Here is a 115,343-nt window from a genome sequence, read left to right on the forward strand (position 1 = left end):
GAGCCGTGAGGCTTGACCATATAACCCCAAGACGCTTCACCGTCTTAATCTCTTACTCGCGGTTCGACTAAACCCGGACGCTTGTCACTCGTTTACACCCTCTGTGGAGCCGGCGCTCGAAAAGCGCTGCTCCCACCCCTTCCCTGGCGGCTATAGCGGCGTGGTACCACCTGATCCCTTCCCGAACTCAGAAGTGAAACGCGCATGCGCCGATGGTAGTGTGGCTCAAGCCATGCAAGAGTAGGTCACCGCCAGGGGCTTTATCCCGGAAACCCGGTCTCATTTGAGACCGGGTTTTCTTTTTGTCGAACCGTTGCTGGCGTACCCCAAAGGGCACGACCCTCAACAGGTCACCGCCAGGGGCTTTATCCTAAAAACCCGCCACGGGCACTCGTGGCGGGTTTTTCTTGCTTAATTTCCTTTGAAATCATGTCTCATGACCCGATCATCCATGCCGGGCGATCGGCTACATTAGGGACCATGTATCTACAAAACTTCGGGCTGCGTGAGCCTCCGTTCGGCGATGCACCGGATGCGCGTTTCGCGTGTCTGTTTGCGCGTGAACGCGACGCCCTCGCGCATGTCGAATACCAGCTGGTGTCCACGGACGCCAGCATGACCCTGATCGCCGGGGAGGCTGGCCTGGGCAAGAGCCTGCTTTGCCTGCTGATCGAAGCCGATGCGCCCAATCACGGCGTAAAGGCCGTACGCCATGGTGCCGACGACTACGCGTTGGGCACCACCGCCTGGCTTCGCTCCCTGTATGCCGGCTTCGGTCTGCCGCTTCCACTCAGCGCAGACGCCAACACAGAAGACCATCTGGTCGACGGGCTGGCGGCCGGCCTGGGGCGATTGCTGCAGCACGTAAGCCGACGTTTCCTGCTGATCCTGGACGATGTCCAGCGGATGCCCGAAGGCATGCTTGCCGTCGTCCAACGCCTGCATGCCGCTTGCGAGCAGGCCGGCACGCCGTTCCACCTCGTGCTGGCGGGCTTTCCCGCCCCCGACGAGCGACGGCCCAACTCACCGGCGATGGCCCTCGCCGCGCGGGTGACCAGTCAGCTGACACTGGCGCCGTTGACGGCCGAAGAAAGCGAGCGCTACGTACGCCATCGTCTGCACGTGGCGGGCGCGTCCCACATGCCTTTCAGTCGACTGGGCCTGCGCAGCCTGCGCGATGACGGGAAAGGTAATCCCCGGCGGCTCAGCGCCCTTGCCCAACGCGCGCTCGAGCGGGCCGCCGAGCGTGGCGAACGCTCCATCGGCGAACGTGCGCTCGGCTTCGTCGCCCGCGAGGTTCTTCCACAGCACGCGCGCTACTGGCTGCGCCGCTATCGCAAAGCCATCCTCGTGGGGTGCGCGGTTCTCGCCGTCCTGTTCGTGGGCGGTGTCACTACCTGGTTCCTGTCGGGCCGCAGCCCATCTCGCCCAAAGAACCTGGTGACGGCCACGCCCGAGCAGGCCCTGGAGAAATTCCGTGATGCCTTGCCCGCACCCGATGTGGGCAAACTGCGTGTATGGAGCGAGCTACTGGCGCGCTGGCAGGTCACCTCGAAAGAGACCTCGGTCGCTACCGCCATGGCCTGCGATGCCGTGATCTTCCCCGGTTTCGCCTGCGTCAGTGGACGCGGTTCACTGGATCAGCTCCGCCGTTTCGATCGCCCGCTGCTGCTCGAGCTTGACGAAGCGCATGGGCGCCAGGAAGTCCTTCTCGTAGGCGCCGGCGATGAGGATGTACGCCTGTATCTTGGAGGCAAATACGTCGAACTGACGCGAGACGTCTTCGAACGCGTGTGGAACGGTCGTTTCTATGCGGTCTTCCGCACCGACCCGTCCATGCCTGCAAAGCTTTCCCGTGGTGACACGGGCGCGGGCGTGGGTTGGCTGTTGAGCCACCTGCCGGCGGAGGGTACGGTGGCGCCCACCACGTTCGATCGCGGCGTGCAGGCACGCGTGCTCGCGGTGCAGCAGCGCTTTGGCATCGCCGCCGACGGTGTCGTCGGTCCGGAAACCATGTTCGCCCTGTCGTCGCTCGAAGCCGAAGGTCCGCATCTCGCCCGCGGCATTCCTTGACCATGTTCGTCCACGTCGACACACGTCGGCGGTCGCGCCTGTGCTGGGCGACGATACTGATCGTCGTGGTCTGCGTCGTCAGCTTCGTGGGCCTGGCACTGGCCGGCCGGGACGAACGCACGCTGATCATGCGGCACTGGGGGACGGTCCCGGCACACCTGTTCGGCACGGGCTTGCCGCTGTGGCAGCAGATCAGCGATCCCGCCCTGCTGCGGCTGTTGACGGCGACATTCATCCACGGCGGCTGGCTGCACCTGGTCAGCAACCTGCTGTTCCTGGTGATCTTCAGCCTGCCCGCCGAGCGCAGCCTCGGTTCGCCGCGCTTCCTGCTGTTGTTCCTGCTCGGCGGAGTGGTCGCGAACCTGATCGGCGCCATCTCGCTTACCGGCGCACGCGTGGCAATCATCGGCTGCAGCGGTGCGGTGTCGGCCGTGGTCGGCGCCTACGTCACGCTGTTCCCTCGCGCCAAACTAGGGCTGGTGCTGCCGCTGGGTCTGTTCCTCGAGTTCGTCCGCGTACCCGCGTTTCTACTGATCGGCATCTGGGCGCTGGTGCAGCTGCTTTTCAGCTATGCCGGCGCCAGCTACGGTGCGGTGGTCTGGTGGACCCACATCGGCGGCTTCCTTTTCGGCATCGTGTTCGCGTTCGTCTCACGCGGTGCCATCGTTCGTCGCTTACGTAACTGAGGCTTCCTCTTCCGCTCGCGATGCGTGCAGGTGTTCGCGTACGAAGCCGCGCAGCAATCGCGTCGCATGCGGCGTGGGCACCACGGCCGCCAGCATCTGCGCCGGTGCAAGGCCTTCCTGGTCGAGGACATCGTGGCGTCGGCGGATATAGGCGCGCATGACCTCGGCCGAAAACTCAGGGTGGAACTGCATGCTGGTGGCGTGCCTGCCGTAGCGGACGAGATGGTGCGGATCGCGTTGGGATTCCGCCAACGAGACGGCGCCGCGCGGTAGCTCCAGCACGCTCTGTTCGTGTGTCGCATGGGCGGCGAAGGTTTCGGGCAGCGCCGCGGCGAGCGGGTCGTTTCCCACCTCGCCGCGCAAGGTAAGGGGAATCGTGCCCATCTCGCGCCCGCCGGGCAGGTAGTCGACCCGCCCGCCCAGCGCATGCGACATCAACTGGTGCCCGTAGCAGACGCCGAGCAACGGCAACTCCACGTCCATGGCATTGCGAATCCAGCCGGCCGTGCGCTCGCTCCACGGCAGCTTCTCCGTCACCATCGATGCGGAGCCGGTCAGCACCGCACCCGCGATGTCGCGAGGGTCCGGCAAGGCTTCACCCTTTTCCGCATCGACGACGCGGATATGGGACGGGCGCAGGCGCAGGCCGAGCTGGAACCAGCGGGGGAAGTCACCGTGGCGTGCGCTGATGACGTCGGGCGCGCGGCCGGTGCGGACGATGATCAAGGGCTTCATGACGTGGAGGTATCTTCGATGTCGCTGGGGGGGAGGACGTTGAGCACTTCGCGCACGGTCGTGATGCCGGCGGCCACCTGTGCCGCGGCGGAAATCCGCAGGGGCTTCATGCCCTCGCGCAGGGCCGCCGCGCCGAAACGGCCCAGGTCGAGTTCCGCGGAAATCATGCTGCGCAGGCGCCCTGTCATGGGCATCATCTCGTAGACGCCGGTGCGTCCCAGGAAGCCGGTCTTGCGGCATTCCAGGCAACCCACGGGCGCGAACACGCGCTCCGGCAGGGGGATGTCCCAGCCACGCGTGACGACGCGCCATTCGTCCGGGTCCTGGGCGGCCGGCTGCTTGCAGTGCGGGCACACGGTACGGACCAGGCGCTGTGCGACCACGCCGCTGAGCGTGGACTGGATCAGGTAGTGCGGCACGCCCAGATCGAGCAGGCGGGTGACCGCGCTGGGCGAGTCGTTGGTGTGCAGCGTGGACAGCACGAGGTGGCCCGTCAGCGAGGCCTGGACGGCCATCTGTGCGGTTTCCAGGTCGCGGATCTCGCCCACCATGATGATGTCCGGGTCCTGGCGCAGCAGGGTACGCACGCCCGCCGCGAAGTCCAGGTCGATCGAGGCCTGCACCTGCATCTGGTTGAGGTCGGGCGAGACCATTTCGATGGGGTCTTCCACCGTGCAGACGTTGAGCTCCGGCTTGGCCAGGTGTTTCAGCGTGGAGTACAGCGTGGTGGTCTTGCCCGAGCCGGTGGGACCGGTGACCAGCACGATGCCGTGCGGGCGCTCCACCATGCCGCGCCAGACCCGGTCTTCCTCGGCCGAAAAGCCCAGTTGCGAGAAGTCCTTCATGACCAGGTCGGGATCGAAGATACGCATCACCACCTTTTCGCCGAAGGCCGTCGGCATGGTCGAGATACGCAGTTCCACCTCGCGGCCGCCGGCCGAACGCGTCTTGATGCGGCCGTCCTGGGGCCGGCGCTTTTCGGCGACGTCCATGCGCGAGAGGATCTTGACGCGTGCGGTGACCGCCGTCATGACCGGGGGCGGCAACTCGAACACCTTCTGCATCACGCCGTCGATGCGGAAGCGCATCTGGCCGGCATCGCGGCGTGGCTCGAGGTGGATGTCCGAGGCGCGTTGCTCGAAGGCGTATTGCAACAGCCAGTCGACGATATGCACGACATGGCGATCGTCCGCACCCAGCTCGCCGCCCTTGCCCAGTTCCACCAGCTGCTCGAAGTTGATGATCTTCGAGGCGGAGTCCTGGCCTTTCGCATCGACCGCCAGCTGGATCGAGCGCTGCACGCCGTAGAACTCGAGCAGGTAGCGGTTGATGTCGATCGGGTTGGCGACCACGCGGCGAATATCGCGCCGGAGCATCTGGCCGAGATCGTTGGCCCAGCTGGTGTCGAAGGGCTCCGCGGTGGCGAAGGTCACTTCGCCACTGGTGGCCGCGACCGGGAGGATCCGATGGCGCTGCGCGTAGGCGTTGCTGACCACCTGCGTGACCTGCGCCACGTTGACCTTCATCGGGTCGATCTTCAGGTAGGGCAGGTCCGCCTTGCCGGCCAGCCATTCGACCAGGGCTTCCAGGCTCAGTGGCCGACCGGGGTCGCGGCCGTTGTCCAGCTTCGCGCTGGAGACCACGACCAGGGGATGCAGTTCGATGGCCGATCTGCCGCTGCGGGAGCCGGTGCGCACGCGCTTGGCGTCGTCGGCACTGACATAGCCGTCCACCATCAGCGAGGCGAGCACCTCGTCGAGCTCCAGTCGGCCACGGCGGCCCAGGAGGGCGGCGTGCTGCGGATTGACTGCCATCAGGTCCAACCCCGTGTTCAATACTACGCCGCTATACTAGCCCGCTTTCTCAAGGACTCGGGAACCATGTCCGCGCCCACTTTCCAAGACGTGATCCAGACCCTCAACCGCTATTGGGCGGACCAGGGCTGTGTGCTGGTGCAGCCGCTCGACACCGAAGTCGGCGCGGGCACCTTCCACCCGATGACCTTCCTTCGCTCGCTCGGACCGGAGCCCTGGGCGGCCGCCTACGTGCAGCCGTGTCGACGGCCCACGGACGGTCGCTACGGCGACAACCCGAATCGCCTGCAGCATTACTACCAGTACCAGGTGATGCTCAAGCCGAACCCCGACAACATCCTCGACCTGTACATCGGCTCGCTGAAGGCGCTGGGCATCGATCCGCTGGTGCACGACCTGCGCTTCGTCGAGGACAACTGGGAGTCACCGACCCTGGGTGCCTGGGGGCTCGGCTGGGAGGTCTGGCTCAACGGCATGGAAGTCACCCAGTTCACTTATTTCCAGCAGGCCGGTGGCCTGGAATGCCGGCCGGTCACGGGTGAGATCACCTACGGCCTCGAGCGCCTGGTGATGTACCTGCAGAACGTCGACAGCATCTACGACATCGTCTGGGCGAACGCCCCGCACGGCGTGGTCACCTACGGCGATGTGTTCCACCAGAACGAAGTGGAGCAGAGCACCTACAACTTCGAGCACGCCAACGTGGCCGAGCTGTTTCATTGGTTCGACGTGTGCGAGGGCGAGGCCGCCAAGCTGATCGAGGCGGGCCTGCCTCTGCCGGCCTACGAGCAGGTCTGCAAGGCCAGCCACGCCTTCAACCTCCTCGACGCACGTCGGGCCATCAGCGTCACGGAACGCCAGCGCTACATCCTGCGCGTGCGTACGCTGGCCCGCAGTGTGGCCGAGGCCTACGTCGCCCAGCGCGAAAAACTCGGGTTTCCCGGCTTGAAGAAGAACGACAAGGAGGCCGTCCATGGCCGATAAGCGCCTGCCCCTCCTGATCGAGCTGGGCACCGAAGAGCTGCCGCCCAAGGCCCTGGACGACCTTGCCGGTGCCTTCGCGCAGGGCATCGTCGAGGGCCTGCGCAAGCGCGGCGTGGCCGCCGGCTACGATGCCGCGAAAACCTACGCCTCCCCGCGCCGCCTCGCCGTCTATCTTCCCGATGTGGCCATCGCCCAGCCGGAGCAGACCGTGGAACGCCGTGGGCCGGCCGTGGCCGCCAGCCTCGGTGCGGACGGTACGCCGAGCAAGGCGCTGGTCGGTTTCGCGCAGTCCTGCGGTGTGGACGTGGCGGCGCTGGAAAGGCTGGAGACCGACAAGGGCGCCTGGTTCGTCTTCCGTGCGGTGAAGCCGGGCCAGGCCACTGCCACGCTCCTGCCGGAGGTGGTCGTCGAATCGCTCAAGGCGCTGCCGATTCCCAAGGCCATGCGCTGGGGCAACCGCGAGGACAGCTTCGTCCGTCCGGTCCACACGTTGCTGATGCTGCACGGTGCCGATGTCGTCGATGGCCAGGTCCTGGGCCTGTCCAGCGGGCGGCTGAGCAGCGGTCATCGCTTCCACCATCCCGAGCCCGTGTCGGTGGCCGATGCCGACAGCTGGCTGGATACGCTGCGCCAGGCGCACGTCATCGCCGATCCGGCCGAGCGCCGCCAGCGCGTGGTCGACGAGGTGGCCCGGGTGGCCACCGGCGGCGTGCCGCGTCTGGGCGAGGGCCTGCTGGCCGAGATCGCCAACCTCACCGAATGGCCGGTGGCGATCGCCTGCACGTTCGAGCGCGAGTTCCTGGACGTGCCGCCCGAGGCGCTGGTCACCACCATGGAGACCAACCAGAAGTTCGTGCCGGTGTTTGCCGCGGACGGTCGCCTCACCGAGCACTTCATCGGCGTCGCCAATATCGACAGCCGCGACCCCGCGGAGATCCGCAAGGGTTTCGAGCGTGTCATCCGCCCGCGCTTCGCCGATGCCAAGTTCTTTTGGGATGCCGACCTGAAAACCCCGCTGGCCGACCACCAGGAAGGCCTCAAGTCGGTCACCTACCAGCAGTCGCTGGGCAGCCTGTGGGACAAGACGGTGCGCGTGGCCGAACTGGCCCGCGTGATCGCCAACCGCGTCGGCGTCGATGCGGGGCAGGCCACGCAGGCGGCCGCGCTGGCCAAGTGCGACCTGCTGACCCGCATGGTCGGCGAGTTCCCCGAATTGCAGGGCGTGATGGGTCGTTATTACGCCACGCGCCAGGGCCTGCCCGCGGATGTCGCCGACGCGCTGGACAGCTTCTACCAGCCGCGCTTCGGTGGCGATGCCATCGCCGCCGGCAAGGTCGGCCAGGTGCTGGCCGTGGCCGAACGCCTGGACACCCTCGCAGGCATCTTCGCCGTCGGTCTCAAGCCCAGCGGCAACAAGGACCCGTTCGCCCTGCGCCGCGCGGCGCTCGGGCTCGCCCGCACGCTGATCGAGGCCGGCCTCGACATCGATCTGCGCGCCGCCCTCAGCGAAGCCTTCGAGCTGGTTCCCGAAGCGGCCCTGGTGGCTGGCGTGAAGCCCGGCAAGGACGGCAAGCCGCCGGCTGTCGACATCGGTGCCCGACGTCGCGAACTGGGCGACGAGGTGCAGGCGTTCGTGCTGGAGCGCCTGCGCGGCTATTACGCCGACCAGGGCTTCTCGGCCGACCAGTTCGAAGCGGTGATCGCGGTGTCCCCGTCCACGTTGCCGGACTTCGACCGTCGCCTGCGTGCGGTGGGCGAGTTCGCGCGTCGACCGGAAGCGGCCAGTCTGGCGGCGGCCAACAAGCGCGTGGCCAACATCCTGCGCAAGCAGGCGGAAGAGGCCGGCGCCGCGCCCATTCCCGGCACGGTGGACCCCGCGCATTTCGAGCTGGACGCCGAGCGCGCGTTGCATGCCGCACTGGACGCGGCCCGCGCGGAGACGAAGGGCATGCTGGCGTCGGGTGACTACATGGGCACGCTGGCACGCCTGGCGGCGTTGCAGGGGCCGGTGGATACGTTCTTCGACGACGTGCTGGTCAACGCCGACAACGCCGCGGTGCGTGGCAACCGCCTCGCCCTGCTGGCGCAGCTCAAGGCTACGTTCGGCGCCATCGCGGACATTTCGCGGCTGTAGGCCGCGGGCCGCAAGGATTCCCGTCGCCTTGGGCGGCGGGAATCGTCCCGATCAGCGATCGCCTATTACGCGGCAGCGGTGGCCTGATCGTCCGCCACGCGCGACATCAGCGTATGACGGAAGGCAATCATGCGATCCGCATAGTCCGCTTCGCCCGACCGACCGAGGATGGAATACATCTCGGCGACCAGGTCGGCATGGCGCACGGGGGAAAACCGGCTGCCGGTCATCTCGATATCGGACTGCAGGAGCTTCATCGCCGCCGCGAGGCGGGAGGCATCCAGCGTGGACGGCACCGGGCCCGACGCTTCGCGCCCGTCACGGCCGCGCACGTTTTCCGTGGTGTCGGTCCGGGCCAGCGGATCGTCGCCCGAGCCGTCCAGCATCATCGGGCCTTCGCCGGCGGCAAGCCAGACGAGGGAAAGGCCCAGCGTCTTGGCCATCGTGACGCAACGCCCGCGTGAGGGGTCGGTATTGCCGTCGCGCCAGCTGCGCACGACGCCTTCGGAAAAGCCGCAGCGTCGGGCGATCTCGCTGACGCTGCCGGACATCTTGATCACTGCCCGCACGCGCGTGGCGAACGACGATCCGACCGGCGTGACGTCGATACGTGCGGACTCTGCGTTTTCACCGGCCGCATCGGCCATGACGGAGCCCCTTGAGTTGTAGTTCATGCGCTTGGAACCTCGTGTCTGAGTGGATCGGCCCCCGGCCTTCCGCGATCCAACGCGCGGACCGTGTATTCGGTGTACAGCAACTTCCCTTCGAAAGCCTTTCTGCTGAGAAGTTTCTTAGGTGACGCCGCCGGCTGTCCCTGGCCTCGCCGGTCGGTTCGTTGCCGCGTCTAACCATCGGTTGCTTCTGGAAATCTTTACCTGTCGGCACGAGGGCGCAAGTGAGTGCGCCCCGATCCCCGGAACGTTGCAATCGGTATTTCATGGGTTATAGGGCGAATCGGCTCAGTCGGCCCCGTTCTCGCGGCACCCGGAAGCGCAAAACCCTACGCGAACACCCGGCAATTCCGGACTCTTCTCTAGGAATGATTCCTAGGAAAAAGGAAGATCTCGCTTGCAAGGCCCAAAGGTCACATATGTAACTGATTGTAAGAGCGCAGTTTTTTGCGTTATGCATCACTTGCCATGGGAATAACTGTCTAGCTGCGTAAATTTTCCGTGAGATTTTCGTATTGCGTAGCGATGACAGCTTTGGATATACCTACTGCAAGCCACGACAGTGGCGCTTCGGGGTGCAGGGTCCTTAGCAGGGGGTTCTGCTGTTGAAAGGGGATTTTTTTTCAGCCTCCGATCTCTCAGAAGCCTGGCGCGAGCCGGGCCGGGGTCGGCTTGCCGCTCGACGCGACCTATCGCGCTGACGGAATTTTTAATCGGGGAGATGCAAGATGAATTCGCGCCACAACCGCGCCGCCATGATGGGACGTCGCACCGCACTGGCCCTCGCCATCGGCCTGGGTACCGTGTCCGGTGCCGCTTTCGCACAGTCCACCACCGGTTCCATCTTCGGCCAGGTGCCGGCAGGTGCGGGCCAGACCGTGACCGCCACCAACGAGACGGGCGTCACCCGCACCGTCGCCGTGGATGCCGCCGGTCGCTACACCATCACGTCGCTGCCCCTGGGTAGCTACAAGGTGACGCTGAACAAGGACGGTGCCGCCGTCGATTCGCGTTCCAACGTCTCCCTGCGCGTCGGCGCCGGTACCGAAGTGGCCTTCGACGCCACCGCCGCTTCCGGCAGCTCGGCCTCGACCAGCCTGGAAGGCGTGACCGTCTCGGCCAACGCCCTGCCGTCGATCGACGTCAGCGCGGTCGACTCGCGCACTGTTATCACCTCCGAGCAGCTGAACAAGCTGCCGCTGGCGCGTACCGCCGAAGCCATCGCGCTGCTGGCGCCGGGCGCCGTGAGCGGCAGCTCGTTCTTCGTCGGCCCGACCGGTAACGCCCTCGTCTCGATCGCCGGCAGCGCCGTCACCGAGAACGCGTACTACATCAACGGTTTCAACACCACCGACCCGCTCAGCGGCTTCGGCGGTATCACCCTGCCGTACGGCGCCATCGACCAGCAGGAAATCCTCGCCGGCGGTTACGGTGCGGCCTATGGTCGTTCGTCCGGCGGCGTGATCAGCCAGGTCGGCAAGCGCGGCACCAACGAATGGCACTTCGGTGGCCAGGTGCTCTGGGAGCCGAAGGGCACCAAGGCCGACCAGATCAACTACTACCGCCAGGTCGGTGCGCAGGCCGGCGCGCTGTACGACGACAACCGCAACGACAAGAACTGGCGCACGACGTACTCCGCATACGCCGGTGGCCCGCTGATCAAGGACAAGCTGTACATCTTCCTTGCCGCCGAGCAGGAGCGTCGCCAGGGCAACCAGACCACGAGCATCGCTTCCCCGTTCGTGTACCAGCAGTCCTACCGTAACCCGAAGATCTACGGCAAGATCGACTGGAACATCAACGACAGCAACATCCTCGAAGTGACCGGTGCGTCCAACAAGCAGGATTACGACGCGTCGATCTACAGCTACAGCTACGCGACCCAGCAGAAGGGTGCATACACCGGCAAGGACACCGCTGGCGCACCGCTGAACAAGTCGGGTGCGAATCTGTACACGGCCAAGTTCACCAGCTACATCACCGATGACCTGACCCTGACCGCGCTGTACGGCAAGATGAAGGGCACGTACTACACCGCCGAGGGCGGCGATCAGTCCCTGCCGTCGATCATCACGGCGACCAACCAGGATCCGCTGATCACCGGCGGTGCCGCTATCAGCAACGCCAACCCGGCGGCGCAGACCAACAATCCGCAGCACACCTCGACCAATACGAACTTCCGTGTCGACCTGAGCTATCACATCGGCGACCACACTATCGTGGCCGGTCTCGATAACCAGAAAGTGGCCGATAACGATGACGGCCAGAGCACGACGGGTCCGGGTTACGCCTGGGAGTACCTGAACACCGACGCGGGCACGCCCATCATCGGCACGCTGCCGACCGACGCCGCCTATGTCGCCCCCCCGGGTGGTCGTGGTTACTACGTCGCGCGTTATGTCTACAGCACCTCCGCATCGGTGCGCACCACGCAGCGCGCGCAGTACATCGAGGACACCTGGCAGGTCAACGACCGCTGGATGCTGAAGCTGGGCCTGCGTAACGACCAGTTCACCAACTACAACCAGAACGGCCAGCCGTACCTGCGCCTGACCACGCCGCAGTGGGCCCCGCGCCTGGGCGCTACCTGGGACGTCAATGGCGACTCCAGCCTGAAGATCTACGCCAACGCGGGTCGCTACTACCTCGCGCTGCCGGCGACCGTCGCGCTGCGTTCCGCCGGTGCCTCGCTCTACACCCGCGAGTACTTCAACTACACCGGCATCGACGCCAACGGCATCCCGTCGGGCCTGACGCCGATCGCCAGCAGCACGGGCGGCCCGATCTCGGCCAACCGCGAGTACGGCATCCCGCGTGACCCGGCCACCGCTGCCGCCACCAACATCAAGTCGCAGTACCAGGACGAGTTCATCCTCGGCTTCGACGCCGCGCTGACGGACAAGTGGACCTACGGTGCCAAGGCCACCGTGCGCAAGCTGCGTAACTCGATCGACGATGTCGGCGACAGCGGCGCGATCGAGGCCAAGATGATCCGTTCGGGTATCGATCCGAACACCATCGGCGCCATCCAGGGCAGCTACCTGTTCAACCCGGGTCGTGCCAATACGTTCCTGGTGCCGAACACCAACGGCGGCTTCTACAGCGTCGACATGAACAACCAGGACTTCGGCTTCCCGCACAACAAGCGCAGCTACTACGGCCTCGAGCTGTACCTGGATCACGCCTGGGACGGCAAGTACCAGGTCCGCTTCGACTACGTCTACTCGAAGAGCTACGGCAACTCGGAAGGCCAGGTCCGTTCGGACATCCGTCAGGACACGGTCTCGGCGACGGTCGATTGGGATTACGCCGAAGTCATGCAGTACGCCAACGGCGAACTGGCCAATAGCCGCAAGCACCAGTTCAAGGCCTACGGTTCGTACCAGCTGGCGCCGGAATGGCTGGTTGCCGCCAACATCAACATCGCCTCGGGCGCACCGAAGAGCTGCCTCGGCTTCTACGGTCCGAACCAGACGAACCCGAACCTCGGCTACGGCTCCTACTACCACTGGTGCGACGGTCAGCCGTCGCCCCCGGGTGAAGCGGGCCACAATCCCTGGACCTACATCGTCACGGGTAGCCTGGAATACCGTCCGGAATGGGCCGACAAGAAGCTGGCCTTCAATGTCACGGTGTTCAACCTGCTGAACCAGCGCAAGGAAACGCAGGTGTACCCGCTGCACGGCACCACGCAGCAGCTGAACCCGCGGTACGGCGTTCCCATCTACCAGACCACGCCGCGTTACGCTCGCTTCGGCATCAGCTACGACTTCTGATAACGCGCCGCGTATCGCACAACAAGAAAAAGACCGCGGGGGGCAAGGCTTTGCCCCCCGACGGTAAGGAAACATGCTCCCCAGATCGCCTTCTTCCGCCTCCCGGACGAGGGCTTTTTTTTCGGAACTGTTTATTTCTCAAGCAAAAATCCCCTGATTTCCGCGAGTTGGCAGCTATACCTGAACGAGTTCCGCACTAGGAAAAACACCTAGCCCGTGTAAATAATTTGTTGACACGGCAGTCGGGTCACGCCTATGTTCGGCATCGGCGATACCTGACTGACCCTTTCGTGAACCACGAAAGGCGAAGGGTGGGTTCCTCGTCAGGGCTTGTCAGGAGCTGGTCAGGGGTTGGCGTCCTCTCTGGGAGGAGTAGGGCGCTGGTACCACCCCTCGGATCCGAGCGACGGACAAGGCCATTTTTTTCCGGCCTTTGGTCGGTTTTGCTCGTTTTTTTGGGCCCTGTTAGGGTCGATCTGGGGAGATTTGCAATGAGTTCTCGCAGCATCCGGCAGGCTTCCGTCCTGCGTCGTTCGTCGCTGGCGCTTGCGCTGGCGCTCAGCCTGGGCGGCACTGGTGCCGTTCTCGCGCAGTCCACCACCGGTAACATCTTCGGTTCGGGCGCCCAGCCGGGCGACTCCGTGCAGATCAGCGGCTCGACGGGTATCACCCGCGAAGTGCCGGTCGACGCGGCTGGCCGCTACCAGTTCAACAACCTGCCGGTCGGCAGCTACCAGGTCGACCTCAAGCGCAATGGCGCCGTCGTCGATTCGCGCAAGAATGTCAGCCTGACGGTCGGCAAGGGTTCGGACGTGTCGTTCAACGCCGCCACGACCTCCGCCAGCGCCCAGTCGCTCGATTCGGTCACCGTCACGGCGAACAGCCTGCCGCCGGTCGACGTCTCGACCGTCGACTCGCGCACCGTCATCACCTCCGAACAGCTGGCCAAGCTCCCGCTGGCGCGCACCGCCGAAGCTATCGCGCTTCTGGCTCCGGGTGCCGTCGCAGGCAGCGGCTATTTCTCGGGTCCCACCGGCAATGCCCTGGTCTCGATCGGCGGCGGCTCGGTCACCGAGAACGCGTACTACATCAACGGTTTCAACACGACCGATCCCATCAGTGGTTTCGGCGGCATCAGCCTGCCGTATGGCGCGATCGATCAGCAGGAAGTGCTGGCCGGTGGCTACGGCGCAGCTTACGGCCGTTCGGCCGGTGGCGTGATCAGCCAGGTCGGCAAGCGCGGTACCAATGAATGGCATTTCGGTGCGCAGGTACTGTGGGAGCCGCGCGGCACTCGCTCGACCCCGGGCAACGATCACTACATGATCAATGGTCCGACCACCACCGCGGGTGAGATCTACAACTACAACAAGAAAGACACCCAGATGCGTACGGTCGAGTCGGCCTACGTGGGCGGCCCGCTGATCAAGGACAAGCTGTACATCTTCCTCGCCGCCGAGCAGGAGAAGGTGAACCAGGATCGTTACACCAGCCAGGATTCCCCGAACTACTACGACCGTTCCTACCGGAACCCGAAGTTCTACGGCAAGCTGGACTGGAACATCAACGACAGCAATATCCTTGAAGTCACCGGCGCATCCAATAAGCAGAACTACGACGCCAACGTCTATAACTTCGACTACAGCGATCTAAGCCGCGGCTCGCTCGTGGGCAAGGACACGTCGGGTAATCCGCTGAACAAGACCGGCGCGGATCTCTACACGGCCAAGTACACCAGCTACATCACCGATGATCTGACGCTGACGGCTCAGTACGGCAAGATGCACGGCACGTATTACAGCCAGGTGCCGCAGACCCAGCTGCCGCACATCATCACCCCGAACCAGCAGGACCCGACGATCGCGAACGGCGTGTCGAACGACAATCCCAGCACGCGCGTCTATGATCCGCAGCACAAGTCGACCAATACCAACCTCCGTATCGACCTGAGCTACCACGTGGGCGATCACACGATCACCGGTGGTATCGATAACCAGGACGTCCGCGACAGCAACGACGGCCTGGGCACTTCGGGTCCGGGTTATGCGTGGGAATACGGCAAGGCGACTGACGGCGTCACGCCGATCGCCGGTTCGCCGGGTAGCGATAGCTACGTGGGTCCCGCAGGTGGCCAGGGTTACTTCGTTGATCAATACAAGTACGACGCTCGCGCCTCGGTGCGCGTGAAGCAGCGTGCGCAGTACCTCGAAGACTCCTGGCAGATCAACGACCGTTGGTTGCTCAAGGTCGGTATCCGCAACGACCAGTTCACCAACTACAACGGCGTCAGCCAGCCTTACCTGCGTCTGACCAGTCCGCAGTGGGCGCCGCGTATCGGCGCGACCTGGGACGTCAATGGCGATTCCAGCCTGAAGATCTACGCGAACGCAGGTCGCTACTACCTGGCGATGCCGGCAAGCGTGGCGCTGCGTTCGGCTGGCCAGTCGCTCTTTACTCGCGAGTACTACACCTATACGTCGATCGATGCCAATGGCATCCCGTCGGGCCTGACGCCTATCGCTACGGCGACCGGCGGCCCGATCTCGAGCAATCGCGAATACGGCTTCCCGCGTGACCCGAAGACGGCGGCTGCCACGAACCTCCAGTCGGAATACCAGGACGAGTTCATTCTCGGCTTCGACAAAACGCTGGGCGACAAGTGGGTCTACGGTGCGAAGGCCACCGTGCGTAAGCTGAAGAATGCGATCGACGATACCGGTGGCGCGGATGCTATCTACAGCGCGCTGGCCCGCCAGGGTGTGGATCCGGCGACCATCGGTCCGGTCCAGGGCAGCTACCTGTTCAACCCGGGTCGCGCGGCCGACTTCAAGGTTCCCAACCTCAACGGCGGCTACTACACCGCGCACATCTCCAATGCTGACTTCGGCTTCCCGCAGCTGAAGCGCAACTACTACGGGCTTGAGATGTACCTCGAGCACCCGTTCGATGGTAAGTGGTACGGAAAGGTGGATTACCTGTACTCGAAGAGCTACGGTAATTCCGAAGGCCAGGTGCGCTCGGATATCGGTCAGTCTGACGTGTCCGCGACGGTCGACTGGGATCTGCCGGAGTTGATGCAGTACTCCAACGGTGAACTGTCCAACAGCCGCCGCCATGTCCTGAAGGCTTACGGCTCGTACCAGATTGCCGACGAGTGGATGCTGTCAGGCAACTTCACAGCTGCCTCGGGCGCGCCCAAGTCTTGCCTCGGCTATTTCGGTGCCGGGCAGACGGATCCGACGGGCTACCAGTCTTACTATCACTACTGCTACGGCCAGCCGTCGCCTCCGGGTGCAGCAGGTCACAACCCGTGGACGTACCTGGTGGACCTGACCGCCGAGTACCGTCCGATGTGGGCTGACAAGAAGCTGGCCTTCAACGTCACGGTGTTCAACGTGCTCAACACCCGTGAGCGTCTGGCGACGTACCCGCAGGCGGGCCGTACCGGCGCTGTCGATCCGAACTACCGCACGGCGCTCTACCAGACCACGCCGCGCTACGCCCGCTTCGGCATCACCTACGACTTCTAATCGTCGAGTGTTGTCCAGCATCGCCATTCTCCTTCGGGTGAATGGCGCCAATGAAAACGCCACCCATCCGGGTGGCGTTTTTTTTGCATGGAATAGGGTGACCAGGTCGCTGCCATGCTGGCAGCTTGGCCGTTTCCGGCAAACCTGCCTTTAAACATGCCAACGGGGTCTCCTTTTACGAAAACTCAGGTAATTCCTCCCTTGACTTTTACAGGAGAGATTTTGCCGGTATGCTCCAAGGTTCCCCCGGGACGTGTTGCCGCGCCATGCGCACGCGTATCGTCCGCGACCCAAATCCGTTTCGTTTCCTATGAGGTTCGACCATGCGCAGGATCTTCTTGTCGCTCGCTTCCGTGACTGCCCTGGCGCTTGCCGGCTGCGGTGGCGGCTCCGACAACAACGGCCAGCAGGCCGCCGCCGGTGGCAGCGACAGTGCCGCTCCCGCCAATGCCGTCACGGGTAGCGTCACCCTGCGTGACGCGGGTGCTCAACTGTCGCCGGATGCCAAGCTCGATCTCAAGCTGGTGGACGTCAGCGCCGAGGGCTCGCAGCCCCTGGCCACCAAGACCGTGCAGCCGGTGACGTTGCCGCAGTCGTTCCAGCTCGATTTCAACGCTTCGGATCTCAACCCGAACGACATCTACATCGTCGAAGCGTCGCTTCAGGACGGTGAGCGTCACTATTCGTCGCCGTTGAAGACCCCGGTGCTGACCAAGGGCGCCAAGAACGTTGCCAACATCCAGATGGTGGGTGAAGCCACGCCGGGCGAGAAGGAGCTCAACGGCTTCAACAGCCTGAAGAAGAACATCGGTGGCCTGAAGATGACCCAGGGCACCGCGTTGAAGGAAGGCGAGTCGCGCGGCTGGCAGATCTTCAAGAAGGGCAGCGACGTGCAGTTCGTCATCGAGCTGGTCGACTACGGCGACAAGGGCTTTACCTCGACCAACTATGCCTACAAGGATGGCAAGCCCTGGGTGATCGTCCAGGAGAAGAAGCCCAGCAAGGATGGCAAGCCGACCTCCACCGAGCGCGCGGGCTGGAACGATGCCGGCGAGCTGGTGCTCAAGCAGAACGAGGCCGGTGGCAAGGTCGACGTGCTCAGCGACGACGCTGCCAACGACCTGAAGAAGCAGGCCGAGGCGATGTACGCGAAGGCCGGCGGCAAGAAGTAAGCCGTCCTTTCCGCGCATGAAGAACGCCGGCATGTGCCGGCGTTTTTTCGTCAACGTATCCAAAAAAACGCCGACACGAGGTCGGCGTTTTTCATCGCATGACGGCGTGGATCAGAACGCCATCTTCAGCCCAAGATTGAGGCTGTTGTAACGCTGCGTATCGTCGGCGAAGCGGCCGCTGTAGCTGGCCCAGCCGCTCCAGCGCTGGCTGAAGTCGGCGCTGACACCCAGATCGGCGGTGACCCAGGTCTTGTCCGGGGTGAAGCCCTGGACGTCGAACCGGCCGGCCATGCTGTTGAGCCCGGCCGACACGAAGCGATCGTCGGCGCGGCCGTCGTGGTTGTAGCCCACTTCGGCGAACGGGTGCAGCAGGGTAGCACCGGCCTGCCAGGAACCCTGCAGGCGCCAGCCGGCGGTTTCGATGCGGGCGTTGCGGGTCTGGCGACCGAAGGTCATCGCCGTGCTGCTGTCGCTGCGCTCGGTGTAGCCGAACACGCGAAGCTGTTCCCATTCCACGCTCACGAACGGACCGGTCTTCAGCGTGTCGCTGCCGAACCACCAGCCGCCCTGCAGGCCTGCGCCTACGTGGGAGCCGTCGGTCTTGCCGGTTTCGGTGCGGCGTGCGGCGCCGAGGTCGATGCGACGATCGATGTCGGTAAAGCTGAGCTGGCCGAAGCTGACGAACGCGCCGCCGTAGCCGCCGCCCTGGTGGTAGAACGCATAGCCGGAACCGGCCACGTCCTGCATCTTGTAGCCACCGCCGCCCTGGAAGTCGGCGTTGTTCTGCGACAGGCCCAGCGCGACACCGACCGACACGTTGTCGTTGACGCGGGCGTCCGCGCCCACGGTCAGGTTGACGTTGTCGCTGTCGGTCTTGGGCGAGGTGTCGGTCGACTTGAACTTCTGCTGGCCGTAATCCACCGCGGCGAACACGCGCGATTCCGCGCCGAAGTTGTCGGCCATCATCTGGCCACGCAGGGCGCGGACATGGGCCGCGTTGGACGCGAGACCGGCTTCACCGAGCAGCGAGATCTTCTGCGGCGCGCTGATGATCGACACGGCGTACTGGCCGAGGATCGCATGGGCGGCCGTGGTCGGATGGATGCCGTCGGCGAACAGGTACGTGGACGCCGCATTCGGGTCGCGCAGCGTGGCGGGCGTGCAGGTCAGCGACGAGGCCGTGGTGCAGGCCGGCACGGTGACGTTGGTGAAGCCGTAGGCGCTGGGGTTGGCGATGACTTCGTTGAGGATCGCGTAGGCGTTGACGGGCACGATGCCGCGACCGGCCTGGGTCAGGCCACCGGACAGCACGCCGTTGTAGACCTGGGCCAGCTGCGAGATCTGGCCGGCTGCCGTGGCACCCTGGGAGAGGGCGGCCGGGGTCTTGCCCACATCGGGCAGGTTGAAGACAACGATGGTCTTCGCGCCGGCGGCCTGCAGGGCCTTGATCTGGCCGACTTCGTTGGTGGCCGCGGTGGCGACGACGACCTGGGCCGTGGCCGGGTTGGCCGTGGCGGCGAGCAGGTCGTTCGCGCCGATCCACATCGTGTAGAGCGCGTTCGGGTCGGCCTTGCCACCGGTGGAGGCGAGGTAGGTCTGGATCTGCGTGGAGGTCGGCGGCACGGTCAGCGGCGTGCCCGTGACCGGGTTCACCGTGGCGGCGCGCGCATTGCCGTAGGCGTAGTCGGTGCCGCCCTTGAGCGACGGCGTGAGCGTCAGGCCGTAGTTGGCCGCGATGTTCTCCACGGCGACGGTGCCCGGGTTGGTGGTGAAGCGCAGCGCGACCGGCGAGCGAAGCAGCGTGGAGACGTTACCGCTGTCGCTGAGCGAGTCGCCGAAGGACACCACCTGCGTGAAACCGTCGGCGTGTGCCCCGGCACTGGCGAGGAGGGCAACGCCGATGGCGCCGGCGAGATGACGAATACGCATGTGGAATCACTCCGTGTGTGGGGCGTTAGAGAAACGTTACGGTAATCGAAGCCATACGCGAGCGCATGCTGCGCCGCGGTAGGGGCTTGCGTACGGGTTGTCCCTGAGTCGCGCGCCCCCGAAGAGGCGCGCGCGTATGTTGCGTTATTTCTTAAGGGCGCGCGACAACGCATCGGCAAAGATGCTGTTGGCGGGCGCGGCCGCCGGCTTGGGCGGTGCCGCGTTGCGGTTGCCGCCGCCTTGTCCGCCACGGCGGTTGCCGCCGGTGCCGGCCGTGTCGTCGCGTGACCCCGGGCGGCCGCCGCGGGCTTCGCCCGGTACGTCGTCCAGGCGCATGCTCAGCGCGATACGTTTACGCGGCAGGTCTACTTCCATCACCTTCACCTTGACCACGTCGCCGGCCTTCACGGCATCGCGTGGGTCCTTGACGAAGGTGTGCGACAGGGCGGACACGTGGACCAGGCCGTCCTGGTGCACGCCGATGTCCACGAACGCACCGAAGGCCGCCACGTTGGTGACGCGCCCCTCGAGCACCATGCCGACGGTCAGGTCTTTCAGGTCTTCGACGCCCTCGGCGAAGCTGGGCGCGACGAACTCGGGACGCGGATCGCGACCGGGTTTTTCCAGCTCTTTCAGGATGTCGCGCACCGTGGGCACGCCGAAGGTTGCGTCGGTGAAATCTTCCGCCTTGAGGTTGCGCAGGAACGACGTGTCACCGATGACCTGCTTCACCTCGCGGCCGCACTGCTTGAGGATGCGCTCGACGACGGGGTAGGCCTCGGGATGCACGGAGCTGGCGTCCAGCGGGTTGCTGCCGCCACTGATACGCAGGAAGCCGGCACATTGCTCGAATGCCTTGTCGCCGAGGCGCGGCACCTTGAGCAGGTCCTTGCGGCTGGGGAACGGGCCGTTCGCGTCGCGGTGCTTCACCACGTTCTCGGCCACGCTGCCGGACAGGCCCGCCACGCGCGCCAGCAGCGGCGCGGATGCCGTGTTCACGTCCACGCCCACGGCGTTCACGCAGTCCTCCACGCGCGCGTCCAGGGCGCGGGCCAGCTTCACCTGGTTCACGTCGTGCTGGTACTGGCCCACGCCGATGGCCTTGGGCTCGATCTTCACCAGTTCGGCCAGGGGATCCTGCAGGCGGCGCGCGATGGACACGGCGCCGCGGATGGAGACGTCCACGTCCGGGAATTCCTTCGACGCGAGCTCGGACGCCGAGTACACCGAGGCCCCCGCTTCGCTGACCACCACCTTGGACAGGTTGAGGTCGGCGTGCTTGCGCATCACTTCGGCGGCCAGCTTGTCGGTCTCGCGCGAGGCGGTGCCGTTGCCGATGGCGATCAGGTTGACGCCGTGCTGCTTGCTCAGCTGCGCGATGCGGGCGATGGACTGGTCCCACTGGTTGCGCGGCTCATGCGGGTAGATGGTGTCGTAGGCCACCAGCTTGCCCGTGGCGTCCACGATGGCCAGCTTGCAGCCGGTGCGGATGCCCGGGTCCAGGCCCATGACCGTCTTCGCGCCGGCCGGCGCGGCAAGCAGCAGGTCTTTCAGGTTGTCGCCGAACACGCGGATCGCTTCGTCCTCGGCACCTTCGCGAACGCGGCCGAACAGGTCCAGCGTCAGGTGCAGGTGCAGCTTCACGCGCCAGGTGAGGCGCACGGTCTCGCGCAGCCAGGCATCGGCGGCGCGGCCCTTGTTGACGATGCCCGCGCGTGCCGCCACGCGGCCTTCGCCCTCGGCATGGCCCTGGTCGGCATCGACGCCCGGCTGGAGGTCGATCTCCAGCACGCCTTCGTTGCGTGCGCGCATCAGCGCGAGCAGGCGATGCGACGGAATGCGCGAGACGGCTTCGGTGTGGTCGAAGTAGTCGCGGAACTTGGCACCCTCGTTTTCCTTGCCGGCTACCACGACGGCACGGATCTGGCCTTTTTCCCACAGCCAGTCGCGGAGTTCGCCGACCAGGGTGGCGTCTTCGGCAATGCTCTCCATCAGGATGGCACGCGCACCGTCGAGCGCGGCCTTGACGTCGGCGACGCCCTTATCGGCATCGACGAAGCCGGCGGCGACGGTTTCGGGCTGCTGCGTGGGATCGTCGCGCAGGCCGAGCGCCAGCGGTTCCAGCCCGGCTTCGCGCGCGATCTGGGCCTTGGTGCGTCGCTTGGGCTTGTACGGCAGGTAGAGATCTTCCAGGCGCGCCTTGGTGTCGGCGCCCAGGATGTCCGCCTTCAGGGCGTCGGTCATCTTGCCCTGCTCGACGATGCTGTCCAGGATCGCCGCGCGGCGGTCTTCCAGCTCGCGCAGGTAGCGCAGGCGCTCTTCGAGGAGGCGCAGCTGGATGTCGTCGAGCCCGCCGGTGATTTCCTTGCGGTAGCGGGCGATGAACGGCACCGTGGCGCCGCCGTCGAGGAGTTCCACCGCCGCGCGCACCTGCTCGGGCTTGGCGGCGATGTCCTGGGCAATACGTTGTTCGATGCTCTGCATGGTTTTCCTGTGCTTTGCTCAGCCGGCCGGAACGTCGGGCCGGGCCGCCGATGATAGCAAGCACAGGGAACCACCCGGCCGACGGGCCGGGCGGCGCATCCGGGTCAGGCGTCGAAGCTGCCGTCGACGCCGCCTTGCGGGGCCGGCCGGGGCTGCCTGCCTACGCGGCCCATGACCACGTAGGTGCTGGCGAGCAGGTCATGAACACCCTGCTTGCGCTGGGTAAAGGCCGCGGTGACGTAGAACACCATCGGCACCAGCAGGGTCACCGCGTTCAACAAACGCACGGCGTTGCGCGCGGCGGCGCGGCCCAGGGTCAGCCGTTGCCCGGCGGTGTCGGTGACGCGGATACCGCAGGCCATCTTGCCGGGCGTGGCCTGCCACTTGGAGCTCTCGAACAGGACGTAGTAGGCAAAACCCACCAGCAGCACGACGTAGGAGATCGGCCGCATGGCTTCGGCATACGCGGCAACGGCCGCCGCCTGGTCGTGCTCCATCCGGGCGAACGTGCTGGTGATGACGTCGCCCATGCCCATCATGAGGCTGATGAAGGTGAACGGCACCATGAGCACGATGTAGTCGATCACCCAGGCGCCCAGGCGCAGCCAGAAACCGGCGTGCTCGGGCTCCACGGTAGCGTCGTGGATGCCAAGGAAGGGCGGCGGTGGAGGCGGCACCGCGCCCGGCGCGACGGCGGGGCGCTCATCGGGGAAGAGTTCGCCGAGCGCGCGCCAGTCGGTCATGCCCTCGTGCCAGCCGAGTTCGTCGGGGCGGCAGGTGCCGTCCCTCAGCCACTGTCGGACTTCGTCGTCCGTATAAGGTCCGAACCGCTCGCCGTTACGTCCGATCCACACTTGCATGCTGTGCTCATCCCGCCTTTGCTGACGGGACGATGATGCCAGATGGATGCCCCGGCAGGTCAGGCCGCGCGGCGTTTGAGGTGAACCAGCAGCAGCGAAATGGCCGCGGGTGTCACGCCGCTGATGCGTGAGGCCTGGCCGATGGTGGTGGGAAGCGCACGCTTCAGCTTGAGCAGCACTTCAGCCGACAGGCCCCGGACGCGGTCGTAATCGAAGCTCTCGGGAATGCTGGTGGATTCCTGCCGGCGCTGGCGTTCGATGTCCTCACGCTGGCGCTCCAGGTAGCCGGCGTATTTCGCCTGCACCTCGACTTGCAGCGCCACTTCGGCATCGTCCACGGGCGGACCCAGTTCGGGCACGCCGGTCAGCGACGCGTAGTCCAGCTCGGGACGGCGCAGCAGATCCAGCGCATGGGTCTCGCGGCTGACGGCAATGCCCAGCGAACGCTGTACGGCGGCACCAAGCGTGTTGGCTGGCGCCGCCCAGAGGCCGCGCAGGCGAACGGTCTCGCGCTCGGCCGCGTCGCGTTTGGCCTCGAAGCGGCGGAACCGATCCTCCGCCACCACGCCCTTTGCGTAGCCGTGCGCGGTGAGGCGCAGGTCGGCGTTGTCCTCGCGCAGGTGCAGGCGGTACTCGGCCCGTGAGGTGAACATGCGATAGGGCTCGATGGTGCCGTTGGTGGTCAGGTCGTCGATCAGCACGCCCATGTAGGCTTCGTCGCGACGCGGGTACCAGGGCGCCTCGCCCCGCACGACCAGCGCGGCGTTCATGCCGGCGATCAGGCCCTGGGCGCCTGCTTCCTCGTAACCGGTGGTGCCGTTGATCTGCCCGGCAAACCACAGGCCGGGAATGGCCTTGGTTTCCAGCCAGGGATGCAGGCCGCGCGGATCGAAGTAGTCGTATTCGATGGCGTAGCCGGGGCGCGTGATATGCGCGTTGGCGAAGCCGGGGATCGAACGCACCAGGGCGTACTGCACATCGAACGGCAGGGAGGTGGAAATGCCGTTGGGATAGATTTCGTAGGTATCCAGTCCTTCCGGCTCGACGAAGATCTGGTGGGAAGTCTTGTCGGCGAAGCGAACCACTTTGTCCTCGATCGACGGGCAATAGCGTGGGCCGACGCCTTCGATCTGCCCGCTGTACAGCGGCGAACGATCCAGTGACCCGCGAATCAGGTCGTGCGTCGCTTCGGTGGTGTGCGTGATCCAGCAGCTGACCTGACGTGGGTGCTCCGCGGCCGAGCCCATGTAGGAAAAGTGTGGCATGGGTTGGTCGCCGGGTTGTTCCGCCAGCCGCGAGAAATCGATGCTTCGGCTGTCGATGCGCGGTGGCGTACCCGTTTTAAGCCGGTCGGCGGCGACGGGCAGTTCGCGCAGCTTCGCGGCCAGCGTGGAGGCCGGCGGATCGCCTGCGCGCCCGCCCGCGTACTGCGCGCTGCCGATGTGGATCTTGCCGGCGAGGAAGGTGCCTGCCGTGAGCACGACGGCGGGCGCATGGAAGTCCAGGCCCATCTGCGTGCGCACGCCGGCCACGCGACCGTCGACGAGGATCAGGTCGTCCACCGCCTGCTGGAACAGCGACAGGTTGGGCTGCGTTTCGACCATCGAGCGGATCGCGGCGCGGTAAAGCGCGCGATCGGCCTGGCAGCGCGTGGCGCGGACCGCGGGGCCCTTCGATGCATTGAGGGTGCGCCACTGGATACCGGCGCGATCCGCGGCACGGCCCATGGCGCCACCCAGGGCGTCGATTTCCTTGACCAGGTGGCCCTTGCCGATGCCGCCGATCGCCGGGTTGCAGCTCATCTGGCCGATGGTTTCGATCGAGTGGCTGAGCAGGAGCGTGCGCGCGCCGGCGCGCGCGGCAGCCAGCGCGGCCTCGGTACCGGCGTGTCCGCCACCGACCACGATGACGTCATAGGTTTCTGAATGCAGCATGGGAAAGTTTCGGACAGAACGTGCCGTGATTTTACGCCGAGTGGAGCCCCTGCGCCGGCCGGAGCGTCAGTCGCCTTCGGTGGCTTTTGGCACGCCTCGTGCTTCCTTCCAGGTGCACTTCAACCAGGCAGACGCTGCGCGATCATACGCGCGCCGAGACCGAACGCAGGGGTTTGGTCGCGTGCTGGTAGAAGGAAGCGGGATGTGGGCAAGGATGCCTCATTCGGTTCGAATGAGATCTGGCGCCCGGCGGTCTCAGGAACAGGGGGAATCCAGGATGACCGTGCTGCCGGGCGCCAGAAACCGAGTGACTGGCACGAAGGCCGTAGCTGACAGCTGCGGCTTTCTTCGTTGTAGGCGAATCTACACCGTTCACATCCCCCGAGTGTGATTTTTTTGTCAAACTTGCGCTCTATTTCGGCAATGAGTGACGCAGTGCGTCAGTCTTGTACCCTCACTGTCGCAGGTTGTGACGCAGGTCACGCTTCCACGGCCGCCTAACCCATCGCGATGCGGGCCAGGATGTCGGTCAGGTCCCTCGACAGGTCCTTGCGTGCGGCCAGGCCGGCAATCACGGCGTGGGCAGCCTCTTGCCGCACCGGCTCGAGTCGCTTCCAGCCGTTGAAAGCCGTGGCCACCCGTGCCGCCACCTGCGGGTTCAGCGCATCGATCGCTACCAGGCGGTCGCCCAGCCAGCGATAGGCCGCGCCATCGGCGCGATGGAAGCCGGTGGGGTTGGCCCGCGCGAACGTGCCGATCAACGACTGCACCCGGTTCGGGTTCTTCAGCGTGAACGCCGCATCGTGCTCGATGGATTGCACGAGGGCGAACGCGCCGTCCCCGGGGAGCTGGGCCTGCGCGGCAAACCACTTGTCCAGCGCCAGCGCATTGCCCGCGTAGCGCTGACGGAAGTGAGCCAGGGCGGGTTCTGCAGCCATCGGATCGAGGGTTGCCAGCGTGGTCAGCGCGGCCAGGCGATCGGTCATGCCCGGCGCCGCGTCGTACTGCGCGCGGGCCAGCCCCGTGGCGGTGCCTGGATCGACCAGCCCCAACAGATCGAGCACGCGACGCTTCAGCTGCCGGCCGGCTTGCGCGGATGCATCCAGCGCCGCCGTGGTGGCGGCATGCAGCGACCGGTAGCGATCGTGCAACGCGTCGTGCCCGATGCGGGTAGCCAGCGCGTGCAACATGGCCTGGCGCACCGCGCGGATACGGTCGGGGTCGCGTTCGGGCTGGCGCTCCACCAGTTCGATCTCGCCCGGCGGCGTCAGCAGCTCGGCGTGCAGGGCGTCATCCACCGACGCGTCGTGGAACAGGTCGGCAAGCGCCGTCGTCCAGGCGTCGAGCGCCGCAGCGCCTGGCCGGCTGTCGCGGACGTCGTCATACGCCAGCCCCGCAAGCTGCTGGCCGGCTTCCCACCGATTGAAGCCGTCGGCGTCGTGGCGCAGCAACAGCGCCAGCTCGTCGGGCGCGTAGTCGCATTCCAGGATCACCGGCGCCGAGAAACCACGCAGCAACGAGGGCACGGGAGGTGCGTCGATGTCCTCGAAGACGAAGACCTGTTCCGGACCATCCAGCACCATCGTGCGCTCGATGCCGGCCGCCGCCGGCTCGCCGTCGAGGCGCAACGGCAGCGCCTTGCCGTCCCGCGCGAACAGCGACAGCCGCACCGGTATGGGGAGCGGCTGCTTGGTCGGCTGGCCGGGGCCTGCCGGTGTGCGCTGGCGCAAGGTCAGTCGGTAGCGCCGCCGTGCCGCGTCGTGCTGCCCTTCGGCGGTCAGTCGTGGTGTGCCCGCTTGGCCGTACCAGGCGAGGTAAGGCGAAAGGTCGGTGTGGTTGGCTTCGCCCAGCGCCGTGAGGAAATCCTCGATCGTGGCGGCCTGGCCGTCGTGGCGGTCGAAGTAGAGGTCCATGCCGCGACGGAAGCCGCCGGCGCCGAGGTGGCCGGCCAGCATGCGGACCAGCTCCGAGCCTTTCTCGTACACCGTGGCGGTGTAGAAGTTGTTGATTTCGCTGTACTGCGAGGGCCGCACCGGGTGCGACAACGGGCCGGCATCTTCCGGGAACTGGGCCCGGCGGAGCAACGATACGTCCTCGATGCGCTTGAGCGGCGCGGAGTTCATGTCGGCCGAGAAGCCCTGCTCGCGGAAGACGGTCAGGCCTTCCTTGAGGCTGAGCTGGAACCAGTCGCGGCAGGTGACCCGGTTGCCGCTCCAGTTGTGGAAATACTCGTGGGCCACCACGGCCTCGACATGGCGATATTCGTCGTCCGTGCTCGAGTCGGCGTCGGCCAGCAGGTATTTCGCGTTGAAGATGTTGAGTCCCTTGTTCTCCATCGCACCCATGTTGAAGTCGTGCGTGGCGACCACGTGGAAGACGTCAAGGTCGTAGTTGCGCCCGTAGGTCCGCTCGTCCCACTGCATGCAGCGGATCAAAGAATCCATGGCGTAGTCGCAGCGATCGATGACATCGGCCTCCGCCCAGATGTGCAGCGCCACCGCACGGCCTTCCGCCGTGGTGTAGTCGTGGCTGATGCGTTCCAGGTGGCCCGCGACCAGGGCGAACAGGTAGCTCGGCTTCGGGTGCGGGTCGACGAAGCGCGCCCAGTGGCGGCCGTCGGGCAGGTCGCCCGAGCCGTCGGGGTTGCCGCCGGCGAGGAGCACCGGGAACCGCGCCTTGTCGGCACGCAATTCCACCGTGAAGGTGGACAGGACGTCGGGGCGATCGGGGAAGAAGGTGATATGCCGGAACCCTTCGGCCTCGCACTGGGTCAGCAGGAAGCCCTTCTCGCGACTGCCCGAGAGGTACAACCCTTCGAACGCCGTATTCTCCGCCGGGCGCACGGCCACGCGCGTGCCGATCGTGCACTGGTCTGCCTGGACGGGCACTTCGAGCACGCCGTGGGCCAGCGTGTACTCACCCTCGCGGAGCACACGGCCGTCCACCGACACTTCCAGGAGTTCCACGCCTTCGCCATCCAGCCGCACGGGCTCGGCGGCACGGCGGCGCAGCACGAGCGTAGCCGTCACTTCGCTGCGGTCGATGCCCAGGTCGAAACAAAGTGCGGTGTGTTCGACCGACCAGGCAGGGGGCCGGTAATCGGCGAGGCGGATGGGGGCGGTGGGGGCGTCCAGGCGATCGCTCATAGCAGGGCACACACATATTCTGGTCAGACAGGCAGGCTAACATGCGGCCAGATCCCCCAAAAGGAAGCCTGCCATGCCCCGTTTCACCGTGACGCGCTCCACCCTCGGCACCCAGGAACTGATCGTGCTGGTCGATGCCGACGCGGATCGCGAGGTCCGCATCGCGCGCCGGGGTGCGACCGTGCTCTCGATCGACACGGGTGCCGGCAACGCGCACCGCAACATCGCCGATGGTTTCCGCGACGAAGCCGAACTGGTCGGCCACAAGGGGTCGCGCTTCGCGATCATGACGCCGTTCGCCAACCGCATCGACGACTCGCGTTACACGTTCGAGGGCACGCCCTACGACCTGCAGCCGGGCGTGACCGGGGCAGACCGCGCCGCCCGCCACGGCTTCCTTCGCGGCGTGCTGTTCGACGTACAGCGGGAAGGTGGCGACGACGACCACGCCTCGGTCACCCTGGGCACGCAGGTCATTCGCCCTGGCCTGCAACCCGGTTATCCGTTCTCGCTGGATGTCGCCGTGACCTTCACGCTCGATGAGCATGGCCTCCGTGTCGACGCGCACACGCGAAATGTCGGCGACGCCACCGCGCCCACCTTCTTCGGCTGGCATCCGTACTTCCGGTTGTCGGACAACCCCATCGAGACGTGGGAGCTGCATGTCCCGGCCGAGCAGATCATCGCCACCGACGCGGGTTTCATCCCGCTGCCGGGGACACGGGCCTGGCAGGCCATGGACAAGGCCGATCGCAGTCTGGATTTTCGTCTGGCGCGCCCGATCGGCCACGCCGAGTTGAACCACACGTATGCCGACCTGCAACGGGACACCGATGGCCGTTCACGTACACGCCTGCGCGATCCCGCGACGGGCGCCTGCATCGCGGTGTGGCAGGAGCGTGGCGTCATGCTGGTTTTCACGGCCGACACGGCCGAGCGCGACGCGCGCAAGTCCGTGGCGCTCGAGCCGATGGAATGCATGCCCAACGCGTTCAATCGCGACGATTGCACGCCACTGATCACGCTGGCGCCGGGCGAAGAACGCCGCTTCGCCTGCGGCGTGGAATTCGTCGCGTGAGACTGCCATCGTTCGTCGACGTGCGCGACGCGGCCGCACGTATCGCGCCGCATGCGCTGGTCACCCCCGTGCTGCGCAGCGACCGGCTGGACGCCCTGCTCGGCGCATCCGTGGTCTTCAAATGCGAGAACCTTCAACGCGGCGGTGCGTTCAAGTTTCGCGGTGCGACCAACGCCGTGTGGTCCCTGACCGACGAGGAAGCGGCGCGCGGCGTGGTGACGCATTCGTCGGGCAACCACGGCAACGCGCTGGCCATGGCAGCGCGTACGCGCGGTATCGCGGCCCATGTCGTCGTCCCCGAGGGCGCGGTGAAGGCGAAGGTCGAGGCCATTCGCATGGCGGGCGCCACCCTCCATCGATGCGCACCCAGCACCGCCGCGCGGGAACGGATGACGGCCGACCTGCAAGCGGAGACCGGCGCGACCCTGGTCCACCCCTATGCCGATGTGCGCGTCATGGCCGGGCAGGGCACGCTTGTGCCCGAGCTGCTTCGCCAGGCACCGGGTGTGGATACCTTGATCTTCCCTGTCGGTGGCGGTGGGCTTGCCGCCGGGTGCTCTGTCGCCGCGCACGCGATCGATCCGCGCATCGTGCTCTTCGGTGCCGAGCCCGAAGGCGCGGACGACACGGCACGTTCGCTGGAAACGGGGCGCCGGGCCGAGCCGTTCACGGCGGACACCGTCTGCGACGGACTGCGCACGCTCGTCGGCGAGCCCAATCTCGAGGTACTGCGCACGCACGATGTCGGCGTGCTGCGCGTCAGCGATGCCGAGGCGGTGGAGGCGATGAAACTGCTGTGGGCGGAGTTGCGCCTGGTGATCGAAGTGTCCAGCGCCACAGTACTCGCCGCGATGCTGCGCCATCGCCAGCGTTTCGTCGGACGCCACATCGGCGTGGTGCTCAGCGGCGGCAATGTCGACCTGGATGCGTTGCCCTGGTAGACCCGCGTATCCGCCTGTGACACCGACACACTGACGGAAACGCCCCGTGCTTCTATAGGCAGCCGACGGAAGTCATGCCGCTGTCTTTCGCACAGCGGGTGACAGGCGGCGCGGACATCGGCCGGCCCGCTCGTCTCCGTATGCTGGCGCTTCGTCCGGAGAAGCGTGAGGTGGGGCCATGCGGTGCGACTGGGCCGAGCGAAGCGATGTCGAGCGGGAGTATCACGACACCGAGTGGGGCGTCCCGGTGCATGACGACAGTCGCCTTTTCGAGCGGTTGACTCTGCACGGTGCGCAGGCGGGGCTGGGCCTTCGACTGGTGCTGAGCAAGCGCGAGCACTATCGGCGCGTGTTCCATGGCTTCGACATTGCCCGCGTCGCCGCGATGAACGATACCGAGATGGCAGCCGTCGCGGCAGATCGCGGTGTCATTCGGCACCGCCTCAAGCTGGCCTCGGTTCGCGGCAATGCGCGCGCCAGCGTGCGGATCATCGAGGAAAGCGGCTCACTGTGCGCCTACCTCTGGGCTTTCGTCGGCGGCGTGCCCTGCGTCAATGCGTGGCATCGTTTTAACGACGTGCCGGTGCGCAGCGAGGTATCTGACCGGATGAGCGCCGCATTGCGCGAGCGCGGTTTCCGCTTTGCCGGCACGGCGATCTGCTACGCGCTCATGCAGTCCGCCGGCCTGGTCAACGATCATCTGGTCGACTGCCCGCGCTATCGTTGATCCGGCGCGATGCCGCTTTGTGCGACGTCCCTGCCGTTCATAACGGCGTCTTGCGCCGGGAGCCGCGAAGGTTGTCGATGGGGAAGCTGGCGATCTCGCCGCTGCCTTCGCGCCGCGACTGGCCGGCGGGCGGGCCCCAGGCATGGGCGCTCACCACTTCCCAGGTGGATGGAATAACGCCGTCGCTGCGCATGCCCTCGTAGGCATCGATCATGCGCCGGTAATGCTGTTTGCCGGTGAGGCCGCGCACGCGGTCGGCGTCGGCGTTGTTCGCGCCCAGTCCCTTGAGTTCGTCGAGGACCGCACGCGGCGTCGGATAGGTCAGCGTGTAACGCTCGGCGAACAGCACCGGGTCCTTCAGGCCCTGCGCCAGCATCGCATCGCCGACATCGTGCATGTCGAGGAAGCGGGCGACATGGGCATGCTCGTCCGCCGCCGCCCATGCGGCGCGCAACTCGCCGAGGGTGTCCGGCCCGAAGGTGGAGAAGGTGAGCAGGCCGCCGGGCTTCAGCACGCGCGCGCACTCGGCGAACAGTCGCGTCAGGTCCTCGCACCACTGGAAGCAGAGGTTGGAAAACAGGATATCGACACTGTGGTCAGGCACGGGCAGGGTATACGCGTCTGCGACCACGCGGCCGAAGGGCTTCAGCCAGCCCGTATGCTGGCGCGCCTGTTTCAGCATCGGCAGCGCCAGGTCGATCGCGATCACCTGCGCCTTCGGATAGCGCTTCTTCAGGGCGGCGCTGCCGCGGCCGGTGCCCGCGCCGACATCGAGCACGATGTTCGGCGTCGCTTCGTACATCTCCAACCGGTCGACCAGGGTGGCCTGCACTTCGCGCTGCAGGGCATCGTGCTTTTCGTAGGTGCCCGCGGCACGGCCGAAGTTGCGGCGCACCTGGCGTCGATCGAAGTGGAAGTCGCTCATGGATTCGCGTCGGTGAAGTGCGTGAGGGCCTCCGCCACGGCGGCGGCATGACCAATGAAGGGGGCATGCCCCGCGTGGGCGATCTCGATGAACTGGCCGCCGGCGGCTTCCGCGCACCAGCGCATCGCCTCGGGATGGACGATGCGATCGCGGCGACCCGCGATCCATAGACTGGGCGGCAGCATGTCGGGCAAGTGTGCTCGCAGGTCGGTGGCCTCGAGCACGCGCAGGCCCTCGCCGAGGACGCGTGGGTCGGGTTCGCCCCGCGAGAAGGCTTCGTCCTTGAGGCGCCGTGCTTCCGCCTTCGGGTCCGGACTGCCCATGGCTTCCAGGGCGATGAAGCGTTCGACCGTCGCGCGGTAGTCGGCATCCAGGTCCGAGGCGAGTTTCCGGACCATGCCGGCATCGTTGCCGTAGGGCCAGTCGTCGCTGCGCACGAAACACGGTGCCGAGCACATCGGCACCACGGTGCGTACGTGTGCCGGCAACTCCAGGGCCGCTGTGACGGCGATCAGGCCGCCCAGCGACCAGCCCAGCCAGGTGGCCGGCGGCGTGGCCCCGGCAATGGCGCGTGCGCACGCCAGCGGTTGCAGTGGGATGTCGGCGTCGCGGGAGTAGCCATGGCCGGGAAGGTCCACGATATACATCGTGAAGCGATCTTCCAGTGCCTCGGCGAGGGGCGCCATGATGCCGCCGTGCATGGCCCAGCCGTGGATCATCACCAGGGGCGTGGGGCCGCTTCCGCGGGTCTCGATATGCAGGCCGGTCACGCCGGTGTGCTCGGTGCCAGGGTCGGGTCCACCGCGCCGCGGTCGTCGAACACGAAGCAGTCGCCACGCCAGTGGGCGCCACCGACCTTCTCGAAATAATTCAGGATGCCGCCTTCCAACTGGTAGACATGCTCGATGCCGATGCCGGCCATGTGGATCGCGGCTTTCTCGCAGCGGATGCCGCCGGTGCAGAAGGACACCACCGTCTTGCCTTCGAAGCGGGCGCGATCCGCGGCCACGGCCGCGGGGAAGGCGGTGAAACTGGCAATACCGTAGTCGATCGTGTTCTCGAACGTGCCCGCCGCCACTTCGTAATCGTTGCGCGTGTCCAGCAGCAGCACGTCACGTCCGTCGTCGTCATGGCCCTGGTCGAGCCAGCGGCGCAGGTCGGCGGGCATGACGTGCGGCGCCCGCCCGGCTTCGGGGCGTATAGCCGGCGCGCGCATGGTGATGATTTCCTTCTTCAGGCGCACGCGCATGCGGCTGAAAGGCAGGGCATCGGAAAGGCTTTCCTTCGGCACGATGTCCGCGAAGCGGGTGTCCTCGCGCAACCAGGCGAGGAAGCGGTCGATGGCGTCGCGCGGCGCGGCCAGGAACAGGTTGATGCCTTCCGGCGCCAGCAGGATCGTTCCCTTCAGCGCGAGCGCGTCGCAGCGTTCGACGAAGCGCGCGCGCAATGCCGCCGTATCGTCGAGGGCGACGAACTTGTAGGCGGAGATATTGAGGATCGACATGGGCATGGCAGGGGACGTGCGGCCGTCCATTATACGGCCACGTCTTCCCGCGCGCGGGGCAGCGCCGCCAGGGCATCCAGCAGGGCGTCGATGCGGGAAGGCGTATGGGTTGCCGACATCGTGATGCGCAGGCGGGCGGCACCCGCGGCCACGGTCGGCGGACGGATCGCCACCACCAGGAAGCCCGCGGCTTCCAGCGCGGCCGCGGCGGCCATGGCGTCGCCGGCGCCGCCGATCAGCAGGGGCTGGATCGCGGTGCGCGACGGCATCACCGGCAAGCCCAGCTGACGGGCCCCCTCACGAAACCGGGCGACGTTGTCTTCCAGTCGCGCCCGTCGGCCTTCGGGGTCCTGTCGTACCAGGCGCAGGGCGGCACGCGTGGACGCTGCCAGCGCCGCCGGCATGGCCGTCGTGTAGATGTAGGAGCGGGCGAACTGCACGATGCCCTCGACGATCTCGGCCTTGCCGGCCACGAACGCCCCGGCGCTGCCCAGGGCCTTGCCCAGCGTGCCCATCAGCACCGGCACGTCGTTGGCGTCCAGGCCCGCGGCGGCGACGGAGCCGGCACCCTCGGGACCGAGCACGCCCAGGCCGTGCGCGTCGTCGACATACAGCGTGGCGCCACGCTCCCTGCAGGCCTGCGCCAGATCTGCCAGCGGCGCGACGTCGCCATCCATGCTGAACACGCCATCGGTCGCCAGCAATGCCGGCAGCCCGGGACAGGCGTCGAGCTGACGTCCGGCGGATGCCGCATCACCGTGCGCGTATCGCCGCAGGTCCGCCCCGGCGAGGAGGGCGCCATCCAGCAGGCTGGCGTGGTTGAGCCGGTCCTGCACGCAGAGGGCGGTGGGCTTGCCGGGCGAAGGCATCGCTCCCGCGCCGAGCAGCGCCTGTAACGCCCCCAGGTTGGCCATGACCCCGGTGGAAAACAGCGCGGCGCGTTCGCGGCCGGTCCAGTCGGCCAGCTCTTCCTCCAACGCCGCGTGCTCGCCCCGATGGCCCGAGACCAGATGGGCGGCTCCGGTGCCGACGCCCTCGGCGAGGGCACTGCGGTGCATGGCGGTGACCAAATCGCGGTGCCCGGCCAGGCCGAGGTAATCGTTGCCGCAGAAGTCGTCCAGCACGCGTCCGTCGACGAGCCGTCGCGAGCCGCCGCGCACCTCGCAGGTGCGCGTGCGCCGCAGCAGGCCCGCCTGCTCGCGCGCCGCGCGGGCGGCTTCCAGGCGAACGAGGAGCTGCGGCTGGCTCACGCCGCGTCGGCGCGTTCGACGATGTCCGCGTGTACCGTGCCGGGCTCGATATCCACCTCCATAGGCTTCAGGCCGAGGCGCTCGAACAGGCGGCGGTCGTGTTCCACGTCCGGATTGCCTGTGGTCAGCAGTTTTTCGCCGTAGAAGATCGAGTTGGCGCCGGCGGCAAAGCACAGTGCCTGGAGCGCGTCGTCCATCGACTCGCGTCCCGCCGACAGGCGCACCACCGATGCGGGCATGAGGATGCGCGCCACGGCGATGCTGCGCACGAACTCGAACGGGTCCAGCGCCTCGGTGCCGGCCAGCGGCGTGCCGGGCACCTGGACCAGGCGGTTGATGGGCACCGACTCCGGATGCTCGGGCAGGTTGGCCAGCGTCATCAGCAGGCCGGCCCGCTGTGCGCGCGATTCGCCCATTCCCACGATGCCGCCACAGCAGGTCTTCATGCCGGCATGGCGCACGTTCTCCAGGGTGTCCAGGCGATCCTGGTACTCACGCGTGTGGATGATCTCGCCGTAATAGTCCGGGGAGGTATCCAGGTTGTGGTTGTAGAAATCCAGCCCGGCGGCCTTCAGCGTCTGCGCCTGCGGCTGGCTGAGCATGCCCAGCGTGGCGCAGGTCTGCAGCCCCAGCGCCTTCACCGCGCCGACGATCTCGGCCACCTTGGCCACATCGCGGTCTTTCGGTGAGCGCCAGGCGGCGCCCATGCAGAAGCGGCTGGCGCCGGCATCCTTGGCGGCCTGCGCTCGGGCAACCACGGCCTCGACGCTCATCAGCTTCTCGGCCTTCACCCCCGTGGCGTAGCGGGCGGCCTGGGGGCAGTAGGCGCAATCCTCCGGGCAGCCGCCGGTCTTGATCGACAGCAGGGTGGACACCTGCACCGCGTTGGGATCGTGGTACTGGCGGTGTACGCCCTGGGCCTGGAACAACAGGTCGTTGAAGGGCAGGGCGAAGAGGTGCTCGACCTCGTCGCGGGACCAGTCGTGGCGAAGGGCTGCGGTCATGGCGTAGCTTCCAGGGGCGAAGGCGCGCAGTGTGGAAAGGCCTGCCCCTACTGTCAACCAGGGCGGCCTGTGTAAAGTTGACGGTGACCCGGGCCAAGCCGCAGCTTAACGGCGGGGAGGCGCTTTCAACCCAACCTCACGCAACCCGCCTACCATGGTGTCATTCCTACAGGAGGCCTTCCCATGAGCACCGGTCAAGGCAGCGGCGGCAACGTCCTTGCCGCTATCTGCAGTTTCTTCATTCCCGGCCTGGGCCAGCTCGTCCAGGGCCGCGTCTTCAAGGCGTTGATCATGTTCGTGCTGGCCGCGGTCCTCTGGATCATCTGGCTCGGCTGGATCATCCACCTGTGGTCCATCGTCGACGCGGCCATGTTCCGCCGTCGCGACTGACCCGCCCGCCGACGCATGGACGCGTCCCGTTTCCTACCTTGGCTGAGCGCGATGCCCCGCTTCCTGCTGGCGCCGCGCTGCCTGGTCTGCGAGGCGCCAAGCGAGACCGGGCGCGCGCTCTGCCGGGCCTGTCATGCCGGCCTGGTGCGCAACGACAGTTGCTGCGGGCGCTGCGCACAGCCCCTCCCCACCTCCGTTCCGGCCTGCGCCACCTGCCTGCAGGGGGATCGCCCCTGGGCGGACCTTTGGGTGCCCTTCGTCTACACCTGGCCGCTGGACGAACTGGAGCGCCGCTTCAAGTTCGCAGGCAGCCTCGTCGCCGGACGCGTCCTGTCGCAATGCTGGCTCGACACCGGATGCCCGCCGACGACGCCCGATCTGCTGTTGCCCATGCCGCTGCATCGTTCACGCCTGCGCTCGCGCGGCTATAACCAGGCGATGGAGCTGGCGCGTCATCTGGGTCGTCGGCTTTCCATACCCGTGCGACATGACGTCCTGCAACGGGTGAAGAAGACCCGGCCGCAGACCGACCTCGATGCGGCCGCGCGTGCGGCGAACATCCGCGGTGCGTTCCATGTAAGGCGCGTGCCGTCCCAGCGCCATGTCGCCCTGGTCGACGATGTCATGACCACCGGCGCCACCCTTGGCGAATGCGTGCGCACATTGACCGACGCCGGTGTGGCCCGGGTGGATGTCTGGGCGCTGGCGCGAACGCCCTTACCCGCGTAGGGCCAGCGCCAGCACGATGCCCACCCACAGCGCGAGGCCGACCCAGTTGTTCTGGCGGAACGCGGTAAGGCAGGCCTGCCGCTCGCGATGGCGCATGGTCCACTGCTGCCAGGCGAACAGGCCGGTGGTCACCGCCAGGCCCAGCCAGTACGGCCAGCCCAGCCCCGATCGCGTGCCGACCAGCAGCATGGCCAGCAGGAACGTGCCCATGAGGATGCCGATGATGACGAGGTCCGCGTCGGCGAACAGGATCGCCGTGGACTTCGCCCCCGCCTTGATGTCTTCCTCGCGATCCACCATGGCGTACTCGGTGTCGTAGATCACCGACCAGAGGATGTTGCCGATGAACAGCAGCCAGGCCACGGGCGGCACGCTATGCGTCACGGCGGCGAACGCCATCGGGATCGACCAGCCGAACGCCGCGCCGAGCACCACCTGCGGCAGGTTGGTGTAGCGCTTGGTGAAGGGATAGAGCGCCGCGAGGGCGGCACCGCCGAACGACAGCAGGATCGTCAGCGTGTTGGTGAACAGCACCAGCACGAACGAGAACGCCAGCAGCCCGGCGAACACGTAAAGCGCCTCGCGAGGCGTGACGCGTCCACTGGCGATGGGGCGCCCGGCGGTGCGAGCCACCTGCGGATCGAGCTTGCGATCGGCATAGTCGTTGATGGCGCAGCCGGCGGAGCGCATGGCGAACACGCCCAGCGTGAAGATCACCAGTGAGCCGATCGGCGGGAAATCGCGGGCCGCCAGCCACAGCGCCCACCAGGTCGGCCACAGCAGCAGCAGGGCGCCGATGGGCCGATCCATGCGTGTGAGTACGAGGTAGGCGTGGACTTTCTCGCGGCGTGCCGGGGGCAGGCCCTTGAGCAGGAAGGCCAGTACGCGCTCGGCGGTGGTGGAGGCATCCGCGGGGCGCGCGGCGGGCGCGGGTGTGGGACTGCTCGCGGGCCGCATGCCAGGCGATGCCTTACGTCGCGCCGTGGGTTTCTTGGAGGAAGGGCTCATAAGAGAAGTCTAGCGATCACAAACGGAAAAAGGCTGTTCACGCCTAACCGCGGGAGGGTGGCGTGGTAATTGGGTTTAAAGCCGCTGCTCGTGCGATATCGGGGAGGAGGCGTCGGGCCGGAAGAGAGACGCTCGCAGACTCGCCCGACTCCGAATATCCAGGGCGGGACCGTAACGTACGAGGTCGCTGACGTTTTGCTCTCCCCACAGATGGCCTCTGTCGTTGCAGAGGAGCTGGGTGGTTACGCTCTGAGCGAGTTCGGCCGCTTGCGGCCGCTGCTCGAGCGCAGAGTGTGACCACCCAGCTCCTCATCGCGGCACCATGCGAGCCACCGCGGCTCTGGCTCTGGCTCTGGTTTGGGCTTCGGCTTCGGCAAGCGCCTGGGTCATGCGCGAAGACCCAAAAAAGGCGCCTCACGGCGCCTCGGTATCGTCAACGTTCCAGCGGTTCGATCGGATCGTCGTTTACCGGCGGCTCGGCGTCCGCATCGCGCTCGGGCTTGTAGCTGCCCGGCTGGCGGATCTCGTCCTCGGGACGGTTCTTGCCCGGCTCGGCGAACGGCGGCTGTGGGTTGGTCGGGTTGTAGGGCATGGTGGACTCCACTTCGCTACGGATAAGGCTAGCCACCGTAGGTTCGGCGAAGTGAAGCCACCGAGAGTGCGCCATGAACCCTCAGTCGACGAGGGCGTCCAGCTGCTCCAGGGTACGGCGCACCCCTTGCTGCGCCAGCGCGTCCACGTAGATGTCGTATTGGCGACGGAAACGCTCATCCCGCGCGGGCAGCGGCCCCACCAGTTCGACGCTCTCGATCAGGGTGTCCTTCGAGCCGCTGTCGATCATCGGCTGCACCAGGCGCATGGCGTTGGGCTCGCGAAGGGGGTAGCCCTCGCCGTTATCGTCCTTGCCGACGCGGACATACCGGTCGAACGCCGCCAGCGCGAAGGCCAGGCGGCGCGCGTCCTTGCCGTTCTCCAGGCAGGCCGTGATGGTGGGGCCGAGGAAGCCGGGGATCTTCGATCCGCCGTCCAGGCACAGGCGGTCGAGCTGGTCGGCGATGGACGCGTTGCTGAAACGGTCCAGCAGTTTCATCTTGTAGGGTCCCAGGTCCATGCCGGGCAGTGATGTCAGCCAGGTGCCGGCGTCCTCGTCGAGGAAATCGGTGAGGTAGGCATTGAACAGCGGGTCCTTGACGGCCACGTCGACGCGGCGATGCCCCGAGAGGAAGGCCGGGTACGACAGCATCTGGTGCGAGCCGTTGAGCAGGCGGATCTTCGCGTCTTCGTAAGCGGACACGTCATCCACGATCTGCACCCCGTGGTTCTCCCACGCCGGGCGCCCCTGGCGGAAGCGGTCTTCCAGCACCCACTGGATGAAATCCTCGCAGACCACCGGCGCGCGGTCGTCGAGGCCGGTGGCCGCATTGAGCTCGTCACGCACCGACGGGGTGGTCGCGGGAGTGATGCGATCGACCATGCCGTTGGGAAAATCCACCTCGCGGTCGATCCACGCCGCCAGTTCCGGTGAGCGGGCCCGCGCGAAGGCGAGCACGGCTTTCTTCGCCTGTGCACCGTTGTGGCGCAGGTTGTCGCAGGACATGACGGTGAAGGCGGCTACGCCGGCCGCGCGGCGTTTTGCCAGGGCGCCGACGAGGAAGCCGAACACGCCGCGGGGCGTGTCCGGATGGGCGAGATCGTGGGCGACCGTGTCGTCGTCGAGGCGGAACGTGCCGTGCTCGTCGATCAGGTAACCGCCTTCGGTGATCGTCAGCGAGACGATACGGATGGCCGGGTCGGCCAGGCGTTCGAGCACCCGAGCGCCGTCGTCGGGCGCATAGAGGTACTCGACCATGGCGCCGACCACGTGGGTGCGGCGCTCGCCACGTGGATCGAACTCACTGACGGAGTAGAGGCCCTGTTGCGCCTTGAGTGCCTCGGCGAGCGGACGATCATGTTCCAGCAGGTTGATGCCGAGGATGCCCCATGCATGCATGGCCGGATCGGACAGCGTGTGATGGGTGTACATCGCCAGGTGCGCGCGGTGAAACGCGCCGACGCCGATGTGCGCGATGCCGGCGGTGATCCCCGCGCGATCGTAAGACGGTGCATCGACGCCCTGGGGAAGGCTGTCGAGCGAAGCGGGGTGGAGGGAGACGGCCATGGTCAGTTTCTTGCCGGATGATGGATGGCGACGCCGGTGGCGTCGAACACATGCGCGTGGGTCGGGTCCAGCCGGATGCAGATCTCGCGTCCCGCACGGCGCTCGAAATCGCCTTCGGCGCGCACCGTGACCGAACCGATGTTTGGCACATCGACATAGGCGTAGGTCTCGCTGCCCAGCCGTTCGACCACCGACACGATGCCTTTCACGGTGTCGCCAGCGCCGTCGTCGTCGCACACGCGCAGGTGTTCCGGGCGGATGCCGATGGTGACCTCGCCGGTCGCCTCGGCGCCGGGCACAGTCAGCGCGTTGCCGCCGGGCAGGCGGAACGTGCCGCCCTGCGCGGTGGCACGGAAGAAGTTCATCTGCGGCATGCCGAGGAAGCCGGCGACGAAGAGATTCACGGGCTTGTGGTAGAGCGCCATCGGCTTGCCGATTTGTTCGATACGGCCTTCGTTGAAGATCGCGATGCGATCGGCCAGCGTCATCGCTTCCACCTGATCGTGGGTGACGTAGACCATGGTCGCGTTGAGCTCGGTATGCAGGCGTGCGATTTCCAGGCGCGTCGCCGCGCGCAGGGCCGCATCGAGATTGGACAACGGCTCGTCGAACAAGAACACGCGGGGCTCGCGGGTGATCGCCCGGCCGATGGCGACGCGCTGGCGCTGCCCGCCGGACAACGCGGAGGGCTTGCGATCGAGATAGGGCTCCAGCGCAAGGATCTTCGTCGCCCGTGCCACTTTCTCGTCGATGGCGCGCTGGTCCATCTTCGCCAGCTTCAGCGCGAACGACATGTTCTCGCGCACACTCATGTGCGGATACAGCGCGTAACTCTGGAACACCATGGCGAGGTCGCGCTTGTCCACTGGCTTATCGGTGATGTCGTCGCTGTCGAGCAGGATCTGCCCGTCGTCGGCCTCTTCCAGCCCGGCGATGAGGCGCAACGTGGTGGACTTGCCGCAACCGGAAGGCCCGAGGAACACGCAGAACTCGCGATCCTCCACCACCAGGTCGATACCCTTGATGACATCGACGCCTTCGAACGACTTGCGCAGCTGACGGATTTCCAGACGGGACATGGGCGACTCCTATTTGACTGCGCCGAAGGTGAGACCGCGGACGAGCTGGCGCTGCGACAGCCAGCCCAGCACCAGGATGGGTGCGCAGGCCAGGGTGGACACGGCGGACAACTTTGCCCAGAACAGCCCCTCGGGACTGGAGAACGAGGCCACCAGTGCCGTCAGTGGTGCGGCGCTGGTGGTAGTGAGGTTGAGCGACCAGAACGCCTCGTTCCACGAGAGGATCAGGCACAGCAGCGCCGTGGAGGCCAGGCCGCCGCGGCTCACGGGAATCAGCACCCGGAACATCGTCTGCGTCGTGCTGGCGCCGTCCATGCGCGCGGCTTCCAGGATGTCGTAGGGAATGTCGCGGAAGTAGGTGTAGATCATCCACACCATGATCGGCAGGTTGATCAGCGCGAAGATGACGATCAGCGCGGCCTTGGAGTCGAGCATGTTCAGGTCGCGGCAGATCAGGTAGATCGGCACCAGCACGCCCACGCTCGGCAGCATCTTGGTCGAGAGCATCCACAGCAGCACGCTCTTGGTCTTCGCCGTCGGGTGGTAGGCGAAGGCATAGGCGGCCGGCACGGCCACGATCATGCCCAGCAGCGTGGCCCCGCCGGCGGTGACGATGGAGTTCCACGCGTAGTGCAGGTAGTTGGCGCGTGCGAGGATCTGTTCGTAGTTTTCCAGCGTGGGCGCGAACAGGAAGTGCGGCGGCATGCTGAAGGCATCCAGCTCGGACTTGAAGCTGGTCAGCACCATCCACAGGATGGGAAAGAACACGATGAGGGCGACGATCCACGAGGCGACGATGCGCAGCGTGCGGGCGAGCGGGTTACGGTGGGTCTTGGCCATGGCTGTCTCCTCACGCCTTCTCGGTCAACGATTTGCCGATCAGGCGGATCAGCACCACCGCCATGATGTTGGCCAGCACCACCGCGACCAGTCCGCCAGCGGACGCCGCACCCACGTCGAACTCCAGCAAGGCCTGCGTGTAGACCAGGTACGGGATGTTGGTGGTCGCATCGCCTGGGCCACCGTTGGTGGTGACGAAGATCTCGGCGAAGATGTTGAGCAGGAAGATGGCCTCCACCATCACCACCACGGCGATGGGGCGGGCGAGATGGGGCAGGGTGAGGTAGCGGAAGATGGCCAGGCCACGCGCGCCGTCCATCCGGGCCGCTTCCATCTGTTCACGGTCCAGCGATTGCAGCGCGGTGACGAAGATCAGGATGGCGAACGGCAGCCATTCCCACGACACCACGACGATGACCGACAGCAACGGCCAGTCGGCGAACCAGTTCACCGGCGTGGCACCGAACAGCTTCCATACCCAGGCGAGGAAGCCGGACACCGGGTTCATCATCAGGTTCTTCCAGACCAGCGCGGCCACGGTCGGCATGATGAAGAACGGCGAGATCAGCAGCATGCGCACGATGCCCTGGCCGGGGAACGTCTCGTCCACCAGTACGGATATCAGCACGCCGCCGACCACGGTGACCACCAGCACGCTGCCCACCAGCAGGATCGTGTTGAGGATCGACGTCCAGAAGCTGGGATAGGCGAAGAAGTAGGCGAAATTCTCCAGGCCCACGAAGGCGGACTTTCCCGGGTAAAGCAGGTTGTAGTACTGCGTGGAGAAATACAGCGTCATCGCCAGCGGCACGATCATCCAGGCCAGCAGCATGATGATGGCGGGCTGCGCGAGCAGTCGCTCCGGACGTTTGCGGATACGCGCGCTCATTACGGCGACTCCTTCTGGATGACGGGCTTGTTGTCGTAGTAGCCGGCGCGTTTCATGGTGCGGCTTACCGCGTCCTGTGCCGTGTGCAGCAGGTCGTCCACGTTCCCTCGGCCGGCCAGAGCGCCGGCGATCTGCCGGCCGACCAGGGTGGCGACGGCCTGGAACTCGGGGATCGACACGATCTGGATGCCCTTGTAAGGCACGGGCTTGAGCGTCGGATGCGCCGGGTCGACGGCCTTGAGCGAGTCGTAGGTCACTTTCGCGAAGGGCGCGGCCGCGATGTAGGCGGCGTTGGCGTAGGTCGATTCACGCGTGCCGGGTGGCGTGGCCTGCTCGCCGTACTTGTCGGCGACCATCTTCAGGTAGGGCCTGGACGTGGCCCAGAGGATGAAGTCACGTGCGGCGTCGGTCTGGCGCGAGCTGGCCGGGATGGCCAGCGACCACACCCACAACCACGACGAGCCGCGATCGGTGAGCTGGTGCGGCGAGCGCGCGAAGCCCACCTTGCCGACCACCTTGCTTTCCTTCGGATCGGTGACGGTGCCGCCGCCGACGCTGGCATCGACCCACATGGCGCACTTGCCCGCGGCGAACAGGGCCAGGTTCTCGTTGAATCCGTTGTCGGACGGGCCGGGCGGCCCGTAGTTCTTCAGCAGGTCGACATAGAAGTTAACGGCCTGGTGCCATTCCGGTGTGTCGATCTGCGGGTGCCACTGCTCGTCGAACCAGCGTCCGCCGTAGCTGTTGACGATGGTGCCCAGCAGGGCCATGTTCTCGCCCCAGCCGGCCTTGCCGCGAAGGCAGATGCCATAAACGCCGTTGGCCGGATCGTGCAGCTTCTGCGCAAACCCCTTCACCTGCGCCCAGGTCGGCTCGGCCGGCATGGTCAGGTTGGCCTTGGCGAACAGGTCGGTGCGGAAGTAGGTGATGCTGGCCTCGGCGTAGAACGGCACCGCGTACAGGTGGTTGTCCACCGTCAGCTGTTCGCGCACGTTCTTCATCAGGTCGTTGCCGTCGTAATCGGCGGGCAGGTTGTCCAGCGGCTTCAGCCACTGCTGCTTGCCCCACAGCGGCGCCTCGTACGCGCCGATGGTGATCACGTCGAACTGGCCACCGTGGGTAGCGATGTCGGTGGTAAGCCGCTGGCGCAGGGTGTTCTCTTCCAGCACCACCCAGTTGAGGTGCACGCCGGGATGCTGGCGCTCGTACTCCGGCGACAGCGCCTGCATGCGCACCATGTCGGCGTTGTTGACGGTGCCGATGGTCAGCGTGGTGTCCGCGAGGGCGACAGGTGCCGCTGCCGCCGCGAACAGCGCCGAGACGGCGAGGGTGCCGAGCCGGTTCCGGTAATCGCTCATCGTGCCTCCCTGGGTGGCATGTCCCGGCGCGACGTCGTAGGGCGGCGCGTACGAAACGGATGTGCGTTTATAGGTTCTATGGCGTGCGGCTCACCAATACGTCAGGTGTCGGTTTCCGATGAAAATACATACTTTCTTGCGCATATCGTTAGTTCTAGCGGCCGAAAGTGCCGGCACAAAACGCAGTAATGACGCATTGCAGCATGTGCTGCCAGAGTCAATAAAGTACGCAAATGGAGGGTGCGGACGCACGTGTCTGGGCCGGCACATGATGCGCCGCCACATCACGCCTCGGCGCTCGCCTCGCGATGTCGCATGCGATAGTCACGCGGCGTCATGCCGGTCAGGGCGAGGAAACGGCGATTGAAATTGGAGAGGTTGCTGAAACCGACCTCGTAGCAGATGTCGGTGATCGACACCGCGGAGCCCGATAACTTCTCGCACGCGTGCTGCACGCGCGTCTGGTTCACGTAGTCGATGAAGCGGTACCCGGTGTGCTGGTGGAAGAATCGCGAGAAGGCCGACTCCGACATGTCCAGCCGACCGGCCACGGCCTTGAGCGATACATCGCCGGCGTAGTGCCGGTCGATGAAGGCGACGGCGCGGTGCAGCTTCATCGACTGCCCCGGGTCCGCCGACGCCTGGAACGGACGACTGCTGAGCGGGCAGCGCGTCGCATCCTCGGACAGCGCCTCTACCATCTCGAAGAAGCTGGCCACGCGGCGCAGGCCCGGGTGATCGGACACACGGCGGAACAACGGTTCCAGTTGCCGCCCCAGCTCGGGCGAGAAACGTATGCCGTAGCGGGCTTCTTCCAGAAGCAACGACTTCACGTGACGTGCCGACGGGAAAAACTCGGTGAACCGGCGCACGAACGCCTCTGAGAAAAGGATCACGCGGTCGCGCAGTGCGGTGGGCTCGCAGTCCGCGTCCGTCACCCAGTTGTGCGGCACGTTGGGGCCGGTGAGCATCAGCGTATAGGGCGAGAAGCGGCCCTCGTAATCGCCGACATAGGCTGTGCCTTCCGTCGAGACGATGAGGTGCAGTTCGTACGCGGGATGGTAATGCCAGCGGATCAGCCGGCTGCGCGAACCGTGTTCCAGGTAATGGATGGACGGCTCGTCCGACAGGCCGAGTAGGTCCTGCTCACGACCGAGCGCCGAGGTATCGGCCATGGGCGGCGGCAGCGAAAGGGCGGCGCGACGATTCATGGCGCCGAGAGTACCCTGCGCGGTCTGCAACCTCCAAGGAGCAAACCATGAAGATCCTCATCGTCGGTGCCGGCGGCACCCTGGGCCGGGCCGTCGCGGCGGAGCTGGGCGCCCGCCACGATATCGTGACGGCCGGCCGCACCAGCGGCGACCTGCGCGTGGACCTGCGCGACGGCGCGAGCGTGGAGGCGATGTACCGCGAAGCCGGCCCACTCGACGCGGTGGTCTGCGCGGCCGGAAAGGTGCCTTTCGCACCGCTCGACGAACTGACCGAGGCGAAGTACCTCGAAGGTCTGAATGACAAGCTGCTGGGCCAGGTGCGCCTGGTCCGCTCCGGAGTCGCCTCGCTCGGCGACGGCGGGTCGTTCACGCTCATCACCGGCATCCTGACCGAGCAACCGATCCTCGCCGGTGCCTGCGCCAGCATGGTCAACGGCGCGGTGGAAGGCTACGTGCGCGGCGCGGCGATCGAACTGCCCCGCGGTATCCGGATCAACGCGGTGAGCCCGAGCGTGCTGACGGAAGCCATGGAAGCGTACGGCCCCTTCTTCCGTGGCTTCGAGCCGGTCAGCGCCGCCAGTGCCGCACGTGCGTTTTCGCGTTCGGTGGAAGGTCGCGAGACGGGGCGGGTTTACAAGGTCTGGTAGTGCCGATGGCGTGTCAAGCCAGCGCCACCGGCCGCTCCAGCGCCGCGATGCCGCTGCGTGCGTGGTCGACGATCTCGCCGGCCTGGCGCAGGGCATCGAGGAACACGTCCACTTCCTCGGCGCGGCCGGTGTATTCCACCACCGACTGCCCCGCCGCACGCTGCAGCAGGCGCCCGCCAAATCGGGCCAGGCAGAGGTCGGTGGCGGCATCGTCTGCCTCGACGCGCGCCACCAGCAGCTCCCGTTCCACATAGTCGCGTCGGGTCAGTTCAGCAATCTCGAGCACGTCGATCAGCTTGGCCGATTGCTTGATGATCTGCTCGATCACCTCGTCGTCGCCGAAGATCACCAGGGTGAGTCGCGAGGCATCCACGTCGTGCGTGGCGGCAACGGTGAGCGATTCGATGTTGTAACCACGCGACGCGAACAGCCCGGCCACGCGCGCCAGGGCGCCGGCTTCGTTCTGCAGCAGCATGGAGATCAGGTGGCGCATGGTCAGAACATTCCTGTGGGTTCGGCGGTGGTGCTCGTCGGTGCCGTACGGCTGGCGATCCAGTCGCCGGTGATCATCTCGGCATAGGTGGCTCCTGGGCCGACCATCGGGTAGACACCCGCATCCGCATCGATCACCACCTCGAGGAAGGCTGGGCCGTCGAAAGCCAGGAAATCGGCAATCGTCGCCTCGATGGCGGCGGGATCGTCGAGGCGCTGCGCCCATTCGAAACCGTCGGCCTGGGCGGCGCGTACGAAATCCTTCTTGTGCAGGCTCTTGTCCGACGCGGAGAAGCGACCCTTGAAGAACAGTTTCTGCCACTGGCGCACCATGCCATCGCCGCTGTTGTTCAGCACCACCACCTTCACCGGCAGGCCATACGTGGTGACGGTTTCCATCTCGCCGATGTTCATGCGGATGCTGGCATCGCCGTCGATGTCGATCACGGTGAGATCGCGTCGTGCGAACTGGGCGCCGATGGCGGCGGGCAGGCCGAAGCCCATCGTGCCCATGGAGCCGGAGGTCAGCCAGCGGCGCGGCTCGCGGAAATCGAAATACTGCGCGGCCCACATCTGGTGTTGTCCCACGCCGGTGCTGATGATCGCGCGGCCATCGGTGATGCGGTTGATCGCCTGGATGACCGCACACGGCTGGATGCTGTCGCTGTCGCGGCAGAAGTCCATGGCGTGGGTGGTCTTCAGTGCCGCCACATGGGCGTGCCAGTCGGTGAGGTCCGGCGTGAAGCCAATGCGTTTGCCGTAATCCAACAAGCGTTGCAGTGATGCATTCATCGTACCGACGTGGTGCCAGTCCACGGCTTTCACCTTGCCGATCTCGGCCGGGTCGATGTCGATCTGCGCGATGGTGCGTGCACTCGGCGCGAAGCGGGCCGGCACGCCGACCACGCGGTCGTCGAAGCGTGCGCCCAACGCGAAGACGAAGTCGCTGTCGTCCATCGCGTAGTTGGCGTATGCGGTGCCGTGCATGCCGAGCATGTGCAGGGCCATGGGGTCGGTGGTGTCGAAGCCGCCGATGCCCATGAGCGTAGTGACCACGGGCATGCCGAAGGCATGCGCGAACTCGCGGAGCACCGCCGAGGCGCTGGCGGCGACGACACCGCCACCGGCGTAGATCAAGGGACGCTTCGCGCGGGCCAGGCGATCGAAGAAGGCGGCGCAGTGGGCGTCGTCGATGGTCGCGGACTCCACGGCATGCAGGCGCGACCGGTAACCGCGCACAGCCAGTTCGCGGCTGCCCTCGAATGTCAGTGGTGCGTTCTGGACATCCTTGGGGATATCGACCACCACGGGGCCGGGGCGGCCGCTGCGGGCGATGTGGAACGCCGTGCGAAGTGTGGCCTCCAGTGTGGAGGGGTCGGTCACGAGAAACACGTGTTTGGCGCAGGCACCCATGATGGTGCTGATGGGGGCTTCCTGGAAGGCATCGGTGCCGATGGCCGCGGTGGGTACCTGGCCGCAGACGACCACGACGGGAACGGAATCGGCCATGCAGTCACGCACGGGCGTCACCGCGTTGGTGGCGCCGGGACCGGAAGTCACCAGCGCGACACCGACACGGCCAGAGGCCCTTGCGTAGCCGGCGGCCATGAAACACGCACCCTGCTCGTTGGCGGGAACGATCAGCGGCATCGGTTCGTTGCCGTCGTCGCGGGTATGCAGCGCGTTGTAGCGGAACACGGCGTCGTAAACGGGAAGGATGGCGCCGCCGGAGTAACCGAAGAGTACGTCGAGACCCTCGTCGGCAAGTACCTGCACGACGATATCGGCGCCGGTCATGGTCTGGCCGGCCAGCGGGTGGTTCGAGGTGACGCGGCGCGGTGCGCCGACGGTATCCAGTTGCGCGTTCACGGTGTCGGAGATTCCTTTAATGAGGTGATGGTAGGAGCGCACGTCGTGCGCGAACCCCGTAGGAGCGCACGCTGTGCGCGAACCCTCAGGCTTGCCTGTGGCGAATGAAGCCATGCACGGCATCCTTGGGAGCGTTTTTAGACTCCCCTACAGCCAACCGCCGCTCCGTAAGATCGGACAGCCGGCCCGGTGCAAGCGCCATGCATCCTTCGCCGAGTACCGTCTGAGGGTTCGCGCACATCGTGCGCTCCTACATGTGGGGGAAAGGGATCGTGTGGAGGAAAGGGATCATGTGGGGATAGGGATCATTCGGCGGCCTTGGCCGGCTGCGGCTGGTTGGCCTGCAGCCAGGGCATGCGGGCACGCAGCTGCGCGCCGACCTTCTCGATCGGGTGGTCCAGGTCGCGCTGCTTGAACGCCTTGTAGTTGGGCAGGCCGGCCTGATATTCGGCCGTCCACTCGCGGGCGAACGTGCCGTCCTGGATATCCTTAAGCACCTCCTTCATGCGCTGCTTGGTGCTGTCGTCGATCACGCGCGGGCCGCGGGTGTAGTCGCCGTACTGCGCGGTCTCGGAAACGAATTCGAGCATGCGGGCGATGCCGCCCTCGTAGAACAGGTCGACGATCAGCTTCAGTTCGTGCATCACCTCGTAGTAGGCGATCTCCGGCCGGTAACCCGCCTCGGTCAGCGTTTCGAAGCCCTTGAGCACCAGCTCGGAGGCGCCGCCACACAGCACGGCCTGCTCACCGAACAGGTCGGTCTCGGTCTCTTCCTTGAAGTCGGTTTCGATCAGCATGGCGCGCGCACCACCGATACCGGCGGCGTAGGCCGTGGCACGTTCCGTGGCATGGCCGGTGGCATCCTGGTGCACGGCGTACAGGCAAGGCACGCCGCGGCCGATTTCGTATTCGCGACGGACCAGCGCGCCGGGGCCCTTGGGCGCGACCAGCACCACATCGATGTCCTTGCGCGGCTGGATCTGACCGAAGTGGATGTTGAAGCCGTGGGCGAACAGCAGCGCCGCGCCGGGTTTCATGTTGGCCTCGATCGCGTCCTTGTAGATGCCCGGCTGGGTCATGTCCGGGGTGAGCACGGCGACCAGGTCGGCGTCGCGCACGGCCTCGGCGGGCTCGGCGACAGCAAAGCCATCGGTATACGCACGGTTCCACGACGGGCCACCCGGACGCAGGCCGACCACGACGTCGAGGCCGGAGTCCTTCAGGTTGAGCGCGTGCGCACGGCCCTGGCTACCGTAGCCGAGCACGGCGATACGGGCATTCTGCAGCGGGGCGGTGGTGGCTTGCTTGTCGGTCACGGGGTGTCTCCAGGTGGATGTTCGGAAAAAGAAGGAAAGGTGGATCAGTTGCCAATCAGTTCCTGCGTGCAGTCCGCTTCGGCGAATTCACGGCGCGCGGGTTCGGCGGCGGCCGTGGCGGGCGCATCGTCGAAGGCCTGCGTCACGGCGCCTTCGGCGGCGGAGCCGACCAGGCGCGCGTATTTGGCGAGCACGCCGCGCACGACCTTCGGCGGTCCCGGTCGCCACGTGGCACGGCGGGAGGCCAGGTCCGCGTCGGTACGCAGTTCGCGACTGGCGGCGTCGATGAAGATGGCATCGCCCTCGCGGATCAGGCCGATGGGGCCGCCGCGTGCGGCTTCGGGCGCGATGTGACCGACCATGAAGCCGTGGGTGGCGCCGCTGAAGCGGCCGTCGGTGATCAGCGCCACGTCGTTACCCAGGCCGCGGCCGATCAGTGCGGCGGTGACCGCGAGCATCTCCCGCATGCCCGGGCCGCCGGCCGGACCTTCGTTGCGGATGACCATGACATCGCCGGCGCGGATACGGCCTGCCTTGACGGCTGCGAAAGCGTCTTCCTCGCTTTCGAAGACACGTGCCGGGCCGGCGTGGCTGGTGCGACCGTGGCCGGCCAGCTTGAGGATGCAGCCCTCCGGCGACAGGTTGCCGTAGAGGATGCTGTAACCGCCGCGCGGTTTGAACGGCGCATCGACCGGGCGCACCACCTGCTGTCCTTCCGTCGCCGCGGGCGCTGCGTCCAATTCGGTGAACAGGCTGCGTCCGGTGACGGTGGGCGTATCGACCAGCATGCCGCCCTTGCGCAGTTCGCGGGCGACGATGGTGGTGCCGCCGGCCGCGGTGAGTTCCACCGCACTGAACCGGCCGCCGGGCATGAGGTCGGCGATCACCGGGGTGTGCACCGAGGCGGGCTCGAAGTCCTCGATGGACAGCGGCACGCGCGCTTCGTTGGCCATGGCCAGCAGGTGCAGCACGGCATTGGTGGAGCCCGCCGTGCCGGCAACCATGCGCGCGGCGTTGTCGAAGGCGGCGCGGGTCATGATGTCGCGCGGCTTGCGGTCGGCTTCCAGGCACGCCATGGCCAGTTCGCCGCAACGGAACGCGGCGTCGCGCTTGGCCGGGTGCGTCGCCGGAATGTCGTTCAGTCCCACCGGGGACAGCCCGAGCGTGGTCAGCACCATCGCCATCGTGTTGGCGGTGTACTGGCCACCGCACGCACCGGCACCGGGACAGGCGTGGCGTTCCACGTCATCCAGTTCCGCGTCGTCGATCTTGCCCGCGCCGTGCGCGCCCACCGCCTCGAACACCTGCTGCACGGTGATCGGGCAGCCGTTGTGCGTGCCGTGGTCGATGCTGCCGCCGTACAGCGCCACGCCGGGTATGTTGAGCCGCGCCAGGGCCATGGCCGCGGCGGGGATCGTCTTGTCGCAGCCGCACAGCACCACCATGGCATCCAGGCAATGGCCGTCCACCGCCAACTCGATGGAGTCGGTGATGATCTCGCGGCTGACCAGCGACGAGCGCATGCCGCTCGTGCCCATGGCGATGCCGTCCGTGACCGCGATGGTGTTGAACTCCACCGGCGTGCCGCCCGCCGCGCGCACGCCGTCCGCAGCCGCCTCGGCGAGGTCGCGCAGGTTGAGGTTGCACGGAGAGACGTTGGACCAGCTGTGCACGATGGCCACCATCGGCCGTGCGATGGCCTCGTCGTCCAGGCCGGTGGCGCGCAGCATGGCACGCGCCGGGGCCCGGTCCGGACCGGTCTTTATCGCGTCGCTGCGCAGCGTGCGGATGGGGATCTTCTTGGTGTTCACAGGGCCTCCGCTTCGGTATGACAGGCATCCAGGACAGCGCGGGTTACGTCGTGCGTGCTTGCGCTGCCGCCCAGGTCGCGGGTGAGGTTGGCGTGCTCGAGCACGTGGTCCACCGCGGCTTCCACCACGGCGGCCTCGGCAGGCAGGCCGAGCGAGTGGCGCAACAGCATCGCGGTGGAGAGGATGGTGCCCAGGGGATTGGCCAGCGACTGCCCGGCGATGTCGGGCGCGGAACCGTGGATCGGCTCATAGACGCCGGCGCCCGGGCCACCCAGCGACGCCGACGGTGACAGGCCCAGCGAGCCGGCCAGCACCGAGGCCTCGTCGGTCAGGATGTCGCCGAACATGTTCTCGGTCACGATCACGTCGTAGTCGGCGGGTCGGGTCAGCAGGTGCATGGCCATCGAATCCACCAGCTGGTGTTCCAGCGCCACGTCGGGGTAATCGGCGGCCACGCGGGTGGTCACCGAACGCCACAGCCGCGAGGTTTCCAGCACGTTGGCCTTGTCCACCGAGGTGACCTTGCGACGCCGGGTGCGGGCCAGCTCGAATGCATGGCGCACCACGCGTTCGATCTCCACCACGCTGTAGCGGCATTCGTCCGTGGCGTCCGTCTCGCTGCGCGTCTTCGCACCGAAATAGATGCCGCCGGTGAGTTCGCGGATGAACACCAGGTCCACGCCCTTGGTGCGCTCCGGTTTCAGGGGCGACAGTGCGGCGGTGCGCGGATGCAGCTTCAGCGGACGCACGTTGGCGAACACACCCAGCAGCTTGCGCATGGCCAGCAGGCCCTGTTCCGGGCGCACGGCCGCGTTCGGATCCGACCACTTCGGGCCGCCCACGGCGCCCAGCAGGATGGCGTCGGCGGCGAGCAGTGCCTCGCGCGTGGCGGGCGGCAGCGGATCGCCGAAGCGATCGATCGCATCGCCGCCGATGGCATGCTCGGTAAAGGTGAATGCATGGCCGAAACGATCGGCGATGGCGGTCAGCACGGCCACGCCGGCGGCGGCCACTTCCGGGCCGATGCCGTCGCCCGGCAGTACGACGATGGACGCCTTCATGCGGCTTTCTCCCGGTGGGTTTCGAAGGTGGCGATATCCGCCTCGTGCTGCAGAAGGAAGCCCATCTGGTCGACGCCGTTGAGCAGGCAGTGACGCGAGAAGGCGTCCAGGTCGAAACGGGTGATGCCGCCGTCGGGCAGCGCGATGGTGCCCTCGGCGATATCGATCCGCAGTTCGACGCCGGGGTTGTCCAGCAGCCAGCGGTGCTCGGCGGCGCCGACGACGATGGCCAGCAGGCCGTTCTTCAGCGAGTTGCCACGGAAGATGTCCGCGATCTCGCTGGAGATCACCGCCTGGATGCCGTAGTCCAGCAGCGCCCAGGGGGCGTGCTCGCGCGACGAGCCGCAGCCGAAGTTGTGACCGGCGACCAGGATCGCGCAGCCACGTGCTTCCGGCTGGTTCAGGGGGAACGCCGGGTCGTCGCTGCCGTCGGCGGCGTAACGCCAGTCCTGGAAGCAGTGCTTGCCCAGTCCAGTGCGTTCGGTCGTGGTGAGGAATCGCGCCGGAATGATCCGGTCCGTATCGATGTTTTCGTTGCGCAACACCGCCGTGCGCGAATGCACGTAGGCGAGCGGTCGGCTGGTCTGGCTCATGCGGCAACTTCCTGGGTCATGTAATCGCGGGGATCGGCCACATGGCCGGCGATGGCGGAGGCGGCCGCGACCAGGGGGCTGGCGAGGACAGTGCGGGCGCCCTTGCCCTGGCGTCCCTCGAAGTTACGGTTGCTGGTGGCGACGACGAGCTGGCCCGGCTGGGCGAGGTCGCCGTTCATGGCGATGCACATCGAGCAGCCGGATTCGCGCCACTCGGCGCCGGCGGCACGGAACACCTCGTCCAGGCCCTCGCGCTCGGCATCCCGACGTACCTGCTCGGAACCGGGCACCACCAGCATGCGCACGCCTTCCGCGACCTTGCGACCGCGCAGCAGTCCCGCTGCCGCGCGCAGGTCGGACAGGCGACCGTTGGTGCAGCTGCCCACGAACACCACGTCGACCTTCTCGCCCCACATCGGCTTGCCGGCGGTGACCTGCATGTAGTCGAGCGCGCGCTGTTCCATCGCATCCGCGGCGGCGGGAACATTGCCGTGGATCGGCACCACCATGCCCGGGTGCGTACCGTAAGTGACCGACGGCTGGATCGCCGAGGCGTCGATACGCACTTCGCGATCGTAGGTGGCGCCTTCGTCGGTGGGCAGGTCGCGCCACGCGGCAACCGCGCGGTCCCAGGCGTCGCCCTTCGGCACGCGCTCGCGGTCCTTCAGCCAGGCGAACGTGGTCTCGTCAGGGGCGATCAGGCCGGCGCGCGCGCCGGCCTCGATCGACATGTTGCACACCGTCATGCGCTCTTCCATCGACAGAGCGCGGATCGCCTCGCCGGTGTACTCCAGCACGTAGCCGGTGCCGCCGCCGATGCCGATCGTGCCGATCACGTGCAGGATCAGGTCCTTCGCGGTGACGCCGCGCTGCAGGGCGCCGTCCACACGGATGGCGAACGACTTCGGCTTGCGCTGCAGCAAGCACTGCGTAGCCAGCACATGGCCCACCTCGGTGGTACCGATGCCGAAGGCCAGCGCGCCGAAGGCACCATGCGTGGCGGTGTGGCTGTCGCCGCAGACGATGGTCATGCCCGGCTGGGTCGCCCCCACCTCGGGCCCCGCCACGTGGACGATGCCGCGCTGGGGACTGTCCCAGCCCATCAGGTCGATACCGAACTCGCGTACGTTGGACTCCAGCTTCGCGACCTGCGCTTCGGCCTCCTTGGTGTAGTAAGGACGTTTGCCGTCGGCATCGGCCGGCAGCGTCGGCGTGGAATGGTCCAGCGTGGCCAGCGTGCGATCGGGGCGACGCACCTTCAGCCCGCGCGAGCGCAGTTCGTCGAAGGCCTGCGGCGAGGTCACCTCGTGCACCAGGTGCAGGTCGATGTAGAGCACGCCGGGCGTGCTGGCCGTCTCGGCTTTTACCTGATGGCTGTCCCACAGCTTGTCGAACAGGGTGCGGGCGCTCATGCGGCGACCCTCCCGTGCTCGGTTTCGGTCACGGCCGACAACCAGCCCCAGCGATCGTCGGTGCGGCCGTCGAACAGGCCGAAGAAATCGGCCTGCAACTGGCGGGTGACCGGACCGGGATGGCCGCTGCCGACCGGTTTGCGATCGACGGAGCGCACGGCGGTGATTTCCGCGGCGGTGCCGGTCATGAACACTTCGTCGGCAAAGTAGAGCATCTCGCGTGGCAGCGACTGCTCGACCACGTCGAATCCGCGCTCGCGGGCCAGCGTCAGGACGGAATCGCGGGTGATGCCGCACAGGATGGAGGACGCCGCCGGCGGCGTGTAGATCACGCCCTTGCGCACGATGAACAGGTTTTCCCCGGCGCCTTCGCTCAGCAAGCCGTCCGTGCCCAGGGCGATGCCTTCGGCGAAGCCGCCGTTGATCGCCTCGCGCGCGATCAGCTGGCTGTTGAGGTAATTGCCACCGGCTTTCGCGCCACTGGGGTAGGTGTTCGGCGCGGCCCGGTTCCACGAGGAAACACAGACGTCCACGCCTTTTTCCAGTGCGTCGGTGCCATGGTAGGCACCCCAGGGCAGCGCGATGATCGAGACGTCCACCTTGGTATCCAGCGACGGCGCCAGGCTGAAGGTGAAGCCGCTACGGAACACGATGGGACGCACGTAGGCCGATTCCAGCCCATTGGCGGTAATGACCTCGCGACAGGCCTGATTGATGGTGGCGGCATCGTAGGGAACGATCAGGTCGTACACGCGTGCCGAGTGGAACAGGCGCTCGGTGTGTTCTTCCAGGCGGAAGTAGCGTGGACCCTCTGGCGTGGCATACACACGGATACCTTCGAACACCGAGGAGCCGTAATGCAGTGCGTGGGCACCGACGTGCACCGTGGCGTCCTGCCAGGATGCGATACGGCCGTTGTGCCAGAGATGTTTCGGGGCTTCCATGGGTCCTCCTCAGGACTCGACCGCGACACACGCGGCCTGGGTGGGGGTGGGTGCGGGGGGAGTGGTCATCAGGGTGGTGAGGTCGTCGTTGGTCACGGAGCGCTGGCGATCCGCCAGCACCTTGAACCGGTCGAAGACGGCATCGAGCGTCGCTTCGTCCATGCGGTAATCCAGCTCTTCCAGGCGCTGGCGCAGCGCATGGCGGCCGGAGTGCTTGCCCAGCACCAGCGACGTCTTCGCGCCGACATCCTGCGGCCGCATGATTTCGTAGGTGCCGCGGTGCCGGATCATGCCGTGCTGGTGGATGCCCGATTCATGCGCGAAGGCGTTGTCGCCGACGATGGCCTTGTTGCGGGGAACTGCCTGGCCGGTGACTTCGGCCAGCAGCCGCGAGGTGGGATAGAAGTGACGGGTGACAATGCCGGTGTCGACCTGGAACAGCGGCCGGCGCGTGTGCAGTGCCATCACGATCTCTTCCATGGCCGCGTTGCCTGCGCGCTCGCCGATGCCGTTGATGGTGCATTCCACCTGCCGGGCACCCGCGGCGACGGCGGCCAGCGAGTTGGCGACGGCCAGGCCGAGGTCGTCGTGGCAGTGCGTCGAAAACACCACTTTGTCTGCGTTTCTCACGTTCTGGCGCAGGTAGGTGAACATCCGGGTGATTTCGTCCGGCGTCACATAGCCCACGGTGTCCGGTGCGTTGAGGATGGTGGCGCCTGCCTCGGCAGCCACCGAAAAGATCTCTGCCAGGTATTCCGGTTCGGTGCGCAAGGCATCCTCGGCTGAGAACTCCACCTCGTGGGCCATCGCCTTCGCCCGATGAATCGCCGCGGCGGCGATATCGATCACCTCCTGCTTGCTCTTGCCCAGCTTGTATTCGCGGTGCAGCGGGCTGGTCGACAGGAACAGGTGGATGCGGCCATGGTTCGCGCCTTCCAGGGCACGGCCCGCGCTGTCGATATCGCCCGCCTGGCATCGTGCCAGCGCGGCCACGGTGGTTGCCTTCAGTGCGCGGGCGATCTCGGCCACGGCGGCGAAATCGTCGGGCGAGGCCTGGGGGAAACCGGCCTCGACGATGTCCACGCCAAGCTCTTCCAGGGCATGCGCCATGCGCAGCTTCGCGCGCCGATCCATCGAGAAGCCGGGGGCTTGCTCGCCGTCGCGCAGGGTGGTGTCGAAGATGCGCACGCGGTCGCCTACGTCGCTCTCGACGGTGTCGTTGCTGCCCTGGGTTGCTGGATTCATGTCTGGCTCCGCTCGTGGAAGAGGCGGGTCGGGGGCAATAAAAAACCCCGCATCCGTTGCCGGGTGCGGGGTTCTTCAGGAGTCTTCAGGTTGTTTTGCTTAGTTCACCTGGACACTTGCCCTCAGCCCGCACCTCCGCAGGTAATAAGTACAAGGCTAAGGAGAAGGAGGCCGCCACCGAGACGCAGCTTGCCGTCTACCGCCGGGAGGCGGGACAGGTCAAAGCGGCCATGGGTGGTGCGCTGCGTCATGCGATCGAACGTATGCCAGTTCGGATCGCCCTGTCAACACTTTCGGATGAAACATTCTTGCGCGGATGTTTGGACGGCTAGACGCCCGTGGCTGTGGTCCGTTGCGTCCGAGCCCGTGGGACTGCGGCCTGAGACGAAGTGGTATGCCCTCGAAAATGAGAAAAACGGACAACTTTTCGGAGTGTGACGGGCATCGCATGGTCCGCATTGACCGTGCGGATTTCCGCCTACCAGAATGGCCACGTTCCTACGATGTCTCCCCAAAGGATGATTCCATGACCAAGCAACGGACGGTCGGAGCGCGCAGCATGGCGCGGCTCACGGCATGCACTTTCCTCGCGATCTCTCCCCTGGCCCAGGCGGACGACGCACCGCCGCCTTTCGCCGAGTACCGCGCCGCAGGCCAGTATTACCGCGACCCGGCCGAAGCCTCGATGCGCGCCATGTGGCAGGACTGCGACAACAGCGGCTACCTGCAATGCCAGTTGCTGGTGGTTCGTACCACCGACTCGGGCTACGACTACATCTACCAGTACCTGCACGATCGTCCCGGGGGCGACGCCGAGTGGATGCGCTTCGAAGACGGTGGCCCCGGCGTGTACTCCTGCCCGGCGGGCTTTTCCCTCTACCAGATCGCGTTCGGCATGCCGCTGGGCCCTTACGCCAACCGCAGCATCGATCTGGGTGGTCCATTTCCCGTGTATTGCCAGGCGGGCGGGTATCCGTCCGCCCGCGCTCCCCGGCTGGCCATCGTCGACACCTTCGACAAGGGCGAACTGGCCGTGCGCGAGGTGACCGAGGGCGAGCAAACGGTCCGTTGGACCGTCACCCCGGAAGCGGACGGCCGGCATGTGCGGGCGACGTCCACCCTCGGTACGTCCAGTTTCGTGGTCAGCGACGACCGGGTGGTCATACTCGACGATGCGGTGACGCTGGTCTACGCCGCGGACGGCACGCTCCAGGCGGCGCGTGGAGCCGATGGCACCTCGATCGATCGCCAGGGCCGTTACGACCCCGAGGGGCGACTGGATTCGCTTCTTCGTCGCGCGACCCAGACCCTGCCGGCGTCGTCGTCCACCGGCGCACTGGGCGCCGTGACCCGTGCAGGCGAATCGATCAGGGCGCTGCTGGACGACCCCGCACCCTGACACGTACGGGTGGGCGGATATCTACGGTGCGGATCCGTACGGGTGACGGATCCGCACGGTAAGGGCGTAGGAGCGCACGCACGTGCGCGAACCCTCACCACGGCAAAGGCGATCGATGCCGTCCCCCCCCAACCATGCGAGCGTTTCCGTGCGTCCGAAAAGCGCACGCCGGATGCACGGAAGCGCTCGCATGGTCTGGCGGGTGGCTTCATTCGCCTCAGTGTAAGGCTGAGGGTTCGCGCACGTGCGTGCGCTCCTACCCTCGGTGCCGCGGTGCCGCGGTGCCGCGGTGTCGCGGGGCCGCGGTGCCTCGCCGCGCCTGGGTTATGGGTGTGCCCTGCGTTACCCGTGCGCCCATTGGCGCAGCCAGTCGGCGAACAGGCGGCTGTCTGCAACCAGCGGGTCGGCGTGGGCTTCCCGCGCCAGCATGGCGTCCAGGGCCTCGGGCACGGCGACGAGACGACCGATCAGGGGTTCGACCACGCTCTCGAATTTGGCGGGGTGCGCGGTGGCGGCCAAGGTCCATGCGCGACCATCGCCCGCCAGGCGCAGGCGTTCGAACACGCGCATGGCGGTGGCCGTGTGCGGACAGAACACCTCGCCGTCGTTGGCGGCATGCCGGCGGATCACGTCGCGGATCTGGGCATCATCGACGCCCTCGGCATGGCCCTGGACCCGCGCCGCGTCTTCGCCGCCGAACAGGTGGGTCAGGCGCTCGAAGTTGCTGGGCGCGCCCACGTCCATGGCATTGGCGATGGTCGGCACGGCATCGCGCGGACGATACGGCTGGCCGCCGAAGAAGGCCGGCAGGGTGTCGTTGGCGTTGCAGGCGAACACCACATCGCCCAGGGGCAGCCCGATCCGGCGAGCCCACAACGCGGCCACGGCGTTGCCGAGGTTGCCGGTGGGCACGATGGTGTTCATCGGTTCGTCCGCATGGATGGCCGCATGGCCGAAGTACGCCATCTGCGGCAGTAACCGGCCCAGGCTGATGCTGTTGGCGGAGGACATCGGCACGTCTGCCTGCAGGGCAGGATCGCCCAGCGCGGCTTTCACCAGTCGCTGGCAATCGTCGAAACTGCCTTCGACACGCAGCGCGCGCACGTTGCCGCCGAAGCTGCCCAGCTGATGGGCCTGGCGCGGCGAGACGCGGTTGTCCGGATAGAGGATGGCGACGCGCACGCCCGGCAGGTTGTGGAATGCGGCACCCACGGCCGCGCCGGTATCGCCCGACGTGGCGACCAGGATGGTCAGGGGGCTGTCGCCCTCGCGACGCAGGCGACTGAGGCAGGCGGCAAGGAACCGTGCGCCGAAATCCTTGAAGGCGGCAGTCGGTCCATGGAACAGCTCCAGCACGTGTGCGCCGTCGATCGGCAACGCCCGGCGTGGCGCAGGAGAGGCGAAGGCATCGGCGCAAATGGCGGGTAGCGCTGCTTCCAGCGGATCGCCCGCGAAGAACGGTCGCAGCATCCACGACGCGGTATCGGCCAGCGTGCCCCCGCGAGGTGGCGGCGACACCGTGGGCATGGCTTCCGGGACGTACAGTCCGCCATCCGGTGCGATGCCTGCCGCGATCGCATCGCTTAGGCTGACGGGCGCGGCACCGCCGCGCGTGCTGACGTAGCGCATGGTCACAGCACCCTCGCCGCGGGGCCGTCCACCGGCGCCACCAGCAGATCGCTGTCGTGGCCGGCGGCGGCGAAAGCCGCGTGCATGGACTGCGCCGCGGCCTGCGCCGAGGCGCGATCCTCGAACCAGCCGAACACGCTGGGGCCGGCGCCGGAGATGCTGGCGCCGAGGGCGCCGTGGTCCAGGGCAGCCTGCTTGACCTGCGCAAAACCAGGAATCAGCGGCGCGCGGCGCGGCTCGACCAGCACATCGGACAGGCCTTCACGAACGAGGGCGGCATCGCCGCGATAGCAGCCCGCCAGCACCAGGGCCAGGTGGGCGCTCTGCGCGACGAACTCGCCCAGGGCGTAGTGCCCGGCCAGTGCGGCGCGCGCCCGGCGCGTTTCCAGCACCACATGCGGATGCACCAGCGCGCAGTGCCATGCCGCCGGCACGGGAATGCGCACCAGGCGTGTGTGGGTGGACAGCACCAGGCCGCCCAACAGCATCGGCCCCAGGTTGTCGCCGTGTCGGCTGCCGCTGGCCACCACCTCGCCGTCCAGCGCGAACGGATAGAGCGCCTCGCGCGGCAGCGGCTCGTCCAGCAGGGCGTTCGCGGCGACCAACGCGGCGACACACGATGCGGCCGATCCGCCCATACCCGAGCCCAGCGCAATGCCCTTGTACAGCGTGAGCTCGAAACCGAAGGGCAGGGAAAGGGCGTGCATCATGGACAGCAACGCGGCGCCGGCGGTGTTGTCCGCGGCGGCCAGCGGCAGGTCGGTGACCACGCCATGGATGGCGGCGATGCGCACCTCGCGCTCGGCGATGCGGCGCACCTCGGCGCGATCGCCCGCGCCGGCTACGCTGTGGCCCAGGATATCGAAGCCGATGCCGACATTGCCGACACTGGCATAGGCCTCCGCCACCGCGACATCCGCGCGGGCCAGGGGCAAGGAATCTTCGTTCAACATGCGCACCGTTTTACTCCCATGGCGCCGGCCACGCGCAGCAGGTCCGTGAATACCGCGGCGGCCGTGACTTCGGGACCGGCACCCGGTCCCTGGACGACCAGCGCATTGTCGCAGTAACGGCGCGTGGCGAAACGCAGCACGTTGTCGGTCAGCTTCGAATGGGCGAAGGCGTGGTCGGCCTCGACCACCTGCACGCCGACGCTGGCGCGACCGCCGTCCAGCCGGGCGACATGGCGCAGCACGCCGCCTGCCGACCGCGCATCGGCCAGCAGCGTGGCCATCGGGGCATCCATCAGGGCCAGTTGGTCCATGAAGGCCTCGCGGGAGGCCTCGGCCAGCTCCGCGGGAATCAGACTGCGCACGGCCACATCCTCCAGCGACAGCGCCAGGCCGGCCTCGCGAGCGAGGATGACGACCTTGCGTGCCACGTCCATGCCGGACAGGTCGTCGCGCGGATCGGGCTCCGTATAGCCCATGGCATGCGCCTCGCGCACCAGCGTCGAGAACGGCACGGAGCCGTCGAACCGGTTGAACAGCCAGGCCAGCGTGCCGGATAGCATGCCCTCGACGGCGGCCAGCTCGTCGCCCGTGTCGATCATGTCGCGCAGCGTCTGCACCACCGGCAGGCCGGCGCCCACCGTGCCCTCGTAATACAGGTGGGCGCCACTGGCCTCGGCCGCGGCGCCGATCTGTCGCCAGCGTTCCAGCGGGCCACTGGCCGCGCGCTTGTTGGGCGTGACCACATGGATGCCGGCACCCAGCCAGCCGGCGTAGTGATCCGCCACCCGGTCGCTGGCACTACAGTCGGCCAGGATGGCCACATGGCTGCCGTCGCCGGCGACATAGGCCGCGAATTCGTCCAGCTCCACCGGGCGCCAGGTCTGCGCGCCGTGCTGCCGCGCGTTGAGGGCGTCGTCGTCGCAATCCAGCCACATGTGGCGGCTGTCGCTGACGCCGCGCAGGCTGAGCTCCAGGTTGAAGTCGCGACGCAGGCGCGGTGCGGCGCCGCGCAGCTGGTTCAGCAGTGCGCTGCCGACCTTGCCGGGTCCGACGACGCCCACATGCACGACGAGGGGCTGGACGGCGGCGCGTACGGGCGCGGCACGTAAGGGTGAGCGGGGTAACGCGACAGCGATGGACACGATCGAAGCCTCCGGTAAGAGGCCCTTGGTCACATCAGGAGGGAGGGTGTCGGCTGGAAGTTCCGGCGCCGGTCCCGTCCTGCGGGAGGTCGGGGCCGGCAGCGACAAGAACTAGGCGCGCGCGAACTCCGATCCTCCGACCATGGTAATGGTCGTAGTGATGGTAGTCGCGGTGGTGGTCACGGACGCACGCGTGCCGGCCGTGGAGGCCGTAAGGAAACGCAGCGCGGGCGCAAGGGAAGACATGAGCCCGACGTTATGCCCGCGTGATAGCGGCTGTCAAGCGGTTTGAATCGGGTTTCCACCCGCCATGATGGCGGGTGGAAACCGAGGCACGCACCTTCAGCGCTTCGACAGGTCCAGCGCGTACACCGCCGTGCCGTCGCCGTTGTCGTGCACCTGCGTGATCGCCAGGCCCTGTGCCGCCGCGATGTCCTGCTTGCCGGACGCGGCGGTGAAGGTCACCGGACCCTTCGTCTTGACGCGCACGAAGTGCCACGAGCGAGGATCGACTTCCTTGCCGGTGATCGTCTTCTTCGCCTGGATCCAGCGGATCACCACCTCGCGGTTGCCGTCGGGCGCGTTCAGCACCACGGACTCGCCGTTCATGCCCGGGAACTCGCCGCCACCGTTGGCGCGATAGCTGTTGGTCACGACGATGAAGGACTGGTCGGCGCGGATCGGCTTGCCCTTGTAGCGCAGGTCGCCGATGCGTTGCCCTTCCGGCTGGGTGATGTCGATGGTGTAGGTGATGCCACCCTGCATCTGGTCGAAGTTGTACGGCACCAGCTTACCCGTGAGCGTCTGCTCGTCTTCCTTCGTCGGATCGATGCGGTTGAAACGCGTGGCCGATTTTTCCAGCCACGCCTTCACCGCCGCGCCGTCGATCTTCACCGCCGCCAGCGTGTTCGGATAGAAGTACAGATCGGCCGCGTTGCGGATCGTCATCGGGCCCTTCGGCACGTCCGTGTAGTCGTCGGGGCCACCGAAGCCGGTACGGAAGGCGGAGGCCGCCGAGATCACCGGTATGTCCTTCAGTTCCGGATGCGCGCGGGCGATCTCGTCGCGGGCGTAGTCGGCCTGCGCGGCGTTGACCACCGCCAGCGCGCTCATGTTGCCTTCGTCGGCGAAGTAGCTGGTCAGGTCGTGGTCGGTGGCGCCGATCGGCGTGTTGACGTAAGCCACCGCGGCCTCGTGAGCTGGCGCCACGATGGGTGCGATGGTGGGATCGACGGGCACGCACTCGTTCTTCTTCGGGCAGATCGGCCGGACCTGGCTGTGACTCTTGTCCTTCTGCACCACCCAGCGGCCGTTCTCGCGTGTGAGCGTCATGTTGATGATGCCCAGGTCCTTGCCGAAGAAGCCACCCATGACGGCGGGCACACCGCGCACGATGCCGCGCTTCGCGTCCACGTCCTTCATGCCCATGTAGCGCGGCCCCGGGAATTCGGTATGCGAATGGCCGAGCAGCAACGCGTCGATACCGGGAACGCCGGCGAGGTACCAGCCGCCGTTCTCCATCTGCGGCGTGTACGGCGCGGTGTTGAGGCCGCCATGCAGGATGGCGACGACCAGGTCGGGCTTCTGTGCCAGCACCTCCGGCATGTACCGCTGCGCGGCTTCCACCACGCCGTCGACGGTGACCTTGCCCTGCAGATTGCGCTTGTCCCAGTCGAGGATGGGCGGCGGGGTGAAACCGATGATGCCGATGCGCAAGGTGGTTGGCACGGTCTTGCCGTCGGCGGTTTTCACCTCGACCGTCTTGCTCACGATCGTCCACGGCTTGAAGATCGGCTGCTTGTCGCGAGCGCTGTAGACGTTGGAAAGCACCAGCGGAAACTTCGGACCAGCGCACGCCGTGGGCTTCACCCCATCCACGTTCATCGGCGTGTTGGTCACCTGCGCGAGGAAGGGCAGGCCGTAGTTGAATTCGTGGTTGCCGGCCGTTCCGCCGTCGTAGCCGATCGCGTCCATGGCCGCGTAGATGCCCAGCTCCGTGTCGCAGCCCACCGGCTTGACCATCGCCTGGTAGTCGGCCAGCACCGAGCCCTGGATGGTATCGCCGCTGTCGAACAGCACGGTGTTCGGGAACTCCTTGCGCGCCTGCCGGATCAACGTGGCCAGGCGCTCGTAGCCGAAGCTGGGATCGTTCTTCTGCTTGTAGTAGTCGTACGAAAGAATGTTCGAATGGATGTCGGTGGTTTCGAGGATCGCCAGATCCAGCGTCGAACCGTTCGCGACGCTGCCGGAACGGGGCGTGACGGTATCGGCTTTCTGCGCCGTGGTGCAGCCGGCGAGCAGGGCGGCCGAGAGCGTGGCCAGTGCGAGGGACTTGAGCATCGGAAAGGTCCGTGTGGAATCGGGAGTGCGGTCGGCACGCTAGCAGAAACGCGGGCGGTCAGGGCAGGTGCTCGGCCTTGGCCTGGTCGAAATACGTGTAGACCTTGCCGTTATCGTCCAGCTGCTTGGTCTTCAGCACGAAGCGATAGGCCGAGCGCTGCATCGCGCTACCGTCCACGCGGCGTACGTCCAGGCCATGCGCGGTGTCGGTGGTGACATCCACCGGGCGGACACTCAGCTGGCTGGCCTCATGCCCTTCGAGCGCCTCGCGCAGGACGCGCCCGTCCGGACTGCCCAGTTTCACGCCCAGCACGGCGGCCAGCGTGGGTGCGAGGTCGACATTGCCGCTGGGCAGTTCGCTGCGCAGGCCCTTGTGGAAATCCGGCCCGCTGGCCAACAGCAGGTTGTGCACGTCGATGGGGCTGAAGCTGCCGTGCATGCCGCGCTCGTTGGACATGCTGGTGTACTCGGTGCCCTTGAATCCCTGCACCGTCGCTTCCGTATCGAAGTCGTAGCTGACCACGATGTCCGGCGAGCGGGTGTTTTCCAGGTGTACGGTGGCCAGCGGCAGCGTGCCGGGAATCTTCCCGTAACGCGCGTCGACGAAGATCGCACCGAACATCTCGTGGCCCTGCAGGAAACGCACGGCATCCACGATGCGGTTGCGATCGTGCGAGGGCAGGTAGAGGTATTCACTGCCGCCGTTGGGTGCGAGGACGAACGCCTTTCCCGCGCCGTCGGCGGGCAGCTTGTACGACGGCGTGGTGTACGGACCCGGCTTGCCGCAGACGCGACCGTCGTCGTCGAAGCGGGTGGGGCGCAGCGGCGTGCCGTCGGCCTTCACGCCGGCCATCACCGGTGCGTAGATGCAGCCCATGCCGTCGAAGGCGGGCAGCCCGGCACGCGTCATTTCGTCAGCCAGGCGAATCGCGCCCGCGCTGGAGAAACCCCATTCCGGATCGATGCGTCCGACCCGTCCGTCGGCGATCTGCCGCAGCGGGAAAAGATCCGCCGGGCCGGCGACGTTGCTGTGGGCGTGATCGGAGACGATCACCAGGTCGGTGTCGGCGGCCATGCCGAGCGCTTGTAGCCGGTCCTGCAACTGCCCCAGCAGTTCGTCCTGCGCACGCAGCGCCAGGTGGAAGTTCGGCGAGCCCACGCCGTAGGCATGCTGCGTCGCGTCCGGGTTGCGTAGCCACACGAAGCTCACATCGGGTTTTTCGACCGGCAGCACGTACTCCAGGAAGGCTTTCATCAGGAACGCGTTGGAGGGCGTCGGCGGCGCGCCGGCTCCGTCGGAGGCATCCGAGGTGACGCCGTCCTTCAGCGTGACCAGCGGCAACTGCGCGGTGGGCGTGCCGTTGTCCGGCTCCAGGTGGAAGTGGTCGGGATCGTACGCATGCACCGTGTTGGCGGGCAACGCGAACCCGGCGCGCTGCAGCTTCTGCGCGAAGGCGAGCGGCAGTGCGACGTTCTCGTCGAGGATCAGGCCGCCCTCGTGGATGTCCTGGAGGAAGGCCGGGCCCGACTTGCCGACCACGGCCGTTTTCAGCCCGGCCTTGCGCGCCCGTTCCAGCAGGGTCGGTGCCTGCAGGAGGTCGTGGTGCCAGTGGTCGTCCAGGTCGCGCAGGATCGCGTAGTCCTCGGTGAAGATCGGCACGCTGAAGTCCACCGGCGCGCCCTTGGCATCGGCACCGTTCGCGCCGGGCGCCCAGAAGCGGTTGCCGAAGAAGCCGATGGTCCCGGGGAAGGAGCCGGTGGCGAAGCTGGACGCGTTGACCATGGTGAAGGTCGGGTACGTGGCGTGGTTGTCCGCGAAGAACGTGCCCTGCTTCGCGAGTGCCGCGAGGTGCGGCGTGTCGTCCTCGCTGATGGCATCCGGCCGCATGCCATCCCAGACGAACACGATGACGCGATGCGCCGCGTGGGCCTGCATGGCCAGCACGGCCAGGGGAAGGGCGACGAGTCGGGCGAGAGGATGCATGGATCGGTTCCGCGTGAGGGTAAAACGGGCCATGGTGAGGCGTGCGTGTTGCAATATCGGTACCGCGCCACCGCGTGACGATCGTCACCGTGTGCGGCACCGTCTTGGTTTCGTAAGAAAATGTACACAGTGCGCGGTCACGCTTGGCGGCTTCCTCCGTTCGACGAGCCACCATCGATGAAGCCCTGCCGCAGCGCCCTGTTCCTCGCCCTCGCTTCCGCCTTTGCCATGCAGGCCCACGCGGACGATACGCCGCCGCCGAAAACCCAGGACCTGGACGCGGTATCCGTGATCGGCCAGGGCGAGACGCGCCAGGTGCAGCGCATCGTGCCCGACGACCAGAAGGTGCTGCCGCCCGGCACCAGCCCGCAGAAGATCCTCAATCGCCTCCCCGGCGTGTCCGTGCAGTCCAACGACGCGTTCGGTGCCAACGAGGAGTCGCAGACGATCACCCTACGCGGTTTCAACGCCACGCGCCTGGGCTACACGCTGGACGGCCTGCCCTTGGGCGACAACGCCTACGGCAACTACAACGGCCTGAACATCTCGCGCGCCCTGATCGCCGAGAACATGGCCACGGTGGAATTGTCCGAGGGCATCGGTGCGCTGGGCACCGCGTCCACCAGCAACCTGGGCGGCGCCATCCAGTATTTCTCGGCCGACCCGTCGAAAACCTTCGGCGGCAAGGTGGCACAGACCTTCGGCAGCGACCACAACCGCCGCACGTATGTCCGCCTGGATTCCGGTGACTACAAGGGTTTCTCCATGTACCTGTCCGGCGCCAGGGCCGATGCGGACATGTGGGCGCAGCCCGGCTCGAAGACGGACACCAAGCAGTTCAACGGCAAGGCCGTGTACGAGTTCGGCGACGGCAATCGCATCACCGGCTTCGCCGACACCTCGCGCACCTCGCAGGCCGATTACGCCTACCTGTCCAAGAGCGGGTTGCAGCGTGGCCTGGGCTGGGACTGGAACCTGTATGCGCCGGACTGGAACCGCGCTCTGGCTGCGGCGTACTGCGCGCCGATCTACACCAAGGGCGGCGTGAAGGACCCGCGCTGCGGTTTCTCCGGCGGTGTGGACAACATCGACGACGCGTACTACCAGAGCCGTGCCCTGCGCCGTGATGATCTTTACTACCTGGCCGGCGATTTCGCCGTGGCGGACGGCGCCACGCTGCACACGCAGGTATACCATCACGAGAACGCCGGCCAGGGCCACTGGTGGTCGCCGGGCCAGCGCTCCAACCCCGGCACGGCCGAGGAACTGCCGATCTCCATCCGCAGCACCAACTACACGATCAACCGCAACGGCGCCATCGCCTCGCTGGCGTGGGACCTGGGCGGCCACCATGTGGAAGGCGGCGTGTGGTACGAGAAGAACGACCACCATGTCGAGCGTAATTTCTATTACATCGACGGGCCGGTCAGCGACAACTACTACCTGTCGGACCCGGATCGCCGCCTGTTCTCCCAGGACTATACGATCACCACCCGGCAGGCCTACCTGCAGGACAGCTTCAAGGCGATGGACGATCGGCTGACCGTCGACTTCGGCGTCAAGAGCCCCCACACCACGATGAAGGCGGTGGAAGGCCCGGGCGTGGAAAGTCCCTATGCCAACGGCACCCTGAAGGCGGACAAGGCGCTGCTGCCGCAGGCGGGCCTGGCCTTCCAGCTGGCGCCGGGCCAGGAGCTGTTCCTGTCGTACGCGAAGAACATCGCCGCGTTCCAGGGCGGCGGTGCCGGTGGTCCGCTGGCGGTGGGGCAGGCCGCGTTCGATGGCTCGAAGTCCGATCTCAAGCCCGAGCAGTCGCGCTCGATCGACGGCGGCTTCCGCAGTGTCGGCCAGGCGTACGAGGCGTCCGTGGCGCTGTACGACGTGAAGTTCGACAACCGTCTGCTGTCGCTCAACCCGTGCTCAAGCATCGAGCAGGGCACGCGGCCGGGCTGCAATACCGCGTTCGTCAACGTGGGTTCGGTGTCCAGCCGCGGCGCGGAGTTCACCTTCATCTGGAAACCGATCCGCGGTTTCGAGTGGTACAACTCGGCCTCGTTCAACACCTCGAAATACGACGACAACTACGTAGCCAATGGCGTGGTCGTGCCAGTGAAGGACAAGACCACGGTGGATACGCCCAAGCGCATGTTCGCCAGCGAAGTCAGCTACACCTATGGCCCGTGGTCGGCCAGCCTGCGTGGCAAGTACACCGGCAAGCGCTACTACACGTACACCAACGACCAGAGCGTGGCCGGCGCCACGGCGTTCGACTTCGGCGCGGCCTACGCGTTCGGCGCGATGGGCAGCCTGAAGGCGCTGACCCTGGCGCTCAATGTCACCAACCTCACCGACCATCGCTACGCCAGCAACCTGTCCGCGTTCGGGGCGACCGACGCGCAAGGCCGCTCGCTCGCCTTCCACGCCAGTGCACCGCGGCAGACCTTCGTCACCCTCTCGGCGGATTTCTGATGAAGGCGCTTGTTCTATCCTCGTGCGCCCTGGTCCTGTTGCTTGGAGCGCTGCCGATGTCCACGCCCGCCGCCCCGGTCCCTGCCGTCGCCCCGACCGCGCCGATCGCCGCCAAGGTGCTCGTCATCGGCCATCGCGGGGCCAGCGCGCTGCGCCCCGAGCACACGCTGGCCTCCTATGCCGTGGCCATCGCGGACGGGGCCGACTTCGTCGAGCCCGACCTGGTGTCCACGAAGGATGGCGTGCTGGTGGTGCGGCACGAGAACGAGATCGGCGGCACCACCGACGTGGCGTCCCATCCGGAATTCGCGGCGCGCCGCACCACCAAGGTGGTCGACGGCGAGACGATCACCGGCTGGTTCACGGAGGATTTCACCCTGGCCGAGCTGAAGACGCTGCGGGCGCGTGAGCGCCTGACGGACATCCGCAAGGCGAACACGGTGTACGACGGCCAGTTCACCGTGCCCACCTTCGAGGAGATGATCGAGTTCGTCGCCGCCGAAGCCTCGGCCCGGCACCGCGTGATCGGCCTGATCCCGGAGATCAAGCACGCCACCTATTTCCACGGCATCGGCCTGCCGATGGAGGACAAGCTGCTGGCGATGCTGGCCGCCCATGCCTACACGCGCACGGCGCCCGTGGAGATCCAGTCGTTCGAGGTGGGCAACCTCCGCTACCTGCGCGGCAAGCTGGGCAAGACCCATCCGAACATCCGCCTGCTGCAGCTGATGGACGCGCCGGACAAGCACCCCGCCGACGATGCCTCGCTGACCTACGGCGCCATGATGACGCCGGCGGGGCTCAAGACGGTGGCCGCGTATGCGGATGCCATCGGGCCGTCCACCCGCAGCATCATCCCGCTGACGAAGGACGGCCGGCTGGCACCGGTCGCACCGCTGGTCCACGACGCGCACGCGGCCGGACTGGAAGTGCACCCGTACACCTTCCGGCCGGAAAACCACTTCCTGGCGGCCGATTTCCGCGACGCTGGCGACGACGCGGCGCGCAACGAAGCCGGGTCGGTGGCGGAAATCCGCGCCTACCTGGCCACCGGCATCGATGCGTTCTTCACCGACGATCCGGCGCTGGGACGCAAGGCACTGGACGCTCACTGAGGCCGTTTGCCTGACAGACATCGGTGGATTGCCCCGCTATGATCCCGGCTCAGCCAGTCATAAGGGATTATCCGATGTCATTAGCCAGGTTTCTCCGGCATAAGTCCGTCGAGCAATTGCAGGCCGAAGTGGGCCTGCGCGAGGACTTCAGGCGCGTGCTGGGGTTGTGGCAGCTCACCGCCATCGGTATCGGCGGCATCATCGGCGTGGGCATTTTCGTACTGGCCGGCCAGCAAGCGGCGCTCAACGCGGGCCCGGCCGTGGCCCTGAGCTTCATCATCGCGGGCTTTGGCAGCGCGTGCGCCGCGCTGTGCTACGCGGAATTCGCCGGCCTGATCCCGGTCACCGGCAGCGCCTATACCTATGGCTACGCCGTGCTCGGCGAGGGCGCGGCCTGGATCATCGGCTGGGACCTGCTGCTGGAATATGCCCTGGTGGTGGCGGTGGTCGCCATCGGCTGGTCCGGGTACGTGCAGGTATTGCTGGCCTCGGCCGGCGTGCACCTGCCGGAGTGGGCGCAGAAAAGCATGAGCGCCGACACCATGGCCTACTACTGGCAGCAGGCGAAGCTGGGCATGGGCCTGTCGGTCAGCCAGCCCCTGCCGGGTCCGACGGACGGGCATCGCTTCAACATCATCGCCGCCGGCATCTCGCTGTTTGTCGCCGTCCTGCTCTCGGTCAAGACCGAGTGGGGTGCGCGCCTGAACACGTTCATCGTCGGCATCAAGGTGATCGGCGTGGCGCTGGTCATCGGCGTGGGCGCATTTTTCATCAACACGGCGAACTGGCACCCGTTCATCCCCGAGCGCATCGTCGACGCCAAGGGCATCGGCCACTTCGGCTGGCAGGGCGTGCTCACCGGTGCCAGCGTGGTGTTCTTCGCCGTGTTCGGCTACGACACCCTGACCACCGCGGCCGAGGAAGCGCGTGATCCGCAGCGCGACCTGCCGCGCGCGGTGCTGTTGTCGCTTGCCGTGGCCATGGTGCTGTATATCGCGGTATCGCTGGTGCTCACCGGCATCGTGCCCTACGGCACGCTCGACGGCGAGGCCTCCGTGTCCGATGCTTTCAATGCCATCGGCCTGCCGTGGCTCAGCAACGTCATCGCCGTAGCCGCCGTCATCGGCGTGATCAGCGTGCTGTTCGCCTTCATGCTGGGCGCGGCACGCATCTGGTTCGCGCTGGCACGCGACGGCCTGCTGCCGGCCTGGTTCGCCCGCGTGCACCCGCGCTACGGCACGCCGGCCCGGCCGACCATGATCCTGGGCATCTTCACCGCCGTGGTCGCTGGCCTGCTGCCCATCGGCGAGGTCGCCGAACTGGTCAACATCGGCACGCTCAGCGCCTTCATCCTCATCTGTGCATCGGTGCTGGTGCTGCGCGTGCGCAAGCCGGACCTGGAGCGCAAGTTCCGCACCCCGGCGGTGTGGTTCGTCGCGCCGCTGGGCATCCTGTTCTCGCTCGCGCTGATCTGGGGCCTGCCGGCCATCACCTTCGAGCGCTTCGCCATCTGGATGGCCCTGGGCCTGATCGTCTACTTCACCTACGGCATAAAGCACAGCAAGCTCAATCGCGATTGAGCATCCTCGCCATTCCCTCGTCCGTCAGGAGTGCGTTCGCATGAGCATCGTCATCACCGCGTTCGAGCGTTCTCCCGACGGAGGCGAGGGCCTGGCGCGGGATACCCGCGTCCGCTGGGCGCTGGAGGAAGCGGGGTTGCCGTACAGCGTGCGCACCGTGTCGTTCCAGGCGATGAAGGAGCCGGCGCATGTCGCGATTCATCCGTTCGGCCAGATTCCCACCTATGAAGAAGGGAGTCTCTGCCTCTTCGAGACCGGCGCCATCGTCCTGCATGTGGCCGGCAAGGGTCCGGGCCTGCTGCCGGATGACGTCGATGCGCGTGCACGGGCCATCGCCTGGATGTTTGCGGCGGTCAACACAGTGGAGCCGGTGATCCTCGAGTTGGTCACCGTCCGGCTGGTGGAGGGCGACAAACCCTGGGCCGCCGAGCGGCTGCCCCTCGTACAGGATCGTATCCGTCATCGCTTGCAAGCACTCTCGACGCGACTTGCCGATGTCGAATGGATCGACGGCGCGTTCAGCGCCGGCGATCTCATGCTGGTATCGGTGCTGCTGAGGCTGCGTGCTTCGGGCCTGCTGGACGAGTTCCCGAACCTGGCCGCCTATGTGGCACGGGGCGAGGCCAGGCCCGCGTACCAGCGAGCCTTCGCGGCGCAGTGGGCGACGAACAACGCCCCCACTTCCGGTCAGTAGTCGTAATTGACGCTCAGCCGCACGTAACGCGGCTGCTGCACCGACGTCGGCGTGCCGTACAGCGGGTTGGCCAGGTTCGGGCTCTGTTCCGAGTTCGGGAAGATGCCGATCGTGCGCTGTTCGTTCAGCACGTTGAACACGTTCGCGTTGAACGCCAGCTTCGCATCGGCGAAGGCCGGGCGGTAGGTCACGCCCAGGTCCACCTGGCGCACCCACGGCAGGCGGCCGTGGCTGCCCGGAGGCGAGGGCAGGCCGTTGCAGAAGTGGTAGCTGTTGCCGTAACCCGCCGGGTCGGTACGATCTGCGCCAAAGTAGCCGAGGCAAGGCTTCGGTGCGCCGGAGATCATGCTGAGGTTGCCGCTGACCAGCCACTCGGGGTTGAGCTGGTAATACCCGAACAGCTTCAGCTGGTGCTTGTGGTCGTTGTTCTGTACGCCGTTGGTGTTGACCATGATGTACGCGTTGTCCCAGTCCTGCGTGGTCGATACCGCGGTCTGGCCGGTACCGCGGGACTCGCGGTAGAGATCGGAACGCAGCTGGCCTTCGGTGTTGCCGTAGCTGCGTGAGAACGTGTAGCTGACCTTGCCGTACCAGCCATCGGCGAACGGATGCTCCAGGAAGGTTTCCAGGGCGTAGTAGCGCCGCTTTAGGCGATCGAAGCCGAATTCCGCGTTGGAGAGCGGCACCTTCACGTAGTTGCCGCTGGTGTCCACCAGGTTGAACGTGTTGGCCTTGCCGGGGTTGAACAACCAGCAGCTGACCGGGTTGCTCTGGTCGGTGACGTCGTAGCCCAGCGATGTCGCCTTGGCCAGGACCACGTCGATGTCGCAGTAATCGTCGATCGCGTTGCGCAGGACGCGTTGGGTGGCCTTGGCGCCATAGACCCAGTCCGTGCCCAGCGTCTTGGTGAAGCCGAGGATGAATTCGTCCTGGTATTCGGACTTGAGGCCCTGGGTGGTCACCGTCTTCGGATCGGGCAACTGGCCAAAGGTGTTGTTGGCGGCCACGGGAGGCGAGATGGCGGTGAGCGCCGTGGGCGTGCCGTCAGCCGCAATGCCGCCGTAGGTGAAGTATTGCGATGTGGTCAGCGCCCCGCCGGCCGCGTTCAGCGCGGGGTTCAGCGGCAGGCCGAGGTAGTAGCGTCCCGCGTTCGCGTAGACCTTGAACGTCGCGTCTCCGAATACGTCCCAGCTGGCACCCAGCCGAGGGGCCCACTGCGGCTTGTGCTGGGTGATGAAGGCATCGCCGTTGGCATTGAAATTCTGGAACTGGTCGTTGCGGATACCCGCCGACAGCAGCCACTGGTCGTTGATCTGCCATTTGTCCTCGATGTACTGAGCGCGCTGCGCGGAGCGCACGGTGGCCAGGCTGCTGTTGATGTTGCGGATCACGTAGTAGCCGCCGGCGCCATTGGGGAAACCCGCCGTGGCGGGCACGCCCAGGCCGGTGGAGATCGGTGTGTTCGGGTCGGCCACGCCGTATTCCCACGAATAGCCCGGCCCGGAGGTGACGTTGCCCTGATCGATCGCCGTGCCGGTCTGGTTGTCGATGCCGGCGGTGATCGTGTGGTCGCCGATCTTGTAGGTGATGTCGAAACGCGTATTCGTGGTGCGACCGCCGCGGCCGGCGGGTGTCAGGCTGGCCACGGTCTGGCTGTTGCCGCGTGCGGTGCCGCCGTTGAGGGCGGGGTTCTGGTTCACCTGGTTGTTGACGTAGGTCAGCGTCGGATCGTAGCCGCCCGGTGCGTCGTAGGCCGTGGTGTGCTGCTTGCCGTACAGGGCGCTGATGGTCAGGTTGTCGGTGATATAGCCGGTGTACTTGGCCGACCAGAGGTCGCCGCCGGTCTTGATGTCGTCGTCCTGGCCGATGCGCGCCTGGCGTGTGCGTCCCACGTAGTCGTAGTTGTAGATGCTGCCCGATGTCTCGTACTTGTCCGAGGCACCGGTCAGCTCGAGGATGTGGTTATCGGTGATGTTCCAGTCCACCTTGCCGTACCAGCGCGGCGAGTTATAGGTGTAATCCACGTAAGGCTTGGTGCTGGTGTAGCCGCTGACCGGGTTCACTGTGTTGCCTTGCTGTCGCTGGTACTCACCGGCGATGAAGATGAACAGCTTGTCCTTGATCAGCGGGCCGCCGGCATACGCGCTGACCGTGGTGCTGTCGGTGCCGTTCTGCCCGTCCGGCGCGTAGAGGTTGCCGGCACGCGGCGACGACGGCAGGCCGTTCTCGTAGTAACGGTTGCGCTGGTTGGCCCGGGCGAACGCCGGCTCCCACAATACCTGCGTGCCGAAGTGCCATTCGTTGGTGCCGCGCTTGCCCACGACGTTGATCACGCCACCGTCGGAGCGACCGTATTGCGCGCTGTAGCCGCCGGTATAGACCTCCTGCTGGTCGATTGCGCCGTAGGGCAGCGACAGCCCGCCGAAGCCGAGCAGGGCATCCGTGGTGGAGAAGCCGTTGACGTAGTAGGCATTCTCGCTGGCCGCCGAACCGCCGAAGCTCACCAACGATTTGCCGGTGGGGCCCTTGAAGCTGCCGCCGTTGTTCACCACGCCGGGGGCAAGCAGCGCGATGGCCTCGGCGTTGCGGCCCAGCGGAAGGCGGGCCAGTTGCTCGGAGGTCACCACCGTGCGGGAGTCGATGGTGGATACGTCGATCTTTGCCAGCGCCGACGCGGAGACGGACACCCCGCTCATGTCCTGGGCGGCCGTGGCCGTGCCCGCCGCCGCTGCGAATGACACCTCGGTGCCTGCGCCCACCTTGAGCACGACGTTCTGGCGGGTGTCCACGGCCTGTCCGTTGGCCTTGAGCGTCACCGTGTAGGTGCCCAGCGGCAGCTGCCCGGCGGAGTAACGACCCCGCTCGTCCACGGGTACCTCGCGGCTGAGGCCGGTGTCGCTGGTGATCACCACGGACTGGCCGGGCGTGGCCGGTGCCTGGCCGAAGACGCCGCCGGTGGTCGACTGGGCGAACGCGGCGGGGCACACGGCAAGGCCGAGGGCAAGCGCAAGGGCGGTTCGGGTCAACGGCTTGGTGCTGGGCATGATGGAACGTCTCCTTGGCCGTGGTTCGCGCCACAGGCATGCACGGGCTTCGCGGTGGCGAAACCTGGATTCGGTGATGAAGGCAAAACCCCTGGATAACGCCCTGCCGGCCGGCATCTGCAGGTGCCGGGGGACATGGCGCTCCGCTTGGTACACGCGCGGGCGCGGTGCTTCCGTTCTGTCGAACAGGGTGCTGCGGCGCAGCACTTGCTATCGGTTATACGGAAAACGAAAAGCGATGTATAGAGGTTTAGACGTCCGCATTGCTATTTATTTGCGAGGCCGATTCCTAGGAATCGCGCCTCGTTCCCGGGCGTCTGCGGAACCCGGCGTCGCCGAGGTCGTCGGGTGGCGGCATCAGCGAACGCTGTACGGGCGGCCCGGACTGCTCGCCAGCGCACAGTTCCCTTGTCGTTTTTTCGTCATCCTCGCTAGCTAAGGTGCGCAGTCCGTTCCGGGACCGGAACACGGCATTGATGCCAGATCAAGGGGAATGACATGCAGGGACCTATCGCACGGCGCTGGCTGTGCGTCGCCATCGCTTCGCTGCTCGCGGCCAGCACGGCCCATGCGCAGAACACGTCGTCGTCCATGAGCGGCAGGGTGTTGACTGCCGACGGCGCACCCGCCGCGGGCGTCACGGTACAGATCGTGCACGTGCCCTCGGGTACCACGCGCGTGGTTACCACCGATGCGGACGGCCGTTACAAGGCGCAGGGCCTGCGCGTCGGCGGTCCGTTCGACGTCACCGCCACCACGGCCGTCGGTACGGCGGAGCGCGATGGCGTGTTCCTGCAACTGGCGCAGGACACCAGCCTGGACCTGGCCGTGGCCGCATCGTCCGGTGCCGCCGCCACGCAGATGGAGGGCGTGCAGGTGCACGCCAACGCTTCCGACGTGGCCATGGCGCAGATCTTCCAGCCGGACAACAAGGGCATGGGAACGCAGGTGTCGCAGCAGCAGTTGAAGGTGCTGCCGGTGCCGAACCGCTCAATCCAGGACATCGCACGCCTCAATCCCGCGATCACCATCACCAACAAGAGCAAGGGTGAAATCTCGGCGCTGGGCCAGAACAGCCGTTACAACAACATCACGATCGATTCGGTGCCCACCAACGATTCGTTCGGGCTGGAGGACAACGGCCTGCCCGCGCTGAACCAGCCGGTGTCGCTGGACGCCATCGAGGCGTACAACATCTCGACGGCCAACTACGATGTGGCCAACAAGCGTGCGGTCGGCGCCAACATCAACATCGTGACCAAGAGCGGCACCAACGACTTCCACGGTTCAACGTACTACGTCTATCGCAACGCCTCCGACATGGTGGGCGACGATCGCGCCGGCAACGCGTTCAAGGGTTACACGCGTCAGTGGACGGGCGGCGCGACCTTCAGCGGCCCGATCGTCAAGGACAAGCTGTTCTTCTTCGTCAGCCTGGAAAAATCGAAGACCGTGGCCCCCGCGCCCGACTTCGGTGCCATCGGCTCGGGCAAGGGCAACATCATCCCGATCAGCCAGACGGACCTGGATCGCATCACCAGCATCGCCTCGGGCCTGGGCATGACTCCCGGCAGCACCACTGCCGCCGGCGCGGACCAGCAGGAGAAGCGCGGCCTGTTCAAGCTGGACTGGAACATCGCCGATGGCCATCGCGTCAGCCTGCGCTACGACAAGACCAAGAGCGAACAGCCCAACCTCAACGGCTACAGCACGTCGTCCACCTCGCCCAGCCTCAGCCTGTCGAGCTACTGGTTCGACAAGCACCGCGAGAACTCGCAGTGGGTGCTCAACGGGTACGACGACTGGAACGACACGTTCTCCACCGAGGCATCGTTCTCGTATTCGAAGTACGACGCCACGCCTTCGGTGCAGACGCAGCAGCCGCAGGTGAAGGTGTACACCAACGGCGTGGTCACCGGTAGCACGATCACCGGACCTTTCGTCAACCTGGGCGAAGAGGAATTCCGCCACTACAACATCCTCGGTATCCGCTCGTACAACGGCTTCTTCGCCGGCACGTGGAACGTCGGCGATCATTCGGTGAAGGCCGGCGTGGATTACCAGCGCGACGAGTTCTACAACCTGTTCGGTCGTACCGAGTTCGGTGCGTACGTGTTCCCCAGCATCGACGCGTTCGCCAACCGCAACTACTTCAGCTACTCGGTCTACCGTCCCACCGACGGCAACCTCGACAGCATCGCCGCGAAATGGGATCTCACCCAGTGGGGTTTCTTCGCCCAGGACACCTGGCAGCTCGGCAACCTGTCGCTGCAGTACGGTCTGCGCTACGACCTGCCCAAGGTCAGCAGCGCGCCGCTGGCCAACCCCACGTTCAACGCGGCGTATCCGGGCTATCCCAACAACGCGACCATCGACGGCAATGGCGTGCTCGAGCCGCGCGCGTCGTTCAACTACGCCTTCGATACCGAGCGGGCCACGCAGCTGCGCGGCGGCATCGGCCTGTCGGAAGGCGCACCCCCGGGCGTGTGGCTGTCCAATCCGTACACCAACAACGGCCGCTCGCTGACCAGTTACTCGGCGTCCAACGGTACGGGCTTCACCGCCGACCCCAACAACCCGCTGATTCCCGCTGGTGCGCGCCGTGGCGGCTCACCGGAGGTGGATGTCACCGATGGCGGCTTCAGGATGCCCACGGTGTGGAAGGCCAGCCTGGGCTTCGACCACCAGTTGCCCTGGTCCAACCTGGTGTTGACGGCTGAGGTCGAGCACCTGGAAACCAAGGATGCGGTGCGCTTCCAGGACCTGAACCTCGGTGCCGTGACCGGCCAGCTTCCGGATGGGCGCGCCAGCTACTGGACCACCACCGACCCGCGTGCGTTCCGCAGCGTCGGCAAGACGGCGAGCGGCCAGAACATCTGTGCCACCGCCAACGGCGTGTGTGCGGCGCCGCGCGCCAACCGCGATCCGCGCTTCGGCAACGTCATCTACCTCAGCAACACCAGCAAGGGCCAGGCGAGCTACGGCACACTGCAGTTGTCCAAGCCGTTCACCGCCGACTCCGACTGGTCGGGTTCGGTGGGCTTCGTCTTCGGCAGCTCGAAGGACGTCAGCTCGGGTAACGAGAAGGTGGCGGCCAGCACCTGGGCCAACGACGCCGTGTTCAACCCCAATGCCGACGCCACGGGCCACAGCAACTTCGAGGTCAGCCGCCGCATCATCGCGTCGCTGAGCTGGCAGCATCGCTTCTTCGGCGATTACACCACCTCGGTCTCGGCGTTCTACGATGGACACACCGGCCAGCCGTACAGCTGGGTGTTCGGCAACGATGTCAGCGGTATCGCCGCCACGGGCACGTCGGCGCCGCTGGGCCTGGCCTACATTCCCAAGCCCGGCGACGTGCTGTTCCAGGCCGGCACCCGCCAGGCCACGATCGACCAGTTCTACGCGTACATGGGCAACAACAACTACCTGAAGGGGCGCGAGGGCAGCGTGGCCGAGCGCAACGGCGCGCATTCGCCGTGGGTCAACGAGGTGGACCTTGCCATCCGGCAGGAGATCCCGGGCCTGTTCAAGGGCAACAAGGGCGAGCTGCGGCTGGACGTGTTCAACCTCACCAACATGATCAACAGGCGGTGGGGCCAGGTGCGTGACATCGCCTACCCGTACAACCGCAGCCTGGCCAACTTCGCGGGTGTCGATCCGGTGAGCGGCAAGTACGTCTACGCGCTGCCGGTCGATGCCAGGGGTAATTACAACCCCGGCGCCTTCGTCCGCGAGGACGATCGCGCGCAGTCGCGCTGGTCGCTGCAGCTGACGGCCCGTTACACGTTCTGATCCACAGGGGGTGGCGCGGCCGGCATTGAAATCGGCCGTTGCCACCCCCTACCTTCAGGGCATCCCGCCTGAAGGAAGCCCCATGTCCGATCTGTCCGCGTTTCCGATCACCACCCGTTGGCCGGCGCAGCATCCCGATCGCATCCAGCTGTATTCGCTGCCCACGCCCAACGGCGTCAAGGTGTCGATCATGCTGGAGGAGCTGGGCCTGCCGTACGAAGTGCATCTCGTCGACATCATGAAGAACGAGAGCAAGCTGCCCGAGTTCGAGTCGCTCAACCCGAACGGCAAGATCCCGGCCATGATCGACCCGGACGGCCCCGGCGGCATTCCGCTGGCCCTGTCCGAATCCGGTGCCATGCTGCTTTACCTGGCCGAGAAGACCGGCCGCTTCCTGCCGCAGGATCCTGCGAAGCGCTGGGAGACGATCCAGTGGTTGTTCTTCCAGATGGGCGGCATCGGCCCGATGTTCGGCCAGGTGGGCTTCTTCCATAAGTTCGCCGGCCGCGAGTACGAGGACAAGCGCCCGCTGGAGCGCTACGTCGCCGAAGCGAAGCGCCTGCTCGGCGTGCTCGATCGCCAGCTCGACGGCAAGGCATGGATCGTCGGTGACGAATACACCATCGCCGATATCGCGACGCTCGGCTGGGTCAACAACCTGGTGACCTTCTACGGCGCGCGCGAACTGGTCGGTTTCGACGATTTCCAGCACGTTATCGCCTGGCTGGAACGCGGCATGTCGCGCCCCGGGGTGGAGTGCGGTTTGAAGATCCCCGCCCGGCAACCGTGACCTCTGGCATAGGGCGCTCCCGGGGATGCCGTTTAGCATCGAGGGCTTGCGCGGACCGAAGGGGACCGCGCCGACCCGCTCGCAGGGATGGCAGGGCGACCCACACGCTCCACGGGAGAATGCATTGAAATCCACGATCCTCGCCTCCGCGCTGCTGGCCGCCCTGGCCAGCGTCGGCGCCACCGCCGTCCGCGCAGACGATGTGCCGCCGCCGGCCGATGTCGCGTTCGACGGCACGCTCAAGCTCGTCGTCGACGCCACCGACACCGACCACCGCATCTTCCGGGTCAAGGAATCGATTCCGGCCAAGGCCGGTCCGCTGACCCTGCTGTTCCCCGAATGGATCCCGGGCCACCACTCGCCCACCGGTCCGATCGACCAGTTCGCCGGCCTCGTCGTCACCGCTGGCGGCAAGCGCCTGGCCTGGAAACGCGACGAGTTCAACGTCTATGCGTTCCATGTGGACGTGCCGGCCGGCGCTTCCTCGGTGGACGTCGAGTTCCAGACGCTCACCCCGCAGGACACACGCCAGGGTCGGATCGTCATGACGCCCGACATCGTCAATGTGCAGTGGAACCAGGTGTCCCTGTATCCGGCGGGCTACCGCGCGGATCGCATCCAGGTCGATGCCTCGGTCAAGTTTCCCGCCGGCTTCCAGTACGGCTCCGCGCTGGAGCAGGCGAGCAAGAGCGGCGACACGGTCACCTTCAAGACGATCGACTACGACGATCTGGTCGATTCGCCGGTGTTCGCCGGCCGCTACTTCAAGCGCGTGGACCTGGACCCCAACGGTCGCTCGCCCGTGCACCTGAATATCGTGGCCGACAGCGCCAAGGCGTTGGAAATCACGCCCCAGGGGCTCGAGGCGCACCGCAAGCTCGTCCAGCAGATGGACAAGCTGTACGGCGCGCGCCACTACAACCACTACGACTTCCTTCTGGCGCTGAGCGACAAGCTGGGCGGCATTGGCCTGGAGCATCACCGCTCCTCCGAGAACAGCGCCGATCCCAACTACTTCACCGAGTGGGACAAGAGCTGGCTCGGTCGCGACCTGCTCTCGCACGAGTACAACCACTCGTGGGACGGCAAGTACCGTCGCGGTGCCGACCTGTCCACCGCGAGTTTCAACGTGCCCATGGGCGACAGCCTGCTGTGGGTCTATGAAGGCCAGACCCAGTTCTGGGGCAATGTCGTGGCCGCCCGTTCCGGCCTGGTCTCGCAGGACCAGGCGCGCGACCTGCTGGCCATGGTCGCGGCCACCTACGACAAGAACCGTCCGGGCCTGTCGTGGCGCAGCATCGGCGACACCACCAACGATCCGACCATCGCGCAGCGTCGCCCGCTCTCGTACCGCAACTACCAGATGAGCGAAGACTATTACTCGGGCGGCCAGATGGTGTGGCTGGACGTGGACACCAAGCTGCGTGAGCTGACGAAGAACAAGCGCAACCTGGATGATTTCGCCAAGGCGTTCTTCGGCATGAAGGACGGTGACTGGAAGGTCAACCCGTACACCTTCGAGGACGTGGTCTCCACCCTCAATGGCATCGCGCCGATGGATTGGGCTACCTACCTGCACGAGCGCATCGACGGCAACCGCAACGACCTGGAAGGCATCGAGCGGGGCGGCTGGAAGCTGGTCTACAACGACAAGCCCTCCGAAGCGGTCAAGGCGTACGAGTCACGTCGCCACTTTACCGACATGACCTATTCGGCCGGCTTCGCCGTGTCGTCCAAGGGCGATATCTCCGACGTGCGCTGGGACGGTCCCGCGTTCAATGCCGGCCTCTCGCCGGGCATGCATATCGTTGCGGTCAACGGCAAGGAATTCGACGGCGATGCGCTGAAGGATGCCGTCACCGCCGCCAAGGGTACGTCCGCCCCGATCGAGCTGCTGGTGAAGAACTTCGACACCTACAAGACGATCAAGATCGACTACCACGGTGGCCTGATGTATCCCCACCTGGAGCGCGACAAGAGCAAGCCCGACTGGCTGGGCGAACTCTACAAGACCAAGTGAACGATCGAAGGGCCCCGCAAGGGGCCCTTCTCCTTTGGTGCTCGCAGCAACCATCTCCTTCGACGCTTATGACTCCCGCCCCTTCGGGGTAGGAGCGCACGATGTGCGCGAAATCGCTTGCCAGGCCCGCCACGAAACTAAAGGCCGCGTGGTCGTCTCACGCCATATTGTCAACGTAAAGCCTGTCTACTGTGATGCTTCCGAGCCAGGGAATGTCGTGCAATCTAGCGATATATTCATATACCGCTCCATCGTCAAAAGTGATTTCCAGTTTCAGGTCGTACGCAATGCCCGTGATCACTTGCGACGTCCCGGAGATCAGCTTCGCCGAGACCACTTTCCGTGAACCGTCGCTTTCAGAAGAAACTTTATCGACAACGCATTTCACAAGCTTTGCGTAGTTCTCATCAGTCGGATCGATGGGGGTCTTTTCGCCGCTCATGCCTGCATCTCCATGTCGTAATCATCAGCACCGGATAGCGCATCCCCAGCATAGAGCGAGCCGCTCGTTTCTACCCAGGCGGACAGACCCTCGTCGATGATTACATCTTCCGGGTTTTCAACGCGTTGCCACTCCTGTGCCAAAGCTGCCCCTCGAAACCTCCCCCGGCCTTGCCTTCAGCCCGAACAGCGGCCGGATGAACGCCACGCGCCGAATCACCAGCTCGTGCAACAGCGCGCACCCCACCACCGTGCCGCCGATCACCAACGTGGGTTCCAGCCAGGCACCCAGGCCCATCGGCTTGAGCACGAACACCAGCAGCACGATCAGGCTCTGGTGCAGCATGTACCACGGGTACACCGCCTCGGTGGCGTAGGGCAGCCAGCGGAACGGACGGTCGAGCAACACCTTGCCCCAGCCCAGGATCGCCAGCAGCATGGTCCACAGGTAGAGCGTCTCCATGGAAGCGGCGAAGGGGTGCCAGAAGCTGTCCGGAATGCGATACGCGATGGCGTCCGGCGGCAACAGCTGACCCGCGAGGCGCAAGCCTAGCCACACGGTTACGGCGATCATCGCCGTGGCCAACATACCCTTCCGCATCGACACCACGCGATCCCAGACGGCGCCCTCACGGGCCAGCAGGTAGCCGGCGAGGAAGACGAAGCCGTACTTGGCATGCTGGTACCAGTCCCCAAAGAACGCACCGCTGTCCGGGTAGAGCGGATGCAGGCACAAAAGGAAGCCGGTAAGGACGGCCGTGGGCGCGCCGATGAACAGGACGGCGGGCGCCCGGCAGAAGGCCGCCAACGCACTGCGCACCCACGGCAGCGACAGCAGCGGCATCGATGCGGCAAGGATCAGCGTATATGCCCACAGATAGGGCAGGTACCAGAGATGGTTCCACGTGATGCCATGCTCCCAGCCGGTGAAGCTGTGCGGCGGCCACGGGCGCACCTGCCAGTACCGAAGCAGGAATTCGCCGAACCCCGGCACGACGTGCCCGCTGGCCACGCCTTCGCAGTACGGCTGGATCGGCACGACCACGAACATGCCGAAGACCAGCGGCAGCATCAGCCGCCAGGTTCGCTGACCCGCGAAGCGCAACAGCCGACCCTCGGGTGCGGCCAGGGCGATCGCGATGCCCGAGATCATGAAGAGCAGGCACATCCGCCAGCGGTTCATGAAAAGCATGGGCCACTGCAGCCACTCGGCGGTGTGGGCGCTCTTGATGTGGAAACCCCAGTCGGCCACGTAGGCCATGCCGGTGTGATAGAGGATCAGCAGTCCGAAGGCGATGACGCGCAGGGCGTCGATGTCGTGGCGGCGGGTGGTCATGGCATGGCGTCCGGGGCGATGTACAGCCAGATTGGGTCGCGGGGGCACCGCGGGGCCAGCATGATGGGTCGTAGCAGGGGCGATGAGGGACGAACGGTGGGCCCTGTGGGACGAACGACCGTCCCTGTCGAGCTCCTCGGGCCTGCGCGGACGCTATCATCCGTCCGATGGATACACGCCCCACACCGCCCGGCCAGGCACTCGACCTCGCCCACCGCCGCCGGCGCGTCTTCATGACCGCCTTCTGGTTGCTGGCGTTCGGCAGCGGCGCCGTTGGCAATCTCCTGACTGGCCGGATCGACGCGGAGCGCTATGGCGTCCCTGTCGCGACCTGGCAGATCGCGGTCAACGAGTTCAGCAGCATGCTCGTCTCGCTGGCCATGCTGCCCCTGCTGCTGCGCGCTTGCGATCGCTGGCCTCTGCACGCCGACACCTGGCGCCGCTACCTGCCGCTGTATGTCGCGGGTAGCTTCGTGTGGTGCGCCGGGCACATCACCGGCATGGACCTGCTGCGCTGGCTCGGGTACGCCATGGGCGGGGCGGACTACAGCCCGGGCGCGTTGTGGCAAGAGGCGATCTACGAATACCTCAAGGATGTCCGCACGTTCTTCCTGATCGTGGCGGTATGTCACCTCGTGGAGTGGTTCGGCCGGCACCTCAAGGGCGAGGCCAGCCTGCTAGATGCCCCCGACGAAGGGCCGGCGGTGGAGCCGGTCGACCGGCCGGAGCGTTTCCTCGTCCGCAAACTGGGCCGCGACTTCCTGGTTGCCACGGCGGATATCGAGTGGGCGCAGGCGTCGGGTAACTACGTCAACTTGCGCGTGAGAGGTCGCGACTACCCGCTGCGTTCCACGCTGGCGGCCCTGGAGGCGAAGCTGGATCCGACCGTGTTCATCCGCGTGCACCGCAGTTACGTCGTGCAACTGGGCCAGGTGACCTCGATCGAGCCGCTGGAGGCCGGTGAGGCCCGGTTGCACATGGCCGACGGCACCGTGCTGCCTTGCAGCCGTCGTTACCGGGAAGGTGTGCGGGCCGCCGCCGGCGGCACCGAACCGCTGGCGGCGCGGGCCGTATCGCAAGGCTAGGCCACTCCCGCGATTCCCGCTACAATGCCCGACCGCAGCATCAGCGCCTGTAGCTCAGCCGGATAGAGTAGTGGCTTCCGAAGCCATTGGTCGGGGGTTCGAATCCCTCCAGGCGCACCATCTCCCGTCAGAACGGCGGCAAGCTCCCCGCTGATTTCTCATGTTCCTTCAGTAGCGGCAGTTGTGAGCGCGCATAGTCGCGAACCTCCACGTCATCGCCCTTTTCGGCTTCCAGTTGGTAGAGGCCGGTGGTCTGCTTGTGGTCGCGCACCACCGCATCCGAGTACGCACGGTCGAACGCGGCGCCGTCCAGCGCCTTGATCCGGTCGATCTCCTGCTGCTGGGCCGGCTCCGGGGCGACGGCGATCTGCACGCCCTTGCTCCCGGCCAGCCTGGCCAGCGCCTCGTTGGCCTGGGTGTGGTCGGCGACCATGCTCGCCGCATAGGTTTTCACGTCCTTGGACGATGCCTGCTCCGCCGCGAGCTTGCCGAGCGCGATCTGCGTCAGGCTGGCGCTGCTGGCGCGTCGCACGAAATCGGTGTCCGCGGTCGTGGTCTTGACCGCCTGTGCCGCAGCCGTGCCCGCGAGGACCAGCGACAGCAGTGCCGTAAGGATTCGGGTCATGAGCGGGTTGCCTCTGAGGGGAAGACGGATGCTTCGGTCGACGAGACAAAGAACGACGCCCCGGTTTGGGGCCGGGGCGTCGTTCCTCTTACCTGGATATGTCGCGGCTTATATGCGCGGCCCGCGACGCAGGCCGCCGAACAGCAGCGACAGGATGAACAGGATCAGGAATACCACGAACAGGATCTTCGCGATGCTGGCGGCACCCGCGGCGATGCCGGTGAAACCGAAGATCGCGGCGATGATCGCGACGACGAAGAAGATGACGGCCCAATGCAGCATGATGATTCTCCTGGATGCGGGTTTCGATAAGGCGCCCCGCCGGGCGTCCATCGCCGCGTCGAGTCGGGGTGTATTCGACCACCGCGTTCCTGAAACCGATGTCTTCGACAGGTGAGTCAGCGGCTCACCGCGTCTATGCATGGCGTACACGCAAAAAAAGAGAGCCGCTTGCGCGGCTCTCTTTTTTCGACGGGTGCCGGGAGGGGAAGAATTACTTCTTCTTGACCTCGAACGCCTCGTTGCCCACGGTCTGGCCGTTGAGCGCGATGGTGACCTTGTACTTGCCTTCCGGCCACTCGTTCGGATTCTGGATCTTGAACGTGGTGACGGCCGGACCATCGGTGCTGATCGACTGGCTGATGTCGCTCACCGTGGTGGCGGTCTCGCCGTCCTGGAAGGTCCACTTGGCGTTCAGCGTGGCACCGGAGGTGGTGCCTTCGGTGGCGACCGAGGCGTAGATGGTCTTGTCGTTCGGCGCGAAGGCCGTCTTCGCCTTGGCGACCTTCTTGTCGGCGCCGACGGCGCTACCCAGGGTGACCGTGCCGACCTTCAGCGATTCGCTGGCGGCGACGGGAGCGGCCGGGGTGGCGGCCGGCTGGGCGGCGGGTGCGGCGGCCGGAGCGGCAGCGGCGGTGCCCGAGGCGGCCGGAGCCGTTGCCGGCGCGGTGGCAGCCGGAGCCGGGGCGGTGGCGGCAGCGGCAGGTGCGTTCTGCTGGTCTTCCTTCTTGCCGCAGGCGGTGAGGATCAGCAGGCCGGCGACGGTAGCCGTGCAGAGGGCGGACGAACGGAAGGAAAGCTTCATGTCTGGGTTCCGAGAATGACGAGTCAGGTTCGAACGGGGGCGGCGTCGGGGCCGATCCCCATGGCCGCCGCAGAGTACAGGCTACACAACTAAAGGCAAGACCAATGAAGAATGCATGAATGCTGCATTCATTATTGTCGCGCGCCGCGCGGATTGCCGGGCACGGCGTTTCGATCGGTGCTGCGGAAGGGGTTGATGTCCAGGCCGCCGCGGCGGGTGTATCGCGCGTAGACGGACAAGGCTTCCGGGGCGCAACGCGCCGTCATGTCCATGAAGATGCGCTCGACGCATTGCTCGTGGAATTCCGTGTGATTGCGGAACGACACGAGGTAGCGCAGCAGGCCGGCCTGGTCGATGCGAGGGCCGCGGTAGGCGATCTGCACGCTGCCCCAGTCCGGCTGACCCGTGACCGGGCAATTGGAACGCAGCAGGTGGGAGACGAGCACCTCGTCCACGGTGCCCTCGCCGGTGGTGGCGAGGAAATCCGCGCGCGGCGGGCCGTAGCAGTCGATGGCGATGTCCAGGCTATCCAGCAGGGTGCCTTCCGGCTCGGCCAGCGCGGTGCCGTCCAGGTCGCCGGGCGCGCGCAGGATCACGTCGGCCACGCCACCGGACGCCGCCGACAGGTCGCGCTGCAGGATGGCCTGTACGGCGCCTGCGTCAGCCAGGCGTTCCTGGGCGAAGCTGTTGAGGTACAGCTTGAACGACTTGGACTCGACGATGTGGGGCGTGCTTGCCGGGAAGCGGAATTCCGCGACGGCCACGACCGGCTTGCCCCGCGTATCCAGCCAGGACAGCTCGTAGCCGTTCCATACATCCACCCCGTGGAATGGCAACGCGCCAGCGGCGATGCCGATCTCGTCGCGCTTGCCCTGGCGGGGAATGGGAAAGAGCAGGCCCGCGTCGTAGCGGTCTGCGTACACGGTGGACTTGCCCAGGGGCGAGTGTTCGGGGGACGACATGGCGACCACGGCAGGAAACAGGTCGCCATTATAAAGGACAGCCGCGCCCGGCCCGTGCCGGCCCGCGGCGCGGCTGTCCCGCCATTCAGGCGTTGACGAACGCCATCATGCTGGTCTGATAGCGGTCGCCGACCGCCGCGTCGGCCGGGAACACCGCATCGATCTCGGTCACCTCGGCCGCGGACAGGGCCACCGCGTCGGCGGCGGCGTTTTCCTCGAGGTACTTCACGCGCTTGGTTCCGGGGATCGGCACGATGTCCTCGCCCTTGGCCAGCACCCACGCCAGGGCCAGCTGGCCGGGCGTGCAGCCCTTGTCAGCGGCGAAACGGCGCACCTTCTCGACGATGGCGAGGTTCTTGTCGAAGTTCTCGCCCATGAACCGCGGACTCTGGCGCCGGTAGTCGTCCTGGGCGAAGTCGTCGGGGCGGGTAATCGCTCCGGTGAGGAAGCCCCGGCCCAGCGGGCTGTAGGCGACCAGTGCGATGCCGTGCTCACGGCAGGCGGCCAGGGTGCCGGTGGTTTCCGGGTCACGCGTCCACAGCGAGTATTCGCTCTGCAGCGCGGCGATCGGGTGCACGGCGGCGGCCTTGCGGATCGACTCGGCCGAGGCCTCCGACAGGCCCAGGTAACGCACCTTGCCTTCCTCGACCAGCCGCGCCATGGCGCCGACCGTCTCCTCGATGGGGACGCTCGTGTCCACGCGGTGCTGGTAGTAGAGGTCGATGTGATCGGTGTTCAGGCGGCGCAGGCTGCCTTCCACCGACTCGCGCACGTAGTCCGGCCGGCCGCTGATGCCCCGCTTGGCGGGATCGTTCGGGTCGCGCACGATGCCGAACTTGGTCGCCAGGAATACGGCATCGCGGCGCCCCGTGAGCACGCGGCCGATCAGTTCCTCGTTGGTGTGCGGGCCATAGGCGTCGGAGGTATCCCAGAAGGTGATGCCCAGGTCCAGCGCACGCTCCAGGGTGGCCACGGATTCCTTCTCGTCGCCCTGGCCGTAGAACTCGCTCATGCCCATGCAGCCCAGGCCCTGGGCCGAAACGTCGGGACCGTGTTTGCCAAGCTTGCGTGTCTTCATGCGTGTTTCCTTGCGGAGGGGGAGGGGATGTCGTCGGGGAACGCGGCGCCGGACTCACCATAGGCCGAGCGATACATGGCGATCTTCGTGTCCAGCCGCGCGATCGTCTCGGTCAGGGTCACCAGTTCACCGCGCAGGAACGCGGCGTGGCGGGCCAGCAGGTCGCCGCGGCGGCGGATGCTTTCCGGGGTCTCGCCTTCGCGGCGCAGTTCGGAATACTCCTGCAGCGTCCGCATCGACATGCCGGTGGCGCGCATGTGGACGACGAAACGCAGCATGGCGAGTTCGTTCTCACCGTAGATCCGCTGGCCGCTGCGTCGGGGTACGGGATCGATCAGGCCGATCTGCTCGTAGTAGCGCAGCGTGTGCACGGTCAGGCCGGTGGCGAGGGCTGCCTCGGCGATGGTCAGGGTCGTGGTCATGCCGAAAGCCTACGCCTTCGAGTGCACTCGAGGTCAAGCGTTCGGGCAGCCAAGACAAAAGCCGAAGCGCTGGCTTGCTGCGCCGCAACTTGCATCGAGGGAATTTCAGCTTATAAGGCTATTCGGGCATATATGAATCGTTGATGCGTATATAAACCGTCGTGCGCCAATGGGGGTTGGCGCCGGTCGGTATCCACCTGACCAAACGCTCGCACGGGGAAAACAAGGGATGAACACAGTCGGTTTGCGGCGCAGCATCGTCGCCAGTTCCATCGCGCTCGCGCTTTGGGCGCCAGCCGTTTTTGCGCAGTCGGCCACGCCGCCGACCGGCACCACCGATAAGCCAGACAAGGCCGTCGAACTGAAGGCCGTGACGGTGACCGGCTCGATGATTCCCCGCGTGGAGGTGGAAGGGCCGGCGCCGGTGGTCACCATCACGGGCGAGCAGATCAAGCAGCAGGGCTACACCACGCTGTGGGAATTCCTCGACTCGTTGCCGCAGGTCGGCCAGCAGATATCCGACTCCGCAGCCTGGGGTTCCAGCTCGGTGAATGCGCGCTCGGTGAATCTTCGTGGCCTCGGCCCGGGCTTCAGCCTGCTGCTGATCGACGGCCACCGTATCGTCGACTACCCGCAGCCGCTGAACAAGCAGAGCAACTTCCAGAACTACAACAACCTGCCCACCGGCATGATCGACCATGTCGAGGTACTCGCCTCCGGCGCCTCGTCCATCTACGGCTCGGACGCGGTGGCGGGCGTGGTCAACGTGATCCTGAAGAAAAACTACAAGGGTGACGAGCTTCAGGTGACCGGCGGTGGCGCCACGCGGGGCGGACGCGCCTACGGCGACATCAATTTCTTCGGCGGCCGGTCGGGCGAAAACTGGCGCGTCGTCTACAACCTGGAGAAGTCGAACCGCACGGCCCTGTGGGGCATGGACCGGCCTTACCAGGATTCCGTGGCCGATGCGGGCTACGGCTCATGGAGCCCGGCATCGCGCATGTTCGGCTACCAGTACGACGCCGCGGGGTCCATCGCCCTGTCCGTCATGAACGGCAACGGCCAGTACATCGCGCCGCCTGCGGGCACGTGCGAGAAGTTCAGCAACTCGCGCCTGGCCCAGTCGCATACCGTGTCCACGAACGGCACGCAGATCACCGGCGTGACGGACAACGGTTCGTACTGCGCGCAGCCTGCCCTGTTCCAGAACTGGGTACTGACGCCGGGCAGCCGCAGCAACAACGGCTACGTGTCGGGCGAATACGATTTCAGCAACGGCATGCAGCTGTACGGCTCGGCGGCCCTGTACCGCACCGTCGGTATCTCCAACACCCAGTTGAACGTGTTCGGCTCCGGGCCGTTCTACGACCAGACGACCGGACAGGTCATCCACCAGGCCATCCGCCAGCTGACCGCGCAGGAAATCGGCACCTCGGCCAACACGCACGACCGCGAGCAGAACTGGAACCTGCAGACCGGCGTGCGGGGCACCGTCTTCGACGGCAGGTTCAATTGGGACCTGAACCTCAATAGCCAGAAGTACATCGTGCGCGAAGACTTCACCGGCTACAACGCACAGGCCATGAGCCGCTTCTTCCTCGGCCAGCAGCAGGGCACCACGGCCGACGGGTTGCCCATCTACGCGATGAACTGGCAGCAGTTCTGGAATCCCATCACGCCGCAGCAGTACAGCCAGTTCGCCGTGAACGGCGAGAACACCTCGTCGTCGTCGCTCGACCAGGCGCAACTGCGCCTCAACGGCGACCTGTTCAAGTTTCCGTGGGTGGACGAGGCGGTGGGCTGGGCGGCGGTGCTGGAAGCGGCGCACAACACCTTCAAGCTCTCGCCCGATGCGCGTGCCCAGGACCCGGCCACGTTCCAGAACCCGTTCGGTGCCTACCTCACCGGTGGCGGCACGCGTCAGCGGTATTCGCTGGGCACGGAGTTCCGCGTGCCGCTGCTGGATTCGGTGACCTGGACGCTCTCCGGCCGCCTGGACAAGTACAATGACGCCAGCAGTGCCGACGTCGCCCGCACCTGGGGCTCAGGTATCGAATGGCGCCCGTACGACGGGCTCCTGCTGCGTGGCAGTTACGGCACCAATTTCAAGGCGCCGGACATGCAGGCCATCTACCTGACCGGCTCCACCTCGCCGGTGGGCGACTACATCGACCCGCTGCAGTGCGTGAATGCGATCAAGGCGGGCCAGAACAACAGCACATGGTGCAACCAGGTCCAGCGGCCCACCTCGCAGTACTACACGCTGTTCACCAACGGCAGCCGCCTGCTGCTGCCGCAGACCGGCCACTCGTGGACCTACGGTTTCGTGTGGCAGGTACCGGGCGTGCAGGGCTTGTCCGTGTCGGCGGACTACTGGCACATGGGCGTGGACAACGCCATCCAGTACCTCGACCAGGGCACTGTGCTCAACGACGAAGCCGGCTGCCTGACCGGCACCAAGCCCAACGGCACGTCCGGTCTGTCGCCCTATACGGCGCACGTAGCGGGTTCGGCCTACTGCCAGATGGTCACGCAGATGGTGAAGCGCGATGCCACCGGGCAGATCCTTACCGTGCAGTCCGGCCCGATCAACGAGGCCTCGCTGTATGTCGGCGGCATCGACGCGTCGCTGGATTACAAGTTCCACACGGACGGCTACGGCGACTTCCGCGCGGGCATCAATTACACCGACAACCTGTCGTACAAGCAGCGCGTGCTGGCCTCCGACGAGTTGCAGAACACCCGTTACCAGAACGTCGCCAGCCGGGTCACGTGGATCGGCGAATGGAACAGGGGCGCATGGAACGTGTCGATCTCCGGCACGCGCGCCGGCAGCATGCGCGCGCCGAACTACGACGGTTGCGACACGCTGCCGAACGGCATCCAGCCGGGCATGGTCACCGTACCCAACGGCGGGCAGCAGCTGGCCACCGGTGTGTGCCAGGTCACCCAAGACGGCAACCAGGTCACCGTGGCCGATACGACCTACAAGGGCCACACCCCCGTCTGGATCACCTGGAACGGCTCCGCCGCCGTGCAGATCAATCCCGACACGCGCCTGAAGCTCACGGTATCGAACATCTTTAACAAGGTCGGCGCGATTCCCTACTACGCCGGCGGCTTCGAGTTCGTCACCACGGGGCAGACGGCCTCCGAGTACAACGGACGGGAAGTGTTCCTGACCTTCGATTACAAGCTCGACTGAGCTGCGGTCCGTTGGGTAGGGGCGGCGGGTGAGCGACGACGCGAGCCACGCCGGCCTGCTCGCAAGCGACACAGCAAGCTGCGCCGGCCAGCTTGCGAACGATGCTGCAGGCTGCGCCGGCCTGCTTTCATCTACTCGGGAAACCGCCAGCGGCGCGTGCGGTTTCCGTGGTGTCAGTGGTCGGCGGTGGCGACCGGCAGCGGCGCGACCGGTGTCGGCTTATGCTCCGCGTCCAGCGCGATCATGGTAAAGGTGCCGCGGGTGCACAGCTCACGGGCGCCCGTGATCAGGTCCTCGGTGTACATCGCCACGTCGATCTTCATCGAGGTGCGGCCGACCGACACCACGGTGGCGATCAGTTCCACCATCTGGCCCTTGCGCACCGGCACGTGGAAATCCACCTGCTCGGAGCGGGCGGTGACGACGATCTGTCGGGAGTAACGCGAAGCGGCAAGGAAGGCCGCCTTGTCCATCCACGCCAGCGCCTGCCCGCCGAACAGCGTGCCGAGGTGATTGGTATGGTCGGGGAAGACGATTTCGAGGACGCGGGCCTCGATGGGACGGTCGATCTCGGTCATGGGGACGCTTCCTGTTGCAATGCAGCATGCATCTTACAGGACGTCCGCACGTACGGGACGCGGGTGCCGCACTTACCGAATCGTTTGGGCGGGGGGTAGGAGCGCACGCACGTGCGCGAACCCTCAGCCTCCAACTGAGGCGAAAGAAGCCGACCGTCTAAACCAGCGAGCGTTTCCGTGCATCCGGTATCGCGTACCAGGCTCACGGAAACGCTCGCTCGCCTGGAGCGGTATGGCATCGGTTGCCCTTGCCGTGGAGAGGGTTCGCGCACGTGCGTGCGCTCCTACACCCTCGTTTCTTGAACGAGGGTTCTTGTTTCAGAACGACTGGTCGAAGGCGACCTCGCCCTGCACGCCCACCTGGTACGAGGAGACGCGGCGCTCGAAGAAGTTGGTCAGTTCCTGGACGTCCTGCAGGTCCATGAAGTCGAACGGGTTCTTCGCGCCGTATTTCTTCGGCATGTCCAGCTGGACCAGGCGCTGGTCGGCGCAGTATTCGAGGTACTGGCGCATGTCGGTGACCGAAAGGCCGGCCACGCCGCCGGAGAGCACGTCCGCCGCGAATTGGGTCTCGCAAGCGATGGCGTCTTCCAGCATGGCTTCCACTTCCTGGCGCATCTGGTCGTCGAAGAGGTCCGGCTCCTGCTCGCGCACGGTGCGCACCACCTCGAAGGCGAAGGCCATGTGGCCCGACTCGTCGCGGAACACCCAGTTGGTACCCGAGGCCAGGCCGTGCAGCAGGCCGCGCGAACGCAGGTAGTAGACGTAGGCGAAGGCGGCGAAGAAGAACAGGCCCTCGATGCAGGCCGCGAAGCAGATCAGGTTGAGCAGGAACTGGCGGCGGTGCTCGCGCGTTTCCAGGCGGTTGAGGTTCTGGATCGAGTCGATCCACTTGAAGCAGAACTCACCCTTCTGGCGGATCGAGGGAATGCTCTCGATCGCGTCGAAGGCCTTGTTGCGCTCGCTCGGCTCCGGAATGTACGTGTCCAGCAGCGTAAGGTAGAACTGCACGTGCAGCGCTTCCTCGTACAGCTGGCGCGAGAGGTACATGCGCGCCTCGGGCGAGTTCACGTGCTGGTACAGGTTGAGCACCAGGTTGTTCGACACGATGGTGTCGCCGGTGGCGAAGAACGCCACCAGGCGATGGATCAGGTGCCGGTCGGCGTCTGACATCTTCGACTTCAGGTCGCTGGTATCGAGCGAGAAGTCCACTTCCTCCACCGTCCACGTGTTGCGGATGGCCGAGCGGTACATCTCATAGAACTGCGGGTACTTCATCGGCCGCAGGGTGAGCTCGAAACCGGGATCGAGGATATGGGTGTCGCGGGCGACGGGCAAAGCGGACATCGGGGCTACCTCAGAAAGGATGGCGCCAGGCACGGCGGCACCGTGGCGCGTGTAGCGTGGCACGTGTAGGAGCGCACGCTGTGCGCGAAAAGCCAACGAAGCGGAGATGCAGCGCGATCCGCAGCGTTGCCGCGTCGTCGCGTTGTTGGTTTTCGCGCACAGCGTGCGCTCCTACATGGGTCGTCGTGCGTGGTCGGTTACTGGCAGGCTTCGCAGTATTCGGGGTTCTCGAGCGAGCAGAACACCGCGGCTTCGGCCTGTTCCTGCGCATCGGCTACCACCGGCGCACCGGCCGTGGGCAGCGCGGCCGACGACGAGCTGACCGTGGTCTTGGTGATGCGGGTGGCGGGACGCGAGCGCAGGTAGTACGTCGTCTTGATGCCGGACTTCCAGGCGTACATGTACATGGACGACAGCTGGCCGATGTTCGGGTTTTCCATGAACAGGTTCAGCGACTGGCTCTGGTCGATGTAGGCGCCGCGGGAGGCGGCCAGGTCGATCAGGGCCTTCTGCGGCAGTTCCCACGTGGTGCGATACACCTCGCGCAGTGCGGCCGGGATGGACGTGATGCCCTGGACGGAGCCTTCGGCGAGCTTGATCTGGTCGCGCACTTCGGCGGTCCACAGGCCCAGCGTCTTCAGCTCGTCCACCAGGTAACGGTTCACCACCAGGAAGTCGCCCGACAGCGTCTCGCGCTTGAACAGGTTGGACACCTGCGGCTCGATGCACTCGTAGCAGCCGGCGATCGAGGCGATGGTGGCGGTCGGCGCGATGGCGATGACCAGCGAGTTGCGCAGGCCCTTCGCCTTGATCTTCTCGCGCAGCTCGGCCCAGCGACCGTCGACGTCGGTCGGCGTGGCGGCCGGCCAGTAGTCGAACTGCAGCTCGCCGTTGGCCGCGCGGGTTTCCTCGAAGCCGGGATGGGCGCCGTCACGCTCGGCGATCTCGTTGGACATCGACAGCGCGTGGAAGTAGATCTCTTCCTGGATGCGCGAGGACAGCTTCAGCGCTTCCGCGGAGTCGAAGGGCAGGCGGAGCTTGAAGAAGACGTCCTGCAGGCCCATGACGCCAAGCCCGACCGGACGCCACTTCATGTTTGCCGTCTTCGCCGTGGCGATCGGGTAGAAGTTGAGGTCGATCACGCGGTTCAGCTGGCGCACGGCGGTGCGCACCGTGGTGGCGAGCTTGTCGTAATCGAACTGGCCGTCGACCACGTGGCGGGCCAGGTTCACCGAGCCGAGGTTGCACACGGCGGTCTCGCCTTCCGAGGTCACTTCCAGGATCTCGGTGCACAGGTTGGACAGGTGGATGACGTTTTCCGGACGGGCGGTCTGGTTGCTGGTGGCGTTGGAACGATCCTTGAAAGTCATCCAGCCGTTGCCGGTCTGCGCGAGCGAGCGCAGCATGCGGGCGTACAGCTCTCGCGCCTTGATCGACTTGACGGCCAGGCCCTCGGCCTCGGCCTTCTCGTAGGCGGCCTCGAAGGTGGCGCCCCAGGTGTCGACGAAGTGCGGCACGATCTTCGGGTCGAACAGCGACCAGTCGCCGTCGGTCTCGACGCGGCGCATGAACAGGTCCGGCACCCAGTTGGCCAGGTTGAGGTTGTGCGTGCGGCGCGCGTCGTCGCCGGTGTTCTCACGCAGCTCGAGGAATTCCTCGATATCCGCATGCCAGCTTTCCAGGTACACGCAGGCGGCGCCCTTGCGCTTGCCGCCCTGGTTCACCGCGGCCACCGACGCATCGAGGGTCTTCAGCCACGGTACCAGGCCGTTCGAATGACCGTTGGTGCCCTTGATCAGCGAGCCGCGCGAGCGGATACGTGAATAGGCCAGGCCGATGCCGCCGGCGAACTTCGACAGCTGGGCCACGTCGCCGTACTTGGCGTAGATGGACTCCAGCGCGTCCTGAGGCGAATCCAGCAGGAAGCACGACGACAGCTGCTCGTGCGCGGTGCCGGCGTTGAACAGGGTGGGCGAGCTGGCCAGGTATTCCAGCGACGACAGCATGCGATACAGCTCGAGCGTCTCGGCCACGTCGTTGCCGCCGAGGGCGCAGGCGATGCGCATGAAGAAGTACTGCGGCGTCTCGATGACGAAGCGGCGGGTCGGGTGGCGCAGCAGGTAGCGGTCGTAGACCGTGCGCAGGCCGAAGTATTCGAAGCGGCGCGAGCCGGCGGTGTCGATGGCATCGTTGAGCTTGCGCGCGTTGACCAGCACGAAGTCACGCAGGCGCTCGTTGAGGATGCCCAGCTCGAAGCCGGTGCTGATCGACTGCGAGAACGACTGGATGTCCTGGCCGGACACCTCCTTGTCGACGAAGGCGGCCAGGAGGCGCGCGGCCAGCTGGCCGTATTCCGGTTCCTCGGCGGTGAGCGCCGCGGAGGTGCGGATCGACAGCTGGTCCAGCTCCTGCGTGGTGGCGCCGTCGTACAGGCCGCCGATGGTCTTCAGCGCCACGCGCATCGGGTCGACCGCGAACAGGCCATCGGCGCTGCGGGTCACCGCGCGCACGATCTTGTTCACGTCGACGGCTTCCTGGCCGCCGTTGCGCTTGGTGACGCGCATCTGGCCGGGGTTGTGCGGCGGCGTCAGCGCGAACGCCGGCGGCGGCTCGTTGCGGTAACCGGCAGCGGGTGCCTTGTCCGCCGGGGCGGGGGAGGTAACGGCCGTATCGGCTGCTTCGGTGCGCTCGCGCGCGGCGGATTCCATCGTGGTCATGTCAGGCGTGCCCCAGGGCTCGGTTCAAACTCCCGTTCCCTCGGACGGGGCTCGAAGCGGTGGGCCGGCGGAAAAGGGTCGCGTCGGAGCACGCCATCGGGGGCTCCGGACCGCGACGTGCCTCCCCGCGGAAGCCGTCACCACAAAAACCGACGCCTGGCGGGGCGACAGCTGTTGGCAGGTCTTCGGACTTCGTGGACGGGGACGCCTTTCGGGTCCGGCCTAGCCGTCGCTTCCCAATCCCAGGGGGACCAGTGCGTGTGACGGGTTCGTTTCCACTTACCGCTGCGGGGCAGTTCCGGATTTACACCGGATTCCCTATTAAGTCCGACGGGCAGTCGCGCCTCTTCGGACACCAACGGGACACACCATATAGCTGGTCCCCGGTACCGTCAACACAAGATGTAGGGTAAATGCGCTATGTGCTTGATCCGCCGGGAGTCATTTTTTTGCAACCCCCCGCGGGCCGATTTCCGCAGCGCGACATGACCGTTTCGTGAAGATGGCCTACACAAAGTGCAGGGCTTCGAACCTTTAACATCTGCGATCCGCCCCATGACCGCTCGCTCGATGCCATCTACGTTCGCGTTGCAGGAACACGCCCTGGTCACCCATGCGTTCGACGCACTGCCGTTCGGCTTCACGGCCGTGTCGGCGACAGGGGAACTCCTTTACGCCAATGCCTGGATGACCGCACGGCTTCGTGACGGGGCGGGGCAGGGCTTCCTGAACTGGTGGACGGACGACAGCCGGTCCCGCCTGACCGCCCTGCTGGCGGCTGGCGGTATCGAGGGGGTCCGCGATATCGGGCTGACGGCCGCGGACGGCACGGCGTGGCGGGTGTCCGTCGAGCCATGGCGGCGCCCGGTGGACGGCGAGCCCGTGTTCATGGTCGGCGTCTATCCGACCGTGGAGACGCCAGGGGATGCCGGCGGTGCCGAAGAGCGCCGCCTGGCCCTGATCGAGGTCAGCAACCTGCTGCGCGACCTGGAAGACCCGACGGACATCGCCTATCGGGTGGCCGAGGTGCTCGGCCGCACGCTACGGGTCAGCCGTGCCGGTTACGGCACGGTCGATACGGTGGCGGAAACCATCACCGTCGAACGCGACTGGAACGCCCCGGGCATCCAGACGATCGCCGGCGTGCTGAACTTCCGCGATTACGGCTCGTACATCGACGACATCAAGGCCGGGCGCACCGCCCTGGTTACCGATGCCTACCAGGACCCGCGTACCGTGAATACCGCGGATGCCCTGGCAGGCATCAGCGCCGTCGCCTTCATCAACATGCCGGTGACCGAGCGCGGTGGGGTGGTGGCGTTGCTGTACCTCAACCACGCCGACCCGCGTGAGTGGCTGGAGGAAGAGATCGCCTTCGTCCGCGAGGTAGGCAACCGCACCCGCGTCGCCGTCGAGCGGCGCCGTGCCGAGGGTGAACTGCAACAGCTGGCCCTGAGCCTGGAACGGCAGGTGGCGGAGCGTACTTCCGAGCGCGACCGTATCTGGCGCCTGTCCAGCGACATCCTGCTGGTTGCCGATGCGGACACGCGCCTGCTGTCGGTCAACCCGGCGTGGACGGCGATTCTCGGCTGGAGCGAGCGCGAGACCCTGGGCCGTTCGTACCTGGATTTCGTGCATCCGGAGGATACCGAACGCATGGGCGAGGAAACCGGGCAACTGGCCGACGGCGTGGCCACGCTGCGCTTCGAGAATCGCTATCGCACGGCCGACGGCGGCTTTCGCCAGCTGTCGTGGCGGGCGGTGCCCAGCGACGGCATGATCTTCGCCGTGGCCCGCGACGTCACGACCGAGCGCGCGCGCGACGCGGAACTGGATGCCGCCCAGGAGCAACTGCGCCAGGCGCAGAAGATGGATGCGATCGGCAACCTCACCGGTGGCGTCGCCCACGATTTCAACAACCTGCTGCAGGTGATCAGCGGCAACCTTCAATTGCTCGGCACCGACGTGTCGGGCAATGAACGCGCCGAGCGACGCGTGGCCAATGCCATGGCGGGCGTCACCCGCGGCTCGAAGCTGGCCGCCCAGCTGCTCGCCTTCGGTCGTCGCCAGCCGCTGGCGCCCAAGGTCGTCAACATCGGCCGCTTCGTGCGCGACATGGACGAACTGCTGCGCCGGGCGCTGGGCGAGGCGATCGAGGTGGAGACCGTGATCGCCGGGGGCCTGTGGAACACGCTGGTCGATCCGTCCAACGTCGAGAACGCGCTGCTCAACCTGGCGATCAATGCGCGCGACGCGATGGACGGCCAGGGCAAGCTCACGGTCGAGGCCGGCAACGCGTTGCTGGACGACAGCTACGCCAAGACCCACGGCGACCTTCGTCCGGGGCAATACGTGATGCTTGCGGTGACCGATACCGGCAGCGGCATGCCGGCCCACATCCTCGACAAGGTGTTCGATCCTTTCTTCACCACCAAGCCGGAAGGTCGCGGCACGGGACTGGGACTGTCGATGGTCTACGGCTTCGTCAAGCAGTCCGGTGGTCATATCAAGATGTACAGCGAGCCGGGCGAGGGCACCACGGTGAAGATCTACCTGCCCCGGTCGATGCAGAGCGAGGATCGCATCGTGGCGATTGAAGAAGAAGCCATCCGTGGCGGTGACGAGACCATCCTCGTGGCCGAGGACGATGAAGCCGTGCGCGAAACGGTGGTGGGCATGCTCGCCGAACTCGGCTACCGCGTGCTCAAGGCACGTGACGCCGAAAGCGCGCTGTCGATCGTCGAAAGCGGCATCGCCATCGATCTGCTGTTCACCGACGTGGTGATGCCGGGCCCATTGCGCAGCCCCGAACTGGCGCGCAAGGCGGCCGAGCGCCAGCCCGGCATCGCCGTGCTGTTTACCTCCGGCTACACGGAAAACGCCATCGTGCATGGCGGTCGCCTGGACGAAGGGGTCGAACTGCTCAGCAAGCCGTACACGCGCGAGCAACTGGCCCGTCGTGTCCGGCAGGTGCTGGGCTCGCGCGTGCCGCGTACCATCGCCGAAGTGGCCACGGCCCCGTCGGCGCCGGCACCGGTCACGCCCGTGGCGGAACCGTTGCGTGTTCTGGTACTGGAAGACGACGCACTCATCCGCATGTCCATCACCGAGATGCTGGAAAGCCGTGGGCACACGGCCTTCGAGGCAGGCGACGGCAACGAAGCCATTCGCCTGCACGGCGCCGAGGCCATCGACGTGCTGCTGGCCGATGTCGGCCTGCCGGGGATGAGTGGGGTGGACGTGGCGGAGCGGTTGCGCGAGACACAGCCCGACCTTCCCGTCATCTACGCCACGGGCGACCACATGGCCAACGGCGTCACACGTGACGACCACACGACGATCATCATCAAGCCGTATGGCGTGGCCGACCTGATGGACGCGCTGGGGCGCATCGCGCGCGCGTGATCCTCATCCCGTCGACAGGAGCCCGCGCGACACGCTTGTCGACGGTCGGACGCGCTTTCGGCATCAGGGCAGCATGTTGCCGCCGGTAACGCCGTAGGTTTCCCCGGTGATGAAGCTGGCTTCCTGGCTGGCAAGCAGGACGTACAGCGGCGCGCATTCCACCGGTTGGCCGGGGCGGCCCAGCGGGACGCTCTTGCCGAATTCCACCACCTTCTCCTGCGGCTGGCCGCCACTGGGTTGCAGCGGCGTCCACACGGGGCCGGGCGCCACCGCGTTCACACGGATGCCCTTCTCGGCCAGCTGCTTCGCCAGGGCCTTGGTGAAGGCGACGATGGCGGCCTTGGTGGAGGCATAGTCGAGCAGGATGTCGGAGGGCTGGTAGGCCTGGATCGAGGCCGTGTTGACGATCGCGGCACCCGGCGGCATGTGCGGCACCGCGGCCTTGGTCAGCCAGAACAAGGCGAACACGTTGGTGCGGAAGGTGGCTTCGAACGATGCGCTATCCAGCTCGTCGATGGACGGGCTGAACTGCTGGCGGCCCGCGACATTGGCCAGGATATCCAGGCCGCCCAGTTCCTTCACGCTCCGCTGGACCAGTTCCTTGCAGAACGCCTCGTCGGCGAGGTCGCCCGGTATCGCGACGACCGTGTGGCCCTCGCCCGTGAGCAGGGCGACCACTTCATCCGCATCCTTCTGCTCGGACGGCAGGTAGTTGATGACCACGCTGGCGCCTTCGCGCGCGAAGGCGATGGCGGCGGCACGGCCGATCCCCGAGTCGCCGCCTGTCACCAGCGCCTTGCGGCCCTTCAGGCGGCCGTTGCCGCGGTAGCCGGTTTCGCCATGGTCCGGCTTGGGCGACATCTCGGCGGCCAGGCCCGGTGCCGGCTGCGGCTGCCGGGAAAATTCCGGCTGCGGGTACTGCGTGCGCGGGTCGCGCATGGCATAGGGATCGTTCACGGCATCGGCCATGGTGGTGTCCTCGTGGGGCGTAGGGAGACCACGAGGTTTACGGACCGAAACGTCCATGTGCCGTCCATGGGGTGTCAGTTCGCTTTTCCCTTTCCGCGATATGCTCACCGGTCGTCGCCACCGAGGCCTGTCCCTTGCACGCACTTCGCCGGCTCGTCCTCGCCCTCGCCCTGTCCTGCGTCGCGCCGATCGTCAGGGCGGCGATCACGGTGCACACGCCACGGGTCGAGCGCGCCGACACACCCGCTTACGTGGACGTGCCCAAGCCGCGCTTCGGCTGGATCATCGACAGCGACCGGCAGGGCACCGTGCAGACAGGCTATCGTCTCGTGGTGAGCCACGCGAGCGGGGTGGTGTGGGACAGCGGCCTGGTGCATTCGCCGGTCTCGTTCGACATCGATTACGCCGGTCCGACGCTGGTGCCGGGCGAGCGCTACGAGTGGCATGCCGAGGTCCACACCACGGACGGCGACGGTCGCGTGGCCTCGCATTTCGACACGGCGCTGGACGCACGCGGATGGCACGGTGCCCGTTGGATCGGCAAGGCCGATGCGGACAGCCTGCCCGCGCCGCTGTTGCGGCGCGCGTTCCATGTGGACGCCGAGGTGGCACGTGCCACGCTGTATGTCGCCGCGGGCGGTTACGCCGATCTTTCCATCGACGGCCGCCCCGTGAGCGACGCCGTGCTGTCGCCGGGTTTCACCGATTACGACAAGCGGGTGGAAGTGGTGGCCACCGATGTGCCGCTGGCACCGGGCGACCACGTGCTGGGCGCCGAGCTTGGCCGGGGCTTCTACGGCATGACCAACCCGAACGTGTGGCATTGGGAAAAGGCGCCCTGGCACGGCCAGCCTCGTCTCCGCGCGCTGCTGCGTATCCGCTATGCCGACGGCCGGCGGCAGGACATCGTCAGCGATCGTGGCTGGCGGTTGGCGGACGGGCCCACGCGGCTCGACGACCTGTACGGCGGCGAGACGTTCGATGCGCGTGCCGCGACGCCGGCGACTTGGCAAGCGGCAAGCGAACTGCCTGCACCGAAAGGCCGGCTGGTCGCGCAGACGGAGCAACCGATCCGTGCGGCTGCCACGCTGAAGGCAACCGCCGTGACCGAGCCGCGACCGGGCACGTACGTGTTCGCCTTTCCCCGCGTCATCGCCGGGTGGGCCACGTTCGATGTCAGTGGGCCCGCGGGCACCACGATAGTCGCGCATTATGGCGAGAAGCTGATGCCCGACGGCACCGTGGACGCGCGCGACGAGCACCACTATTTCCAACGGGGGTTCCAGACCGACCGGCTGGTGCTGGCGGGTACGCGGACCCGCTGGCATCCGCGCTTCTCATACAAGGGCTTCCGCTACGTGCAGGTGGATGGATGGCCGGACGCCAGGCCATCGGTCGATGCGGTCACGGCACAGGTCGTTCACACCGACGTCGCCGAGACGAGTCGTTTCGACAGCAGCGATGCCCTGCTCGACTGGATCCATCGCGCAGTCGTGGACACCCTGCTCAACAACCTGCACGGCATTCCCACCGATACGCCGATGTACGAGAAGAACGGCTGGACCGGCGATGGCATGCTCGGTGCGGACATGTTCCTGCGCAACCTCGATATCGACCGCCTGCTGGCCAAATGGGTGCGTGACATCGCCGACACGCGCGGCGCGGACGGCGCGCCGTGGCTGATCGCGCCCAATCCGGGATGGGGCCATGTGCGCGCGCCCACCTGGCACGCGGCCTATGTGTTCGTGCCCTGGTCTTTGTGGATGTATGCGGGCGATCGCCGCCCGATCGACGAGCACCTTGACGGTATGGCGCGCTACGTGGCCATGGAGGACGCGCGCTCCCCCGGCGGCATAGCCGATACGGAACTGGGCGACTGGGTCAGCCCCGACACCGACCCCGGCGGCGAAAACGCGCCGGAGGACAAGCGCATCGCCGCCACCGCGTACCTGTACGGCATGGAGCGAACCGTGGCCCGGATGTATCGCCTGCTGGACGAGCCGGTCGCGGCCGAGGCGTTCGAGACCAGGGCGACGCGAGTGCGTGAAGCGTTCAACACCCGCTTCCTCGATCGGGCTGCCGGCCGGTACCGTGGCGAGGGCGATCGTGGCTATCGCCAGGCCCACAACCTGCTTGCGCTGTGGTTCGACCTGGTCCCGGACGACCTGCGCGATCGCGTCGCGGCGGGCATCGCGGGCGACGCGAAAGCGCGCGGCGACCACCTCGACACCGGGGCATTGGCGACCAAGGCGATCCTCCCCGTGCTGACGGCCAGCGGGCACGCCGACGAGGCCTGGCGGATCGCTACCCAGACCACCTTCCCGAGCTGGGGTTTCTGGCGCGCCAACGGAGCCACGAGCCTGTGGGAACACTGGAAGCCGGCGTCGCGCTCACGCGGCCACTATTTCCTGGGCACCGTAGACGACTGGCTATTCGGCGACGTGGCCGGCCTGCGCCCGCTGGCCCCCGGCTGGCGCCGCATCGGTGTGCGGCCGGCGCTCACGGCGTGGCTGCCGCACGCCTCGGCGTCGGTCATGACCCCCTACGGCGAGGCTTCGGTAGCCTGGCGCAAGGAAGGCGGCACGCTGATCGTGGACGTGCGCGTGCCCGTCGGTGCCGAAGCCGTGGTGGCCTTGCCCGGGCGTCCGGACGTGGTGCTCGGTTCGGGACGGCATCGCGTCGTTGCGCCCTGACCGAGCTGCGCGGCAAGGCGTCTTCACGTCTGCGTGGTAAAGGCTTGCCCGATCCCTGCCGATAAAGCGTAAGGGGAACAGGGGAGGTAGTCGGGGATGTCCGTCGTAAGTAGCTGGTTCAGCTGTACGCGTCTGACGACGCGCGTGTGGATGGTCATGGCCGTCGTGGTGCTGGGGTTGCTGGCCCAGTCGATCATGGCGTGTGTCGCAAGTCGGCAGGTACAGATGCGCGAGCTCCAGCAGACGCTGGAACAGCACGTGGCCGCAGCGATCTCGTTGGTCGATGCGTACCACGCGCGTGCCGAGAAGGGCGAGATGAGCGATCTCGAGGCACGGGTCGCCGCATTGCAGGATGTCGCCTCGATGCGCTGGGACGACGGCAAGGGATATATCTTCGCGTTCGACTCCACACTGGCGATGCGTATGCACCCGCTGCGCTCCGACGACGTCGGCAAGAACATCCGCGACGACGTCGACGGCAAAGGGTTCCACCATTACGAAGCCATGCTCAAGGCGGATACGGCGACGGGCCACGGGGTGACGCGCTACACGCAGGTCATGCCGAAGACCGGTGCGCTCCGCGACAAGATCAGCTTCTCGTCCTGGTACAAACCGTGGGACCTGCATTTCATTTCCGGCGCGTATTTCGACGATATCGACGCGGCCTTCGCCGCGCAGCTGAAGCGCGGCCTGTTGACGTCCGGTGTGATCGCGATGCTGGCCCTGCTGGTCGTCTGGTTGTCCATGAGCAGCATCCGTACCACCGTGGGTGGGGAACCGCGAGACGCGGTAACGATCGCCGGGCGCATCGCCGGCGGCGACCTGCGCGCGAACGCCGTCGCCTTCGCGCCCACCAGCCTGCTGGGCGCGCTGGAGCGCATGCGCGGCACCCTGGCCTCCATCGTGACCGAGGTCCAGCAGGGTGCGCACGTGGTCTCCATCACCTCGGGCGAGATAGCACGTGGCAACGACGACCTGTCGCAGCGCACGCAGGAGCAGGCGTCCAGCCTTGAGGAAACGGCAGCGTCCATGGAACAGATGACCGCGACCGTGAAGCAGAACGCCGAGAATGCGGCGGCGGCCGATCGCCTTTCCCGTCAGGCACGCGGCGAAGCGGAACGCGGTGGTGACGTGGTCGCCCAGACGAAGGAGGCGATGTCACGCATCGGCGATTCCAGCCGCCGCATCGGTGACATCGTCGGCCTGATCGACGAGATCGCCTTCCAGACCAACCTGCTGGCGCTCAACGCGGCGGTCGAAGCAGCGCGTGCGGGTGAGCAGGGACGCGGCTTCGCCGTGGTCGCCGCGGAGGTTCGTCGCCTGGCGCAGTCCAGTGCCTCGGCCGCACGCGAGATCAGAAGCCTGATCGTGGAGAGCGGGGAGCGCGTGGACGCCGGCGCCGCGCTGGTCGAGCAGTCGTCGCTGGCGCTGCGTGACATCGTGGACGGCGTGAAGAAGGTTACCGACATCGTCGCCGAGATCGCAGCGGCCAGCGCCGAGCAATCGTCGGGCGTCGACCAGGTCAACGTAGCCATTGCCCAGATCGACCAGGTAACGCAGGAAAATGCCGCCCTGGTCGAGGAAGCCGCGGCCGCCGCCAAATCCATGCAGGACCAGGCGCAGGCGCTGCGCGACCAGGTCGCATTTTTCACCGTCGATACCGGCGAACGCCGCGATGCGTCCGCGCGTACCGGGGAACGCGCCACCTACGATGCACGGTTCGGCGAGGTGGCTGCGCCCCGCGGCGATGCCTGGACGGCGTTCGCCTGATCCGTCGGGGTGCGTCGGTGTGTGGGTGGCTTATGCTGCTGCCCATGTATCGATTGGGAGACCCTTATGGCATCCACCCCCAGCTACGTCCACGGTGCCAGCGCCACGCCCCTGCTGGGCGAAACGGTGGGCGCGTTGCTCGATCGCGTCACCGCACGCTGGCCGGAGCGACCCGCGCTGGTGGTCCGCCAGCAAGGCGTGCGCTGGAGCTACCGCGAGTTCCATGACGAGGTGACCCGTGTGGCCGCCGGCCTGTTGGCGCTGGGCCTGGAGCCGGGCGAGCGCGTCGGCATCTGGGCGCCCAACCGCGCGGAGTGGGTGGTCGCCCAGTTCGCCGCGCCCAAGGCGGGCCTGGTCCTGGTGAACATCAACCCCGCCTACCGTTCGCACGAACTGGCCTATTCCCTCAACAAGGTGGGCTGCCGCGCGCTGATCCTGCCCCGGGCGTTCCGCAGTTCGCATTACCTGGAGATCCTTTCCGGGCTGGCGCCGGAGATGGCCACGGCGATACCCGGCGGGCTGCGTGCCGCGGCACTGCCCGACCTGCGCCATGTGATCCTGCTGGACGACGAGGCCGCGCCTGGGGCGCTGCGCTGGGCGGACCTGTGCGCCGACGACGCGGCGCGCGCACGGCTGGCGGCGATCGAGCCGGTGCTCGGTTTCGACGACCCGGTGAACATCCAGTTCACCTCGGGCACCACGGGGGCGCCCAAGGGCGCCACGCTGACCCACCACAACATCGTCAACAACGGCTTCTTCATCGGCGAGGCCATGCGCCTTACCGAGGCGGACCGCCTGTGCATCCCGGTGCCCTTCTACCACTGCTTCGGCATGGTGCTGGGCAACCTGGCCTGCGTGACCCACGGTGCCTGCATGGTCATACCGGGCGAGGGCTTCGATGCGCTGGTCACCTTGCAGACGGTGGCCGAGGAGCGCTGCACCGGCCTGCACGGCGTGCCCACGATGTTCATCGCCGAACTGGAACACCCGCGTTTCCACGAGTTCGACCTGGGCACGCTGCGCACCGGCATCATGGCCGGTTCGCCGTGTCCCATCGAGGTGATGCGCCGCGTGGTGCGCGAGATGCACATGAGCGAGGTGACCATCGCCTACGGCATGACCGAGACCAGTCCGGTCAGCTTCCAGACGACGCCCGACGACCCGCTGGACGTACGCGTGGCGACCGTGGGTCGCGTGCATCCGCATGTGGAAGTGAAGATCGTCGACGAGCAGGGCGGGGTGGTGCCCCGAGGCACCACCGGCGAGCTGCTGACGCGCGGCTATTCGGTGATGCGCGGCTACTGGGGCGACGACGGCGCCAGCCGGGCGGCCCTCGACGACGCGCGCTGGATGCACACCGGCGACCTGGCGATGCTGGACGAGGAGGGCTACTGCACCATCGTCGGGCGGCTGAAGGACATGATCATCCGCGGTGGGGAGAACATCTACCCGCGCGAGATCGAGGAATTCCTCTACGGCCACCCGATATCCAGGATGTGCAGGTGTTCGGCGTGCCCGACGCGCGGCTGGGCGAACAGGTGTGCGCCTGGATTCGCCTGCGCGACGGCTCGCCGGCCACGGCCGCCTCGGTGCAGGATTTCTGCCGCAAGCACCTGGCGTACTTCAAGGTGCCGCACCACGTGCGCTTCGTCGATGCCTTCCCCATGACGGTGACCGGCAAGGTTCAGAAATACCTCATGCGAGAGGCCATGATCGCCGAACTGGCGGCGAGCGCCTAGTTCGGGCGGCCCGCGGCCCGTCCTGCCTCCACCTTGGATTCACGGCCGCTGCACGACCCTAGGGGTTGGGGGAGGACCCACGCCAATTGAGTGAGTTCGGATGAATCGAGTCAGGAGATACCACCCGGCGACGCTGTTCAGCGCGCTGGTCTTTGCCCTCTGGGGCACCGTCATGCTGTTGGGCGGCATCCGACTCTTCGGTGAGGGCGGCTCTGTCTATTACCTCGCATCCGGTGCGGTCACTCTGCTCGTGGCGGCCCTGCTACTTTTCCGCGTGCGCCTCGCCGTGCCGATCTACGCGCTGTTGCTGATCGCGACCACGGGCTGGGCCGTGTGGGAAGTGCGCTGGGACTTCTGGCAGCTGCTGCCCCGCCTGGATGTCTGGTTCGCGCTCGGCCTCTGGCTGCTGCTGCCCTGGCCGCGTCGCGGGCTGGGCCGTGAGCGCTTCGACGGCCGTTCGCGCGGCACCGGCGGCGGCTTCCTCTTCGTATCGCTGCTTATCGCGACCGTCGTCGGCATCGTCGGCGCGGTGCACGTATCGAACGACATGCCGGGCGAACTGCCCATGGCCGATGTGTCCGGACCGCAGGGCGACCGTGCCGCGCGGCCGGACGGCGACTGGACCGATTACGGCGGCTCGCCCTACGGCCAGCGCTATTCGCCGCTGACCCAGATCACCCCCGACAATGTCGGCCAGCTGCAGGTCGCCTGGAAAATCCAGACCGGCGATCGTCCGGGCCCGGACGATCCGACCGAGACGACCTCCGAGAACACCCCGCTGAAGATCGGCGACACCGTGTACCTGTGCACGCCGCACAGCAAGGTGATCGCGGTGAACGCCGCCACCGGTGAAAAACGCTGGGAATTCGATCCGAAGATCCAGAGCCCGGTCGGCTTCAAGCACTGGGAACACATGACCTGCCGTGGCGTGTCCTACCACGACGACGCCCGCTATGCGGCGGCCGTGATCCCGGCCCCGGCCACCACGGCGGCCGGCGTCCCGGCGGTTGCGTCGACGGCGCCGCTGCCCCCGTCGGCCATCGCCACCGCCACCTGCCCCCGCCGCCTGTTCCTGCCCACCGCCGATGCCCGCCTTATCGCGCTGAATGCGGACAACGGCCAGCCCTGCGGCGACTTCGGCCAGGGTGGCACGGTCAACCTGCGCGCCAACGTTGGCCCGTTCACCCCGGGTGGCTATTACTCCACGTCGCCGCCGGCGGTCACGAAGGACCTGGTCATCATCGGTGGCCATGTCACCGATAACGAATCGACCAACGAGCCGTCCGGGGTGATCCGTGCCTTCGACGTGCATGATGGCCACCTGGTCTGGAACTGGGACCCGGGCAAGCCGGACGACACCACGCCGATCGGTCCGGATGGCGTCTACACACGTAACTCGCCCAACGTCTGGTCGCTCTTCAGCGTCGATGAAGCCCTGGGCATCGTGTACCTGCCGATGGGCAACCAGACGCCCGACCAGTTCGGTGGCGGTCGTACGCCTACGTCGGAAAAATACGGTGCGGGGCTTGTCGCCCTCGATGTCGCCACGGGCAAGGTGAAGTGGAACTACCAGTTCACTCACCACGACCTCTGGGACATGGACGTCGGCGGCCAGCCGACCCTCGTCGACCTGCAGACGGCCGATGGCATGAAGCCGGCCGTGGTCGCCTCGACCAAGCAGGGCAGCATCTACGTGCTCGACCGCCGCGACGGCACGCCGATCGTGCCGATCCAGGAAGTGCCGCGTCCGCAGGGTGCGGTGCCGGGCGACCACACCGCGGCGACCCAGCCGCTGTCCGACCTCAACTTCGCTCCACCGCAGGTGCGCGAGCAGGACATGTGGGGTACCACCCCGCTGGACCAACTCTGGTGCCGCGTGCGCTTCCGCTCGCTGCGCTACGAGGGCATGTTCACGCCGCCGTCGTTGCAGGGCTCGCTGGTGTTCCCGGGTAACTTCGGCGTGTTCGACTGGGGCGGCGTGTCCGTCGACCCGACGCGACAGCTGATGTTGATCAATCCCAGCTACATGGCATTCCAGTCCAAGCTGATTCCCAAGGAAGAACTGGCCAAGATGGAAGTGGGTCCCGCCAAGAGCGAGACCGAGGGCGTCAAGCAGGCCAAGGGCATTCCCTACGGCATCGAACTGTCGCCGTTCCTCTCGCCGCTGGGCATCCCCTGCCAGGCGCCGCCGTGGGGCTATGTGGCGGGCGTGGACCTGCGCAGCGGCAAGATGATGTGGCGGCACAAGAACGGCACCATCGTCGACAGCGCGCCGCTGCCGATCCCCATGCCGCTGGGCGTGCCCAGCCTGGGCGGCATGGTGACCACCGCCGGTGGCGTCACCTTCCTCAGCGGCACGCTGGATTACTACGTGCGCGGCTACGACGTGCGCACCGGCAAGAAGCTGTGGGAGTCGCGCCTGCCCGCCGGTGGCCAGGCCACGCCGATGACCTATGCCGACAGCAGCGGTCGCCAGTACCTGCTGGTGGTCGCCGGCGGTCACGGTTCGCTCGGTACGAAGCAGGGCGATTGGGTCATCGCCTACGCGCTGCCCAAGTAACCCCGTGTCGATGCATCGGCCGCTATCTGTTCGATAGCGACCGGTGCATCGCCTCACGCCGTGGTGGCGCTCGCTTTCCGCGGGTCCGGCAGGAAGGCCGCCAGCAGGCCGATCAGCGGCAGGAACGCGCAGATCCGGTAGACCGCCTCGATGCCGACATGGTCGGCCAGTTCGCCCAGCCCGGCCGCGCCGAGGCCACCCATCCCGAACGAAAAGCCGAAGAACAGGCCGGAGATCATGCCGACCTTGCCCGGTACCAGTTCCTGCGCGAACACCACGATCGCCGGAAACGCCGACGCCAGGATCAGCCCGATCGCCACGGTGAGCGGCGCGGTCCAGAACAGGCTGGCGTGTGGCAGCAGCAGCGTGAAGGGCAGGGTGCCCAGGATGGAGAACCAGATGACCCGCTTGCGCCCGAAGCGATCGCCCAACGGGCCGCCCAGCAACGTGCCCGCCGCCACTGCAGCCATGAACACGAAGAGGTGCAGCTGCGCGTTCTGCACGGACACGTTGAAACGGTGGATCAGGTAGAAGGTGAAGTAGCTGGTCAGGCTGGCCAGGTAAACGTACTTGGAAAAGATGAGTGCCAGCAGCACGGCGATACCCCGCCGCGCATCCGCGCTACTCGCGGCGATCGATGTGGGCGTGCGCCCGCCGGCCGTCAGGCGCGACAGTCCGTGGTGCCGGTACCACTGCCCGACATTCCACAATACGACACCTGAAAGCAGGGCCAGCAGCGCGAAGAAGGCCAGGCTCGACTGACCCCAGCGCACCACGACGATCGCCGCTGCCAGGGGCCCCAGCGCCTGTCCCGCGTTGCCGCCCACCTGGAACAGCGACTGCGCCAGCCCATGGCGTCCGCCCGAGGCCATCCGGGCCACCCGCGACGACTCCGGGTGGAACACCGATGAACCCATGCCGAGCAACCCGGCACCGACGAGCAGCATCGGGTACGTGTGCGCCGCGGACAACACCAGCAGCCCGGCGAGGGAGAACAGCGTGCCACCCGGCAGTGCCATGGGTGTCGGCCGGCGGTCGGCATAGAGGCCCACCAGCGGCTGCAGGATCGAGGCGGTGATCTGGTAGGTGAGGGTGATCAGGCCGATCTGGCCGAAGTCCAGGTGGAAACCGGCCTTCAGGCCCGGATAGATGGCGGGCAGCAGCGACTGCATCATGTCGTTGAGCAGGTGGCAGAAGCTGATGGCGAAGATGACGCCGTAGACGGTCGGATCGGTGCGCGGCGAGGTCGACGCGGCACGGGCAGGCGCTTGCATGGGCGGTCCTGGGAACGGGGAAACGCCATGAGAACACGCCATCCCTGTGGCCCGCGCTAGGATATGGGTCATGGATAGTGGAGATCGGGACAATCCGCACATTCCCTATCGGGACTTCCACGACGAGGCATCGCGCCCCGTCCTGTCCCGGGGCCACGACTACCCGTCGTCGTATGAGCTGCAGGCGCATCGCCATCGGCGCGGCCAGCTGCTCTATGCCTCCACGGGCACGCTGGCTGTCACCACGCCGCAGGGCTCGTGGCTGGCCCCCTCGGAGCGTGCCGTGTGGATTCCGGCGACTACGCCCCATGCCGTCCGGATGATCGGTACGGTCAGCACGCGCAGCGTGTATGTCGACCGCGTGGTCGCCGAGCCGCTGGGTGATACGTGCCGCGTGATTGCTGTATCGCCGTTGTTGCGCGCGCTGCTGGTCGCCGCGGTGGACGTTCCCCCGGCGTACGACTTCGACGGTCGGGATGGCATGCTGATGGCACTGCTGGTGGCCGAGGTGGCGCGCGCCGCGACCATCCCGCTGGCGCTGCCCTTGCCGACCGACCGGCGACTCGCCGCACGTTGCGCGCACTTCCTGGAGCAGCCGCGCATGACGGAGAGCATCGACCACTGGGCCGCCGGGCTCGGCATGCATCGGCGCAGCTTCACCCGGCTGTTCCGTCGCGAGACGGGGATGAGTTTCGCGCAGTGGCGACAGCAGGCGTGCCTGCTGGCCGCGCTGCCCCGGCTCGGCGCAGGCGAGGCCGTGACCGCCGTGGCGCTGGACCTGGGCTACGAAAGTCCGGCGAGTTTCTCGACGATGTTCCGCCGTGCGCTCGGCAGGCCGCCGACCTTCTACCGCGCCTGAAGGCCGGGCCGGCTCATCGGCCGATGGCGCCCGCGCCGCTGTCGCATCCCGACCGGATCACGCCTTCGATGGCTTCGGCGGGCGGCAGGCCCACGTCGACCCACAGGGCTTCTTCCCGCGATGGTTCTTCCAACGTCGCCAGCTGGCTGTCCAGCAGGGTCGGATCGAAGAAGTGGCCACTGCGGTGGCCGAGGCGCTCGGCCAGCAGGGCGCGGGATGCGTGCAGGTAGACGAAGCGCACATCGCCATGCGTCCCGCGAAGGACGTCGCGATAGCGATGCTTCAGGGCCGAGCACGCCAGCACCATCGACTCGCCGCTGGCCCGGTGCTGGTCCATCGTGGCGACGATCGCTTCCAGCCACGGCTTGCGGTCGGCATCGTCGAGGGGAATGCCGCGCGCCATCTTGTCGCGATTGGCCTGCGGGTGAAGCGCGTCGGCATCGACGAACGGCTGGCCCAGCCGCATGGCCAGGCCCTCGCCGATCGTGCTCTTGCCGCTGCCGGAGACGCCCATGACGATGGTGATCATGCGGCCATGATGCCGCGGTGCCGGCTACGGATTCGTGAACGGCTCGCGTACCATCGGTCACCCGATATGTCCTTGCGTGCCGCGCTCATGAAAACCGTCGACCTGCGTAGCGATACCGTCACCCAGCCCTCCGAGGCCATGCGCGAGGCCATGTGGCGCGCACCGGTCGGTGACGACGTCTATGGCGAGGACCCGACGGTGAATGCGCTGCAGGAACGCCTCGCCGGCGAACTGGGGTTTACCGCCGCGCTGTTCGTGCCGACCGGCACGCAGAGCAACCTGCTCGCGCTGATGAGCCACTGCGAGCGCGGCGATGAATACATCGTCGGCGCGGACGCCCATACGTATCGCTTCGAAGGCGGCGGCGCGGCGGTGCTGGGATCGATCCAGCCCCAGCCCATTCCCCAGGCCGCCGACGGCACGCTGCCATTGGACCGGGTCGAGGCCGCGATCAAGCCGGTCGATCCGCACTTCGCCCGCTCGCGGCTGCTTGCACTGGAAAACACCTGGCATGGCCGCGCGCTCCCCTTCGATTACCTGGCGCAGGCGCGTGAGCTGGCGACTCGCCGACATCTCGGCCTGCACCTCGACGGTGCACGCCTCTACAACGCTGCCATTGCCTACGGCCGGCCCGCCCGTGAGGTCACGGCGGGCTTCGACAGCGTGTCCGTCTGCCTGTCCAAGGGGCTGGGGGCGCCGGTGGGCTCCGTGCTGCTCGGCGACACGGCGTTGATCGAACGCGCCAGGCGCTGGCGCAAGGTGGCAGGCGGCGGCTGGCGCCAGGCCGGCATGCTGGCTGCGGCGGCCATGTATGCGCTGGATCACCATGTGGAGCGCCTGGCGGAGGATCACGCGCGTGCCGGTCGTCTGGCCGCCGGGCTGCGCGCCGTCGACGGTCTTGTCGTCACGGGTTGCCATACCAACATGGTGTTCGTCGACGTTCCGGCGGATCGGCTGAAGGATCTCGCCGCGCACATGGCCCAGGCGGGTATACGCCTGAGCATTGGCTACCTGCCGTCGGTCCGGCTGGTGACCCATCGGGACATCGACGACGAAGGCGTCGAGCGGACCATCGCCGCGTTTGCGGACTTCGCCTACTGACGCGGCGCCATCAGCTTGCGTTGCAACGAGTAGAGGATGGCCGCGTCGGTGGCATCCAGCGTGGGCGATTCCATGCCGCGATAGTGGCGGTGGAAGGCGATGATGGCGTTGCGGGGATTGGACACGTCGTAGCCCACGAGCCGGATGGCGGCGAGGCTGTCGAAGCCGGTGGGTGCGGGCACGAGCGTGGCATCGGGCCACAGGCCGAAGCCGTAGCGCGCCAGCGTCGCCCATGGGAAGAGGGCGCTGGGATCGTTCTTGCGGCCCGGCGCGATATCGCCGTGACCGACCACGGCCTGCCGCGGGATACCCAGCCGCGACGTGACGTCGCCCAGCAGGGCGATCAACGCCTGGATCTGGGCGGGCGTGAAAGCCGACACGCCATCGTTGTCGATCTCGATGCCGATGGATGACGAGTTGATGTCCGTCATGTCGGCCCAGTGGGCCGCGCCGGCATGCCAGGCACGCTGGCTCTCGTCGACGAGCTGGTCGATGCGCCCGTCCATCTCCACCAGGTAGTGGGCGCTGACCGGACCCTCGCTGTTGCGGGTGCGCAGCACACGCAACGCCGCACCGGCATCGCCGATGGACGTGTGGTGCAGGACGATGAGCTGCGCCTTGCGCGCGTTGAAGTTCGGCGAAGGCGTCCAGTGCGCGAGCGCACTGCGTTGCGGTGCGACGGTCGGTGCCCCGGCGCAGGCCGTGAGCAGCACGGCAAGCAAAACGCCCGCTACGGTGCGGGCGTGCCTGGCGAGGCGGGTGCGGTGGATCATTCGGTGCGGAAATCGCTGCTGGTGATGACCCACTCGATTTCGTCGCCCACGTCGCCCACGTCGTTCTTCGAGGCGACGACGATGTGCAGGTCGACGCAATCGTGGCCCTCGGAAAGCCATTCGGTCTTCTCCAGGTCCATGTGTGCGTCCTTCAGGGCGGCGCGCAGCGTAGGCATGTCGGAGGGGAAAAGCGTGATGCCCTCATGGGTGAGCGTGCCGCCGATGACCTCGATGTCGCACAGCTTGTCGTCGAGGAAACGCAGGCGGACCCATTCCGTGCCGCCGGTATCGGTGTATTCGTCCTCGTCGTCCCAGAGGGACTCGCCGCCGGCCTTCCAGCCGAGGGCCTCGCGGAGCTTCTTGCGTGGCATGCCGAAGAAAATATCGGTGTCGCCGCGGCGAATGCCGCGACCCGGAATCAGTTCGCAATGGTCCATGGCGTTCCTCGTCAGGTGGCGCGGGATGCCCGCCCGTAAAGCATGAAGCTGCAAGCATGCGGCCTTCCAGCCGTCGCTGTCCACGGCGTATCAGGGCTTATGGTCACGCCCAAGGTAGTCCTCGCTCTGCATCTCGATCAGCCGTGACTCGGTACGCCCGAATTCCGCACGCAGCTTCGCCCCATCGTAGATCTCGGTGATCGGCGCAGCGGCCGAGATCACCAGCTTGACGTGGCGGTCGTAGAACTCGTCGACCAGCAGCACGAAACGCTTGGCCTCGTTCTCGGTGAACACGGTGAACTGCGGCACGCCGGACAGGATGACCGTGGGATACGTCTTCGCCAGTTCGATGTAATCGGCGACGGCGCGCGGGCCCTCGCACAGGGCGGCAAAATCGAACCAGACGATGGTGTCGGCGCGCTTGCGCACGGGAATGTCGCGCCCGTTGATGGTGATGTCGCCCCCTTCCACCGTGTCGCCCTGCGCCTGCGTGGAAAAGATCCGCGCCAGGGAAAGCTCGGCCTCGACGCCCGGGGGCACCAGGTACACCGAGGCCTGGCTGAGCGCGCGCAGGCGCCAGTCGCGCGGCGAGACCATCTCGTGCACGACGCAATGTGCCTCGATCGCCGCGATGGCGGGCAGGAAGCGGGCACGCTGCAGGCCGTCGCGGTACAGGCCTGGGGGCGGCGTGTTGGAGGTGGTGACCAGCGCGACGCCGCGCGCGAACAGGCCGTCGAGCAGGCCTGCGAGGATCATCGCGTCGCCGATGTCGGAGACGAGGAACTCGTCGAGGCAGAGCACGCGGCATTTCAGCGCGATCTGTTCGGCCACTTCGTCCAGCGGGTTCTGGCGCTCGCCCAGGTCGCGCAGCATGCCGTGCACTTCCAGCATGAAACGGTGGAAATGGCGGCGAAGCGCCAGGCCGGGCGCGAGGCTGGAGACGAACAGGTCCATCAGGAAGGTCTTGCCACGGCCCACGCTGCCCCACAGG

Annotated in this window: 81 protein-coding genes, 1 tRNA gene, 1 rRNA gene, 2 pseudogenes and 1 riboswitch (1 of these 86 running past the window's edge); of the genes and pseudogenes, 32 read left to right on the forward strand and 53 right to left on the reverse strand. The window is 66.6% G+C overall.

The annotated features are described in order from the left end of the window. Positions 1 to 142: 142 nt before the first annotated feature. From rrf to QRN34_RS05055, 3 genes are all read left to right on the forward strand, one after another. Positions 143 to 257 (forward strand): 5S ribosomal RNA (rrf, locus tag QRN34_RS05045). 223 nt (positions 258 to 480) lie between these two features. Next, positions 481 to 2,073: an AAA family ATPase gene (locus tag QRN34_RS05050; RefSeq protein ID WP_285402580.1), complete on the forward strand. Its 1,593-nt coding sequence runs from the start codon at positions 481 to 483 to the stop codon at positions 2,071 to 2,073. Between the two features lie 2 nt (positions 2,074 to 2,075). Further along, a complete protein-coding gene (locus QRN34_RS05055) occupies positions 2,076 to 2,759 on the forward strand; it encodes a rhomboid family intramembrane serine protease (RefSeq protein WP_036139067.1) in 684 nt (227 codons plus the stop codon). On the opposite strand, the gene QRN34_RS05060 is transcribed toward QRN34_RS05055, so the two are convergent. Both QRN34_RS05060 and QRN34_RS05065 read right to left on the reverse strand, forming a co-directional pair. After that, on the reverse strand, positions 2,748 to 3,494 hold the full coding sequence (locus QRN34_RS05060; RefSeq protein WP_285402584.1) for a glutamine amidotransferase: 747 nt from the start codon (positions 3,492 to 3,494) through the stop codon (positions 2,748 to 2,750). The two genes, QRN34_RS05055 and QRN34_RS05060, sit on opposite strands and share 12 nt — an antisense overlap. After that, positions 3,491 to 5,308, reverse strand: coding sequence for a type II/IV secretion system protein (locus tag QRN34_RS05065; RefSeq protein ID WP_285402586.1), 1,818 nt, complete (start codon positions 5,306 to 5,308; stop codon positions 3,491 to 3,493). Before QRN34_RS05065 ends, QRN34_RS05060 begins: the two co-directional genes overlap by 4 nt. A 66-nt stretch (positions 5,309 to 5,374) precedes the next feature. Here QRN34_RS05065 and glyQ point away from each other — a divergent pair, with 66 nt between their 5' ends. Together glyQ and glyS are read left to right on the forward strand one after the other, a co-directional pair. Further along, complete coding sequence (gene glyQ / locus QRN34_RS05070; RefSeq protein WP_036139073.1) at positions 5,375 to 6,292, forward strand: glycine--tRNA ligase subunit alpha; 918 nt, start codon at positions 5,375 to 5,377, stop codon at positions 6,290 to 6,292. Then, positions 6,282 to 8,426 (forward strand): glycine--tRNA ligase subunit beta, encoded by a 2,145-nt coding sequence (gene glyS, locus QRN34_RS05075; protein WP_285402589.1) that lies wholly within the window; start codon positions 6,282 to 6,284, stop codon positions 8,424 to 8,426. The genes glyQ and glyS overlap by 11 nt, the downstream gene beginning before the upstream one ends. A gap of 65 nt (positions 8,427 to 8,491) precedes the next feature. Here the strand turns inward: glyS and QRN34_RS05080 are convergent, their stop codons facing one another. Further along, entirely contained in the window at positions 8,492 to 9,100 is a 609-nt protein-coding gene (locus QRN34_RS05080; RefSeq protein WP_285402591.1) for a helix-turn-helix transcriptional regulator, read from the reverse strand. 725 nt (positions 9,101 to 9,825) lie between these two features. Here QRN34_RS05080 and QRN34_RS05085 point away from each other — a divergent pair. The 3 genes from QRN34_RS05085 to QRN34_RS05095 all read left to right on the forward strand — a co-directional run bounded on the left by QRN34_RS05085 (position 9,826) and on the right by QRN34_RS05095 (position 17,575). Further along, complete coding sequence (locus QRN34_RS05085; protein WP_285402593.1) at positions 9,826 to 12,873, forward strand: TonB-dependent receptor plug domain-containing protein; 3,048 nt, start codon at positions 9,826 to 9,828, stop codon at positions 12,871 to 12,873. Positions 12,874 to 13,364: 491 nt separating this feature from the next. Next, a complete protein-coding gene (locus QRN34_RS05090) occupies positions 13,365 to 16,403 on the forward strand; it encodes a TonB-dependent receptor (RefSeq protein WP_036139080.1) in 3,039 nt (1,012 codons plus the stop codon). Positions 16,404 to 16,726: 323 nt separating this feature from the next. Beyond that, positions 16,727 to 17,575: a DUF1481 domain-containing protein gene (locus QRN34_RS05095; protein ID WP_036139083.1), complete on the forward strand. Its 849-nt coding sequence runs from the start codon at positions 16,727 to 16,729 to the stop codon at positions 17,573 to 17,575. 111 nt (positions 17,576 to 17,686) lie between these two features. Here the strand turns inward: QRN34_RS05095 and QRN34_RS05100 are convergent, their stop codons facing one another. The 5 genes from QRN34_RS05100 to pepN all read right to left on the reverse strand — a co-directional run bounded on the left by QRN34_RS05100 (position 17,687) and on the right by pepN (position 27,928). Then, positions 17,687 to 19,504 carry an autotransporter domain-containing protein gene (locus QRN34_RS05100; protein ID WP_285402597.1) on the reverse strand — a complete coding sequence of 606 codons (1,818 nt, stop codon included), beginning with the start codon at positions 19,502 to 19,504 and terminating at the stop codon, positions 17,687 to 17,689. Between the two features lie 144 nt (positions 19,505 to 19,648). Continuing rightward, positions 19,649 to 21,988 carry a Tex family protein gene (locus QRN34_RS05105; RefSeq protein WP_285402599.1) on the reverse strand — a complete coding sequence of 780 codons (2,340 nt, stop codon included), beginning with the start codon at positions 21,986 to 21,988 and terminating at the stop codon, positions 19,649 to 19,651. A 104-nt stretch (positions 21,989 to 22,092) separates the two neighbouring features. Continuing rightward, positions 22,093 to 22,848 carry an RDD family protein gene (locus QRN34_RS05110; RefSeq protein WP_285402601.1) on the reverse strand — a complete coding sequence of 252 codons (756 nt, stop codon included), beginning with the start codon at positions 22,846 to 22,848 and terminating at the stop codon, positions 22,093 to 22,095. Between the two features lie 59 nt (positions 22,849 to 22,907). Next, entirely contained in the window at positions 22,908 to 24,782 is a 1,875-nt protein-coding gene (mnmG, locus tag QRN34_RS05115) for a tRNA uridine-5-carboxymethylaminomethyl(34) synthesis enzyme MnmG (protein ID WP_285402603.1), read from the reverse strand. A gap of 497 nt (positions 24,783 to 25,279) precedes the next feature. Beyond that, positions 25,280 to 27,928, reverse strand: coding sequence for an aminopeptidase N (pepN, locus tag QRN34_RS05120; RefSeq protein ID WP_285402605.1), 2,649 nt, complete (start codon positions 27,926 to 27,928; stop codon positions 25,280 to 25,282). A 73-nt stretch (positions 27,929 to 28,001) separates the two neighbouring features. Here pepN and QRN34_RS05125 point away from each other — a divergent pair, with 73 nt between their 5' ends. The 3 genes from QRN34_RS05125 to QRN34_RS05135 all read left to right on the forward strand — a co-directional run bounded on the left by QRN34_RS05125 (position 28,002) and on the right by QRN34_RS05135 (position 30,674). Beyond that, positions 28,002 to 29,006, forward strand: coding sequence for an aldose epimerase (locus QRN34_RS05125; RefSeq protein ID WP_285402607.1), 1,005 nt, complete (start codon positions 28,002 to 28,004; stop codon positions 29,004 to 29,006). Beyond that, complete coding sequence (locus QRN34_RS05130; protein WP_285403065.1) at positions 28,994 to 29,947, forward strand: pyridoxal-phosphate dependent enzyme; 954 nt, start codon at positions 28,994 to 28,996, stop codon at positions 29,945 to 29,947. Before QRN34_RS05125 ends, QRN34_RS05130 begins: the two co-directional genes overlap by 13 nt. A gap of 178 nt (positions 29,948 to 30,125) precedes the next feature. Next, entirely contained in the window at positions 30,126 to 30,674 is a 549-nt protein-coding gene (locus QRN34_RS05135) for a DNA-3-methyladenine glycosylase I (RefSeq protein ID WP_285402610.1), read from the forward strand. Between the two features lie 37 nt (positions 30,675 to 30,711). Here the strand turns inward: QRN34_RS05135 and bioC are convergent, their stop codons facing one another. Genes bioC through bioB form a run of 5 tightly spaced genes read right to left on the reverse strand, consistent with a single transcriptional unit; the run spans position 30,712 to position 35,357 of the window. Beyond that, a complete protein-coding gene (gene bioC, locus QRN34_RS05140; RefSeq protein WP_285402612.1) occupies positions 30,712 to 31,599 on the reverse strand; it encodes a malonyl-ACP O-methyltransferase BioC in 888 nt (295 codons plus the stop codon). Beyond that, the gene (gene bioH / locus QRN34_RS05145; RefSeq protein ID WP_285402614.1) at positions 31,596 to 32,369 is read right to left on the reverse strand and encodes a pimeloyl-ACP methyl ester esterase BioH; all 774 of its coding nucleotides are present in this window, start codon (positions 32,367 to 32,369) and stop codon (positions 31,596 to 31,598) included. Before bioH ends, bioC begins: the two co-directional genes overlap by 4 nt. Continuing rightward, on the reverse strand, positions 32,366 to 33,103 hold the full coding sequence (locus QRN34_RS05150; RefSeq protein WP_285403067.1) for a sulfurtransferase: 738 nt from the start codon (positions 33,101 to 33,103) through the stop codon (positions 32,366 to 32,368). Before QRN34_RS05150 ends, bioH begins: the two co-directional genes overlap by 4 nt. A gap of 29 nt (positions 33,104 to 33,132) precedes the next feature. Then, complete coding sequence (locus QRN34_RS05155; RefSeq protein ID WP_285402616.1) at positions 33,133 to 34,353, reverse strand: 8-amino-7-oxononanoate synthase; 1,221 nt, start codon at positions 34,351 to 34,353, stop codon at positions 33,133 to 33,135. Next, entirely contained in the window at positions 34,350 to 35,357 is a 1,008-nt protein-coding gene (bioB, locus tag QRN34_RS05160; RefSeq protein WP_285402618.1) for a biotin synthase BioB, read from the reverse strand. The genes QRN34_RS05155 and bioB overlap by 4 nt, the downstream gene beginning before the upstream one ends. Before the next feature lie 183 nt (positions 35,358 to 35,540). Between bioB and QRN34_RS05165 the strand changes: the two genes are divergently transcribed. Together QRN34_RS05165 and QRN34_RS05170 are read left to right on the forward strand one after the other, a co-directional pair. After that, positions 35,541 to 35,747: a hypothetical protein gene (locus QRN34_RS05165; protein WP_036139110.1), complete on the forward strand. Its 207-nt coding sequence runs from the start codon at positions 35,541 to 35,543 to the stop codon at positions 35,745 to 35,747. Between the two features lie 51 nt (positions 35,748 to 35,798). Beyond that, entirely contained in the window at positions 35,799 to 36,476 is a 678-nt protein-coding gene (locus QRN34_RS05170; RefSeq protein ID WP_285402621.1) for a ComF family protein, read from the forward strand. On the opposite strand, the gene ubiA is transcribed toward QRN34_RS05170, so the two are convergent. From ubiA to QRN34_RS05210, 8 genes are all read right to left on the reverse strand, one after another. Continuing rightward, positions 36,465 to 37,433, reverse strand: a complete 969-nt coding sequence (ubiA, locus tag QRN34_RS05175) for a 4-hydroxybenzoate octaprenyltransferase (RefSeq protein WP_285402623.1) — start codon at positions 37,431 to 37,433, stop codon at positions 36,465 to 36,467. The genes QRN34_RS05170 and ubiA overlap by 12 nt on opposite strands. A gap of 484 nt (positions 37,434 to 37,917) precedes the next feature. Further along, a complete protein-coding gene (locus QRN34_RS05180) occupies positions 37,918 to 38,112 on the reverse strand; it encodes a hypothetical protein (protein ID WP_285402625.1) in 195 nt (64 codons plus the stop codon). Between the two features lie 45 nt (positions 38,113 to 38,157). Next, the gene (locus QRN34_RS05185; protein ID WP_285402627.1) at positions 38,158 to 39,642 is read right to left on the reverse strand and encodes a mannitol dehydrogenase family protein; all 1,485 of its coding nucleotides are present in this window, start codon (positions 39,640 to 39,642) and stop codon (positions 38,158 to 38,160) included. A 2-nt stretch (positions 39,643 to 39,644) separates the two neighbouring features. Continuing rightward, entirely contained in the window at positions 39,645 to 40,721 is a 1,077-nt protein-coding gene (locus tag QRN34_RS05190; protein WP_285402629.1) for an ABC transporter ATP-binding protein, read from the reverse strand. Between the two features lie 9 nt (positions 40,722 to 40,730). Beyond that, entirely contained in the window at positions 40,731 to 41,561 is an 831-nt protein-coding gene (locus tag QRN34_RS05195) for a carbohydrate ABC transporter permease (protein WP_285402631.1), read from the reverse strand. A gap of 10 nt (positions 41,562 to 41,571) precedes the next feature. Continuing rightward, a complete protein-coding gene (locus tag QRN34_RS05200; protein WP_285402633.1) occupies positions 41,572 to 42,450 on the reverse strand; it encodes a sugar ABC transporter permease in 879 nt (292 codons plus the stop codon). Then, the gene (locus QRN34_RS05205) at positions 42,450 to 43,808 is read right to left on the reverse strand and encodes a sugar ABC transporter substrate-binding protein (protein ID WP_285402635.1); all 1,359 of its coding nucleotides are present in this window, start codon (positions 43,806 to 43,808) and stop codon (positions 42,450 to 42,452) included. The genes QRN34_RS05200 and QRN34_RS05205 overlap by 1 nt, the downstream gene beginning before the upstream one ends. A gap of 284 nt (positions 43,809 to 44,092) precedes the next feature. Further along, positions 44,093 to 45,019, reverse strand: coding sequence for an AraC family transcriptional regulator (locus QRN34_RS05210; RefSeq protein ID WP_285402637.1), 927 nt, complete (start codon positions 45,017 to 45,019; stop codon positions 44,093 to 44,095). 47 nt (positions 45,020 to 45,066) lie between these two features. Between QRN34_RS05210 and QRN34_RS05215 the strand changes: the two genes are divergently transcribed. Then, positions 45,067 to 45,666, forward strand: a complete 600-nt coding sequence (locus QRN34_RS05215) for a short chain dehydrogenase (RefSeq protein ID WP_285402639.1) — start codon at positions 45,067 to 45,069, stop codon at positions 45,664 to 45,666. Between the two features lie 13 nt (positions 45,667 to 45,679). Here the strand turns inward: QRN34_RS05215 and ilvN are convergent, their stop codons facing one another. From ilvN to QRN34_RS05260, 9 genes and pseudogenes are all read right to left on the reverse strand, one after another. Continuing rightward, on the reverse strand, positions 45,680 to 46,159 hold the full coding sequence (gene ilvN / locus QRN34_RS05220; protein ID WP_285402641.1) for an acetolactate synthase small subunit: 480 nt from the start codon (positions 46,157 to 46,159) through the stop codon (positions 45,680 to 45,682). 2 nt (positions 46,160 to 46,161) lie between these two features. Next, the gene (ilvB, locus tag QRN34_RS05225) at positions 46,162 to 47,955 is read right to left on the reverse strand and encodes a biosynthetic-type acetolactate synthase large subunit (RefSeq protein WP_285403069.1); all 1,794 of its coding nucleotides are present in this window, start codon (positions 47,953 to 47,955) and stop codon (positions 46,162 to 46,164) included. A gap of 377 nt (positions 47,956 to 48,332) precedes the next feature. Further along, positions 48,333 to 49,388 carry a ketol-acid reductoisomerase gene (gene ilvC, locus QRN34_RS05230; protein ID WP_345782893.1) on the reverse strand — a complete coding sequence of 352 codons (1,056 nt, stop codon included), beginning with the start codon at positions 49,386 to 49,388 and terminating at the stop codon, positions 48,333 to 48,335. Further along, the gene (ilvD, locus tag QRN34_RS05235) at positions 49,388 to 51,124 is read right to left on the reverse strand and encodes a dihydroxy-acid dehydratase (RefSeq protein WP_285403071.1); all 1,737 of its coding nucleotides are present in this window, start codon (positions 51,122 to 51,124) and stop codon (positions 49,388 to 49,390) included. Before ilvD ends, ilvC begins: the two co-directional genes overlap by 1 nt. Before the next feature lie 26 nt (positions 51,125 to 51,150). After that, positions 51,151 to 52,215, reverse strand: coding sequence for a 3-isopropylmalate dehydrogenase (gene leuB, locus QRN34_RS05240; protein ID WP_285402645.1), 1,065 nt, complete (start codon positions 52,213 to 52,215; stop codon positions 51,151 to 51,153). Next, the gene (gene leuD / locus QRN34_RS05245; RefSeq protein ID WP_285402647.1) at positions 52,212 to 52,808 is read right to left on the reverse strand and encodes a 3-isopropylmalate dehydratase small subunit; all 597 of its coding nucleotides are present in this window, start codon (positions 52,806 to 52,808) and stop codon (positions 52,212 to 52,214) included. Before leuD ends, leuB begins: the two co-directional genes overlap by 4 nt. Then, positions 52,805 to 54,220 carry a 3-isopropylmalate dehydratase large subunit gene (gene leuC / locus QRN34_RS05250; protein WP_285402649.1) on the reverse strand — a complete coding sequence of 472 codons (1,416 nt, stop codon included), beginning with the start codon at positions 54,218 to 54,220 and terminating at the stop codon, positions 52,805 to 52,807. Before leuC ends, leuD begins: the two co-directional genes overlap by 4 nt. Further along, complete coding sequence (locus tag QRN34_RS05255) at positions 54,217 to 55,164, reverse strand: branched-chain amino acid transaminase (protein ID WP_285402651.1); 948 nt, start codon at positions 55,162 to 55,164, stop codon at positions 54,217 to 54,219. Before QRN34_RS05255 ends, leuC begins: the two co-directional genes overlap by 4 nt. Before the next feature lie 66 nt (positions 55,165 to 55,230). Beyond that, positions 55,231 to 56,409, reverse strand: a pseudogene (locus QRN34_RS05260) (2-isopropylmalate synthase); the annotation flags it as partial. 526 nt (positions 56,410 to 56,935) lie between these two features. Here QRN34_RS05260 and QRN34_RS05265 point away from each other — a divergent pair. Next, complete coding sequence (locus QRN34_RS05265) at positions 56,936 to 57,808, forward strand: hypothetical protein (RefSeq protein WP_285402653.1); 873 nt, start codon at positions 56,936 to 56,938, stop codon at positions 57,806 to 57,808. Positions 57,809 to 58,150: 342 nt separating this feature from the next. Here QRN34_RS05265 and thrC read toward each other — a convergent pair whose 3' ends face one another. The 5 genes from thrC to QRN34_RS05290 all read right to left on the reverse strand — a co-directional run bounded on the left by thrC (position 58,151) and on the right by QRN34_RS05290 (position 65,856). Next, positions 58,151 to 59,437 (reverse strand): threonine synthase, encoded by a 1,287-nt coding sequence (thrC, locus tag QRN34_RS05270; RefSeq protein WP_285402655.1) that lies wholly within the window; start codon positions 59,435 to 59,437, stop codon positions 58,151 to 58,153. A 2-nt stretch (positions 59,438 to 59,439) separates the two neighbouring features. Then, positions 59,440 to 60,390 (reverse strand): homoserine kinase, encoded by a 951-nt coding sequence (locus tag QRN34_RS05275; protein ID WP_285402656.1) that lies wholly within the window; start codon positions 60,388 to 60,390, stop codon positions 59,440 to 59,442. Next, complete coding sequence (locus QRN34_RS05280; RefSeq protein WP_285403073.1) at positions 60,384 to 61,457, reverse strand: homoserine dehydrogenase; 1,074 nt, start codon at positions 61,455 to 61,457, stop codon at positions 60,384 to 60,386. The genes QRN34_RS05275 and QRN34_RS05280 overlap by 7 nt, the downstream gene beginning before the upstream one ends. Positions 61,458 to 61,874: 417 nt before the next feature. Next, positions 61,875 to 63,872, reverse strand: coding sequence for a bifunctional 2',3'-cyclic-nucleotide 2'-phosphodiesterase/3'-nucleotidase (locus QRN34_RS05285; RefSeq protein WP_285402658.1), 1,998 nt, complete (start codon positions 63,870 to 63,872; stop codon positions 61,875 to 61,877). 58 nt (positions 63,873 to 63,930) lie between these two features. Beyond that, a complete protein-coding gene (locus tag QRN34_RS05290; RefSeq protein ID WP_285402660.1) occupies positions 63,931 to 65,856 on the reverse strand; it encodes an alkaline phosphatase family protein in 1,926 nt (641 codons plus the stop codon). Positions 65,857 to 66,084: 228 nt separating this feature from the next. Here QRN34_RS05290 and QRN34_RS05295 point away from each other — a divergent pair, with 228 nt between their 5' ends. From QRN34_RS05295 to QRN34_RS05310, 4 genes are all read left to right on the forward strand, one after another. Then, positions 66,085 to 68,325: a TonB-dependent receptor gene (locus QRN34_RS05295; protein ID WP_345782894.1), complete on the forward strand. Its 2,241-nt coding sequence runs from the start codon at positions 66,085 to 66,087 to the stop codon at positions 68,323 to 68,325. Positions 68,326 to 68,381: 56 nt separating this feature from the next. Next, a complete protein-coding gene (locus tag QRN34_RS05300; RefSeq protein WP_285403075.1) occupies positions 68,382 to 69,440 on the forward strand; it encodes a glycerophosphodiester phosphodiesterase in 1,059 nt (352 codons plus the stop codon). 74 nt (positions 69,441 to 69,514) lie between these two features. Then, entirely contained in the window at positions 69,515 to 71,020 is a 1,506-nt protein-coding gene (locus QRN34_RS05305; protein ID WP_285402662.1) for an amino acid permease, read from the forward strand. A gap of 40 nt (positions 71,021 to 71,060) precedes the next feature. After that, positions 71,061 to 71,714, forward strand: coding sequence for a glutathione S-transferase family protein (locus QRN34_RS05310; RefSeq protein ID WP_285402664.1), 654 nt, complete (start codon positions 71,061 to 71,063; stop codon positions 71,712 to 71,714). Here the strand turns inward: QRN34_RS05310 and QRN34_RS05315 are convergent. Further along, positions 71,708 to 74,758: a TonB-dependent receptor gene (locus QRN34_RS05315; RefSeq protein ID WP_285402666.1), complete on the reverse strand. Its 3,051-nt coding sequence runs from the start codon at positions 74,756 to 74,758 to the stop codon at positions 71,708 to 71,710. The two genes, QRN34_RS05310 and QRN34_RS05315, sit on opposite strands and share 7 nt — an antisense overlap. Before the next feature lie 498 nt (positions 74,759 to 75,256). On the opposite strand from QRN34_RS05315, the gene QRN34_RS05320 reads away from it, so the two are divergent. The 3 genes from QRN34_RS05320 to QRN34_RS05330 all read left to right on the forward strand — a co-directional run bounded on the left by QRN34_RS05320 (position 75,257) and on the right by QRN34_RS05330 (position 81,363). After that, positions 75,257 to 78,553 (forward strand): TonB-dependent receptor, encoded by a 3,297-nt coding sequence (locus QRN34_RS05320; RefSeq protein WP_285402668.1) that lies wholly within the window; start codon positions 75,257 to 75,259, stop codon positions 78,551 to 78,553. An 82-nt stretch (positions 78,554 to 78,635) separates the two neighbouring features. Continuing rightward, on the forward strand, positions 78,636 to 79,343 hold the full coding sequence (locus tag QRN34_RS05325) for a glutathione S-transferase N-terminal domain-containing protein (RefSeq protein WP_285402670.1): 708 nt from the start codon (positions 78,636 to 78,638) through the stop codon (positions 79,341 to 79,343). Positions 79,344 to 79,467: 124 nt separating this feature from the next. After that, positions 79,468 to 81,363, forward strand: coding sequence for a M61 family peptidase (locus tag QRN34_RS05330; protein WP_285402672.1), 1,896 nt, complete (start codon positions 79,468 to 79,470; stop codon positions 81,361 to 81,363). A 157-nt stretch (positions 81,364 to 81,520) separates the two neighbouring features. Here QRN34_RS05330 and QRN34_RS05335 read toward each other — a convergent pair whose 3' ends face one another. Both QRN34_RS05335 and QRN34_RS05340 read right to left on the reverse strand, forming a co-directional pair. Next, positions 81,521 to 81,805, reverse strand: a complete 285-nt coding sequence (locus QRN34_RS05335) for a hypothetical protein (RefSeq protein WP_285402674.1) — start codon at positions 81,803 to 81,805, stop codon at positions 81,521 to 81,523. A gap of 117 nt (positions 81,806 to 81,922) precedes the next feature. Then, the gene (locus tag QRN34_RS05340) at positions 81,923 to 83,140 is read right to left on the reverse strand and encodes an acyltransferase family protein (protein ID WP_285402676.1); all 1,218 of its coding nucleotides are present in this window, start codon (positions 83,138 to 83,140) and stop codon (positions 81,923 to 81,925) included. A gap of 167 nt (positions 83,141 to 83,307) precedes the next feature. Here QRN34_RS05340 and QRN34_RS05345 point away from each other — a divergent pair, with 167 nt between their 5' ends. Continuing rightward, positions 83,308 to 84,225, forward strand: a complete 918-nt coding sequence (locus QRN34_RS05345; RefSeq protein WP_285402678.1) for a LytTR family DNA-binding domain-containing protein — start codon at positions 83,308 to 83,310, stop codon at positions 84,223 to 84,225. A 43-nt stretch (positions 84,226 to 84,268) separates the two neighbouring features. After that, a tRNA-Arg gene (locus QRN34_RS05350) sits at positions 84,269 to 84,345 on the forward strand. 7 nt (positions 84,346 to 84,352) lie between these two features. On the opposite strand, the gene QRN34_RS05355 is transcribed toward QRN34_RS05350, so the two are convergent. The 6 genes from QRN34_RS05355 to QRN34_RS05380 all read right to left on the reverse strand — a co-directional run bounded on the left by QRN34_RS05355 (position 84,353) and on the right by QRN34_RS05380 (position 88,396). Beyond that, a complete protein-coding gene (locus QRN34_RS05355) occupies positions 84,353 to 84,850 on the reverse strand; it encodes a DUF4142 domain-containing protein (protein ID WP_285402680.1) in 498 nt (165 codons plus the stop codon). A 108-nt stretch (positions 84,851 to 84,958) separates the two neighbouring features. Then, positions 84,959 to 85,132, reverse strand: a complete 174-nt coding sequence (locus QRN34_RS05360) for a DUF1328 family protein (protein WP_036139180.1) — start codon at positions 85,130 to 85,132, stop codon at positions 84,959 to 84,961. Positions 85,133 to 85,343: 211 nt separating this feature from the next. Then, positions 85,344 to 85,934 (reverse strand): hypothetical protein, encoded by a 591-nt coding sequence (locus QRN34_RS05365; protein ID WP_285402683.1) that lies wholly within the window; start codon positions 85,932 to 85,934, stop codon positions 85,344 to 85,346. A 131-nt stretch (positions 85,935 to 86,065) separates the two neighbouring features. Next, positions 86,066 to 86,896, reverse strand: a complete 831-nt coding sequence (gene queF, locus QRN34_RS05370) for an NADPH-dependent 7-cyano-7-deazaguanine reductase QueF (RefSeq protein WP_285402685.1) — start codon at positions 86,894 to 86,896, stop codon at positions 86,066 to 86,068. 85 nt (positions 86,897 to 86,981) lie between these two features. Continuing rightward, complete coding sequence (locus tag QRN34_RS05375; protein ID WP_285402687.1) at positions 86,982 to 87,974, reverse strand: aldo/keto reductase; 993 nt, start codon at positions 87,972 to 87,974, stop codon at positions 86,982 to 86,984. Continuing rightward, the gene (locus QRN34_RS05380) at positions 87,971 to 88,396 is read right to left on the reverse strand and encodes a MerR family transcriptional regulator (RefSeq protein WP_036139188.1); all 426 of its coding nucleotides are present in this window, start codon (positions 88,394 to 88,396) and stop codon (positions 87,971 to 87,973) included. Before QRN34_RS05380 ends, QRN34_RS05375 begins: the two co-directional genes overlap by 4 nt. A gap of 229 nt (positions 88,397 to 88,625) precedes the next feature. Here QRN34_RS05380 and QRN34_RS05385 point away from each other — a divergent pair, with 229 nt between their 5' ends. Beyond that, positions 88,626 to 91,601 carry a TonB-dependent receptor gene (locus QRN34_RS05385; RefSeq protein ID WP_285402690.1) on the forward strand — a complete coding sequence of 992 codons (2,976 nt, stop codon included), beginning with the start codon at positions 88,626 to 88,628 and terminating at the stop codon, positions 91,599 to 91,601. Between the two features lie 173 nt (positions 91,602 to 91,774). On the opposite strand, the gene QRN34_RS05390 is transcribed toward QRN34_RS05385, so the two are convergent. The 3 genes from QRN34_RS05390 to QRN34_RS05400 all read right to left on the reverse strand — a co-directional run bounded on the left by QRN34_RS05390 (position 91,775) and on the right by QRN34_RS05400 (position 96,243). Further along, positions 91,775 to 92,179, reverse strand: a complete 405-nt coding sequence (locus QRN34_RS05390; RefSeq protein WP_036139190.1) for an acyl-CoA thioesterase — start codon at positions 92,177 to 92,179, stop codon at positions 91,775 to 91,777. 318 nt (positions 92,180 to 92,497) lie between these two features. Continuing rightward, the gene (locus QRN34_RS05395) at positions 92,498 to 93,526 is read right to left on the reverse strand and encodes a ribonucleotide-diphosphate reductase subunit beta (protein WP_036139192.1); all 1,029 of its coding nucleotides are present in this window, start codon (positions 93,524 to 93,526) and stop codon (positions 92,498 to 92,500) included. A 197-nt stretch (positions 93,527 to 93,723) separates the two neighbouring features. After that, entirely contained in the window at positions 93,724 to 96,243 is a 2,520-nt protein-coding gene (locus QRN34_RS05400) for a ribonucleoside-diphosphate reductase subunit alpha (protein WP_285402694.1), read from the reverse strand. Between the two features lie 158 nt (positions 96,244 to 96,401). Continuing rightward, a riboswitch (cobalamin riboswitch) is annotated at positions 96,402 to 96,618 on the reverse strand. Positions 96,619 to 96,798: 180 nt separating this feature from the next. On the opposite strand from QRN34_RS05400, the gene QRN34_RS05405 reads away from it, so the two are divergent. Further along, the gene (locus tag QRN34_RS05405) at positions 96,799 to 99,648 is read left to right on the forward strand and encodes a response regulator (RefSeq protein WP_285402696.1); all 2,850 of its coding nucleotides are present in this window, start codon (positions 96,799 to 96,801) and stop codon (positions 99,646 to 99,648) included. A 63-nt stretch (positions 99,649 to 99,711) separates the two neighbouring features. Here QRN34_RS05405 and QRN34_RS05410 read toward each other — a convergent pair whose 3' ends face one another. Next, complete coding sequence (locus QRN34_RS05410; protein ID WP_285402698.1) at positions 99,712 to 100,617, reverse strand: SDR family oxidoreductase; 906 nt, start codon at positions 100,615 to 100,617, stop codon at positions 99,712 to 99,714. Between the two features lie 134 nt (positions 100,618 to 100,751). Between QRN34_RS05410 and QRN34_RS05415 the strand changes: the two genes are divergently transcribed. From QRN34_RS05415 to QRN34_RS05430, 4 genes and pseudogenes are all read left to right on the forward strand, one after another. After that, positions 100,752 to 103,310 (forward strand): alpha-L-rhamnosidase, encoded by a 2,559-nt coding sequence (locus QRN34_RS05415; protein WP_285402700.1) that lies wholly within the window; start codon positions 100,752 to 100,754, stop codon positions 103,308 to 103,310. 96 nt (positions 103,311 to 103,406) lie between these two features. Further along, positions 103,407 to 105,080, forward strand: a complete 1,674-nt coding sequence (locus QRN34_RS05420) for a methyl-accepting chemotaxis protein (RefSeq protein ID WP_285402702.1) — start codon at positions 103,407 to 103,409, stop codon at positions 105,078 to 105,080. Between the two features lie 66 nt (positions 105,081 to 105,146). Continuing rightward, positions 105,147 to 106,819, forward strand: a pseudogene (locus QRN34_RS05425) (AMP-binding protein). 100 nt (positions 106,820 to 106,919) lie between these two features. Beyond that, on the forward strand, positions 106,920 to 109,379 hold the full coding sequence (locus tag QRN34_RS05430) for a membrane-bound PQQ-dependent dehydrogenase, glucose/quinate/shikimate family (RefSeq protein WP_285402704.1): 2,460 nt from the start codon (positions 106,920 to 106,922) through the stop codon (positions 109,377 to 109,379). Positions 109,380 to 109,432: 53 nt separating this feature from the next. Here QRN34_RS05430 and QRN34_RS05435 read toward each other — a convergent pair whose 3' ends face one another. Next, positions 109,433 to 110,653 carry an MFS transporter gene (locus QRN34_RS05435; protein ID WP_285402706.1) on the reverse strand — a complete coding sequence of 407 codons (1,221 nt, stop codon included), beginning with the start codon at positions 110,651 to 110,653 and terminating at the stop codon, positions 109,433 to 109,435. A gap of 70 nt (positions 110,654 to 110,723) precedes the next feature. On the opposite strand from QRN34_RS05435, the gene QRN34_RS05440 reads away from it, so the two are divergent. Further along, the gene (locus tag QRN34_RS05440; RefSeq protein WP_285402708.1) at positions 110,724 to 111,512 is read left to right on the forward strand and encodes a helix-turn-helix transcriptional regulator; all 789 of its coding nucleotides are present in this window, start codon (positions 110,724 to 110,726) and stop codon (positions 111,510 to 111,512) included. Positions 111,513 to 111,525: 13 nt separating this feature from the next. Here QRN34_RS05440 and QRN34_RS05445 read toward each other — a convergent pair whose 3' ends face one another. Then, positions 111,526 to 112,041, reverse strand: a complete 516-nt coding sequence (locus tag QRN34_RS05445) for a gluconokinase (RefSeq protein ID WP_036139204.1) — start codon at positions 112,039 to 112,041, stop codon at positions 111,526 to 111,528. An 87-nt stretch (positions 112,042 to 112,128) separates the two neighbouring features. Here QRN34_RS05445 and ltaE point away from each other — a divergent pair, with 87 nt between their 5' ends. After that, on the forward strand, positions 112,129 to 113,142 hold the full coding sequence (ltaE, locus tag QRN34_RS05450; RefSeq protein WP_285403077.1) for a low-specificity L-threonine aldolase: 1,014 nt from the start codon (positions 112,129 to 112,131) through the stop codon (positions 113,140 to 113,142). Here the strand turns inward: ltaE and QRN34_RS05455 are convergent. From QRN34_RS05455 to zapE, 3 genes are all read right to left on the reverse strand, one after another. Beyond that, positions 113,136 to 113,915 carry an N-acetylmuramoyl-L-alanine amidase gene (locus QRN34_RS05455; RefSeq protein WP_285402711.1) on the reverse strand — a complete coding sequence of 260 codons (780 nt, stop codon included), beginning with the start codon at positions 113,913 to 113,915 and terminating at the stop codon, positions 113,136 to 113,138. The two genes, ltaE and QRN34_RS05455, sit on opposite strands and share 7 nt — an antisense overlap. Further along, positions 113,912 to 114,352: a hypothetical protein gene (locus QRN34_RS05460; protein ID WP_285402713.1), complete on the reverse strand. Its 441-nt coding sequence runs from the start codon at positions 114,350 to 114,352 to the stop codon at positions 113,912 to 113,914. Before QRN34_RS05460 ends, QRN34_RS05455 begins: the two co-directional genes overlap by 4 nt. A gap of 90 nt (positions 114,353 to 114,442) precedes the next feature. After that, positions 114,443 to 115,343, reverse strand: the 3' portion of a protein-coding gene (gene zapE, locus QRN34_RS05465) for a cell division protein ZapE (protein ID WP_285402715.1). 215 nt of this gene lie beyond the right edge of the window; 901 of the gene's 1,116 nt are visible here — the last part of the coding sequence; its start codon lies off the right edge, out of view — the gene reads right to left on this strand; the stop codon is at positions 114,443 to 114,445.

This window comes from Luteibacter sp. ME-Dv--P-043b (assembly GCF_030209605.1).
Taxonomy (GTDB): Bacteria; Pseudomonadota; Gammaproteobacteria; order Xanthomonadales; family Rhodanobacteraceae; genus Luteibacter.

Coding starts and splice junctions, on each gene's coding strand:
- QRN34_RS05050 (WP_285402580.1), top strand. CDS start 481: ATGTATCTACAAAACTTCGGGCTGCGTGAGCCTCCGTTCGGCGATGCA.
- QRN34_RS05055 (WP_036139067.1), top strand. CDS start 2,076: ATGTTCGTCCACGTCGACACACGTCGGCGGTCGCGCCTGTGCTGGGCG.
- QRN34_RS05060 (WP_285402584.1), bottom strand. CDS start 3,494: ATGAAGCCCTTGATCATCGTCCGCACCGGCCGCGCGCCCGACGTCATC.
- QRN34_RS05065 (WP_285402586.1), bottom strand. CDS start 5,308: ATGGCAGTCAATCCGCAGCACGCCGCCCTCCTGGGCCGCCGTGGCCGA.
- glyQ (WP_036139073.1), top strand. CDS start 5,375: ATGTCCGCGCCCACTTTCCAAGACGTGATCCAGACCCTCAACCGCTAT.
- glyS (WP_285402589.1), top strand. CDS start 6,282: ATGGCCGATAAGCGCCTGCCCCTCCTGATCGAGCTGGGCACCGAAGAG.
- QRN34_RS05080 (WP_285402591.1), bottom strand. CDS start 9,100: ATGAACTACAACTCAAGGGGCTCCGTCATGGCCGATGCGGCCGGTGAA.
- QRN34_RS05085 (WP_285402593.1), top strand. CDS start 9,826: ATGAATTCGCGCCACAACCGCGCCGCCATGATGGGACGTCGCACCGCA.
- QRN34_RS05090 (WP_036139080.1), top strand. CDS start 13,365: ATGAGTTCTCGCAGCATCCGGCAGGCTTCCGTCCTGCGTCGTTCGTCG.
- QRN34_RS05095 (WP_036139083.1), top strand. CDS start 16,727: ATGCGCAGGATCTTCTTGTCGCTCGCTTCCGTGACTGCCCTGGCGCTT.
- QRN34_RS05100 (WP_285402597.1), bottom strand. CDS start 19,504: ATGCGTATTCGTCATCTCGCCGGCGCCATCGGCGTTGCCCTCCTCGCC.
- QRN34_RS05105 (WP_285402599.1), bottom strand. CDS start 21,988: ATGCAGAGCATCGAACAACGTATTGCCCAGGACATCGCCGCCAAGCCC.
- QRN34_RS05110 (WP_285402601.1), bottom strand. CDS start 22,848: ATGCAAGTGTGGATCGGACGTAACGGCGAGCGGTTCGGACCTTATACG.
- mnmG (WP_285402603.1), bottom strand. CDS start 24,782: ATGCTGCATTCAGAAACCTATGACGTCATCGTGGTCGGTGGCGGACAC.
- pepN (WP_285402605.1), bottom strand. CDS start 27,928: ATGAGCGATCGCCTGGACGCCCCCACCGCCCCCATCCGCCTCGCCGAT.
- QRN34_RS05125 (WP_285402607.1), top strand. CDS start 28,002: ATGCCCCGTTTCACCGTGACGCGCTCCACCCTCGGCACCCAGGAACTG.
- QRN34_RS05135 (WP_285402610.1), top strand. CDS start 30,126: ATGCGGTGCGACTGGGCCGAGCGAAGCGATGTCGAGCGGGAGTATCAC.
- bioC (WP_285402612.1), bottom strand. CDS start 31,599: ATGAGCGACTTCCACTTCGATCGACGCCAGGTGCGCCGCAACTTCGGC.
- QRN34_RS05150 (WP_285403067.1), bottom strand. CDS start 33,103: ATGTCGATCCTCAATATCTCCGCCTACAAGTTCGTCGCCCTCGACGAT.
- bioB (WP_285402618.1), bottom strand. CDS start 35,357: ATGACCGCAGCCCTTCGCCACGACTGGTCCCGCGACGAGGTCGAGCAC.
- QRN34_RS05165 (WP_036139110.1), top strand. CDS start 35,541: ATGAGCACCGGTCAAGGCAGCGGCGGCAACGTCCTTGCCGCTATCTGC.
- QRN34_RS05170 (WP_285402621.1), top strand. CDS start 35,799: ATGCCCCGCTTCCTGCTGGCGCCGCGCTGCCTGGTCTGCGAGGCGCCA.
- ubiA (WP_285402623.1), bottom strand. CDS start 37,433: ATGCGGCCCGCGAGCAGTCCCACACCCGCGCCCGCCGCGCGCCCCGCG.
- QRN34_RS05185 (WP_285402627.1), bottom strand. CDS start 39,642: ATGGCCGTCTCCCTCCACCCCGCTTCGCTCGACAGCCTTCCCCAGGGC.
- QRN34_RS05190 (WP_285402629.1), bottom strand. CDS start 40,721: ATGTCCCGTCTGGAAATCCGTCAGCTGCGCAAGTCGTTCGAAGGCGTC.
- QRN34_RS05195 (WP_285402631.1), bottom strand. CDS start 41,561: ATGGCCAAGACCCACCGTAACCCGCTCGCCCGCACGCTGCGCATCGTC.
- QRN34_RS05200 (WP_285402633.1), bottom strand. CDS start 42,450: ATGAGCGCGCGTATCCGCAAACGTCCGGAGCGACTGCTCGCGCAGCCC.
- QRN34_RS05205 (WP_285402635.1), bottom strand. CDS start 43,808: ATGAGCGATTACCGGAACCGGCTCGGCACCCTCGCCGTCTCGGCGCTG.
- QRN34_RS05210 (WP_285402637.1), bottom strand. CDS start 45,019: ATGAATCGTCGCGCCGCCCTTTCGCTGCCGCCGCCCATGGCCGATACC.
- QRN34_RS05215 (WP_285402639.1), top strand. CDS start 45,067: ATGAAGATCCTCATCGTCGGTGCCGGCGGCACCCTGGGCCGGGCCGTC.
- ilvN (WP_285402641.1), bottom strand. CDS start 46,159: ATGCGCCACCTGATCTCCATGCTGCTGCAGAACGAAGCCGGCGCCCTG.
- ilvB (WP_285403069.1), bottom strand. CDS start 47,955: ATGACCGGCGCCGATATCGTCGTGCAGGTACTTGCCGACGAGGGTCTC.
- leuB (WP_285402645.1), bottom strand. CDS start 52,215: ATGAAGGCGTCCATCGTCGTACTGCCGGGCGACGGCATCGGCCCGGAA.
- leuD (WP_285402647.1), bottom strand. CDS start 52,808: ATGAGCCAGACCAGCCGACCGCTCGCCTACGTGCATTCGCGCACGGCG.
- leuC (WP_285402649.1), bottom strand. CDS start 54,220: ATGAGCGCCCGCACCCTGTTCGACAAGCTGTGGGACAGCCATCAGGTA.
- QRN34_RS05255 (WP_285402651.1), bottom strand. CDS start 55,164: ATGGAAGCCCCGAAACATCTCTGGCACAACGGCCGTATCGCATCCTGG.
- QRN34_RS05265 (WP_285402653.1), top strand. CDS start 56,936: ATGACCAAGCAACGGACGGTCGGAGCGCGCAGCATGGCGCGGCTCACG.
- thrC (WP_285402655.1), bottom strand. CDS start 59,437: ATGCGCTACGTCAGCACGCGCGGCGGTGCCGCGCCCGTCAGCCTAAGC.
- QRN34_RS05275 (WP_285402656.1), bottom strand. CDS start 60,390: ATGTTGAACGAAGATTCCTTGCCCCTGGCCCGCGCGGATGTCGCGGTG.
- QRN34_RS05285 (WP_285402658.1), bottom strand. CDS start 63,872: ATGCTCAAGTCCCTCGCACTGGCCACGCTCTCGGCCGCCCTGCTCGCC.
- QRN34_RS05290 (WP_285402660.1), bottom strand. CDS start 65,856: ATGCATCCTCTCGCCCGACTCGTCGCCCTTCCCCTGGCCGTGCTGGCC.
- QRN34_RS05295 (WP_345782894.1), top strand. CDS start 66,085: ATGCAGGCCCACGCGGACGATACGCCGCCGCCGAAAACCCAGGACCTG.
- QRN34_RS05300 (WP_285403075.1), top strand. CDS start 68,382: ATGTCCACGCCCGCCGCCCCGGTCCCTGCCGTCGCCCCGACCGCGCCG.
- QRN34_RS05305 (WP_285402662.1), top strand. CDS start 69,515: ATGTCATTAGCCAGGTTTCTCCGGCATAAGTCCGTCGAGCAATTGCAG.
- QRN34_RS05310 (WP_285402664.1), top strand. CDS start 71,061: ATGAGCATCGTCATCACCGCGTTCGAGCGTTCTCCCGACGGAGGCGAG.
- QRN34_RS05315 (WP_285402666.1), bottom strand. CDS start 74,758: ATGCCCAGCACCAAGCCGTTGACCCGAACCGCCCTTGCGCTTGCCCTC.
- QRN34_RS05320 (WP_285402668.1), top strand. CDS start 75,257: ATGCAGGGACCTATCGCACGGCGCTGGCTGTGCGTCGCCATCGCTTCG.
- QRN34_RS05325 (WP_285402670.1), top strand. CDS start 78,636: ATGTCCGATCTGTCCGCGTTTCCGATCACCACCCGTTGGCCGGCGCAG.
- QRN34_RS05335 (WP_285402674.1), bottom strand. CDS start 81,805: ATGAGCGGCGAAAAGACCCCCATCGATCCGACTGATGAGAACTACGCA.
- QRN34_RS05340 (WP_285402676.1), bottom strand. CDS start 83,140: ATGACCACCCGCCGCCACGACATCGACGCCCTGCGCGTCATCGCCTTC.
- QRN34_RS05345 (WP_285402678.1), top strand. CDS start 83,308: ATGGATACACGCCCCACACCGCCCGGCCAGGCACTCGACCTCGCCCAC.
- QRN34_RS05355 (WP_285402680.1), bottom strand. CDS start 84,850: ATGACCCGAATCCTTACGGCACTGCTGTCGCTGGTCCTCGCGGGCACG.
- QRN34_RS05360 (WP_036139180.1), bottom strand. CDS start 85,132: ATGCTGCATTGGGCCGTCATCTTCTTCGTCGTCGCGATCATCGCCGCG.
- QRN34_RS05365 (WP_285402683.1), bottom strand. CDS start 85,934: ATGAAGCTTTCCTTCCGTTCGTCCGCCCTCTGCACGGCTACCGTCGCC.
- queF (WP_285402685.1), bottom strand. CDS start 86,896: ATGTCGTCCCCCGAACACTCGCCCCTGGGCAAGTCCACCGTGTACGCA.
- QRN34_RS05375 (WP_285402687.1), bottom strand. CDS start 87,974: ATGAAGACACGCAAGCTTGGCAAACACGGTCCCGACGTTTCGGCCCAG.
- QRN34_RS05380 (WP_036139188.1), bottom strand. CDS start 88,396: ATGACCACGACCCTGACCATCGCCGAGGCAGCCCTCGCCACCGGCCTG.
- QRN34_RS05385 (WP_285402690.1), top strand. CDS start 88,626: ATGAACACAGTCGGTTTGCGGCGCAGCATCGTCGCCAGTTCCATCGCG.
- QRN34_RS05390 (WP_036139190.1), bottom strand. CDS start 92,179: ATGACCGAGATCGACCGTCCCATCGAGGCCCGCGTCCTCGAAATCGTC.
- QRN34_RS05395 (WP_036139192.1), bottom strand. CDS start 93,526: ATGTCCGCTTTGCCCGTCGCCCGCGACACCCATATCCTCGATCCCGGT.
- QRN34_RS05400 (WP_285402694.1), bottom strand. CDS start 96,243: ATGACCACGATGGAATCCGCCGCGCGCGAGCGCACCGAAGCAGCCGAT.
- QRN34_RS05405 (WP_285402696.1), top strand. CDS start 96,799: ATGACCGCTCGCTCGATGCCATCTACGTTCGCGTTGCAGGAACACGCC.
- QRN34_RS05410 (WP_285402698.1), bottom strand. CDS start 100,617: ATGGCCGATGCCGTGAACGATCCCTATGCCATGCGCGACCCGCGCACG.
- QRN34_RS05420 (WP_285402702.1), top strand. CDS start 103,407: ATGTCCGTCGTAAGTAGCTGGTTCAGCTGTACGCGTCTGACGACGCGC.
- QRN34_RS05430 (WP_285402704.1), top strand. CDS start 106,920: ATGAATCGAGTCAGGAGATACCACCCGGCGACGCTGTTCAGCGCGCTG.
- QRN34_RS05435 (WP_285402706.1), bottom strand. CDS start 110,653: ATGCAAGCGCCTGCCCGTGCCGCGTCGACCTCGCCGCGCACCGATCCG.
- QRN34_RS05440 (WP_285402708.1), top strand. CDS start 110,724: ATGGATAGTGGAGATCGGGACAATCCGCACATTCCCTATCGGGACTTC.
- QRN34_RS05445 (WP_036139204.1), bottom strand. CDS start 112,041: ATGATCACCATCGTCATGGGCGTCTCCGGCAGCGGCAAGAGCACGATC.
- ltaE (WP_285403077.1), top strand. CDS start 112,129: ATGAAAACCGTCGACCTGCGTAGCGATACCGTCACCCAGCCCTCCGAG.
- QRN34_RS05455 (WP_285402711.1), bottom strand. CDS start 113,915: ATGATCCACCGCACCCGCCTCGCCAGGCACGCCCGCACCGTAGCGGGC.
- QRN34_RS05460 (WP_285402713.1), bottom strand. CDS start 114,352: ATGGACCATTGCGAACTGATTCCGGGTCGCGGCATTCGCCGCGGCGAC.